The 115081-nt window shown below is 70.8% G+C and carries 102 protein-coding genes and 1 tRNA gene (2 of these 103 cut by a window edge); 50 read left to right on the top strand and 53 right to left on the bottom strand.

All coding sequences use genetic code 11. The features are described 5' to 3' along the window. The 5 genes in view from KZC50_RS05375 to KZC50_RS05355 are tightly spaced (at most 43 nt apart) and all read left to right on the top strand, a layout consistent with a single transcriptional unit that may run on beyond the window. Positions 1 to 116, top strand: partial view of an SDR family oxidoreductase gene (locus KZC50_RS05375; protein ID WP_310890888.1) — the 3' portion only. The gene continues 820 nt to the left of window position 1, outside the view; the window shows 116 of its 936 coding nt (coding positions 821-936); its start codon lies beyond the left edge, outside the window; its stop codon occupies positions 114 to 116. Positions 117 to 128: 12 nt separating this feature from the next. Continuing rightward, positions 129 to 1034, top strand: a complete 906-nt coding sequence (locus KZC50_RS05370) for an amidohydrolase family protein (protein WP_310890887.1) — start codon at positions 129 to 131, stop codon at positions 1032 to 1034. Between the two features lie 7 nt (positions 1035 to 1041). Further along, a complete protein-coding gene (locus KZC50_RS05365; protein WP_310891535.1) occupies positions 1042 to 2226 on the top strand; it encodes an acyl-CoA dehydrogenase family protein in 1185 nt (394 codons plus the stop codon). A 43-nt stretch (positions 2227 to 2269) separates the two neighbouring features. Continuing rightward, on the top strand, positions 2270 to 2722 hold the full coding sequence (locus KZC50_RS05360; protein ID WP_310890886.1) for a MaoC family dehydratase: 453 nt from the start codon (positions 2270 to 2272) through the stop codon (positions 2720 to 2722). A 33-nt stretch (positions 2723 to 2755) separates the two neighbouring features. After that, complete coding sequence (locus tag KZC50_RS05355) at positions 2756 to 4267, top strand: acyl-CoA synthetase (RefSeq protein ID WP_310890885.1); 1512 nt, start codon at positions 2756 to 2758, stop codon at positions 4265 to 4267. Positions 4268 to 4360: 93 nt separating this feature from the next. On the opposite strand, the gene KZC50_RS05350 is transcribed toward KZC50_RS05355, so the two are convergent. Together KZC50_RS05350 and KZC50_RS05345 are read right to left on the bottom strand one after the other, a co-directional pair. Next, positions 4361 to 5236, bottom strand: a complete 876-nt coding sequence (locus KZC50_RS05350) for a PaaX family transcriptional regulator (RefSeq protein ID WP_310890884.1) — start codon at positions 5234 to 5236, stop codon at positions 4361 to 4363. Positions 5237 to 5265: 29 nt separating this feature from the next. Continuing rightward, positions 5266 to 6756, bottom strand: coding sequence for an aldehyde dehydrogenase family protein (locus KZC50_RS05345; protein WP_310890883.1), 1491 nt, complete (start codon positions 6754 to 6756; stop codon positions 5266 to 5268). Between the two features lie 214 nt (positions 6757 to 6970). On the opposite strand from KZC50_RS05345, the gene KZC50_RS05340 reads away from it, so the two are divergent. The 6 genes from KZC50_RS05340 (at position 6971) to purU (KZC50_RS05315) (ending at position 13049) form a co-directional block, all read left to right on the top strand. Then, positions 6971 to 7792, top strand: coding sequence for a methylenetetrahydrofolate reductase (locus KZC50_RS05340; protein ID WP_310891534.1), 822 nt, complete (start codon positions 6971 to 6973; stop codon positions 7790 to 7792). A gap of 10 nt (positions 7793 to 7802) precedes the next feature. Next, the gene (gene purU, locus KZC50_RS05335) at positions 7803 to 8678 is read left to right on the top strand and encodes a formyltetrahydrofolate deformylase (protein ID WP_301134661.1); all 876 of its coding nucleotides are present in this window, start codon (positions 7803 to 7805) and stop codon (positions 8676 to 8678) included. 67 nt (positions 8679 to 8745) lie between these two features. Beyond that, positions 8746 to 10149 carry a vanillate/3-O-methylgallate O-demethylase gene (gene ligM / locus KZC50_RS05330; protein WP_310890882.1) on the top strand — a complete coding sequence of 468 codons (1404 nt, stop codon included), beginning with the start codon at positions 8746 to 8748 and terminating at the stop codon, positions 10147 to 10149. A gap of 77 nt (positions 10150 to 10226) precedes the next feature. Continuing rightward, on the top strand, positions 10227 to 10808 hold the full coding sequence (locus tag KZC50_RS05325; RefSeq protein WP_301134665.1) for a PadR family transcriptional regulator: 582 nt from the start codon (positions 10227 to 10229) through the stop codon (positions 10806 to 10808). Then, positions 10805 to 12025 (top strand): MFS transporter, encoded by a 1221-nt coding sequence (locus KZC50_RS05320; protein ID WP_310890881.1) that lies wholly within the window; start codon positions 10805 to 10807, stop codon positions 12023 to 12025. The genes KZC50_RS05325 and KZC50_RS05320 overlap by 4 nt, the downstream gene beginning before the upstream one ends. A gap of 142 nt (positions 12026 to 12167) precedes the next feature. Continuing rightward, complete coding sequence (gene purU / locus KZC50_RS05315; protein WP_053546957.1) at positions 12168 to 13049, top strand: formyltetrahydrofolate deformylase; 882 nt, start codon at positions 12168 to 12170, stop codon at positions 13047 to 13049. A 35-nt stretch (positions 13050 to 13084) separates the two neighbouring features. On the opposite strand, the gene KZC50_RS05310 is transcribed toward purU (KZC50_RS05315), so the two are convergent. The 4 genes from KZC50_RS05310 to KZC50_RS05295 form a co-directional block, all read right to left on the bottom strand. Beyond that, positions 13085 to 14716 (bottom strand): dipeptide ABC transporter ATP-binding protein, encoded by a 1632-nt coding sequence (locus KZC50_RS05310; RefSeq protein ID WP_310890880.1) that lies wholly within the window; start codon positions 14714 to 14716, stop codon positions 13085 to 13087. Continuing rightward, a complete protein-coding gene (locus KZC50_RS05305; protein ID WP_310890879.1) occupies positions 14713 to 15615 on the bottom strand; it encodes an ABC transporter permease in 903 nt (300 codons plus the stop codon). Before KZC50_RS05305 ends, KZC50_RS05310 begins: the two co-directional genes overlap by 4 nt. After that, complete coding sequence (locus KZC50_RS05300) at positions 15612 to 16577, bottom strand: ABC transporter permease (protein WP_310890878.1); 966 nt, start codon at positions 16575 to 16577, stop codon at positions 15612 to 15614. Before KZC50_RS05300 ends, KZC50_RS05305 begins: the two co-directional genes overlap by 4 nt. A gap of 67 nt (positions 16578 to 16644) precedes the next feature. Further along, positions 16645 to 18171: an ABC transporter substrate-binding protein gene (locus tag KZC50_RS05295; protein ID WP_310890877.1), complete on the bottom strand. Its 1527-nt coding sequence runs from the start codon at positions 18169 to 18171 to the stop codon at positions 16645 to 16647. Between the two features lie 157 nt (positions 18172 to 18328). Between KZC50_RS05295 and KZC50_RS05290 the strand changes: the two genes are divergently transcribed. Beyond that, on the top strand, positions 18329 to 18988 hold the full coding sequence (locus KZC50_RS05290; protein ID WP_310890876.1) for a DUF1028 domain-containing protein: 660 nt from the start codon (positions 18329 to 18331) through the stop codon (positions 18986 to 18988). 10 nt (positions 18989 to 18998) lie between these two features. Here the strand turns inward: KZC50_RS05290 and KZC50_RS05285 are convergent, their stop codons facing one another. Beyond that, a complete protein-coding gene (locus KZC50_RS05285) occupies positions 18999 to 19592 on the bottom strand; it encodes a helix-turn-helix domain-containing protein (protein ID WP_310890875.1) in 594 nt (197 codons plus the stop codon). A 348-nt stretch (positions 19593 to 19940) separates the two neighbouring features. On the opposite strand from KZC50_RS05285, the gene KZC50_RS05280 reads away from it, so the two are divergent. The 5 genes from KZC50_RS05280 (at position 19941) to KZC50_RS05260 (ending at position 25351) form a co-directional block, all read left to right on the top strand. Continuing rightward, positions 19941 to 20966: a LacI family DNA-binding transcriptional regulator gene (locus KZC50_RS05280; protein WP_310890874.1), complete on the top strand. Its 1026-nt coding sequence runs from the start codon at positions 19941 to 19943 to the stop codon at positions 20964 to 20966. A 117-nt stretch (positions 20967 to 21083) separates the two neighbouring features. After that, positions 21084 to 22385 (top strand): ABC transporter substrate-binding protein, encoded by a 1302-nt coding sequence (locus KZC50_RS05275; protein WP_310890873.1) that lies wholly within the window; start codon positions 21084 to 21086, stop codon positions 22383 to 22385. Positions 22386 to 22402: 17 nt separating this feature from the next. Further along, positions 22403 to 23362: a carbohydrate ABC transporter permease gene (locus KZC50_RS05270; protein WP_310890872.1), complete on the top strand. Its 960-nt coding sequence runs from the start codon at positions 22403 to 22405 to the stop codon at positions 23360 to 23362. Beyond that, entirely contained in the window at positions 23362 to 24225 is an 864-nt protein-coding gene (locus KZC50_RS05265; protein WP_236967108.1) for a carbohydrate ABC transporter permease, read from the top strand. Before KZC50_RS05270 ends, KZC50_RS05265 begins: the two co-directional genes overlap by 1 nt. A gap of 28 nt (positions 24226 to 24253) precedes the next feature. Next, positions 24254 to 25351 (top strand): glycoside hydrolase family 172 protein, encoded by a 1098-nt coding sequence (locus KZC50_RS05260; RefSeq protein WP_310890871.1) that lies wholly within the window; start codon positions 24254 to 24256, stop codon positions 25349 to 25351. A 145-nt stretch (positions 25352 to 25496) separates the two neighbouring features. Here KZC50_RS05260 and KZC50_RS05255 read toward each other — a convergent pair whose 3' ends face one another. Both KZC50_RS05255 and KZC50_RS05250 read right to left on the bottom strand, forming a co-directional pair. Further along, on the bottom strand, positions 25497 to 26414 hold the full coding sequence (locus tag KZC50_RS05255) for a serine hydrolase (protein ID WP_310890870.1): 918 nt from the start codon (positions 26412 to 26414) through the stop codon (positions 25497 to 25499). A gap of 54 nt (positions 26415 to 26468) precedes the next feature. Next, positions 26469 to 28445 (bottom strand): M13 family metallopeptidase, encoded by a 1977-nt coding sequence (locus KZC50_RS05250; RefSeq protein WP_310890869.1) that lies wholly within the window; start codon positions 28443 to 28445, stop codon positions 26469 to 26471. 109 nt (positions 28446 to 28554) lie between these two features. Between KZC50_RS05250 and KZC50_RS05245 the strand changes: the two genes are divergently transcribed. After that, entirely contained in the window at positions 28555 to 29892 is a 1338-nt protein-coding gene (locus KZC50_RS05245; protein WP_310890868.1) for an MATE family efflux transporter, read from the top strand. A 109-nt stretch (positions 29893 to 30001) separates the two neighbouring features. Here KZC50_RS05245 and KZC50_RS05240 read toward each other — a convergent pair whose 3' ends face one another. Then, positions 30002 to 30691, bottom strand: coding sequence for a TrmH family RNA methyltransferase (locus tag KZC50_RS05240; protein ID WP_310890867.1), 690 nt, complete (start codon positions 30689 to 30691; stop codon positions 30002 to 30004). Positions 30692 to 30839: 148 nt separating this feature from the next. Here KZC50_RS05240 and KZC50_RS05235 point away from each other — a divergent pair, with 148 nt between their 5' ends. From KZC50_RS05235 to KZC50_RS05225, 3 genes are read left to right on the top strand one after another with little or no spacing between them, the layout of a single operon-like run. Further along, positions 30840 to 31862 (top strand): 3-oxoacyl-ACP synthase III, encoded by a 1023-nt coding sequence (locus KZC50_RS05235; RefSeq protein ID WP_310890866.1) that lies wholly within the window; start codon positions 30840 to 30842, stop codon positions 31860 to 31862. Beyond that, the gene (locus KZC50_RS05230) at positions 31859 to 34582 is read left to right on the top strand and encodes an alpha/beta fold hydrolase (protein ID WP_310890865.1); all 2724 of its coding nucleotides are present in this window, start codon (positions 31859 to 31861) and stop codon (positions 34580 to 34582) included. Before KZC50_RS05235 ends, KZC50_RS05230 begins: the two co-directional genes overlap by 4 nt. Beyond that, a complete protein-coding gene (locus tag KZC50_RS05225; RefSeq protein ID WP_310890864.1) occupies positions 34579 to 35544 on the top strand; it encodes an NAD-dependent epimerase/dehydratase family protein in 966 nt (321 codons plus the stop codon). The genes KZC50_RS05230 and KZC50_RS05225 overlap by 4 nt, the downstream gene beginning before the upstream one ends. Before the next feature lie 312 nt (positions 35545 to 35856). Here KZC50_RS05225 and KZC50_RS05220 read toward each other — a convergent pair whose 3' ends face one another. Together KZC50_RS05220 and KZC50_RS05215 are read right to left on the bottom strand one after the other, a co-directional pair. Beyond that, the gene (locus tag KZC50_RS05220) at positions 35857 to 36927 is read right to left on the bottom strand and encodes a spore photoproduct lyase family protein (RefSeq protein ID WP_310890863.1); all 1071 of its coding nucleotides are present in this window, start codon (positions 36925 to 36927) and stop codon (positions 35857 to 35859) included. Positions 36928 to 37141: 214 nt separating this feature from the next. Then, positions 37142 to 37699, bottom strand: coding sequence for a DUF6578 domain-containing protein (locus tag KZC50_RS05215; protein WP_310890862.1), 558 nt, complete (start codon positions 37697 to 37699; stop codon positions 37142 to 37144). A gap of 201 nt (positions 37700 to 37900) precedes the next feature. Between KZC50_RS05215 and KZC50_RS05210 the strand changes: the two genes are divergently transcribed. Genes KZC50_RS05210 through KZC50_RS05195 form a run of 4 tightly spaced genes read left to right on the top strand, consistent with a single transcriptional unit; the run spans position 37901 to position 41137 of the window. After that, on the top strand, positions 37901 to 38839 hold the full coding sequence (locus KZC50_RS05210) for a metal ABC transporter solute-binding protein, Zn/Mn family (protein WP_310890861.1): 939 nt from the start codon (positions 37901 to 37903) through the stop codon (positions 38837 to 38839). Further along, positions 38836 to 39603 (top strand): metal ABC transporter ATP-binding protein, encoded by a 768-nt coding sequence (locus KZC50_RS05205; protein ID WP_053546937.1) that lies wholly within the window; start codon positions 38836 to 38838, stop codon positions 39601 to 39603. The genes KZC50_RS05210 and KZC50_RS05205 overlap by 4 nt, the downstream gene beginning before the upstream one ends. Beyond that, positions 39600 to 40496, top strand: a complete 897-nt coding sequence (locus KZC50_RS05200; RefSeq protein WP_310890860.1) for a metal ABC transporter permease — start codon at positions 39600 to 39602, stop codon at positions 40494 to 40496. Before KZC50_RS05205 ends, KZC50_RS05200 begins: the two co-directional genes overlap by 4 nt. A 5-nt stretch (positions 40497 to 40501) precedes the next feature. Then, a complete protein-coding gene (locus tag KZC50_RS05195) occupies positions 40502 to 41137 on the top strand; it encodes a metal-dependent transcriptional regulator (protein ID WP_310890859.1) in 636 nt (211 codons plus the stop codon). 16 nt (positions 41138 to 41153) lie between these two features. Here the strand turns inward: KZC50_RS05195 and KZC50_RS05190 are convergent, their stop codons facing one another. Together KZC50_RS05190 and KZC50_RS05185 are read right to left on the bottom strand one after the other, a co-directional pair. Further along, on the bottom strand, positions 41154 to 41573 hold the full coding sequence (locus tag KZC50_RS05190) for a DoxX family protein (RefSeq protein WP_053546934.1): 420 nt from the start codon (positions 41571 to 41573) through the stop codon (positions 41154 to 41156). Beyond that, positions 41573 to 42586: an SDR family NAD(P)-dependent oxidoreductase gene (locus KZC50_RS05185; RefSeq protein ID WP_310890858.1), complete on the bottom strand. Its 1014-nt coding sequence runs from the start codon at positions 42584 to 42586 to the stop codon at positions 41573 to 41575. Before KZC50_RS05185 ends, KZC50_RS05190 begins: the two co-directional genes overlap by 1 nt. 39 nt (positions 42587 to 42625) lie before the next feature. Between KZC50_RS05185 and KZC50_RS05180 the strand changes: the two genes are divergently transcribed. Then, a complete protein-coding gene (locus KZC50_RS05180) occupies positions 42626 to 43435 on the top strand; it encodes an HAD-IIA family hydrolase (protein ID WP_053546932.1) in 810 nt (269 codons plus the stop codon). A 367-nt stretch (positions 43436 to 43802) separates the two neighbouring features. Here KZC50_RS05180 and pyrE read toward each other — a convergent pair whose 3' ends face one another. Then, on the bottom strand, positions 43803 to 44381 hold the full coding sequence (gene pyrE, locus KZC50_RS05175) for an orotate phosphoribosyltransferase (protein ID WP_310890857.1): 579 nt from the start codon (positions 44379 to 44381) through the stop codon (positions 43803 to 43805). 61 nt (positions 44382 to 44442) lie between these two features. Here pyrE and KZC50_RS05170 point away from each other — a divergent pair, with 61 nt between their 5' ends. Continuing rightward, positions 44443 to 45282: an exodeoxyribonuclease III gene (locus KZC50_RS05170; protein ID WP_053546930.1), complete on the top strand. Its 840-nt coding sequence runs from the start codon at positions 44443 to 44445 to the stop codon at positions 45280 to 45282. A 22-nt stretch (positions 45283 to 45304) separates the two neighbouring features. Here KZC50_RS05170 and KZC50_RS05165 read toward each other — a convergent pair whose 3' ends face one another. Together KZC50_RS05165 and KZC50_RS05160 are read right to left on the bottom strand one after the other, a co-directional pair. Beyond that, positions 45305 to 45865, bottom strand: a complete 561-nt coding sequence (locus KZC50_RS05165) for a hypothetical protein (RefSeq protein WP_310890856.1) — start codon at positions 45863 to 45865, stop codon at positions 45305 to 45307. Between the two features lie 25 nt (positions 45866 to 45890). Beyond that, positions 45891 to 46133, bottom strand: a complete 243-nt coding sequence (locus tag KZC50_RS05160; RefSeq protein WP_310890855.1) for a hypothetical protein — start codon at positions 46131 to 46133, stop codon at positions 45891 to 45893. A 109-nt stretch (positions 46134 to 46242) separates the two neighbouring features. Here KZC50_RS05160 and KZC50_RS05155 point away from each other — a divergent pair, with 109 nt between their 5' ends. Together KZC50_RS05155 and KZC50_RS05150 are read left to right on the top strand one after the other, a co-directional pair. Further along, positions 46243 to 47577, top strand: a complete 1335-nt coding sequence (locus KZC50_RS05155) for a sensor histidine kinase (RefSeq protein WP_310890854.1) — start codon at positions 46243 to 46245, stop codon at positions 47575 to 47577. Beyond that, positions 47574 to 48308, top strand: a complete 735-nt coding sequence (locus KZC50_RS05150; protein ID WP_310890853.1) for a response regulator — start codon at positions 47574 to 47576, stop codon at positions 48306 to 48308. The genes KZC50_RS05155 and KZC50_RS05150 overlap by 4 nt, the downstream gene beginning before the upstream one ends. Before the next feature lie 43 nt (positions 48309 to 48351). Here the strand turns inward: KZC50_RS05150 and KZC50_RS05145 are convergent, their stop codons facing one another. Continuing rightward, positions 48352 to 48921, bottom strand: a complete 570-nt coding sequence (locus KZC50_RS05145; protein WP_053546926.1) for an NADPH-dependent FMN reductase — start codon at positions 48919 to 48921, stop codon at positions 48352 to 48354. A gap of 229 nt (positions 48922 to 49150) precedes the next feature. On the opposite strand from KZC50_RS05145, the gene KZC50_RS05140 reads away from it, so the two are divergent. The 5 genes from KZC50_RS05140 (at position 49151) to KZC50_RS05120 (ending at position 54372) form a co-directional block, all read left to right on the top strand. Further along, positions 49151 to 50035: an ABC transporter ATP-binding protein gene (locus KZC50_RS05140; protein ID WP_310890852.1), complete on the top strand. Its 885-nt coding sequence runs from the start codon at positions 49151 to 49153 to the stop codon at positions 50033 to 50035. Continuing rightward, a complete protein-coding gene (locus tag KZC50_RS05135) occupies positions 50032 to 51129 on the top strand; it encodes an ABC transporter permease (RefSeq protein ID WP_310890851.1) in 1098 nt (365 codons plus the stop codon). The genes KZC50_RS05140 and KZC50_RS05135 overlap by 4 nt, the downstream gene beginning before the upstream one ends. Before the next feature lie 198 nt (positions 51130 to 51327). Beyond that, positions 51328 to 52473: a type III polyketide synthase gene (locus KZC50_RS05130; protein WP_310890850.1), complete on the top strand. Its 1146-nt coding sequence runs from the start codon at positions 51328 to 51330 to the stop codon at positions 52471 to 52473. After that, positions 52470 to 53213 (top strand): methyltransferase domain-containing protein, encoded by a 744-nt coding sequence (locus KZC50_RS05125; protein ID WP_310890849.1) that lies wholly within the window; start codon positions 52470 to 52472, stop codon positions 53211 to 53213. The genes KZC50_RS05130 and KZC50_RS05125 overlap by 4 nt, the downstream gene beginning before the upstream one ends. Beyond that, complete coding sequence (locus tag KZC50_RS05120; protein WP_310890848.1) at positions 53206 to 54372, top strand: FAD-dependent oxidoreductase; 1167 nt, start codon at positions 53206 to 53208, stop codon at positions 54370 to 54372. Before KZC50_RS05125 ends, KZC50_RS05120 begins: the two co-directional genes overlap by 8 nt. 21 nt (positions 54373 to 54393) lie before the next feature. On the opposite strand, the gene KZC50_RS05115 is transcribed toward KZC50_RS05120, so the two are convergent. Beyond that, complete coding sequence (locus KZC50_RS05115) at positions 54394 to 55221, bottom strand: UbiA family prenyltransferase (RefSeq protein WP_310890847.1); 828 nt, start codon at positions 55219 to 55221, stop codon at positions 54394 to 54396. Positions 55222 to 55273: 52 nt separating this feature from the next. After that, positions 55274 to 57493 (bottom strand): ATP-dependent Clp protease ATP-binding subunit, encoded by a 2220-nt coding sequence (locus KZC50_RS05110; protein WP_301134029.1) that lies wholly within the window; start codon positions 57491 to 57493, stop codon positions 55274 to 55276. A gap of 195 nt (positions 57494 to 57688) precedes the next feature. Here KZC50_RS05110 and KZC50_RS05105 point away from each other — a divergent pair, with 195 nt between their 5' ends. Continuing rightward, positions 57689 to 60460 (top strand): lamin tail domain-containing protein, encoded by a 2772-nt coding sequence (locus KZC50_RS05105; protein WP_310890846.1) that lies wholly within the window; start codon positions 57689 to 57691, stop codon positions 60458 to 60460. Here KZC50_RS05105 and KZC50_RS05100 read toward each other — a convergent pair whose 3' ends face one another. From KZC50_RS05100 to KZC50_RS05085, 4 genes are all read right to left on the bottom strand, one after another. Beyond that, positions 60461 to 61453, bottom strand: coding sequence for a GlxA family transcriptional regulator (locus KZC50_RS05100; protein ID WP_310890845.1), 993 nt, complete (start codon positions 61451 to 61453; stop codon positions 60461 to 60463). 85 nt (positions 61454 to 61538) lie between these two features. Beyond that, the gene (locus KZC50_RS05095; RefSeq protein ID WP_310890844.1) at positions 61539 to 62702 is read right to left on the bottom strand and encodes an AI-2E family transporter; all 1164 of its coding nucleotides are present in this window, start codon (positions 62700 to 62702) and stop codon (positions 61539 to 61541) included. Positions 62703 to 62940: 238 nt separating this feature from the next. Then, positions 62941 to 64191: a glycosyltransferase gene (locus KZC50_RS05090; RefSeq protein WP_310890843.1), complete on the bottom strand. Its 1251-nt coding sequence runs from the start codon at positions 64189 to 64191 to the stop codon at positions 62941 to 62943. A 9-nt stretch (positions 64192 to 64200) separates the two neighbouring features. Beyond that, entirely contained in the window at positions 64201 to 65409 is a 1209-nt protein-coding gene (locus KZC50_RS05085) for a glycosyltransferase (protein WP_310890842.1), read from the bottom strand. Positions 65410 to 65508: 99 nt separating this feature from the next. On the opposite strand from KZC50_RS05085, the gene KZC50_RS05080 reads away from it, so the two are divergent. Beyond that, positions 65509 to 66120 (top strand): hypothetical protein, encoded by a 612-nt coding sequence (locus KZC50_RS05080; protein ID WP_310890841.1) that lies wholly within the window; start codon positions 65509 to 65511, stop codon positions 66118 to 66120. Positions 66121 to 66123: 3 nt separating this feature from the next. On the opposite strand, the gene KZC50_RS05075 is transcribed toward KZC50_RS05080, so the two are convergent. Beyond that, positions 66124 to 68676, bottom strand: coding sequence for a winged helix-turn-helix domain-containing protein (locus tag KZC50_RS05075; protein WP_310890840.1), 2553 nt, complete (start codon positions 68674 to 68676; stop codon positions 66124 to 66126). A gap of 198 nt (positions 68677 to 68874) precedes the next feature. Here KZC50_RS05075 and KZC50_RS05070 point away from each other — a divergent pair, with 198 nt between their 5' ends. From KZC50_RS05070 to KZC50_RS05055, 4 genes are all read left to right on the top strand, one after another. Next, positions 68875 to 69087, top strand: a complete 213-nt coding sequence (locus KZC50_RS05070) for a DUF8691 family protein (RefSeq protein ID WP_310890839.1) — start codon at positions 68875 to 68877, stop codon at positions 69085 to 69087. Between the two features lie 90 nt (positions 69088 to 69177). Further along, positions 69178 to 69555, top strand: coding sequence for an SHOCT domain-containing protein (locus KZC50_RS05065; RefSeq protein ID WP_310890838.1), 378 nt, complete (start codon positions 69178 to 69180; stop codon positions 69553 to 69555). 23 nt (positions 69556 to 69578) lie between these two features. Next, on the top strand, positions 69579 to 70016 hold the full coding sequence (locus KZC50_RS05060; RefSeq protein WP_310890837.1) for a DUF6325 family protein: 438 nt from the start codon (positions 69579 to 69581) through the stop codon (positions 70014 to 70016). Continuing rightward, on the top strand, positions 70013 to 70387 hold the full coding sequence (locus KZC50_RS05055; protein WP_310890836.1) for an SHOCT domain-containing protein: 375 nt from the start codon (positions 70013 to 70015) through the stop codon (positions 70385 to 70387). The genes KZC50_RS05060 and KZC50_RS05055 overlap by 4 nt, the downstream gene beginning before the upstream one ends. Here the strand turns inward: KZC50_RS05055 and KZC50_RS05050 are convergent, their stop codons facing one another. After that, positions 70388 to 71191: a potassium channel family protein gene (locus KZC50_RS05050; protein WP_310890835.1), complete on the bottom strand. Its 804-nt coding sequence runs from the start codon at positions 71189 to 71191 to the stop codon at positions 70388 to 70390. 102 nt (positions 71192 to 71293) lie between these two features. On the opposite strand from KZC50_RS05050, the gene KZC50_RS05045 reads away from it, so the two are divergent. Next, positions 71294 to 72688, top strand: a complete 1395-nt coding sequence (locus KZC50_RS05045) for a DUF2252 domain-containing protein (protein ID WP_310890834.1) — start codon at positions 71294 to 71296, stop codon at positions 72686 to 72688. 5 nt (positions 72689 to 72693) lie between these two features. Here KZC50_RS05045 and KZC50_RS05040 read toward each other — a convergent pair whose 3' ends face one another. The 4 genes from KZC50_RS05040 to dnaK are packed head-to-tail and all read right to left on the bottom strand — an operon-like array spanning position 72694 to position 76663. Next, positions 72694 to 73149 carry a heat shock protein transcriptional repressor HspR gene (locus tag KZC50_RS05040; RefSeq protein ID WP_310890833.1) on the bottom strand — a complete coding sequence of 152 codons (456 nt, stop codon included), beginning with the start codon at positions 73147 to 73149 and terminating at the stop codon, positions 72694 to 72696. Between the two features lie 11 nt (positions 73150 to 73160). Then, positions 73161 to 74150, bottom strand: a complete 990-nt coding sequence (locus tag KZC50_RS05035) for a DnaJ C-terminal domain-containing protein (RefSeq protein WP_236967075.1) — start codon at positions 74148 to 74150, stop codon at positions 73161 to 73163. Between the two features lie 12 nt (positions 74151 to 74162). Further along, entirely contained in the window at positions 74163 to 74792 is a 630-nt protein-coding gene (locus KZC50_RS05030) for a nucleotide exchange factor GrpE (RefSeq protein ID WP_301134052.1), read from the bottom strand. A gap of 2 nt (positions 74793 to 74794) precedes the next feature. Next, the gene (dnaK, locus tag KZC50_RS05025) at positions 74795 to 76663 is read right to left on the bottom strand and encodes a molecular chaperone DnaK (protein WP_301134054.1); all 1869 of its coding nucleotides are present in this window, start codon (positions 76661 to 76663) and stop codon (positions 74795 to 74797) included. 324 nt (positions 76664 to 76987) lie between these two features. On the opposite strand from dnaK, the gene KZC50_RS05020 reads away from it, so the two are divergent. Continuing rightward, complete coding sequence (locus KZC50_RS05020; RefSeq protein WP_310890832.1) at positions 76988 to 78310, top strand: MFS transporter; 1323 nt, start codon at positions 76988 to 76990, stop codon at positions 78308 to 78310. A gap of 3 nt (positions 78311 to 78313) precedes the next feature. Here KZC50_RS05020 and KZC50_RS05015 read toward each other — a convergent pair whose 3' ends face one another. The 4 genes from KZC50_RS05015 to KZC50_RS05000 form a co-directional block, all read right to left on the bottom strand. Continuing rightward, the gene (locus tag KZC50_RS05015) at positions 78314 to 79915 is read right to left on the bottom strand and encodes a BCCT family transporter (RefSeq protein WP_310891533.1); all 1602 of its coding nucleotides are present in this window, start codon (positions 79913 to 79915) and stop codon (positions 78314 to 78316) included. Positions 79916 to 80110: 195 nt separating this feature from the next. Continuing rightward, positions 80111 to 80275 (bottom strand): hypothetical protein, encoded by a 165-nt coding sequence (locus tag KZC50_RS05010; RefSeq protein ID WP_301134057.1) that lies wholly within the window; start codon positions 80273 to 80275, stop codon positions 80111 to 80113. 83 nt (positions 80276 to 80358) lie between these two features. Next, positions 80359 to 80964 (bottom strand): dCTP deaminase, encoded by a 606-nt coding sequence (gene dcd / locus KZC50_RS05005; RefSeq protein WP_053547145.1) that lies wholly within the window; start codon positions 80962 to 80964, stop codon positions 80359 to 80361. After that, positions 80951 to 82033 carry a DNA glycosylase AlkZ-like family protein gene (locus KZC50_RS05000; RefSeq protein WP_310890831.1) on the bottom strand — a complete coding sequence of 361 codons (1083 nt, stop codon included), beginning with the start codon at positions 82031 to 82033 and terminating at the stop codon, positions 80951 to 80953. The genes dcd and KZC50_RS05000 overlap by 14 nt, the downstream gene beginning before the upstream one ends. 89 nt (positions 82034 to 82122) lie before the next feature. On the opposite strand from KZC50_RS05000, the gene KZC50_RS04995 reads away from it, so the two are divergent. Then, positions 82123 to 83520, top strand: coding sequence for an HNH endonuclease signature motif containing protein (locus KZC50_RS04995; protein WP_310890830.1), 1398 nt, complete (start codon positions 82123 to 82125; stop codon positions 83518 to 83520). A 51-nt stretch (positions 83521 to 83571) separates the two neighbouring features. Next, positions 83572 to 83645 (top strand) — tRNA-Gly (locus KZC50_RS04990). 167 nt (positions 83646 to 83812) lie between these two features. Here the strand turns inward: KZC50_RS04990 and KZC50_RS04985 are convergent. The 12 genes from KZC50_RS04985 to KZC50_RS04930 all read right to left on the bottom strand — a co-directional run bounded on the left by KZC50_RS04985 (position 83813) and on the right by KZC50_RS04930 (position 96743). Then, a complete protein-coding gene (locus tag KZC50_RS04985; RefSeq protein WP_310890829.1) occupies positions 83813 to 85315 on the bottom strand; it encodes an aldehyde dehydrogenase family protein in 1503 nt (500 codons plus the stop codon). Between the two features lie 102 nt (positions 85316 to 85417). Further along, positions 85418 to 86068 carry a bifunctional 4-hydroxy-2-oxoglutarate aldolase/2-dehydro-3-deoxy-phosphogluconate aldolase gene (locus tag KZC50_RS04980; RefSeq protein ID WP_310890828.1) on the bottom strand — a complete coding sequence of 217 codons (651 nt, stop codon included), beginning with the start codon at positions 86066 to 86068 and terminating at the stop codon, positions 85418 to 85420. Positions 86069 to 86075: 7 nt separating this feature from the next. Beyond that, positions 86076 to 86996 (bottom strand): sugar kinase, encoded by a 921-nt coding sequence (locus KZC50_RS04975; RefSeq protein WP_310890827.1) that lies wholly within the window; start codon positions 86994 to 86996, stop codon positions 86076 to 86078. Beyond that, the gene (gene kduI, locus KZC50_RS04970; RefSeq protein WP_310890826.1) at positions 86993 to 87865 is read right to left on the bottom strand and encodes a 5-dehydro-4-deoxy-D-glucuronate isomerase; all 873 of its coding nucleotides are present in this window, start codon (positions 87863 to 87865) and stop codon (positions 86993 to 86995) included. The genes KZC50_RS04975 and kduI overlap by 4 nt, the downstream gene beginning before the upstream one ends. Continuing rightward, the gene (gene kduD, locus KZC50_RS04965) at positions 87862 to 88626 is read right to left on the bottom strand and encodes a 2-dehydro-3-deoxy-D-gluconate 5-dehydrogenase KduD (protein WP_310890825.1); all 765 of its coding nucleotides are present in this window, start codon (positions 88624 to 88626) and stop codon (positions 87862 to 87864) included. Before kduD ends, kduI begins: the two co-directional genes overlap by 4 nt. After that, the gene (locus KZC50_RS04960) at positions 88623 to 89516 is read right to left on the bottom strand and encodes a fumarylacetoacetate hydrolase family protein (protein WP_310890824.1); all 894 of its coding nucleotides are present in this window, start codon (positions 89514 to 89516) and stop codon (positions 88623 to 88625) included. Before KZC50_RS04960 ends, kduD begins: the two co-directional genes overlap by 4 nt. Beyond that, entirely contained in the window at positions 89513 to 90691 is a 1179-nt protein-coding gene (locus KZC50_RS04955; RefSeq protein WP_310890823.1) for a glycoside hydrolase family 88 protein, read from the bottom strand. The genes KZC50_RS04960 and KZC50_RS04955 overlap by 4 nt, the downstream gene beginning before the upstream one ends. A 37-nt stretch (positions 90692 to 90728) precedes the next feature. After that, positions 90729 to 91412, bottom strand: coding sequence for a ferredoxin-NADPH reductase (locus KZC50_RS04950; RefSeq protein WP_310890822.1), 684 nt, complete (start codon positions 91410 to 91412; stop codon positions 90729 to 90731). Positions 91413 to 91415: 3 nt separating this feature from the next. Beyond that, positions 91416 to 92363 (bottom strand): carbohydrate ABC transporter permease, encoded by a 948-nt coding sequence (locus KZC50_RS04945; RefSeq protein WP_310890821.1) that lies wholly within the window; start codon positions 92361 to 92363, stop codon positions 91416 to 91418. After that, positions 92363 to 93289, bottom strand: coding sequence for a carbohydrate ABC transporter permease (locus KZC50_RS04940; RefSeq protein WP_310890820.1), 927 nt, complete (start codon positions 93287 to 93289; stop codon positions 92363 to 92365). Before KZC50_RS04940 ends, KZC50_RS04945 begins: the two co-directional genes overlap by 1 nt. 80 nt (positions 93290 to 93369) lie before the next feature. Continuing rightward, the gene (locus KZC50_RS04935) at positions 93370 to 94671 is read right to left on the bottom strand and encodes an ABC transporter substrate-binding protein (protein WP_310890819.1); all 1302 of its coding nucleotides are present in this window, start codon (positions 94669 to 94671) and stop codon (positions 93370 to 93372) included. Positions 94672 to 94721: 50 nt separating this feature from the next. Continuing rightward, positions 94722 to 96743: a DUF2264 domain-containing protein gene (locus KZC50_RS04930; protein ID WP_310890818.1), complete on the bottom strand. Its 2022-nt coding sequence runs from the start codon at positions 96741 to 96743 to the stop codon at positions 94722 to 94724. A gap of 162 nt (positions 96744 to 96905) precedes the next feature. Between KZC50_RS04930 and KZC50_RS04925 the strand changes: the two genes are divergently transcribed. Continuing rightward, positions 96906 to 98852, top strand: coding sequence for a heparinase II/III domain-containing protein (locus KZC50_RS04925; protein WP_310890817.1), 1947 nt, complete (start codon positions 96906 to 96908; stop codon positions 98850 to 98852). Continuing rightward, a complete protein-coding gene (locus KZC50_RS04920) occupies positions 98849 to 99958 on the top strand; it encodes a substrate-binding domain-containing protein (RefSeq protein ID WP_310890816.1) in 1110 nt (369 codons plus the stop codon). Before KZC50_RS04925 ends, KZC50_RS04920 begins: the two co-directional genes overlap by 4 nt. 64 nt (positions 99959 to 100022) lie before the next feature. On the opposite strand, the gene KZC50_RS04915 is transcribed toward KZC50_RS04920, so the two are convergent. Continuing rightward, on the bottom strand, positions 100023 to 104891 hold the full coding sequence (locus KZC50_RS04915; protein ID WP_310890815.1) for an Ig-like domain-containing protein: 4869 nt from the start codon (positions 104889 to 104891) through the stop codon (positions 100023 to 100025). 216 nt (positions 104892 to 105107) lie between these two features. On the opposite strand from KZC50_RS04915, the gene KZC50_RS04910 reads away from it, so the two are divergent. Continuing rightward, positions 105108 to 106205 (top strand): substrate-binding domain-containing protein, encoded by a 1098-nt coding sequence (locus tag KZC50_RS04910; RefSeq protein ID WP_310890814.1) that lies wholly within the window; start codon positions 105108 to 105110, stop codon positions 106203 to 106205. A gap of 16 nt (positions 106206 to 106221) precedes the next feature. On the opposite strand, the gene KZC50_RS04905 is transcribed toward KZC50_RS04910, so the two are convergent. Next, on the bottom strand, positions 106222 to 107097 hold the full coding sequence (locus tag KZC50_RS04905; protein ID WP_053546906.1) for an EamA family transporter: 876 nt from the start codon (positions 107095 to 107097) through the stop codon (positions 106222 to 106224). A gap of 4 nt (positions 107098 to 107101) precedes the next feature. Next, complete coding sequence (locus KZC50_RS04900) at positions 107102 to 108367, bottom strand: serine hydrolase domain-containing protein (RefSeq protein ID WP_310890813.1); 1266 nt, start codon at positions 108365 to 108367, stop codon at positions 107102 to 107104. A gap of 65 nt (positions 108368 to 108432) precedes the next feature. Between KZC50_RS04900 and KZC50_RS04895 the strand changes: the two genes are divergently transcribed. Further along, a complete protein-coding gene (locus KZC50_RS04895; protein WP_301134066.1) occupies positions 108433 to 108756 on the top strand; it encodes a DUF2470 domain-containing protein in 324 nt (107 codons plus the stop codon). Between the two features lie 12 nt (positions 108757 to 108768). On the opposite strand, the gene KZC50_RS04890 is transcribed toward KZC50_RS04895, so the two are convergent. Beyond that, entirely contained in the window at positions 108769 to 109344 is a 576-nt protein-coding gene (locus KZC50_RS04890) for a GNAT family N-acetyltransferase (RefSeq protein ID WP_310890812.1), read from the bottom strand. Beyond that, positions 109341 to 111677, bottom strand: a complete 2337-nt coding sequence (gene treS, locus KZC50_RS04885; protein ID WP_375294566.1) for a maltose alpha-D-glucosyltransferase — start codon at positions 111675 to 111677, stop codon at positions 109341 to 109343. Before treS ends, KZC50_RS04890 begins: the two co-directional genes overlap by 4 nt. 158 nt (positions 111678 to 111835) lie before the next feature. Between treS and KZC50_RS04880 the strand changes: the two genes are divergently transcribed. After that, the gene (locus KZC50_RS04880; RefSeq protein WP_310890811.1) at positions 111836 to 112489 is read left to right on the top strand and encodes a biliverdin-producing heme oxygenase; all 654 of its coding nucleotides are present in this window, start codon (positions 111836 to 111838) and stop codon (positions 112487 to 112489) included. Positions 112490 to 112520: 31 nt separating this feature from the next. Here KZC50_RS04880 and KZC50_RS04875 read toward each other — a convergent pair whose 3' ends face one another. Next, positions 112521 to 113894: an ATP-dependent DNA helicase gene (locus KZC50_RS04875; protein WP_301134071.1), complete on the bottom strand. Its 1374-nt coding sequence runs from the start codon at positions 113892 to 113894 to the stop codon at positions 112521 to 112523. Positions 113895 to 113942: 48 nt separating this feature from the next. Between KZC50_RS04875 and KZC50_RS04870 the strand changes: the two genes are divergently transcribed. After that, positions 113943 to 115007: a hypothetical protein gene (locus tag KZC50_RS04870; RefSeq protein ID WP_310890810.1), complete on the top strand. Its 1065-nt coding sequence runs from the start codon at positions 113943 to 113945 to the stop codon at positions 115005 to 115007. 27 nt (positions 115008 to 115034) lie between these two features. Here the strand turns inward: KZC50_RS04870 and KZC50_RS04865 are convergent, their stop codons facing one another. Further along, positions 115035 to 115081: the 3' portion of a bifunctional copper resistance protein CopD/cytochrome c oxidase assembly protein gene (locus KZC50_RS04865; RefSeq protein ID WP_310891531.1), read on the bottom strand. 1930 nt of this gene lie beyond the right edge of the window; the window shows 47 of its 1977 coding nt (coding positions 1931-1977); its start codon lies off the right edge, out of view — the gene reads right to left on this strand; its stop codon occupies positions 115035 to 115037.

Genomic DNA, 115081 nt, shown 5'->3' with positions numbered 1-115081 from the left:
CCGACGCGCTCGCGGCGGAGTTCGCCCCTCAGCTCGCCGAGAACCTGCAGGGGGTCGGGGAGTCGTTCCCGCCGCTGCCCGACGAGCTCCAGCGTCCGACGCAGTCGCCGGCCTGAACGACGCCCGCCATGGTCCGCTACGAATCCGCGGTCGACGTCGACGCCGTCCAGGCGATCGACATGCACGTGCACATCGAGATCGACGATCACGGTCACCACTCGCTGCCGGAGGACCTCGTCGAAGCGGCGAGCCGGTACTTCCGTGCCGACGGTCCCCGCCCGGCGCTCGAGTCGATCGCCGAGTACTACCGCGAGCGGTCCATGGCGGCGGTCGTCTTCACCGTCGACGCGCACACTTCGCTCGGGCATCCGGCGATCTCCAGCGTCGAGATCGCCGAGGGCGCCGCGCATCACGCGGACGTGCTGATCCCGTTCGGCTCGGTCGATCCGCATGACCCCGCCGCCGTCGACACCGCGCGGCGCCTCGTCGAGGAGCACGGCGTGCGCGGGTTCAAGTTCCACCCCACCGTGCAGCGCTTCGATCCGAGCGACGAGACGCACTACGCGCTGTACGCCGCGATCCAGCATTCCGGTGTCCCGGCGCTGTTCCACACCGGCCAGACCGGGATCGGCGCGGGGATCCCCGGCGGGCGAGGGCTGCGTCTCGGACTGTCGAACCCGATCCTGCTGGATCCGGTCGCCGCCGACTTCCCGGATCTGCAGATCATCATGGCCCACCCCTCCGTGCCGTGGCAGGAGGAGGCCCTGTCGGTGGCGACCCACAAGGCGAACACCTGGATCGACCTGTCGGGATGGAGCCCGAAGTACTTCCCCGCCGAGCTCGTCCGCTACGCCAACACCATGCTGAAGGACCGCATCCTCTTCGGATCCGACTTCCCGCTGCTCACCCCCGACCGCTGGATGCGCGATGTCGCGCAGACGAACCTCACCGAGGCCGTGATGCCCGGCATCCTGAAGCACAATGCCGTCCGGCTCCTCGGCCTCGACGCCGGTCGCGTCGGCGGCGAGGGGTGACGTGCCGATGATCGTCGCGGATGCCGTCACCGGCGTCGACCCGCTCGGGTTCGCCGACGCGCACCTGAGCGCCCCCGCGCGGGCGGTGCTGGTGGCCCTGCGCGAGACCCTCGAGCGCGACGTGGCACCGCTCCTCGCGGACGCGTGGGAGACGGCGACGATGCCGACCGCCATCCTGGACGCCCTCGTCCCGCTCGACCTGATGACCCCCGCCGGGCTCGACCCCGCCGAGGCGGACTCGAGCCTCTTCTCCGGCTTCCGCACCTACGTCCTCGCCCGCACCGACGCCTCGGTCGCGACGTTCTACAACGCGCAGGCGGGCCTGTTCCGCACCGCCGTCCGACACGGCGGCTCGCCCGCGCAGGCGGAGCGGTGGGATGCCGGCATCCGCTCGTTCCGCACCCGCGGCGCCTTCGCGCTCACCGAGCCCGACCACGGCTCGGATGTCGCGCGGGGCCTGGCGACCACCGCGCGCCGGGAGGGCGATGACTGGGTCATCGACGGCGCGAAGCGGTGGATCGGCGGGGCGGCCGGCGCCGACCTCCTCGCCGTGTTCGTCCGCGACACCGCCGACGGTGAGGTGAAGGCCTTCCTCGTCCCGACCGGGGCGGAGGGGGTGCAGATCACGCCGATCACCGGGAAGATCTCGCTCCGCCCGATGCAGAACGCCCAGATCGCCCTCCGCGGGGTCCGCGTCGGCGACGATGCCCGGCTCGCGCGCGTGAACGGGTGGCGCGACGTCGCCGGGCTCCTCCGTCGCATGCGCTCGGACGTCGCCTGGATCGCCACCGGCCTCCAGGCGGGCGCCCTCGACGCCGCCCTCGCCGCCACCACCGCACGCACCCAATTCGGGCGACCGGTGGCCGGGTTCCAGCTCGTCCAGGAGAAGCTCGCCCGCATGCTCGGCAACCTCACCGCCTCGCTCGGACTGGTCGTCCAGCTCTCCCGCCAGCAGGATGCCGGGACCTACGCCGACGAGAACTCGGCGCTGGCGAAGATGCAGACCGCCCGCCTCGCCCGCGAGACCGTCGCGCTCGGCCGCGAGGTCTGCGGGGGCAACGGCATCCTCCTCGATCACGACATCGCCCGCTTCTTCGCCGACGCCGAAGCCGTCTACTCCTACGAGGGCACGCACGAGATCAACGCGCTCCTCGTGGGCCGCGCCCTCACCGGCAGCTCGGCCTTCGTCTGAGCCCGCGGAACGCCCGCATCATCACCGAACCGAAAGGCACACCATGACCACCATCGTCCGCTACGACGACGTCGCCGGCCTCGCCGGCACCGACCTCGGCTGGACCGACTGGGTCGAGATCACGCAGGAGCGCATCGGCCTCTTCGCCGACGCGACCGACGACCACCAGTGGATCCACGTCGACCCCGAGCGCGCCAAGGACGGCCCCTTCGGCGCCGCGATCGCGCACGGCTACCTCACCCTCTCCCTCTCCGTGCGATTCTGGTCGGAGCTGTTCGACGTCGAAGGCGTGGGGACGAAGGTCAACTACGGACTCGACAAGGTGCGTTTCGTCTCGCCGGTGCCGGTGGGCTCGAAGATCCGCATGAACGCCGTGATCGCCGAGGTCACCGAGGTCCGCGGCGGGTACCAGTTCGCGGTGGACCAGACCATCGAGATCGAGGGCGGCACGAAGCCCGCCGTCGTCGCGCGGGGCCTGTACCGCTTCTACGCCTGATCAGCTGCCGGACGTCACTCGAAGGAGAGGACCGTGCGAGACGAAGGAATCGGCCGGTGGCTGCCGCGCCGCCGCCTCAAGGACCCTGCGAAACCCGCGCTGGTCTTCGGAGACGAGGTCATCACCTACGGCGAGTTCGCCGACACCGCCGCCCGGCTCGGAACGGCCCTCCGCGCCCGGGGCGTCGCGCCCGGCGAGAGCGTGGCGTTCTTCGGCGAGAACAGCCCGCACTTCCTCACCGTGATGTTCGCCGCCGCGCACATCGGCGCGGTCTTCGTTCCGGTGAACACCCGGCTCGCGCCTCCCGAGATCGCCCACGTGCTGGCGGATTCGGGGGCCCGTGTGGTCGTGCACGAGCCGGTGGCCGCCGAGCGCATGGCCGCCGCGGCGCCGGGGGTCGCGCGGGTGTCGGCCGACGAACTCGCCGGGATCGCGGCATCCGTCGCCGAGAGCGGGACCGCGACCGATCTCGAGCCGCACCCGACGGATGCCGACGCCCCCGCCGCGATCATCTACACCTCCGGCACCACGGGGCGCGCGAAGGGCGCGGTGCTCAGTCACCGGAACCTCACGTGGGTCGCGCTGAACACGATCATCGACTACGACGTGGTGTCCTCGGACATCGCGCTGATGATCTCGCCGCTGTTCCACGTCGCCTCGCTCGGCATGGGTGCGCTGCCGGTGCTCCTCAAGGGCGCGACCATGGTCCTCGAGCCGGGGTTCGAGCCGGGACGCGCGCTCGGACAGATCGCCCGGCACGGGGTGACGATGCTCTCCGGCGTCCCGACGACGTACCAGATGATGGCCGATCATCCGGAGTGGGCGGCGACCGACCTGTCGAGTCTGCGCAAGCTCACGTGCGGCGGGTCGGCGGTGCCCGAGCGGATCCTCAACGCGTACGAGCTGCGCGGACTGTCGTTCTCGCAGGGCTACGGCATGACCGAGACCTCGCCCGGGGCGACGTCGCTGTCGCCGGCGATGACGCGCCGCAAGCAGGGCAGCGTCGGCCTCCCGCATTTCTTCACCGATGTGCGCGTGCGGCGCGAGGACGGCCGGATCGCGGACACGGGCGAGATCGGCGAGGTGGAGATCACGGGGCCGAACGTCTTCCTCCGCTATCACGGGCTGCCCGAGGCGACGGCGGCGGCGTTCACCGACGACGGGTGGTTCCGCTCCGGCGACCTCGGCTACCTCGACGACGACGGCTACCTGTTCATCGCCGATCGGCTGAAGGACATGATCATCTCCGGCGGCGAGAACATCTACCCGGCGGAGGTCGAGAACCTCCTCAGCGACATCCCCGGCGTCTCGGGCGTCGCCGTGATCGGCATGCCCGACGAGCAGTGGGGCGAGGTGCCGTGGGCCGTCGTGACGATGCGCGACGGTAAGACCCTCGACACCGCCGCCGCCCGCGCGCACCTGGACGGGCGCCTCGCGCGCTTCAAGCTCCCCAAGCGCGTGGTCGTCGTCGACGAGCTCCCCCGCACTGCGTCGGGGAAGGTGCGCAAGGCGCAGCTGCGGGAGTCCCTCGCCTCGACCGTGTGAGCGGGCGCGGCGCGTTCGGGTGTCACGCGTGGCCGCCTCCGGCGTGGCGAGGCGGCCACGACTGCCACTCGAACGGATGCCGCGCCCGACGGATCAGCTCCCGAGCCGCCTCCGCCGCACCGCCGGGGCGAGCTCGGGGCTGATCGCGGCGATGTGGGACCGCATCCGCTCCTCCGCCGCGGGCCCCAGCCCGTCGTAGAGCTCGGCGAAGCGCCGGCGGACCTCCACGCGCGGCCACCCGTCGGGGAGGAGCTCGCGCGGAAGGCCCACGTCGATGCCTCGGAAGCGCTGCCACGCGAGCATGAGCCGCGAGCGCTCCGCGAAGGCGTCCGCCCCCGTCGCGCCGGGGTCGACGCCGGAGCCGGCACGCGCGAGCTCGTCCGCGAAGCAGTCGTACTCCTCGCGGGCGCCCGCGACGTCCCACGCCGCCTGCGGGCCGCCCTCGGTGGTGGTCTCCAGCCGCGCGCGCATCGCCGTGACGTCACCGACGCCGGCGTCGCGGAGCTGCGCCATCGCCTCGTCGGCGGTGTCGCGGGGTGAGATCCACATCCCGTCGTACAGGGGCGCGTAGCCGAGCCATTTCAACCGCGACCGCGCCGTGTGCCGCAGCGCGCGGCGGGACTCGGGGATCGAGAACGCCACGACGCTCCACAGCCCGTCCCACCGCGCCTCGACCTGGCCGAACGTGTCGAGCCAGAAGGCCTCCTCGGCGATGATCGCCGCACCGCGCTCGGAGAGGCGGTGGGTGGTGCGGCGGCCGACGCGATCGCCGACGAGCAGTTCGAGACGCGTGAGGCGCGAGAGCGTCGCCCGCGCGGCCGCCTCCTTGATGCCGAGGTCGCCGAGCGCCGACACGAGAGCCCCCGAGGGCAGGGGTTCGGCCACGTCCCACCAGTAGTCACCGAAGAGCGTGAGCACCTGGCGCGCGGGCGAGGCCCGCCGCACCGTCGCGGGAGAAGGGGCTGACACAGCCCCATCCTGCCACTGCGGCCCCACCCTCAGAGCGGATACTGCCCGGGTTCGCGACGCAGCGTGATCCACCGGGTCTCGGTGAAGGCGTCGATGTTGGCCTGGGCTCCGCCGTGCCGCGACCCGGTCCCCGATGCGCCGACGCCGCCGAACGGCGCGTTCGCCTCGTCGTTGACCGTCTGATCGTTGACGTGCACGATGCCCGAGGGGATGCGGGTCGCCATCTCGTACCCGGCGAGCGCGTCCGCCGTCACGATGCCGAGCGACAGCCCGTACTCCGTGTCCGCGGCGAGGGCGACCGCCTCGTCGTCGGTCGCGAACGACACGACGGACGCCACGGGGCCGAACACCTCGTCGCAGTACGCCGCGGCATCCTTCGGGGGATTCGCGAGCACCGTCGGCCGGTAGAAGAGCTGCTCGTACGTGCCGCCCGCGGCGAGCGTCGCGCCCTGGGCGACGGCATCCTGCACGAGCGTGTGGACGCGGTCGCGCTGCACCTCGTCGATGAGGGGCCCGAGATGCACCTGGCCCGCGGCGGGGTCGCCCACGTGCATCGAGTCCGCCTTGGCCGCGAGCTTCCCCACGTACTGGTCGAAGAGCGACTCGTGGACGATGTGGCGGCCGACGGTCATGCAGATCTGCCCCTGGTGCAGGAACGCGCCCCACGTGGCGAGATTGACGGCCTTGTCGACGTCGGCGTCGTGGCGCACGATGAAGGCCGAGTTGCCGCCGAGCTCGAGGTGGGCGCGGGTGAGATGGCGTCCGGCGAGCTCGCCGACCGCCCGGCCGGCGCGCGTCGAGCCCGTGAATGCGACGACGCGCACGCGCGGGTCGGCGACCATCGCCTCCCCGACCTCGGCGCCGCCGGGGACGAGCTGCAGGAGCCCGGCGGGAAGGCCCGCCTCTTCGAAGATGCGCACCATGCTGACGCCGCCGGTGATCACCGTGCGCGGGTCGGGCTTGAGCAGCACGGCGTTTCCGAGGGCGAGGGCGGGCGCCACGGCACGGATGCCGAGGATCAGCGGAACGTTGAAGGGCGAGATCACCCCGACGACGCCGACGGGGATCTGCTGCGCGAGCGAGAGCCGGGGCTCTTCGCTGGAGAGGATCGATCCGAGCGGGGCGGACGGGAGCGAGGACGCCTCGTAGCACTCGGCGGCGGTGACGTGCAGGGCGAACCCGGCGAGCGGCGGGATGGCGCCGACCTCGCGCACGTTCCACCCCATGATCTCCTCGGCGTGCGCCTCCCAGAGCTGCGCGGCCTTGCGGAGCACCACCGCGCGGGCGGGGTGCGGCATCGCCGCCCACTCCTTCTGCGCACGGGCGGCGCCCTCCGCGGCACGCGCGACGTCGTCGGCATCCGCCATTCCCACCATCGCCAGTGTCTCGCCGGTCGCCGGCTCGACGGAGGCGATCTCGCCGCCACCCCCCGACACCCATTCGCCGTCGATGTGGATGCGACCGGCGAAGACCTCGGGGTCGATCAGTGGCATGGCGGCCTGCGCGGTGACGGTAGACATCGTTGTCCCTTCGTTGGCGTGTTCGGTACCTCCAACATCGCACGGACTCCGCCATGTGTCTATGGACATTCCCTATGTGTATAGGTAAAGTCCTCTCGACGGCGCGATGACGCGCCCCGCCGCACAGCGGAAAGGACCCCGATCCGTGTCTCGACACACTCCCGCCGCCGACCCCGAGGCCGCACGGAAGCTGATCAGCGACTTCTCGCTGGAGATGACCGGGAAGGACGTGGCCGCCCTCGAGGAGGCGGCATCCGCGATCCCGCCCGGCACGAAGATCAACGTGACGTTCCTCGGGAACGAGGACCTCGACATGCGCGTGGCGGCGGCGAAGGCCGTCGCCGACCTCGGGTTCATCCCGGTTCCCCACATCTCCGCTCGACGCCTGGCATCCGAGGCTCAACTCCAGGAGTTCCTCGGACGCCTGCAGGAGGTGGGCGCCACCGGTCACGTCTTCGCCGTCGGCGGCGACCCCGCCGAGCCCGAGGGTCCGTACCCCGACTCGCTGTCGGTCATCCGGTCCGGCCTGCTGCAGGCGCACGGCGTGACGGAGGTCTCGATCGCGGGCTACCCCGAGGGGCACCCGGACATCGAGACCGATGTGCTGTGGCGACACCTGGAAGACAAGGCCGCAGCACTGAAGGAACAGGAGCTGGGTGCGGTCATCCTCACGCAGTTCGCCTTCGACACCGACCCGGTGATGACGTGGATCGAGCAGGTGCGCGACCGCGGCATCGACGCGCAGATCCGGATCGGCACGCCGGGACCTGCCGGGATCAAGCGCCTCATCGGCTTCGCGCGGCGCTTCGGCGTCGGCGCCAACGCGATGATCGTGAAGAAGTACGGCTTCTCCCTCACCAACCTCATGGGCACCGCCGGACCCGACCGGTTCGTCTCCGACCTGTCGACCCTGCTGGCCGCGCAGCCGGCATCCGGCGATGTGAAGCTGCACTTCTACACGTTCGGCGGACTCTTGGCCACGGCGGAATGGGTGCAGCAGTACGGCGCGGCCACGTCCTCCGAGCCGCGGTCGTGAGGGGGCTGCCATGACCGTCCACAACGACGCCCTGCGCGATCGCGCCTGCCTGATCGTCCACGGCCCCGACCACCCCGGCATCGTCGCCGCCGTCTCCGCCCTGGTGAGCCGGCAGAAGGGCAACATCGTCGCGCTGGATCAGTACTCCGACGACGCCGACGGCGGCGCCTTCTTCCAACGCGTGGTCTTCCATCGCCCCGGCCTCGCCGCCGCAATGCCCGAGATCAAGGCGGATCTCGCCGAGACCGTCGGCGGGCTGGGACTCGAGTGGGCGCTGTCCGACCAGTCGGTCCCGAAGCGCATGGCGATCCTGGCATCGACCTCCGACCACTGCGTCCTCGAGCTGCTGTGGCGACACCGCCGCGGCGAGCTGAACGTCAGCATCCCGATGGTCATCAGCAACCACACCAAGATCGCCGAGGACGTCCGCTCGTTCGGCATCCCCTTCTTCCACGTGCCCTCGCAGGGACCGGACAAGAGCGAGGCCGAGGCGCGGATCATCGAGCTCCTGGCCGGCAACGTCGACGTCGTCGTCCTCGCGCGGTACATGCAGATCCTCTCGGAGGACTTCCTCGACCGCGTGGCGGTGCCGGTGATCAACATCCACCATTCCTTCCTCCCCGCCTTCATCGGCGCCGCGCCCTACCGGAAGGCCCACGAGCGCGGCGTGAAGATGATCGGCGCGACGAGCCACTACGTCACGAAGGACCTCGACGAGGGGCCGATCATCGAGCAGGACATCGCCCGCGTCGACCACTCGATGAGCGCCGCCGACCTCCAGGTCCGCGGGGCGTACGTCGAGCGGGCCGTGCTCTCGCGCGCCGTGCAGTGGCACACCGAGGACCGCGTCATCCGTCACGGCAACCACACGATCGTCTTCGCCTGACGCGACGAGACCCCGCATCCTTCCCTCGAACAGACACCGCCACACCCCGAACAGAGAGGTTCCCCTCATGGCCGACAATCTTCAGCAGCTGCTGGATCAGCGCAACGCCGTCGAGCTGCTCCGCAACTCGCCCATCGGCTCGTACATCTACCCCGTCGTCCCCGCCGACTTCCAGAACTGGATCAAGGAGCAGCGCGCGTGGCGCGAGACCGCGGTGCTGTACGACCAGTCCCACCACATGGACAACGTCTTCCTCCGCGGCTCCGACGCCATCCGGCTGATCTCCGACACCGCGATCAACTCGGTGGCGAACTTCGCCGTGAACAAGGCCAAGCAGTACGTGCCGACCACCGCGTCTGGCCACGTCATCGGCGACGGCATCCTGTTCCGCGAAGCCGAGGACGAGTACGTCTACGTCGGGCGTGCGCCGGCGTCGAACTGGCTGATGTTCCACGGCGAGACCGGCGGCTACCAGAACCTCGACATCGAGGTCGACCGCCGCTCCCCCTCCCGCCCGTACGGTGACGCGGTCTTTCGGAAGTACTACCGCTTCCAGATCCAGGGCCCGAAGGCGTGGGACGTCATCGAGAAGCTCAACGGCGGACCGCTGGAGAAGCTCGGATTCTTCAACATGTCGACCATGCGCGTCGCCGACATGAACGTCCGCACTCTCCGCCACGGTATGGCGGGCGCCCCGGGTCTGGAGATCTGGGGTCCCTACGCCGACCACCACCGCATCCGCGACATCATCGTCGAGGCGGGGGCGGAGTTCGGCCTCGTCCCCGTGGGATCGCGCGCGTACCCCTCGAACACGCTGGAGTCGGGCTGGATCCCCTCGCCGCTGCCGGCGATCTACTCGGGCGAGGCCGAGCGCGCCTACCGCGAGTGGCTCGGCGTCGACAGCTACGAGGCGACCGGCACGCTCGCGGGTTCGTTCGTCTCCGACGACATCTCGGACTACTACCTGACCCCGTGGGAGCTGGGCTACGGCTCGTTCGTGAAGTTCGACCACGACTTCATCGGCCGCGACGCGCTGGAGAAGATCGACCCGGCCACGCAGCGCCGGAAGGTCACCCTCGCCTGGAACGCCGAGGACGTCACGAAGATCTTCGCCTCGCTGTTCGACACCGAGAACGACAGCTACAAGTTCTTCGACCTGCCGCTGGCGAACTACGGTTCGGCCAACTACGACGCGGTGACGGATGCCGGAGGCAGCGTCGTGGGCTTCTCGATGTTCACCGGCTACAGCGCGAACGAGAAGCGCGCCCTGTCGCTCGCCACCGTCGCCCCCGACGTCCCCGAGGGCGCCGAGGTCACGGTGGTCTGGGGCGAGCCGAACGGCGGCACGTCGAAAGCCTCGGTGGAGCCGCACCGTCAGCTCGAGGTCCGCGCCGTCGTGAGCCCGGTCCCCTACTCGACCGTCGCCCGCCAGACCTACCACGGCGGCTGGCGCACGGGTTACACCGCCTGACCGTCGGGTCCCCGCCGCCCTCGATCGAACGAGGGCGGCGGGGCGAGGGTCGGTACGGTGGGGACGGGAGGAGAGCGATGAGCCTGCGATATGCGCTGCTGGCGCTGCTGCGCGTCGGCCCGCTGTCGGGATACGACCTGCAGAAGCAGTTCTCGCAGTCGGTCGGACACGTCTGGCACGCCCCCGACTCCCAGATCTACCCCGAGCTGCGCAAGATGGCGTCCGAGGGCCTCATCGAACCCGAAGAGCAGACCCGCGGACGCCTCGGCACGCGCCGGGTGTACCACGTGACGGATGCCGGAGACCGGGCCTTCCTCGACTGGATGCGCGGCCCCCTCGACTACCAGCGCGTGCGCGACCCCGCCCACCTCCGCGCCGCGTACCTCGAGACGACGGATGCCGAGTCCGCACGCCGCTTCCTCCGCGCGCACATCGCGCAGTGGGAGGCGGAGCTCGCGCAGTGGGAGCGCGAGATCGAGCGCATCGACGCCGTGGAGAACCCCATGCTGGTGCGGCGCCTCGCGGTCACGGCCGAGGAGGACCGCGAGCGCACGATCGCCTACAAGCGGTTCGCCTATGAGGGTCTCGTCGAACGCGCGCAGGGCGAGATCGCGTGGGCGCGACGCGGGCTCGACCTGGTCGACCGGCTCGGCCGGTGACCGATTCGCCGACGTCCGCGCGCGACCTCGGGCGCGCTCCCGCGACGTGGGCACTGGTCACGACGGTCTGCCTCGTCGCGATCAACATGCGCCCGACGATCACGTCCGTCGGGCCGCTCCTCGAGCAGATCGGCGCCGACACCGGGCTGACGGCCGCGACGCTCGGGTTCCTCGGCTCCGTCCCGCTGCTCGTCTGGGCGGTCGTCTCCCCGTTCGCCCTCGCGGTCAGCCGACGGTTCGGGATGTCCGCGACCGTGTTCGGCGCTCTCGTCCTCCTCGCGATCGGCACCGTGGTGCGATCCCTGCCGGGGCCCGTGGCCGCACTGTGGCTCGGAACGGCCCTCATCGGTGTCGCCCTCGCCCTCATGAACGTGCTGATGCCGGCGGTCATCAAGCGCGACGCTCCCACGCGGGTCCCCGCGCTGATGGCGCTCTACACCGCGCTCCTCGGCGGCGCGGGCGCGATCGCCTCGGGCGTCGCCGTCCCCGTGTCGAATGCGGGTCCCACCCCTGACGACTGGCGGCTCGCCCTGGCGATCACGGGTCTTGCGGCGCTTCCCGTCGCGGCGGGGGCGTGGGCGTGGTTCCGCCGGAACGAGCCGGGTCGCGGCATCCGCTCGTCCCGGATGCCGGGGCGCACCGGCATCTGGACCGACCGCGTCGCCTGGGCGGTGGCCGGGTACATGGGCGTGCAGGCGACGCTGTTCTACATGACGCTGACGTGGCTCGCGGCGATCTCGACCTCGCTCGGACGATCGCCCGTCGCCGCGGGGGTGGACGTCATGGTCTACCAGCTCGTGTCGATCGTGAGCTCCCTGGCACTTCCGCTCGTCCTGCGCGGGCGGATCCGCCGGTGGATCCCGGCACTCCTCCCCGTGCTCGCGGTGATCGGCGTGATCGGGCTCATGCTCCAGCCCGCCGCGCTGTCGCTCTGGATCGTGCTGATCGGGCTGTCGTCGGGCGCATCGCTCTCGATGGCGCTCACGCTGATGGCCGATCGCGCCCGCGATCACGACCAGTCGACGGCGCTGTCGGGGATGGCCCAGTCGGTCGGTTACATCATCGCCGCGGCCGGTCCGGTCGCCTTCGGCCTCGCGTACGCCCTCACCGGCGGATGGCTGCTCTCGCTCGGCATCCTTCTCGCCGTGCTCCTGGCGCAGATGATCATCGGCGTCGCCGCCGGTCGCGACCGCCACGTCCTCACCCCCATCCCCTGACCGCGAGACTGCATCTTCCGGTCGAGACTGCACGCCGTGCACGCAGTCTCGTCGGCAGGATGCAGTCTCGCGGCCAACGAGGGGACGGCAACGGCGCGGGCGCGGATGCGGCGGTGCGGAGAGGGACTGGCAGAATCGAACAATGGCCGCGCCCCTCCCGCACCTCGCACCCGACCACGCCTGCCTCATCGTCCACGGCACCGACCGCCCCGGCATCGTCGCGGCGGTGTCGGCGCTGATCACCCGGCACGACGGCAACATCGTCGCGTTCGACCAGTACTCGAACGACCCGGTCGGCGGCGACTACTTCCAGCGCGTGGTGTTCCACCGGCAGAACCTGACCGCCGCGCTCCCCGAGATCGAGGCCGACCTCGCCCGCACCCTCGGCGACGGCTTCGACCTGCAGTGGTCGGTGACCGACCAGTCGGTTCCCAAGCGCATGGCGATCCTCGCCTCCCAGCAGGACCACTGCCTCCTCGACCTGCTGTGGCGCCACCGCCGCGGCGACCTCCCCGTCACCGTGCCGATGGTGATCTCGAATCACACCACGTCGGCGGAGGACGTCCGCTCGTTCGGCGTGCCGTTCTTCCACGTCCCCTCGGTGAAGGGTCCCGACAAGAGCGCATCGGAGGCGAAGATCCTCGAGCTGCTGCAGGGCAACGTCGACTTCGTGGTCCTCGCCCGGTACATGCAGATCCTCTCGGGCGACTTCCTCCGCGAGCTCGGGGTGCCGGTGATCAACATCCACCACTCCTTCCTCCCGGCGTTCATCGGCGCCGAGCCGTACCGCAAGGCCAAGGAACGCGGCGTCAAGCTCATCGGCGCGACCAGCCACTACGTCACGTCCGACCTCGACGAGGGTCCGATCATCGAGCAGGACACGGTCCGGGTCACGCACGCCGACTCGGCGTCGGAGCTCGCCCGCCGAGGAGCGGATGTCGAGCGCCAGGTGCTCTCCCGTGCGGTGCTGTGGCACGCCCAGGACCGCGTCATCCGGCACGGGAACCACACGATCGTCTTCTGAACGGACGGTGCCGAGCCCGGCGCGGGCGTCCGGCCTCAGCCCTCGCGGGTGCGCGCCGCGCGCGGGACCTCCGGCGGCACTGCGTCCAGGAGGCGCCGCGTGTACTCCTCGCGCGGGTTCGCGAAGAGCTCCGCGGAGGATGCCGCCTCCACGGCCTTCCCCTCCTTCAGCACCACGACGGCGTGGCTCATCTCCTGCACGATCGCGAGGTCGTGGGCGATGAAGAGATAGGTGAGGTCCTGCTCGCGCTGGAGGCGCCGAAGGAGCTCGAGCACGTGCGCCTGCACCGAGACGTCGAGCGACGCGGTCGCCTCGTCGAGGATGATCAGCTCCGGCTCGAGCGCGAGCGCCCGCGCGATCGAGATCCGCTGGCGCTGACCGCCGGAGAGCTCGTGCGGGAACCGGGTCGCGAACGCCCCCGGCAACCCGACGAGGTCGAGCAGCTCCGCGACCCGCTTCTCCCGCCCGCGCCCTCCCCCGGGAACGAGACGGTGCACCCGCAGGGGCTCGGCGATCGCATCGCCGACGCTCCGGCGCGGGTCGAGCGAGGCGAAGGGGTCCTGGAACACCATCGCGATGCGGCGCCGGTCACGCCGCGAGGCGCGCAGCACGTCGGAGCCGGCGAGCGTCGCCGTCCCCGCGCGGGGCGTCACGAGCCCGGTGAGCGCACCCGCGATCGTCGACTTGCCCGACCCGGACTCCCCCACGAGCGCGAGCGTCGTGCCGCGGTCGAGCGTGAACGAGACGTCGTCGACGGCGTGGATGCTCCGATGCCCGGTCGGGGTCGAGATGGTGAAGGACACGTCGAGTCCCTGCACCTCCAGCAGAGGAGCGGATGCCGCGGGCGCGGCGGGGCCCGCCCCGACGACGATCCGCGGCCGGGCGCGCAGAAGCTCGCGCGTGTAGTCGTGCTGCGGGTCGGCGTAGAGGTCGCCCGCGGGGCGCTGCTCGAGCGCGGCACCCTCGCGAAGGACGAGCACGTCGTCGGCGACCTGCCCGATGACGCCGAGGTCGTGACTGATCCACACCACCGCGGTGCCGCGCTCGCGCTGCAGGTCGCGGACGAGTTCGAGGATCTGCGCCTGCGTGGTCACATCGAGCGCGGTGGTCGGCTCATCCGCGATCAAAAGCGCCGGGTCGCACGCGAGGGCGATCGCGATCATCGCGCGCTGCCGCTGGCCACCGGAGAACTGGTGCGGATAGGCATCGACGCGCTCGTCGGGGTTCGGCAGACCGACGGCCTCGAGGAGGTCGATCGCGCGGGTTCGCGCCGCCTTCCCTGTCAGACGTCGGTGCACCTCGAGCGACTCGGTGATCTGGCGACCGATCGTGAGGAACGGGTTCAGCGACGTCGAGGGGTCCTGGAAGACGAACCCGATGCGGTCGCCGTGGACGCGGCGGAGGGTCCGCTCCGAGGCTCCGACGAGCTCCGTGTCACCGGCATCCGATCCCGAGGCGGGGAGGAGGATGCTCGACCCCGACACCCGCGCCCCGGGGGCGTCGATGAGCCCCGTGGCGGCGAGCACCGACATGGTCTTCCCCGACCCGGATTCGCCGACGATCCCGAGGGTCTGCCCGTCGGCGACGTCGAAGTCGATGCCGTGGACGATCTCGCGCGGTCCGATCGAGACCCGCAGGTCCCGCACACTCAGCACGTTCGCGCTCATCGCGCCCTCCTCGCCTCGATGAGGCTCCGCTGTCGGGGGTCGAGCACGTCGCGCAGGCCGTCGCCGACGAGGTTGAAGGCCAGGGCCGTGACGAAGATCGCAGCTCCCGGGAAGACGCTCATCCACCACGCCTGCCCGAGGAAGCCCTGCGCGGTGAAGAGCATGCCGCCCCACGACGGGGCGGGCGGCTGGATGCCGAGACCGAGGAACGACAGCGCCGCCTCGGACAGGATCGCGAACGCCAGTGAGAGGGAGGTCTGCACGACGATCGGCCCGGAGATGTTCGGCAGGACGTGGCGGAAGAGGATCCACCACCCGGGCGTCCCCATCGTCTGCGACACCTGCACGAAGGGCGAGGTCCGCACCGACAGGGTGCTGGCCCGGGCGACGCGGGCGAAGATCGGGGTGTAGACGACGCCGATCGCGATCATCGTCGTCAGCTGCCCGGGCTGGAAGATCGCCACGATCGCCAGCGCCAGCAGCAGCACGGGGAAGGCGAACATGACGTCGACGACGCGCATGAGCGCGGCATCCGCCCATCCGCCGCGGTAGCCCGCGACCGCGCCGATGGCGAGGCCCAGGACGAGGGCGAACAGCACCGCGACCACGGCGATCGACAGGGAGGTCGAGCCCGCGACGAGCACGCGCGAGAAGACGTCGCGGCCGAGCTCGTCGGTGCCGAACCAGTGCGCGGCACTCGGGGGCTGGAGGGCGTTCGCGACGTCGATGTCGTTGATGCCGTAGGGGGCGAGGATGCCGGAGAACACCGAGGCGACGATGATGACGAGCAGCACCGCCGAACTCGTGACGGTCACGGGGTTCGCCAGCAGCAGGCGCCAGGCGGGGGTCCGCCCGCTCGCGGCGGCGGGGGTCGGGGAGCTCAGCTGGTCGACGCTCATGAGACGCGGATCCTCGGGTCGGCGATGGCGTAGAGGACGTCGACGATGAGGTTCACGATGATGAACATCAACGCCACCAGCAGCACGGCGCCCTGGATGAGCGGGTAGTCGCGGGCGGCGACGGCCTCGTAGACGAGGCGGCCGAGACCGGGCCAGGCGAAGACGACCTCGACGACGACGACTCCGCCGAGGATCGTCGCGAGCTGGATGCCGGCGATCGTGAGCACCGGGACCAGGGCGCCGCGGACGATGTGGCGGAACGTCACGATGTGGCGCGGCAGGCCCTTCGACACCGCGGTGCGGACGTACCCGGACGAGGCGACGTCGATGACGGCGGCGCGGATGTAGCGGGTCATGATCGCGCCCGCCACGAGTCCGACCGTCAGGCCCGGGAGGAGCACTTGGCGCAGCCACCCCGCCGGGTCCTCGCCGAACGCGACGTACCCGCTCGCGGGGAGCAGGCCGAGGGTGACGGAGAACAGCGAGATGAGCAGCATCCCGAGCCAGAAGTCGGGGATCGAGACGCCGAACTGGCTGGTGAGCCGCACGATCACGTCGCTCAGGCGACCCTCGCGGAGCGCCGAGTAGATGCCGGCGGGCACCGACAGGATGATCGCGATGACGAGGCCGACGAGCGCCAGCGAGATCGTCGCCGGCAACCGGTCGAGGAGCGTGACGGTCACCGGCTGGCCGTTGCGGAAGCTCACCCCGAGGTCGCCGGTGAAGGCGCTTCCGAGATAGCCGAAGAACTGCTCCCACAGCGGACGGTCGAGTCCGGATGCCGCACGCAGAGCTTCGTAGGCCTCGGGGGTGTAGCGGGTCCCGAGCGCGAGGCGCACGGGGTCGCCGGGGACGAGCTGGATGAGGGCGAACACCACGATCATCACCCCCAGCAGCACGATCGCCGACGAGAGCAGACGCACGCCGAGGAACCGCGCGATGCGTGCGGGTCTCATTCTCATGTCGTCTGCTCTCGTCGGGTCTCGTGTGCTGCGGGGGGCTCTTCGGCGATGCTCGGGATGCCGCGGCTCAGCCGGCCAGCGACGCCTCGTCGAAGCGGATCGCGCGGTCGGCGCGCGTGGTGTAGCCGGTCACGTCCGGGGACCAGACCTGGATGACCGAGGGGTTGTAGAGGTAGATGTAGCTGACCTCGTCGGCGATGATCGTCGCGGCCTCGGCGTACAGCTCCTTCCGCGCCTCGGGATCGGTCTCGATGCGTCCGGCGTCCAGCAGCGCGTCGACCTCCGCGTTGGAGTACTTCTGTGCGTTGCTGGCACCGTCGGTGTGGTGCTGGGCGTAGTAGAAGTCGTCCGGGTCGATGTTGCCGAGCCAGCCCATCATGAGCATGTCGAAGTTGCCGGTGTTCTGCTCGTCGAGCCAGGTCGAGAAGTCGGGCTGGCGGATTTCGACGTCGATCCCGAGGGGCTCGAGGTTCGAGGCGATGATCTGTGCGGCGGTGACGGTCTCGGGGTAGTCCGAGGTCGCGAGCAGGTCGAGCGTGCCGCCGGTGAAGCCGGCCTCGTCGAGCAGGGCCTGGGCGGTGTCGAGATCGGTGGAGTATTCGTCGTACTCGGTGTACCAGACGCTCTGCTCCGGGATCGCCAGCTGGTTCAGCGCCGCGGTGCCGTAGCTGACGGCCTGCACGATCGCGTCGCGGTCGATGGCGTAGGCGAGGGCCTGGCGCACGCGGACATCGCTCCACGGCTCGCGCGCCTCGTTGAGGGCGAGGTACCAGTAGTCACTCGAGGGCGTGAGGCCGAGCTGGACGGTGTCGTCCGACTCGAGCTCGCTCACCTGCTGGGGCGGGACGACGTCGGTCCAGTGGATGTCGCCGGCGCGGAGGGCGGCGAGGGCGGTGGCGGGCTCGGAGATGAAGCGGAACTCCACTCCACCGAGCTCGGGGGCGCCGCCCCAGTAGTCGGAATTGGCGGCGAGGGTGATGCGGTCACCCGAGGAGTATCCGGTGACCGAGAAGGGACCCGTGCCGATCGGGGCGGTGGTGATGTCGCCCGACTCGACGTTCTCCTGCTGCACGATCGCCATGCCCTTGAAGCCGCCGAGGTTGCTGAGCAGGTTCGGGGTGGGCTGGGCGACGGTGATGACGACGGTGTCGTCGTCGGGCGCGGTGATGTCGGTGATCGCGGCGAACTTCCACGCGTTGGCGAGCTGCTCGTCGATGATGCGGCGGTACGAGTAGACGACGTCCTCGCTGGTGAACTCGGATCCGTCGTGGAAGGTGACGCCGTCGCGGAGGTCGAAGGTCCAGGTGAGCTGGTCGTCGCTGACCTCCCAGCTCTCGGCGAGCGCGGGCTGCATCTCGAGGTTCTCGTCGGGGGCGACGAGGGTGTCGAAGACGTTCTCCAGCACCTCGAAGGCGAAGTACGAGCTGGTGCGCTGCGGGTCGAGCTGGTCGGGCTCGCCGCCGATGGCGGCGATGAGGACGTCGCCGTCGACGCTGTCGGCGCCGTCGATGTCGACGCTCTCACCGGCGGAGCAGCCGGCGAGCGTGAGCGCGGCGACGAGGGACGCCGCGCCGAGTGCGGTGCGCTTGTTCATGGTGTGCCTATCGGGTTGTCGGACAGAACATCATCTCGGGGGGCATCATTTTGATGATGATTCGATCAGTATGTGCCACCATGGGGGGACGGGACAAGCCTCCGGCGATCTCGAAACAGAATCTTCACAATCGGCTCCGCCCCCGCGAGAGGAAGAGATGACCTTCACCGTCCTGGCCCGGCATCCGCAGTCCGGCCTCCTCGGCGCAGCCACCGCGAGCCGTTCGCTCGCCGTCGGCAACGCCGTCCCGGCGGTGCGAGCCGGGGTCGGAGCGGTGGCGAGTCAAGCCTGGACGAACCGCGCGTTGCGAGGACTCCTGCTGGACGCGACGGATGCCGGAGCCGACGCGCAGGCCGCGATCGACCGCATCGCCGAGTGGGATACCGGCGCACCCCTCCGCCAGGCGCTTCTCCTCCCCGCCCGCGGCGCCGGGGCCGCACACACGGGCACGGAGACCACGCCGTGGACCGGGCACCTCGTGCTCGAGGACGCGATCGTCGCCGGCAACCTCCTCGCCGGCCCCGGCGTCCTCGAAGCGATGCGGGACGCTCTCGCGCCGCTGTCGACGCTCGATGCCCACGCACCGGATGCCGCGGCGCGCTTCGCGGGCGTGCTGGTCGGCGTCCTTGCCGCGGGCGAAGTGGCGGGCGGAGACGTCCGTGGTCGGCAGAGCGCCGCCGTGCTTGTGGCGGGTGCGACGGAGGCCGACGGCACGGTCGACCTGCGCGTGGACGATCACGCCGATCCGCTGGACGACCTCGCCCGGCTCGTCGACCTGCGGGCCGCGGATCTCCGAGGCACGGTCACCGCCCGGTAGGCGCGACCGCTCACCGCTCGAACGGCGTGACCGCGCCGAGCACCACGGTCTCGGCGTCGTGGCCGTTGGCCCACCAGTGCGCCTCCGAGCAGCCGTAGGTGACGGTGTCGCCCGCCTCCAGGCGGACGCGACGCTCACCCTGCGCGACGATCAGCACGCCGAATTCGACCGTCACCGTCTCGGTGCCGATGTGACGGAACGGGCGGCTCTCGTTGCTGAATCCCGGGGGCAGGGTCGAGCGGATGAGCTGCAGCATCGACTCGCCGCGCGGGGTCAGGAGCTCGCGCACCGACTGCTGATCCGCGGGGATGTCGGCGATCGGCGGCATCCGATGCCCTTGACCGGCGGGGACGACGGCGAGCTCCCCCGCCGGTTCGTCGAGAAGCTGCCCGGCGGGGACCCCGAGGGCGCCCGCGAGACGGTGGATCGACTGCAGCGACGGATTGCCCATCCCGCGCTCGAGCTGGCTGACGAGGCCGAAGCTGACTCCGGCCTTCTCGGACAGCGCCTGCACGCTCAGCCCCAGGCGGCGTCGGGCGTCGCGCACCGCGGCGCCGAGCGTCTGGACCGCTCGCGTCTCTTCGGTCTCGGTCTTCCGGCTCATCCGCTTCACCCTACCCGGGGCCCCTCCACGCAGAGTGGGCCACGTCCGAATCGACGTGACCCCCTCTGAACGGATGCCGCCGCTCCGCGCAGCCGGATCCCGTTCCGCGATTCGACGTCGAACCGTCCAGCAAGCTGGCCTCTTGCGTCGCGCGGACCGAAGTCCCGCGCGGGCGTGGGATACGGCATGGCCGCACCCCTCAGCCCGGGCCGCGTCTGCATTCCGCTTGTCGGTAACGGTTGGATAACAGGCTTTGCGTCAACGCGTTTGACGTCCTTACGTTCGCATCAAACGTTTGACGCATGGACCGGAAGCCGCGGTCAAACGATTGATGCCGAAGGAGTCAGAGTGATCACGTTGAAGGATCTCGCAGCCGCAGTAGGGGTGTCACCCTCTGCCGTGTCGCTGGTCCTCAACGATCGGGCTGCGGGTCGCGTGAACGAGAAAACCGCCGAGCGGATCAGACACGCAGCCGAGGACATGGGGTACATCCCTAACCAGCTCGCACGAGGCCTGAAGACGAAACGAACCCACACTATCGGCGTGCTCACCGATCAGGTGGCCAGCGTACCGTTCGCGGGACGCATGCTTGAGGGTGTTCAGAGCGTGGCCTGGGAATCCGGGTATCTCGCGATGATCATCGACACCACCAACCGCTCCGAGCTTCTTGAGCAGTCCTCCCGGGCCTTACTCCAGCGCGACATCGACGCGCTCATCATCGCCGCGGAGTACCACCGCGCTGTCGATGTTCCAGCCGTCCCCCCCGCGATGCCGGTGACGGTTCTCGACGGATTCCCCGCGGGCGATGTCGTGGCAGACGGCGTCGTCCCCGACGAGCAAGCCGGCGCGTACGACGCGACGTGTCACCTCGCACAGGCGGGTCATCGCCGTATCGCCTTCTGCAACATCGGCGGCGATGTGTTCGTGGCGTCCGAACTACGCCACGCAGGCTATATGGCAGCGCTTCGTGACCACGGCGTGGAACCCGACCCTCAGCTCCACCTGTCCCTCGCCAGCGTCGCGACCTCGGCCGCATATAGACCAGTGCGAGCACTACTGGAAAGGCCGGACCGTCCCACCGCGGTGTTCTGCTTCTCTGATCAGATCGCCTTCGCCGTCTACCAGGCCGCCAACGACCTCGGACTGCGTATCCCCGAGGACCTGTCCGTCGTGGGGTTCGACGATCAACGCTTCATCGCGGACGCGCTCAGACCTGGCCTCACTACAGTGCGGCTCCCGCATCACGACCTGGGCGCATGGGCGGCCAAGAGAGTCATCGACCGCATCCACGGCGACGAGACCGGCGCCCCGCAGGTCCAGAAGATCCCGTGCCCGCTAGTGGCCCGCGCATCGGTCGCACCCCCGAGCACCTAACCCAGACGCTACTTGCGAATCGTCCGGTCTCACAGCATCAGAGACCGGTACCCGGCGCGCCCCTGCGCCACCCATCCATCGAGGAGAAGAAAGATGAGATCGACTAAGCGCAACCTGATGCGCACGGCCGTCGGCGCCGCCGCCGTGGCCACCGTGGCAATCTCCCTGGCCGGCTGCGCCGGCGCGGGCGGCGACGCAGGAGGAGACGACACCTTCACCATCCTGCAGTACGAGAACCCCGACTCCGCGCAAGGGCAGGGCTGGCAGCTGGCCCTGGAGATCTTCAAGGAGAAGCACCCGGACGTCAAAGTCGACTTCCAGACCACCAGCTTCGACGCGATGCGCCAGAACGCCAAGATCACCCTGACCGGCAACGATGTGCCGGACGTGATCGAGTTCAATAAGGGCAACGCTGACGGCGGCCAGCTCGCCGCCCAGGGTCTGCTCGCCCCCCTCACGGACGCGGTCGCAGAATATGGCTGGGACGAAAAGATCACCGGCGGGATGCAGGCGTTCGCACAGTACGACGAGCAGGGCCTCGCGGGCTCCGGTGATTGGTACGGGATCCCGAACATCGGCGAGTACGTGATGTTCTACTACAACAAGGATCTCTTCGCGCAGGCGGGCATCACCGAAGAGCCGACAGATCTGGCCGAGTTTGAAGCGGCGATGGACAAGCTTCTCGCCGCGGGAATCACCCCGATCTCGTCCTCTGCGGCGACAAGCCAGGGGTTCAACCAGATGTGGGTGTGGTACTCCCTCGTCTCTGCCGGTGCCGACCGGGAATCGATCGACGACTTCATGTTCCTGCGCGAACCAGTGGACTTCTCCGCAAGCCCATGGGGAGACGGCGCTGAGAAGTTCCAGGAATGGATCGACAAGGGCTACGTCGGAACCGAGCTGGGCGGCCTGAACTTCGAGCAAGCGACGGTGAACTTCCTCAGCGGCGAAAAGGCGATGCTGATCTGGAACCAAGGTGAATTCGCTCGTATCCGCGAGCAGGCACCCTTCGAGTGGGGCTACTTCACCCTTCCCGGTGCCAACATGCAGATGGGCTCCAGTGGCCACCTGTGGGGCGTGCCCGCCAATGCGACCAACAAGGAACTCGCATACGACTGGATCGACATCACGCTGAGCGAAGAGGTTCAGAACAAGATCGGCCAGCTCGGCGGCCTTCCTCTGGCCGGTGACGCGTCCACGATCGAAGACGACCTCACCCGGGAGTACACCGAACGGTTCAACGAGCTCGTGGAGGCTGACACGTTGAGCTTCTACCCCGACTATCCCGTTCCCGGGTTCCTGGACTTCATCCAGTCCGGCATGCAGGCCATGTCGAACGGCAACATGACCGCCGAAGAGTGGACCTCGAACCTCCAAGAGTTCTACGACGAAGGTCGCGAAATCGCCCTCGCCGGCTAACCCAGTGGGGGCCCCACGTGCGGGGCCCCCACCTCCCGGAGAAAACCATCATGGCTACACCTCTAAAAACCACCCGTCGCCCACACGAGCGACGCGGCACCTACTGGCTCTACTTGATCCCGCTTGCCGCAGGATTCGCCATCGTGGTCGCCGCGCCGTTCGCGATGAACGTCTACACCAGCCTGTTTCACTGGAAAGGCGGGCAAGCCCCCATGCGGTGGGCCGGGCTGGAGAACTACACGAACCTGTTCACTGACGAGACGTTCTGGCGATCCTTCCAGAACAGCATCGCGATGATCGTCGCGATCACCGTCATTCCCACCGTGATCGGCATCCTCCTGGCTGCGCTCCTGTTCGACTACCTCGGGCGACGCTACGGCGATAAAGCGATCGCGACCCTTCGAGCGACCTATTACCTACCGCAAATCCTGCCGATCGCTGTCGCCGGGTTCATCTGGTCTACCATCCTCAACACCCAGCAGGGCTCGCTCACCCTGATGCTCAAGAGCATCGGCATCCAGTCTCCGCCCGATTGGCTCGGCGATCCGAACATCGCCATCTACTCCGTCATGCTCATGCTGGTCTGGCTCCAAATCGGGTATCCGGTCGTGATCTTCATGTCCGCTCTGCAAAGAGTTGACCCAGAGCTCTACGAAGCCGCTGAGCTGGATGGCGCGGGGTGGTGGCGACGGTTCCAGGCGATCACCATCCCCCAGATCCGACCCGAAATCTTCGTCGTCGTCCTCACCGCCACCATCGCCGCGCTGAAGGTGTTCGCTCCGATCCTCATCCTCACCGGGGGTGGGCCGGAGAACTCCACCGTGGTGCCGTCCTACTACGCCTACCGCAACTTCTTCGAGCTATCCCGCGTGGGCTACGGATCGACCATCGCAACCGTGATGTCGGTGGTCATCTTCATCGTCGCGGCCGCGATGCTCATCTGGCAAAACCGAGAAACCCGGAAGGAGCACCGCTGATGTCTGCAACGCTCTCCCCCACGCTTCCTCTGAACAAGACGAGACGCACTCCCACCAACTGGGTCATGCTCGGGCTCGCGATCCTGGTCGCCGTCGTGATGGCTGCGCCGTTCCTGCTGCTCGTGCTCAACGCATTCAAGACCGGCGCGGACTACTCAACCAACGGCCCGCTCGCCTGGCCCACTACCTTCACACTCGACGCCTTCATCAGCTACCTCAACCGAGTCGACTTTCCTCGTGCACTGTGGAACTCCATCCTCAGCTCCACCATCATCGCGTTCGCCGGGACCGCCCTCGCCCTACTCGCCTCGTACGCGATCGGAATCGGACGAATCCGGGCAAACACCCTCATCACCGCACTGCTGCTAATCGCCACCATGGTGCCGCACGAAGCGCTGATCTACCCGCTGTTCTACGGCGCTCAGGCAACCGGCCTGCTGAATTCGATCTGGTCCATCATCATCGTCTTCATCATTCTCTGGGCCGCGTACGGCACCTACATCCTCTCCAGTGTGATGTCCACCTTCCCGAGAGAGGTGCTGGAAGCCGCCGCCATCGACGGGGCGGGTCGATGGCGAATCCTCTGGCAGGTCGTCTTTCCCATCGTCCGCCCTACCCTCTCCGTCCTCGTCGTGTTCATCTTCATCTGGTCGTGGAACGAGTTCTACATCCCGCTCATCCTTCTCGGCGACCCGGCCTCTCAGACCGTACCGATCGCCCTTTCCACACTGCGCGGACAGCACTCGATCGACATCACCGTCATCAACGCCGGGTCGCTCCTCTCCCTCATCCCCACGCTGGTGTTCTTCCTCCTCTTCCAGCGCACCATCAGCCGCGGCGTCACCGCCGGCGCCGTGAAATAAGCCAACCCACCGAAACGAAAGTCACAAAATGCCCACCCAGTGGAACACCCTCCGCAACGACGGAAGCCTTCGCAGCCGCGCCATCAACGCCGAGAACCCCGCCGGTACATCCGGATCCGCCGGCACCGCCAGCTCCCCCCTCGGCCCCGGCAGAAAGGGAAGCGCGTGGTACCCACTCCCTGCCGGGGAAGCACTCACCCTTGCGAACATCACCGGACCCGGCGTCATCCGTCATATCTGGATCACCGTCACCGACAAGACCGCCGCCGGCCCTTTCGTCCTCCGCGACCTCGTACTCCGCGCCTACTGGGACAACTCGCAACACCCATCCATCGAGGTCCCCCTCGGCGACTTCTTCTGCAACGGCTTCGGCGAACGGGCCCTCGTCACCTCGGAACCAATCGTGGTGGCACCCACCGGCGGTATGAATTCCTACTTCCCCATGCCGTTCCGCACCGGCGCCCGCATCGAACTCGCCAGCGAGCACGGTGGCGACCTCGGCCACGTGTTCTTCCAAATCGACTACACCACCGGTGACGACTTTGACCGGTGGCCCGGATACTTCCACGCCCAGTGGCGGCGCAGCAACGGCACTACAGCACTGGGCGAAGACCATCTCATCCTCGACGGCGTGGAGGGCTCCGGGACGTATATCGGGACCTACGTTGCCCTCGCCTCCCTGCACCGCTACTGGTGGGGAGAAGGCGAAGTGAAGTTCTACATCGACGACGACACCGACCTGCCTAGCCTCTGCAGCACCGGCCTCGAGGACTACGCGGGCGGTGCATGGGCATTCCAAGATGCGCTCCGCGCCGACCCCGAACCCAATATCCTCACCTTCAGCGCCCCCTACTTCGGATACCCGTTCGCGAGCTCTACGGACACCACGAAAGCCTCAGAGTTTTCGACCGCCATGATGCCCATGCACGGTCTCTACCGGTGGCACCTACCCGACCCCATCTACTTCCAGGAACGACTCCGAGTTGCCGTCCAGCAGATCGGGGCCTGGGAGCACGGCCTCTTCGAGCGATCCGACGACGTCTCCACCACGGCCTACTGGTATCAGACCGAGATCAACAAGGCGTTTCCATCACTCCCCTCAGCAGCGGACCGCACGCCGCGCTGATAGGCGTCTGGAACAGCTCTCACACCGGAGTGTTGCGCGGCGGGCTTGGGATGACGTCGTTTCCTCCAGGTCACCGTGGGTGCACGAGCGCCCACCGACAGCTGCCCTCCATGCCGGGGGCACCCCGCACCGCCCCACCGGGAACCTAGAAGACGTACTCCATGAGGTCCGTCCCGAGGATGCGGAATGCCTCGTGGGCGCGGAGACGGTGGGCGATGGAGAGGTCGTCGAAGCACACGATGAGCGCGTAGGCGACGCCCGCGCGCGGGCCACCGAGCACGCCCGCCTCAGCACGGATGCCGACATCCCGACCGGTCTTGTTCACGAAGAGCAGCCCGTGCGCATCGTCATCGTGCGCGAACGGATCGAGGCCGGTGGCGGACCCCACGAGGGAGAGGTCCTGGTTGAGACTCAGCCACTCCGCGACCTGGACGCTCACCGCCGGAGAGACCGCGGAGGAGTTCACCAGCGCCGCGAACAGCTCGGCGAGCTCGCGCGCCGACGCGAGCGCGACGTGCGGCGCGTCGTCGGGTCCGCGGTCGTCGCGGAAGCGGTCCATGAGCGCGGTGCGGCGAAGGCCGAGCGCCTCGATCCGCTCCCGCACAGCCGGGAGTCCGACCCGCTCGAGCAGGATGTTCGCGGCGAGGGCGTCGCCCGCCGCGGCGGCGAGGACGGCGAGATCGGTCAGCGGCAGGGCAGGAGCCTTGAGGTGGCGCCAGATCCCCCCGCCGGGGGCGTCGGTGTCGGCACCGCGATCGGCGATCTCGAGCGGGTCGAGCGCGCCGGTGGCGAAACCGGCCGCCACGTCGATGAGCAGGGGAACCACCCCGAGGCCCGCGACCGGCAGCGTCAGGTGGTCGTCGCCCTCCAGCACCACGTCGCCGCGGTCGAGGTCGGCCACGTGCACCGCGACCTTCGCCCCCGACGCGGCGACCGACTCCAGGGCCTTCATCGACGGCGCGAACGACCGCCGCCCGACCGCCGCCCGGCGCGGGAGCCGGCGCTCGGTGCGCTTGCGGGCGCTCCGCAGCGGCGCGGCATCCTTTCGGGGTTCGGTGGCCACGCTCGCGCGTCCTTCCTGGTTTTTCGGGTCAGGCGGTTCGGGTTCCGCCCGGGATCACCAGATCGTCACGCGCTGGTCGGCCGGTAGCCACAGCGCGTCGTTCTCAGTGACGTCGAAGGCAGCGTAGAACGCATCGATGTTCCGCACGATCTGGTTGCAGCGGAACTCGTTCGGCGAGTGCGGATCAATCGTCAGGAGGCGGATGGTCTCGGCATCCCGGCCCTTCTGCTGCCAGATCTGCGCCCAGCTCAGCAGGAGCCGCTGGATGCCGGTGAACCCGTCAATCTCGCCGCCGTCCGCCGGCTCGCCCGCCTTCTCGAGGTGCAGCGCGTACGCCTTCAGCGCGATGCCGAGCCCGCCCAGGTCGCCGATGTTCTCGCCGATCGTGAGCGACCCGTTGACCGTGTGCTCTTCACCGAGCCCGACCGGCGAGAGTGCGTCGTACTGGGCGATGAGGTTCGCGGTGCGCTCTTCGAACGCCGCGCGGTCCTCGGCGGTCCACCAGTCGTTGAGCGCGCCGGTGCCGTCGTAGCGGCTCCCCTGGTCGTCGAACCCGTGGCCGATCTCGTGACCGATGACCGCGCCGATGCCGCCGTAGTTCGCCGCGGCATCCCGGTCCGCCTCGAAGAACGGGTACTGCAGGATGGCCGCCGGGAAGACGATCTCGTTGTACAGCGGGTGGTAGTACGCGTTGACCGTCTGCGGGGTCATGAGCCACTCGTCGCGGTCGATCGGCTGGCCGATCTTCGCCAGCTGACGGTCGTGCTCGAGCACGTGGGCGCGCAGGGCGTTGCCGACGAGGTCGCCGGCGTCCACGGTCAATCCGGAGTAGTCGCGCCACTTCTTCGGGTAGCCGATCTTCGGCGTGAACGCGTCGAGCTTCTCCAAAGCGCGCTCCCGGGTGGCCGGGCTCATCCACTCGAGGTCGGTGATGCTCCGGCGGTAGGCCTCGATGAGGTTCGCGACGAGTTCGTCCATCGCGTCCTTCGCCGCCGGCGGGAAGTGCCGGTCGACGTAGACCTTGCCGACGGCCTCGCCCATCGCCGCCTCGACGAAGCTCACGCCCCGCTTCCAGCGCTCGCGCAGCTGCGGGACGCCCGAGAGCTGGGTGCCCGAGAAGGCGAAGTTCTCGGCGACGAAGTCCTCCGACAGCAGCGACGCCCACGAGCGGATGACGCGGAAGCGCAGCCAGTCCTGCAGCACCGGCAGACGCTCGGGGACGAGGATGCCGGCGAGGGACTCGACGAAGCTCGGCTGCGACACGACGACCTCGGCGAAGGCCTCGGCGCGGCCGGGGGCCAGCGCGTCGCGCCAGGGAGCGAGGTCGACACCGGCGCGGGCGACGAGGTCGTCCCAGCCGAGGAGGTTGTACGTGGCGACCGCGTCACGGCTGCGCACGTTGTCCCAGTGGTGGGTGGCGACCTCGGTCTCGAAGGCGAGGATGCGCGCGGCGGCGGCCTCGGCATCCGGCACTCCGGCGAGGGTCAGCATCCGCTCGACGTGTCCCTCGAACACCCGGCGGAGTTCCGTGAAGTTCTCGAGGCGGTAGTAGCTCTCGTCGGGGAGCGACAGCCCCGACTGCGCGACGAAGGGGACGTAGCGCTGCGGGTCGCCCGGGTCGGCTTCGATGTAGAGGCCGAGGAGTCCGCCGACACCCTCGCGCTCGAACTGGCCGAGGAGCACGAGGAGCTCCTCGATCGAGGAGACCGCGTCGATGCGGGCGAGGAGCGGATGCAGCGGCTCGGCGCCGAGCCGCTCGATGCGCTCGGTGTCCATGAAGCTGGTGAAGAGGTCGCCGATCTTCCGCGGCTCGGTGCCGGGATCGGCGCTGACGGACTCCTCGATGATCGCGTGGACGTCCTTCTCCGCCTGCTCGGCGATGAGGTGGAACGACCCCCAGCGCGCCTTGTCGTCGGGGATCTCCGTCCGCTCGAGCCACGAGCCGTTGACGTAGCGGTACAGGTCGTCCTGGGGGCGGATCTCGGCGCTGAGTTCATCCAGCGCGAGGCCGGAGCGGAGGGCATCGGTCATGCGTCCCAGGATAAGCACCGCATCCGATGTCTTCGCTGGGTGCTCCGGGAGTTCGACGGACCGTCACCGGCCGGACTCCCGTGTCGGGTGGGGCTTCTAGGCTCGTGGGGTGAGCACGAGTCCGAGTTCGAGTCCGACGACCCTGAATCGTTCGATCCTCGCGCTCGCCGTCCCCGCCCTCGGCTCGCTCATCGCCGAGCCGCTCTTCCTCATCGTGGACGCCGCGATGGTGGGGCACCTGGGCGTCACGCCCCTCGCTGGGCTCGGCATCGCCTCGGCGGTGCTGCAGACCATCGTCGGGCTGATGGTCTTCCTCGCATACTCGACGACCCCGGCCGTCGCGCGGCGCTTCGGCGCGGGCGACCCGGGCCGCGCGGTCTCGGTCGGAATCGACGGCATGTGGCTCGCACTCGGGCTCGGCGGGGTGCTCGCGCTCGGCGGGTCGCTGCTCACCCCCGCGCTCGTCGGGGCGTTCGGAGCGACGGATGCCGTGGCGGAGCAGGCCCGGATCTATCTCGGCATCTCGATGTGGGGTCTTCCCGCAATGCTCGTCGTGTTCGCCGCCACCGGCCTCCTCCGCGGCATGCAGGACACGGTGACCCCGCTGTGGATCGCGGGGCTCGGGTTCGCCGGCAACGCCCTCCTCAACGCGCTGTTCATCTACGGCTTCGGGTGGGGTATCGCCGGTTCCGCCGTCGGCACGGTCGTCGCGCAATGGGCGATGGTCGGGGCCTACGTCGTGGTGATCGGGCGCCTGGCGCGTCGGCACGAGGCATCCGTTCGTCCACGGCGCGAGGGGGTGTCGGGGTCGGCCCGCTCGGGCGGATGGCTGTTCGTGCGGACGGTGTCGCTGCGCGTCGCGCTGCTCGCGACGGTAGCGGTCGCGACCGGTCTCGGAACGGAGGAGCTCGCGGGCTGGCAGGTGGCGTTCACGATCTTCTCCGCCGCCGCGTTCGCCCTCGACGCGCTCGCGATCGCCGCGCAAGCGCTGATCGGCAAGGCCCTCGGCGCCGGCGACGTGCCGTTCGCACACCGGGTACTGGGGCGCACGCTGGCGTGGGGGGCGTGGTTCGGGGTGATCGTCGGCGGTGTGATCGCGGCGTCGTCGGGAGTGATGGGGCTGCTCTTCACCGGGGATGCCGAGCTCGCGGCGCTGATCCAGCCCGCGCTGCTGATCCTCGCCGTCGCCCAGCCGATCTGCGGCATCGTCTTCGTGCTCGACGGCGTGCTGATCGGCGCCGGCGACGTCCGCTACCTCGCCGCCGCGGGCGTGCTGACCCTCGCGCCCTTCCTCCCCGCACTCGCGCTCGTCGCCGCCCTCGCGCCGGCGGGCGCCGTCGGCCTCGCGTGGCTCGGCGCCGCGTTCTTCGGCGTCTATATGCTCGCCCGCCTCGCGACCCTCGGCGTCCGCGTGCGCGGCCAGGCCTGGGCCGTCGCCGGCGTCTGAGCGCGGGCGCGGCTTCGGTTCACTTGTCCCGTCTTGCGGGTGCGCGGCGCCCGAACCCGCAAGAGGCGACAAGTGAACGGGTGGATGGGCGGGCGACGCCACGCGGGGGTCACGCCCAGCGGCGGCACCACTCGTACATCACCACGGCGGCGGCGGCGCTGGCGTTGATCGAGCGCGTCGAGCCGTACTGCGTGATCTCCACGACACCGGATGCCGCGGCCACCGCCTCCGCAGACAACCCCGGCCCCTCCTGGCCGAACAGCAGCACGCACCGCTCGGGGAGCTCCGCGCGATCCACCGGAACGGACCCCTCGACGTTGTCGACCGCGATCACCGGGAGGTCGGCATCCGTCGCCCACGCGGTGAACGCGGCGACGTCCTCGTGATGCCGCACGTGCTGGTATCGGTCGGTCACCATCGCGCCGCGGCGGTTCCAGCGCCGGCGCCCGATGATGTGCACCTCGGCGGCGAGGAACGCGTTGGCGCTCCGCACGATCGAGCCGATGTTCATGTCGTGCTGCCAGTTCTCGATCGCCACGTGGAACGGATGCCGCCGCTCGTCGAGATCGGCGACGATCGCCTCCATCGTCCAGTAGCGGTAGCGATCCTCGACGTTGCGCCGATCGCCCGCGGCGAGGAGCTCACGGTCGTACCGCTCGTCCGTCGGCCACGCGTCCGGCCCGCCGGGCCACGGCCCGACACCCACCTCGTGCAGGGCCTCCTGCACCGCCTCGGGCACAACCTCGGACGCGGCCCCCCGAGCGGGCTCGGCACCGTCGGCGGGCTGGGCGTCGGTCATCGGATCAGCGTATCCGCACCGCGTCCCGGCACCCCCGAGGCGGCCGCGGAGCATACCCCACACCCGCATATGCCCACGAAGCTATGCGGGACGCGTAAAATCAAGGCTTTGGGCGACGCGGGCGCGTACGTCCCGTGACGGAGGTTTCGTGGCCGGTAATGCGACGACGCGCTTCGACAACGTCTCCCTGTTGTCGGTCGCGAGCGTGCTCCCTTCGCGGGTGACGACGTCCGCCGACATCGAGCAGCGCCTCGAGGGCGCCCTCGCGCGTCTGAAACTCCGGCCCGGCCTCCTGCAGCGCGTCGCCGGCGTCGTCGAGCGGCGCAACTGGGCCGACGGTGAAGCCACCGACCACGCCACCATCCAGGCCGGCGCCCGCGCCTTGGCCGACGCCGGCGTCGACCCGAGCGAGGTCGGCCTCCTCATCAACACCTCGGTGACCCGCAAGCACCTCGAGCCCTCGGTCGCCGTGCGCCTGCACCACGGCCTCGGCCTGCCGACATCCGCCATCAACTTCGACGTCGCCAACGCCTGCCTCGGCTTCGTCAACGGCATGAGCCTCGCCGCGAGCATGATCGAGTCGGGTCAGATCCGCTACGCGATCGTCGTCAACGGCGAGGACGCCGACGAGATCCAGGTCAACACCATCAACCGCCTCGTGAATTCGGATGCCGACCGCGACGGGTTCATGAGCGAGTTCGCCTCGCTGACCCTCGGCTCGGGGTCGGCCGCCGCCGTCCTCGGTCGCGCCGACGAGCACCCCGAAGGCCACCGGATCCTCGGCGGCGTGACCCGCGCCGCGACGCAGTTCCACGAGCTCTGCGTCGGCAGCGTCGACGGCATGTTCACCGATGCCAAGGCGCTCCTGAAGGGCGGACTCGACCTCGTCGTGTCGGCCTGGAAAGAGGCGGCACCCGAGTGGAACTGGTCGAAGATGGACCGCTACATCACCCACCAGGTCTCCTCCGTCCACACGAACGCGATCGTGAAGGCAGCCAAGCTCGACCGCTCGCGCGTTCCCACCACCTTCCCGACGCTCGGCAACGTCGGCCCCGCGTCGATCCCGATCACCCTCGTCGAGGAGCAGAAGACCCTGCAACGAGGCGATCGGGTCCTCCTCATGGGCGTCGGCTCGGGCCTCAACACGGCGATGATGGAACTGGCCTGGTGACCTCTTCCGCCGCGGCTGCCGGCGCACCCGCCCGATCCGGCCGCGCGCAGGTTCCGTCGCCGGGGCTCCCTGGTCTCGACCCCCGGTTCTCGCGCATCGTCACGGTGCCCGGACGCGGAACGGATGCCGGCGCCTCCCGCTCCTGGCACCTCCTCGACTCGCAGCCCGCGCTCGACGAGCTCGGACTCACGCCGGTCGGAACGATCCTCGCCGTCCACGGCAACCCGACCTGGTCGTACCTGTGGCGGAGCGTGCTGTCGGGCTCCGTCGAGGCGGCCCGCACCGGCGCACCCGCCTGGCGGGTCATCGCGGTGGACCAGCTCGAGATGGGCTACTCCGAGCGGACCGGCATCCGTCGCCCGCTCGCGCAGCGCGTGCAGGATCTCGGCGCCCTCACCGACGCGCTCGAGCTCGACGGCGATGTCGTGACCCTTGGCCACGATTGGGGCGGGGTCGTCTCGCTCGGCTGGGCGGTCGACCATCCCGAGCAGCTCGCGGGCGTCATGATGCTCAACACCGCGATCCACCACCCCGAGGGCGTGCCGATCCCGGCGCCGCTGCGCCTCGCCGGGGCGCGCGGCGTGCTCGCGGCGTCGACGGTGCGCACCACCGCCTTCCTCGACACGACGCTCTCCCTCGCGTCGCCCGCGCTCGATCCGGCGGTCCGCGACGCGTATCGCGCCCCCTACGCCTCGGCCGATCGTCGCGACGGCATCGGCGGATTCGTCGCCGACATCCCCGTCGACGCGCGCCACGAGAGCTTCGTCGAGCTCGAGCGCATCGCGGCCGGCGTCGCCGCGCTGACCGTGCCGGCCCTCATGCTGTGGGGTCCGCGCGACCCGATCTTCGGCGACCGCTACCTCGACGACCTCGTCACGCGCCTGCCGCACGCCGACGTCCACCGGTTCGAGGGCGCCGGGCACATGATCGCCGAAGAACGGCCGGTCGCCGACGCGGTATTCGCCTGGCTCGGGGAACGCATCGGCGAGCGCATCGGAACGGATGCCGCTCCGTCGGCCGTGAACCCCGCGTCGCCCGCGGCCGCGGCCGGACCCTTCACCCCGATCTTCCGGGCCCTCCAGACTCGCGCCGACGACGACAGCACCGCCGTCATCGACATGACGCGGAGCGCCGCGGGCACCACCTCGAACTCGGCCACCGAGCCCCTCCGGGTCAGCTGGCGGCAGCTGAACACCCGCGTGCGTCAGATCGCCGCGGGCCTCTCGGCGATGGGCGTCCAGCGCGGCGACCGCGTGTCGATCCTCGTCCCACCCGGCCCGACCCTGTCGGCGATCGTCTACGCGTGCCTCCGGATCGGCGCGGTCGTCGTCGTCGCCGACGCCGGCCTCGGCGTGAAGGGACTCACCCGCGCCGTCCGCGGCGCCTGGCCCGACGTCATCATCGGCGAGCTTCCCGGCCTCACCGCCGCGCGCGTGCTCGGCTGGCCCGGGCTGCGGATCTCGGCCTCGCGTCTGCCGCGCCTCACCGCCGCGGCCCTCGGGGTCGCGACCTGCCTGGCCGACGTCGCCGCCCTGGGCGCGCACTCCGACCTGCCCGACGAGCCGGGCGCCGACGACCCCGCCGCGATCCTCTTCACCTCCGGATCGACCGGACCGGCGAAGGGCGTCGCGTACACGCACGGCCAGCTCGCGGCCCTCCGCGACGTGCTCGCCGCGCACTTCGGGGTCACCGCCGACACCGGCCTCGTCACCGGGTTCGCGCCGTTCGCGCTCCTCGGACCCGCCCTCGGCACGCGGTCGGCGACGCCCGACATGGACGTCTCGGCTCCCCGCACCCTCACCGCGGCATCCGTTGCGGCGGCTGTGCGCGCATCCGACGCGCGGATGGTGTTCCTCTCGCCCGCCGCGGTGCTGAACGTCGTCGCCACCGCCGGGTCGCTCACCGATGCCGATCGCGAGGCACTCGCGCGCGTCGACGCGTTCCTCTCCACCGGCGCCCCCGTCGGCGCGCCGCTGCTGACCTCGATCGGCGCGCTCATGCCGAACGCGACCGCGCACACCCCCTACGGCATGACCGAGTGCCTGCTGGTGACCGACGTCACGCTCGACGAGATCACGGCAGCCACGGATGCCGCTGACTCCGGCGTGCTCGTCGGCGCACCGATCGGGGCGAACCGCGTCCGGATCAGCGCCCTCGACGCCGACGGCCGCGCGACCGGGATCGCCAGCGAGGACCCGGGGGTCCTCGGCGAGGTGCTCATCAGCGCCGCGCACCTGAAGGACCACTACGACCGCCTGTGGCTGACCGACCGCGCAGCGGTCAGCGACGTGCCGGATGACGGCGGTCGCTGGCATCGCACCGGCGACATCGGGCACCTCGACGCGGCGGGACGCCTCTGGATCGAGGGGCGTCTGCCGCACGTCATCGTCACGGAAGACGGTCCCCTCGCGCCGGTCGGACCGGAGCAGCAGATCGAGCGGGTCGACGGCGTGCGCCGCGCGGCCGTCGTCGGCGTCGGGCCGCATCGGCTGCGTCAGGCCGTCACCGTCGTCGAGACCGTGCCCGCGGCATCCCGTCCCGGGCTCGCCGATCCCGCGCTGACCGAAGCGGTGCGCGCAGCGACCTCGACGCCGCTCGCCGCGGTGCTCGCCGTGCCGGCGCTGCCGACCGACATCCGTCACAACTCCAAGATCGACCGCACCCGCCTGTCGGAGTGGGCTGAGCGCGTGCTCGCCGGAGAGCGTCCGGTGGCGCCGTGATCGTCCTCGCCACGGGAACCTCGGGCTTCCTCGGCCGCGCCGTCGCCGCCGAGCTCGTCGCGCAGGGGCACGTGGTGCGGACGCTGCAGCGCCGCCCCTCGGGAGTCACCGGCGTCACGGACATCCTGGGCTCCGTCACCGATGCCGACGTACGCGACCGTGCCGTCGACGGGGCCGAGGGGGTCGTGCACCTTGCGGCGAAGGTGTCGCTCGCCGGGGACGAAGCCGAGTTCCGCGCGGTGAACGTCGACGCGACGGTCGGGCTGCTCGACGCCGCGCGGGCCGCGGGGGTCTCGCGGTTCGTGTACGTCTCGTCGCCGTCGGTCGCCCACGCCGGGTCGGCCCTCGCCGGGGTCGGGGCGGACCCCGCCTCGCCCGCCGACGCGCACGGAGCATACGCCCGCACGAAGGCCGAGGCCGAACTCATCGCGCTTGGCCGCGACAGCGCCGCGATGCCGATCACCGCGATCCGCCCGCACCTGGTGTGGGGGCCGGGCGACACCCAGCTCGTCGAGCGCATCATCGACCGCGCCCGCCGCGGGCGCCTGCCGCTCCTCAACGGCGGCACGGCGCTGATCGATTCGACGTACGTCGACAACGCCGCCACCGGCATCGTCGCCGCCCTTCACCGAGCGGATGCCGCACGCGGCCGCGCCTTCGTCCTCACCAACGGTGAACCCAGGCCCGTCGGCGACCTGCTCGCGGGCATGTGCCGCGCGGCCGGTGTGCGTCCGCCGCGCTGGAGCATCCCCGCGGCGGTCGGTCGCGGTGCGGGCTCGGTCATCGAGAGGCTGTGGGCGCTGCGTCCCGGCGAGGACGAGCCGCCGATGACCCGGTTCCTCGCCGAGCAGCTGTCGACCGCGCACTGGTTCGACCAGCGCGAGACCCGCGCCGCTCTCGACTGGGCGCCCACCGTGTCGATCGACGAGGGCCTCCGCCGCCTCGCCGCGCACTACGCCTGAGTCGCGGCATCCGTCCGGGCGTGTCGCCCGGTAAATCTCCGTGCGACTGCGCGGCGAACGCTGAGCCGAACTCCTCGAAACCGGCGCGTGCGCACGCGAAACCCCGGTCTGGGGCGCCCCGGCCACCACATTGGAGGAGTTCGGTACGCGCGGGTCGTGTCCCCGCCCGAGACGCGCCGCGCGGCGAGCGCGAACCGAACTCCTCAGAAATGACACCGAATCGCCCGAAATCACCCGCGGGCAGCAGCCGGACCCTTGGATCAGAGGAGTTACGTCCGCCCGGACGTCGGCACAGGCCCTCCGGTGGGCCGGTCAGAACGCGTAGCGGACGCGGCAGTACGGCAGTTTCGCGGCGATGAGCGCCTCGAGCTGCGCGACGGCGACGCTCTTGAGTCCGTAGCGATACCGGACGTTGACGGCGCCATTCTGCGAGAGCTTCGGTTCCTGGTTCTCGGGCGTCCAGAGAAGCTCCTCGGCCTTCGGGTGCCAGCCGAGGTTGACGTCGTGCAGCTGCTCGTTGTGGGTGAGGAAGATCACCTCGCACGCGAGCTGCGCCTTGGCGCGAGCGTGCAGGGAGGCGTCGAGCTCCTCGAAGAGCGCGGTCCACTCCTCGGCCCAGCCGGGGGTGAGGATCACGGGCGAGAAGTTGACGTGCACCTCGTAGCCCGCGTCGACGAAGTCGTTGATCGCGGCGATCCGCTCGCTCATCGGAGAGGTGCGGATGTCGGTGACCTTCGCCACGGCGTGCGGCATGAGCGAGAAGCGCACGCGGACCCGTCCCGCGGGGTCCCAGTCGAGGAGGTCGCGGTTCACGAACTTGGTCGCGAACGAGGCCTTCGCCGTCGGGGTCATGCGGAAGAGGTCGCACAGATCGCGGACGTTTTCGCTCAGCATCGCGTCGACGGAGCAGTCGCTGTTCTCACCGATGTCGTAGACCCAGGCTTCCGGGTCGCACTGGTTCGGCGTGGTCTTGGGACCCTGCTTGGCCACATGCCGTGCGACGTGCCGGGTGATCTGATCGATGTTCGCGAAGACGGTGACCGGGTTGCTGTAGCCCTTCCGCCGGGGCACGTAGCAATACGCGCACGCCATGGCGCAGCCGTTCGCCGTCGACGGCGCGATGAAGTCGGCGGAGCGACCGTTCGGACGAGTGACGACGCTCTTCTTCACGCCGAGGACGAGGGCTTCGGTCTTGATCCGCACCCATCGGGAGACATTGGTCTCATCGCCGTGGACTTCGGGGATCTGCCAGTGCGACGCGATCGGGACGACCTCCGCGTCCGGCCATCTGCCCACGACCTCCTGGCCGCGCGGCAACGCCCGTGCGGCATCCTCCGCATAGATGCGGGTGACGCGCATCAGCGGCGCGGTGGTCTCCGGCATCCGTCATGTCTACCTCGAACCCCCGACATCCGCGCCGCGACCCTCGATGGGCGAGTCACCCCGTACCGAACTCCTCAGATCCGGCCACCGCACCTGCAGAAAACACCGCCGCGCGCATTCAGCGCCCCGGATCTGAGGAGTTCGGTACGCGCGAGACCTGGGACGCTATGTCCGACGCGCCCACGAGCGCACAGAGGACCAGGGCCGTGCCGGATCAGCCCTCGTCGACGTCGACGATCCATCCCGCCCGCGCGCGGATCAACCTCACTGCGGGTGGGTCGTCCGCGTCGACGTCACCTTCCGGGCGGGCGGTGTCGGAATCGTCCTCGTCGGTCGGCACGCGCACAGCGGTGCGGGGTTGGAGCGCCGCGGTGCCGGGTACGTCGACGATCGTGGTCACGTAGCGCGAGGGCCGCGAGCCCGCGAAGACTCCCTCGCCGAGGCCGAGGCGATTCATCGGCCATTCTTCGCCCTCAGCGGGCACCGCAGCGTTCGGCGGGGCGCCGTGGCCCGGGCGGCGGAGGGATCGTCGCTCCTCGACATCGTGCACGACCGCGTGTATCCCGACGACGCGGCCGCGCACGCGATCGGCGAACTCCTCCTCGTGGTGCGATTCGAACGCGTCGATCGTCTTCGCGAGCTCCGGCCCCAGCAACTCGGTGACGAACGGTTCCGGCACGCGCGCGGAAATCCCGAATTCGATGTCGTCGCCGACCACGAAGGAATCACCGCAGCACTCCCACTCCCAGGTCGTCAGCCACACGCGGGTCATGCTCACCACGCTACCGAGGCGCGGGATCGGCGATCACCCCCGTACCGAACTCCTCGAATCCGCCACCGCACCTGTGGAAACCGCCGCGACACGCATTCAGCGCTCAGATCTGAGGAGTTCGGGACGCGCAGCCTCGACAGCCGCACCCACCACCACCGCCCAACACTTTTCGGCGCACCGAAAGATCCGTATGATTTCGGTGTGCCGAAAAGTGCCCGACGAGCCGCAGCCGGTGTGGCGACAGCCGTCGTCGCCGCGCTCGCCCTCGCGGGCTGCACCCCCGCGACCACCCCCACCCCACCCGCGGCCGACGACCGCCCCGTCGTCCTCACGACGTTCACCGTGCTGCAGGACATCGCCCAGAACGTCGCGGGCGAGCACCTCGTCGTGCAGTCGCTGACGAAGATCGGCGCCGAGATCCACGGCTACGAACCGACCCCCGGCGATGTGCGGCGCGCGCAGGACGCCGCCCTCATCATCGACAACGGACTCGGACTCGAGGCCTGGTTCGCCGCCTTCACGCGCGACCTCGACGTCCCGACCGTCGTCGCGAGCGAGGGCGTCGAGACCATCGCCATCGCGGGGGGCGAAGCCGCGGGCCGCGTGAACCCGCACGCGTGGATGTCGCCGCGCGCGACCGCGATCTACGTCGAGAACATCGCCGCCGCCTTCGCCGATCTCGATCCCGACAACGCCGCCGCTTACGCAGCGAACGCCGAGACGTACACCGCCGAACTCGACCGACTGGATGCCGAACTCGCCGCCGCGGTCGCCGCGATTCCGGCATCCGAGCGCGCACTTGTCACGTGCGAGGGGGCGTTCTCGTACCTCGCGCGCGACGCCGGGCTCGGCGAGGCCTACCTCTGGCCCGTCAACGCCGAGCAGCAGGCCACGCCGCGCAGCACCGGCGACGTCATCGAGTACGTCCGCGACCGCGACGTGCCCGCCGTCTTCTGCGAGTCGACCGTGTCGAACGAGGCGATGCTACGGGTGACCGAGGAGACGGATGCCGCGTACGGCGGCACCCTGTACGTCGACTCGTTGTCCGAACCCGACGGCCCCGTGCCGACCTACCTCGACCTCATGGGGCACGACATCGACGTCATCGCCGCCGGCCTCACCGGAGGGACCGGACGATGACCACAACCCCCGCGATCGAGGTCACCGACCTCTCCGTCGCCTACGGCGAGACCCCGGCGCTCGTCGACGTCGACGTGACGATCCCCTGGGGCACCGTCTGCGGCCTCGTCGGCATCAACGGCTCGGGCAAATCCACGCTGCTGAAGGCCGTGATGGGCGTCGTCCGGCCCGACACGGGCGGCATTCGCATCGATGGCGGCACCCCCGCCCGCGCCCGCCGTCGCGGCACGGTCGGCTATGTCCCGCAGGCCGAGGACGTCGACTGGGCGTTCCCGATCAGCGTCGGCGACGTCGTGATGATGGGGCGCTACGGGTTCCTCGGCCCCACCCGGCGCTCCCGCCGCGCCGATCGGGAGGCGGTCGCCCACGCTCTCGACCGCGTCGGACTCGGCGACCTCGCCGACCGGCAGATCGGGCGCCTCTCCGGCGGACAGCGCAAGCGCGCCTTCGTCGCCCGCGCCCTCGCGCAGGATGCCCGCATCCTCCTCCTCGACGAACCCTTCGCCGGCGTCGACACCCGCACGCAGCAGTCGCTGACGGCGCTCTTCCGCGACCTCGCCGCCGAGGGGAGGTCGGTCGTCGTCTCGACCCACGACCTCGCCGGGCTCGCCGACCTCTGCGACGAGGCGGTGCTCCTCGCGCGGCGCGTGATCGTCCACGGAAGCCCGGCCGAGGTGCTCCGTCCGGACAACCTCATCCGCGCCTTCGGCGTCGACGTCCTCGACCGCGACGGGGCGCGCACCGAAGGGGAGGACCCGCGATGACCCTGATCGACCTCCTCCTCGAGCCGCTGCAGTTCGTCTTCATGCAGCGGGCCTTCGCCGTCACCCTGATCGCGGCGGTGGTCTGCGGCATCCTGAGCTGCTGGCTCGTGCTCATCGGCTGGTCGCTGATGGGAGATGCCGTCGCCCACGCCGTGCTCCCCGGCGTCGTCATCGCCTACCTCGTCGGCACGCCGTTCGCGCTCGGGGCACTCGTGTTCGCACTCCTCGCCGTGCTCCTCATCGGCGGTGTGCGCGCGACCGGACGCGTGAAGGAGGATGCCGCGATCGGCGTCGTCTTCACGTCGCTGTTCGCGCTCGGCATCGTGCTGATCTCGGTCTTTCCGAGCCAGACCGACCTCAGCCACATCCTCTTCGGCAGCCTCCTCGGCGTCGGAACGGCGGAGCTCATCCAGGTCGCCATCCTTGGAGCACTGACGATGGCGGTCCTGCTGTTGAAGCGTCGCGACCTCGTCCTTTACGCCTTCGATCCCGCCCACGCCCGCACGATCGGCCTCAGCCCACGCGTGCTCGGCGCGGTGCTGCTGACGGCACTGGCGGTCACCGTCGTCGTGGCCCTGCAGGCGGTCGGGGTGATCCTCGTCGTCGCGCTGGTGATCACCCCGGGCGCGACGGCGTACCTCCTCACCGACCGGTTCGGACGCATGCTCTGGATCGCCCCGACCGTCGCTGCGGTGAGCGCCGTGGTCGGGATCTACCTCTCGTACTTCCTCGACGCCTCCCCCGGCGGCACGATCGTGCTCGTCCTCGGAGCCCTCTTCGCCCTCGCCTACCTCTTCTCGCCGCGCCACGGGCTCATCGGACGCGTGATCCGCCGACGCCGCCGCAGGCGGACAGCGCCGAACCGGCCCGCCCCGGCACCCCGGCTACCCTGAATACCGTGGCCTCCCCTGCCGTCGACGACTACCTGAAGACGATCTACCACCACACCGAGTGGCAGAACGATCCGATCACGCCTTCGCAGCTCGCGTCGGTGCTCGGCCTCGCCCCCTCCAGCGTCACCGAGATGGTGCGCAAGCTCGCCGCCCAGGGCCTCGTGTCGCACCGCCCCTACGGCCCGATCACCCTGACGGATGCCGGACGCCGCCGCGCGGCATCCATCATCCGCCGCCACCGGCTCATCGAGACGTGGCTCGTGCGCGAGTTCGGCTACGCGTGGGACGAGGTGCACGACGAGGCCGAAGTCCTCGAGCACGCCGTGAGCGACCGTCTGCTCGACGGCATCGACACCCTCCTCGGACACCCGCGGTTCGACCCCCACGGCGACGCGATCCCTGACGCGAACGGCGACGTCGACCGGGGCCCGTTCGTGCTGCTCGCCGAGGCGTCCCCGGGCCACACCGGTGAGGTGATCCGGGTCAGCGACCGCGATCCGGAGCTGCTGCGCGCCGTCGAAGCGGTCGGCATGCACGTCGGCACCCGTGCGACGGTGCAGGATGCCGCGCGCGTGCGGATCGGCGAGGCCGAGGTGGCGCTGCCCGAGGGCGCGGCATCCGGGATCTGGCTGAGCGCGTAGGTTCCGCGTTTCGGGGTCAGCGCCGCGCGGGCTCGCGCGTCGACCACAGCGCCCACGCCACCAGGACCGGCTGCAGGAAGAGCCGCGCGAATCGCTTCGCATCGGTGTCGAGGCCCGGCACCGAACGGCCGCTTCGCCAGTGATGGATGTTCCCGGGGAACACCGCGACGAAGAACACCGCGACGATCGTCCCCACCCGGCGGAGAGCGGATGCCGAGCCCCCGACCCGCGCTCGCGCGGCGGCGCCGGTGAGAGCGGCCGCGAGGCCGATCTCGACCGCTCCGGACCACAGGACGACCTGATCCTTCGAGAGCCCGGTGGCGCGGGGCACGGCATCCGGAACGGCCAGCCGGAATCCGCGACGCCCCCACGTGAAGTGCATCGCGCCGGCGACGGCGAGGACGACGACGAGCGCAGCCCGTGCGATCCGGCGCATCACGCGGCGCGCTCCGGGCCGTCGACACCGCCGGTCGCGTCGGACCCGTCGGTCACGGGATTCGCCGCGGCTGCCGCGGCCAGCGGCCACTGCACGCCGGTCGCCGCCTCGCCGAGATCCCACAGGCGCTGGGCGACCGCGGGGTCGCGCGTGATGCGCGAGGCCTTCTGCCGACGCGGCTCGCCGCGGGCGACCGTGCGCGGTCCCCAGAACTCACCGCCCTCGATGTCGGGATCGACGAGCGCGCGCACGAGCGACCAGGCGCCGTGCTCTTTGGACTGCGTGATCGGAGCCTGCAGGTTGTCGGCGAACCGCGTGAGGCGACGGGGGGCGTTGACCCCGACGATGCCGGGGGTGCGCCCGCTCGTGGAGTAGCCGGGGTGGGCGACGACGCTCGAGACGGGGACGCCGGCGGCGCGGAGACGTCGGTCGGCCTCGAAGCCGAGCGCGGTGCAGGCGACCTTCGACTGCACGTACGCCCGCCACGGTGAGTAATCGGTCGTGAGCTGCGGGTCGACCGGGTCGTACGGGGTGAGGGACGTCGACATGCTGCCGACCCACACCATGCGGCCACGGGCCTCGGCGAGGCGGACGAGCAGCTCACCGGCGAGGGCGAAATGCCCGAGGACGTTGGTGGCCAGAACGACCTCGTGACCGTCGACGGTCGCCTCGCGCGTCTTCGGCGGATGGACGATCCCGGCATTCAGCAGAAGCCCCGACAGCGGACCCCGACCGCGCACGCTGGCGGCGGCCGAGCGGATCGACCCGAGGTTGCTCGTGTCGAGGAGGAGCGTGTCGGCGCGCTCGGGATCGGCATCCGGAGTCCTGCGGCGGACCGCCGCCCGCGCCGCCGCGAGGCGGTTGGGATTGCGGCCCGTGAAGATCACGCGCGCGCCGGCGCGGAAGAGCTGCTCGCCGGCGAAGAAGCCGAGCCCGGCGTTCGCTCCGGTGATCAGATACGAGTGGGCAGAGAGGTCCGGCAGAGTGCGGGGGTCCCATTCGTCTCGCGCCACGCTCCGACCCTACGCCTCGAGGCCCGTAGGCTGAGCATCATGCGGACCCGCAGTGACATCGAATGCTGGCTCACCGACATGGACGGCGTGCTCGTCCATGAGAACACGCCCGTCCCCGGGGCATCCGAACTCCTGCAGACATGGCGGGATCAGGGCGTGCCGTTCCTGGTGCTGACGAACAACTCGATCTTCACGCCGCGCGATCTCTCGGCCCGGCTGCGGGCGTCGGGACTGGTCGTTCCGGAGCAGTCGATCTGGACCTCCGCCCTTGCGACAGCCGACTTCCTGCAGAGTCAGATGCCCGGCGGCACGGCGTTCGTCATCGGCGAGGCGGGGCTGACGACCGCCCTGCACGAGGCCGGGTTCATCATGACCGAGACCGATCCCGACTACGTCGTGGTCGGCGAGACGCGCAACTACTCGTTCGAGGCGATCACGAAGGCGATCCGGTTCATCCGCGGAGGCGCCCGGTTCATCGCGACGAACCCCGACGCGACCGGACCGTCGACCGAGGGCGTGCTGCCCGCGACCGGTGCGATCACGGCGCTCATCACCAAGGCGACGGGCATGGAGCCGTACGTCGTCGGCAAGCCGAACCCGATGATGTTCCGGTCGGCGCTGAACCGGATCGGCGCGCACTCCGAGACCACGGGCATGATCGGCGACCGGATGGACACCGACATCGTCGCCGGTATCGAGGCGGGACTGCACACGGTGCTGGTGCTCACGGGCATCAGCGACCCGGCCGAGATCGAGCGGTACCCCTTCCGTCCGGACGAGATCCTCGACTCCGTCGCCGACCTTCTCCCGCCCGAGCCGGTGGAGTCGGAGATGCCCGAGGGCATCTGACCCCGGGCGCCGCCCGCGCCCCCGGCGGGCCCGCGCCTCCGGGCCGGCACCCCCGGCGGGCCGAACTCCTCCGATCCGGGCCCGAAACCGCCCGAAACCCCGCCCGGCGGCCCCGAACCCGCCGAATCGCAGGAGTTACGCACACGCCGCCCCGCGCACCCGCCGCCCGGCGCCCCGACACGCGCACGGCGCGCATGGCCCGTATCGTTGCGGATGCCGCCGACCGAAGGAGACCGCAATGATGAACGAGCTGGAGCAGAACCTGCTGTTCGGCATCACCGGGGTGGCCATCCTCGGCACCCTGATGGTGTTCGTGTGGAGCTACATCCGCAATCGCGACAAGTAGGCCCCACCCGAACCCGAGCCGCTACTGCGGTGCGAGCCCCAGGTCGTCGAGGTCGATCGCCGCGACCCACTGCAGCCCGGCCTCCTCGACCGCGGCCTGAGCCCCGGTCTTGCGGTCGACGATGACGGCGACCGCGACCGGCTCGGCGCCCTCCCGACGCAAGACCTCGACGGCCTTCAGCGCCGACTGCCCGGTCGTGGAGGTGTCTTCGACGACGACGACGCGCTTGCCCGCGACATCCGCTCCTTCGATCTGACGTCCGCGCCCGTGGTCCTTCGGCTCCTTGCGCACGACGAAAGCGTCGAGCGGGGTGCCGGCGCGCACCGACTCGTGCAGCACCGCGTTGGCGATCGGGTCGGCGCCGAGGGTGAGTCCGCCGACCGCGACGACGCCGTCGATCTCACCGATGAGGTCGAGCATGATGCGGCCGATCGCGGGGGCGGCGCGGTGGTCGAGCGTGAGCCGGCGCATGTCGACGTAGTAGGTGGCCTTCTTGCCGCTGGAGAGGGTGAAGTCCCCGTGGAAGACCGCTTCGTCCGTGATCAGGGCGATGAGGTTCTGGCGATCGGCTTCGAGCTCGGGCGTGGAGGCGACGGTCACCCCTGCAGTCTACGAGGGCCGCCCGCCGGCGCTGTGCCCGCGCGCGCCTATTCTTGAATCCATGCGTCTGGCCACCTGGAACGTCAACTCCATCCGCGCCCGCGTCGACCGCACCGTCGACTTCGCCGTCCGCGAGAGCATCGACGTCCTGGCGATGCAGGAGATCAAGTGCAAGGTCGAGCAGTTCCCCTTCGAGAAGTTCGAGGAGGCCGGCTACCACGTCGAGGCGCACGGATTCTCCCAGTGGAACGGCGTCGCGATCGCCAGCCGAGAGCCGCTCGAAGACGTCCGCACGTCTTTCCCGGGCATGCCCGGTTTCGCGAAGGGACATGAGGGACCGGATGCCCCGCAGGAGGCCCGGGCCATCGGCGCCCGCGTCGGCGGGGTCGACGTGTGGAGCCTCTACGTTCCCAACGGCCGCGCCCTCGAAGACCCGCACTTCACCTACAAGCTGCACTGGCTGAAGGCCCTCGAGGAGTTCACGCGCGACACCCTGACCGCTTCCCCCGCGACGCCCCTCGCCCTCGTCGGCGACTTCAACATCGCTCCGACGGATGCCGACAACGGCGACCCGACGATCGTCCCCGGGTTCTCCACGCATGTCTCGCCGGTCGAGCGGGAGGCGTTCGCCGCACTCGAGGCGGCGGGGCTCCGGGACGTCGTCCGACCGCTCGTTCCCGAGGGCTTCACGTACTGGGACTACAAGCAGCTCCGATTCCCCCGCAACCAGGGGCTCCGCATCGACTTCATCCTCGGGTCGGAGGCGTTCGCGGATGCCGTCACGGGCGCGTCGATCCACCGGAACGAGCGTAAGGGCGACGGGCCGAGCGACCACGTCCCGGTCGTCGTCGACCTCGATCTCGACGGTCCGGACGACGACGACCGCCCGATGATCTGGTGACCTGAGCCCGCGTCGGCCCGCGCTACTCCTCCGGCATCGGCGTGCACCCGTCGGGCGGGAGGTTGCCGGCGATCGTGAAGTCCTCGCAGTTCAGGAAGTAGGGGTGCAGAAGGCCCAGCACGAATGCGACGACCGCCACTCCGAGCACCACCACGGTGATCAGCCACTTCGTTCCCGCACTCATCTCATGGGCGAAGTCCGGCCAGACGATCCGCACCAGCACCCAGAGGGTGAAGGGGAGCCCGATCAGCACGGCGAGGAGCGCCGCGACGTCGATGAGCAGGATGAAGATGTCCTCCTCTTCGTCGTTGATGACGAACATGAGGATGATCAGCGCCGTCGGCAGCAGCAGGAGGAATGCCCGCAGCAGCCGCACACCCACGGGCCGCCGCTCGACGAGGACGAACACGAATGCCGCCGTCGAGGCCGCCCAGAGCGCCAGGATCTGCGTGTAGAAGATCTCACCCCACACTCCGACGGTGAACGCGGGCCACCAGACGACGAGTGACATGCCGACCATGACCACGCCGATCGGCACGTCCCGGCGACGTCGGTGGAGGGTGGCGGCATCCGTTTCGCTCACAGCCGCACCGTAGCAGTACCCGCCCTCAGCCTCGGAGCTGCGCCGCGAGATACCGGGCGGGTTTCAGCGACAGCCTCGGCTCGGCCGCCCGGAGCGCGTGGATGGCGCGCAACTCATCCGACGCCTCCACACCCGCGTCGGCGATGACATCACGCGCCCACTCCCTCGCCCGGACCACCGCTGACCCCGTGTCGTCGGGGAAGATCTCCGCCAACTCCCGTCGCGGATCCGCGCTGTCTCCCCACAGGAGTTTCTCGAACGATGCCATGGTGCTCCCTCCGGTGAACGATGCACCTCCAGCGTGCGTCACCCGCGCACCGCCCCGCATCCGTCTCACGGGGGATGTCCGCGTCCTTCCTCCCCCGTACCGTGGAGGGATGCCTGGACCCCTTCTCGAGCCGCCGATCGGGCGTGAGCCGGCAACCATCCGGGACGTGCGCGCGGACGCCCTGCTCGCCGCCGTGCTCCTGATCTCGGCGATCGTCAGCACGGCACTCAGCGCAGCATCCGGCATCTACGGCGTCGACCCGCCCGCGATGCAGTGGGTCCTGCTCTACGCCGCCGGCCTCACCGTTCCCCTCGCCCTCCGGCGCATGTACCCCGAGATCGTCGCGATCGTCATCGCCGTGGTGTTCTTCGTCGGGATCAGCGCCCGCATCCCCGAGGTCTACGTCGGCAACATCGCCATCTTCATCTCGATGTACACCGTCGGCGCGTGGGTGGACAACCGCCGCCGAGCCCTCCTCGTCCGCTCGGGGATCATCGTCGGGATGTTCGTCTGGCTGATGGTCACGACGTTCCAGTCCGCCATCGACCCGAGCGACGACGGGCTCTCGCGCGAGGGGATCCTCTCGCCCTGGCTGTCGTTCATGCTCATCCAGTTCCTCGTGAACATCGCGTTCTTCGGCGGCGCGTATTACATGGGCGATCGGGCATATGCCGCGGCGATGGAACGGCGAGTGCTCACCTTCCGCACTCTCGAGCTCGAGCGCGAGCGCGAGCGCACAGCCGCGCAGGCGGTCGCCCTCGATCGTGTCCGCATCGCTCGCGAGCTCCACGACGTCGTCGCCCACCACGTCTCCGCCATGGGGGTCCAGGCGGGCGCGGCGCGCGCCGTCCTTGATCGCGATCCGGATGCCGCACGCGGAGCCCTCCGCCAGGTGGAGGCCGAAGCCCGCGAGGCGCTGACCGAGCTCCGCCACCTCCTCGAAACGCTTCGCACCTCGGATGCCGACGCCGATGATCCGGGCGACACCCTCGACGGATCGATCCTCCGACTCGACGCGCTCGACGACCTCGTGGCGCACGCCGCGGCGCACGGGCTCCCCACCTCGATCGAGCGGATCGGCGCCCCCCGTCCTGTTCCCGAGACGGCCCAGGTGAACCTCTACCGCATCACGCAGGAGGCCCTCACGAACGCGCGGCGCCACAGCGGTCCCGGCGCGACCGCGGAGGTGCGCGTGCGGTACGGGCAGACGGATGTCGAGATCGAGGTGACCAGCACCGGTCGCGCGCCGGTCGAGGTGCGTCCGGGCCTCGGCCTGCTGGGCATGCGCGAGCGCGCCGCCGCCTCCGGAGGCACCCTCGAGGCGGGACCGCGCGCCCGCGGCGGTTTCCTCGTCCGGGCGCGCATCCCTCTTCCCGCGAGCACCGCACCGGAGACCGCTTCGGTCCCCGCCCTCACGACTGATTCCCGGGAGGTGACCTCATGACCGCGACCGCCGCGCCGCTGCGGGTCCTCCTCGTCGACGACCACGCCGTCGTCCGCACCGGCTTCCGCATGATCCTCGAAGCCGCCGGCATCGAGGTCGTGGGCGAAGCCGCCAACGGAGCGGATGCCGCGGCCTCGGCATCCGCTCTCCGCCCCGACGTCGTGTGCATGGACGTGCAGATGCCCGGCGTCGACGGGATCGAGGGCACCCGCCGGATCGTCGCCGACGAGACCCTCGACACCGCGGTCGTGATCGTGACGACCTTTGATCGCGACGACTACCTCTTCCAGGCCCTGCAGGCGGGGGCGAGCGGGTTCCTCCTGAAGAACGCCGATCCGGACGACCTCGTCACCGCCGTCCGCGTCGCCGCCGCCGGCGACGCGCTGCTCGCGCCCGAGGTGACCCGTCGCGTGATCGCGCGCTTCGCCCCGAACACGGCCCCCGCCGCGATGTCCGCGAACGCGGCCCCCGCGAACCCCGCAGGCCTCGGGAGGGCGCCGTCCGGCGCACCCGCGCCGAGCGCCGCCCCGGCCGTCATCCCCGACCTCACCGAGCGCGAGCGGGAAGTGCTCGCGCTCGTCGGTCAGGCGCTCAGCAACGCCGAGATCGCCCAGCGCCTCTACATCGGCGAGGCGACGGTGAAGACCCACGTCTCCAACGTGCTGCAGAAGCTCGGGGCGCGCGACCGGGTCGCCGCGGTGGTCTACGCCCACCGGCACGGACTGGTCTGACGCGCCCCGAGCCGCTCGAGGATCCGGGGGGGATCCGTCGGCGTCACGCCGAGGCGGGGACGCGGGCGTAGCGGTCGACGAGGGCACCGAAGGCCTCGAGGTACGACACGAGGAACTCCGCCGTCTGGTCGTTGGTGACCTCGCCGGCATCCGTGAACAGACCCGGCGTGGTCTGCACGTACCCCTCGGGCTGACCGAGGGTCGGGGCGTTGTAGTGGCTGAGGATCGCCTTCAGGTGCTGCTGCGCGGCGGCGGTGGCGATACCGCCCTGCGAGGTGCCGATGACGGCGGTGGGCTTGCCGTCGAACGAGCCCTGACCCCACGGACGCGCGGCCCAGTCCAGCGCGTTCTTCAGCACGCCCGGGATCGAGCGGCTGTACTCGGGCGTGACGATGATCACACCGTCGACCTCGTCGATGGCGTTCTTGAACTCGGTCGCCACGGCCGGGTAGTCGGCGTCGTGGTCGGGCGAGTAGAACGGCAGGTCCTTGATCGGGATCTCCACCAGCGTCGTGCCGGCGGGCGCGAGACGCTCGAGCGCCTTGGCGAGGCGCCGGTTGATGGAGGTCGACGAGATGCTGCCGACGATGTAGCCGATGGTGCGGTCGCTCATGGATACTCCTTGCTCGGAAAACGAACGACGTCCACGGCGGAGACCACCGTGGACGTTCCACGAGGCTCGAACCACCCCTCCCCCGCGTCTATTCCCGTGAATGAAGCCCTCTCCCCTCCCCGGGGGATGTCGGATCTCCCCCGCCGGGCGGAGGTGCCCGGAGGCCGCCCTCCCTAGCGTGGAGTCATGCTCGCCGAACCCGGCGGAGCGCGAGTCTCAGGAGGAGAAGATGCTGCAGCTATCGGGCGTCACCAAGAACTACGGCAGTCGCCGGGTGCTGGACGACGTGTCCTTCACTGTCAAGCCCGGTCGACTCACCGGCTTCGTCGGCGGCAACGGCGCGGGGAAGACCACGACGATGCGCATCGTGCTCGGCGTCCTCGGCAAGGACGGCGGGTCCGTCACCCTCGAGGGGGCCGACGTCACCGCCGCCGACCGCCGCCGCTTCGGCTACATGCCCGAAGAGCGCGGGCTCTACCCGAAGATGAAGGTGCTCGAGCACATCGTCTACCTCGCGCGGCTGCACGGCTTCACGAAGACGGATGCCGAGGCACGCGGCCGCGCCCTGCTCGAGCAGCTCGGACTCGGCGAGCGCCTCGGCGACAACGTCGAGACCCTGTCGCTCGGAAATCAGCAGCGTGCGCAGATCGCCGCGGCTCTCGTCCACGACCCCGAGGTGCTGATCCTGGACGAGCCGTTCTCGGGCCTCGACCCGCTCGCGGTCGACGTCGTCGCCGGGGTCCTGCAGGACCGCGCGGCGCAGGGGACCGCCGTGCTCTTCTCGTCCCACCAGCTCGACGTGGTCGAGCGCCTGTGCGACGAGCTCGTCATCATCGCCGGCGGAACGATCCGCGCGGCCGGCGAGCGCGAGGCGCTCCGCGCCCAGCACGCGAACCGCCGCTTCGAGCTCGTCTCCGCGGGCGACGCGGGGTGGCTCCGCGACCAGCCCGGCATCGAGGTCCTCGACTTCGACGGCGGCTACGCCGTCTTCGACGCCGACAGCGACGACGCCGCGCAGCGGGTGCTGCGCGACGCCCTCTCCCGCGGCGATGTCGCGAGCTTCGCGCCGCAGCATCCGTCCCTCGCCCAGATCTTCAAGGAGGTCATCCGATGAGCACCGCCACCCCCGCAGCGCCGTCCACCGCTCAGAGCGTGTGGCTGGTCGCCGAACGCGAGATCGGCTCGAAGCTGCGCAGCAAGGCCTTCGTCATCTCGTCGGCGATCCTCATGCTCGTCTCGCTCGCCGGTGTCATCTGGGCCGGCTTCGCCGCCGGGTCTTCGAGCGAGACCCCCGTCGCCGTCACCTCCGATTCGGCGCGCTACGTCGAGCAGGTGCCGAACCTCGAGCTCACTCAGGTCTCGTCGCGCGGCGAGGCCGAAGAGCTCGTCCGCGCCGGGGACGTCGACGTGGCGATCCTCGCCGACCCGGCATCCCCCGTCGGATTCTCGGTGCTCGGTGACGAGAGCGTCTCGTCGACCCTGCTGATGCAGTTCGCGCAGGTGCCGACGGTGGAGCTGCTGCAGCCGCAGGACGGCGTCGCCGCCCTCGGGTTCATCGCCGCGATCGGATTCGGTGTGGTCTTCCTCTTCGCCGCGTCGATGTTCGGCGGCACGATCGCCCAGAGCGTCGTGGAGGAGAAGCAGACCCGCGTGGTGGAGCTCCTCATCTCCGCCGTCCCGGTGCGGGCGTTGCTGGCCGGAAAGGTGATCGGCAACACGATCCTCGCGATGGGGCAGATCTTCGTCCTCGCCGCGATCGCGGTGGTCGGGCTCACGGTGACCGGGCAGACCGCACTGCTCCAGGGGCTCGGGGCGCCGATCGCCTGGTTCGGGGTGTTCTTCCTCTTCGGGTTCGTGCTGCTGGCATCCCTCTTCGCCGCCGCGGCGTCGATGGTGTCGCGGCAGGAGGACATCGGGTCGACCACGACGCCGCTCACCATGCTCGTGATGGCGCCGTACTTCCTGGTGATCTTCTTCTTCGACAACCCGCTGGTGCTGGGGATCATGTCGTACGTGCCGTTCTCGGCACCGGTCGGCATGCCGATGCGGATCTTCCTCGGCGACACCCAGTGGTGGGAGCCGCTGCTGTCGCTGGCGATCCTCGTCGTGACCTGCATCGCAGCGATCGTGGTCGGCGCGAAGATCTACCAGAACTCCCTCCTCCGGATGGGCGCGCGCGTGAAGCTCCGCGAGGCGCTCTCCCGGTAACCCGGGTCGGCGCCGCCGCCGCGGCGGGCCGAACTCCTCCTGTGGGGGCCGATTCTGCACAGAATCGGCCCCCACAGCCGTTCTCCGCGCGGATCTGAGGAGTTCGGTACGGGGCCGGCCGCGCACCCGGGGCGTAGCAGGCCTGACGGATGACGCAAGGCCCGCGCGCGCGGCGGGGGTGACGGCTTATCGTGAAGCATGACCGCACGCATCCTGTCGATCGGCACCGCGACTCCGCCGACGACGATCCGCCAGGAGCAGATCCGCGACTTCTTCGCCGCGCAGCCGAGCGCCGACCGGCTGACACAGCGCCTCATCCGCGCGACCTTCGACGCCGCGCAGATCGACCACCGTTTCACGGTCATCCCGGAGCTCGGCGAGCCCGGGGCATCCGGGCTCTTCGTCGACGAACACGGGGTGCTCCGCGCCCCCGGCACGGCGCTCCGCAATGCCGAGTACATCCGCCACGCGCCCGACCTCTCGCGCCGGGCCGCCGAGGCCGCCCTCGCGGAGGCGGGCGTCTCCGCCTCCGACGTCACCAACGTGATCACGGTCTCGTGCACCGGATGCTTCGCCCCCGGCCCCGACTTCCGTCTCGTCCGCGATCTCGGTCTCGCCGTGTCCACCGAGCGCTACCACCTGGGGTTCATCGGGTGCGCCGCGGCGTTCCCCGCCCTTCGCGCGGCCGAGCGGTTCTGCGCCGCGCGGCCCGACGCCGTCGTCCTGGTGGTGTGCACCGAGCTGTGCAGCCTGCACGTGCGCCCGAACACCACGCCCGACCAGATCGTGTCGTCGTCGGTGTTCGGCGACGGGTCGGCGGTGGCGGTCATCACGGCGGCTGCCGGCGACCGACCGGGCCTCGACCTCGACCGCTTCGCCACCACCCTCACCGACGAGGGCGAGAGCGACATGGCCTGGACGATCGGCGACGACGGATTCGAGATGATCCTCACCGCCGAGGTCCCGCGCATCATCGGCCGCGAGATCCGCGGCGCCGTCGACGCGTTCCTCGGCGACGCGCACCCCGATGCGTGGGCCGTGCACCCCGGCGGTCGGAGCATCCTCGATCGCGTCGAGAGCGGTCTCGAGCTCGACCCGTCCGCCCTCGCCGCGTCCCGCGACATCCTGCGGCGATACGGCAACATGTCCAGCGCCACGGTGATGTTCATCCTCCGTGCGCTCCTGCACGACCCCGATCTGCCGACGGATGCCGTCATCGCCGGTCTCGCGTTCGGCCCGGGCCTCTCCGTCGAGTCGGCCCTGCTGACGGTCCGCGGGGCCCGACCCGCGAACGCACCCGACGATCTCGACACCGCAGCGCGCGCGTTGACGGCGACGGCATGAGTCTCACCGCGCGCGCTACCGCCCTCCGCGAGCTGATGGACGATCCCGACTGCGATCCGGAGCGCCTGCGCGCGACGCTCCGCCGCTTCGACACGGTCAACCGGCTCGTCTCGGGGTGGGGCGGGGTTTACACCCGGCGCATCCGACCGTTCCTCGCCGGACTCGGCCGCCCCGCGCGCGTCCTGGACCTCGGATGCGGTGGCGGCGACGTCGTCGTGCGCCTCGCCCGGATGGCCGCCCGCGACGGGATCCCGGCCGGATGGGTCGGCGCCGACCCCGACGCGCGCGCGATCGAGGTCGCCGCCGCACGCGACGCCCCCGGGACCGTCCGTTTCACCCGCGCGGACAGCACCGCCCTCCTCGCCGCGGGCGAGCGCTTCGACCTCGTGGTGTCGAATCACGTGCTCCACCACCTCGACACCGCAGCCCTCGTTTCCTTCACCGCCGACTCGCGCGCCCTGGCCACGGGCCTCGTCCTCCACGGCGACATCGCCCGGAGCCGCCTGGCGTACGCCCTGTACGCCGTCGGCATCACCCCGCTCCAGCGCGGGACGTTCCTCCGCACCGACGGTCTCCGCTCGATCCGCCGCAGCCACACGCCCGCCGAGCTCCAGCGCGTCCTGGACGCCGAGAGCCCGCGGACGTGGCGCGTCGCCACCCCGGCACCGTTCCGCCTCCTCGCCGAGAGCCGGCCGGGATTCGAAACGGCTCACCGAGCCGAAGGGGGATCCAGTGACTGACGTGCTGATCGTGGGCGCCGGACCCGTGGGGATGCTGCTCGCGGGCCTCCTCTCGCGGGAAGGTGTGGACGTCGAGATCTACGAGCGTCGCCCGGCGGCCGGCGACGGAACCCGGGCGATCGGGCTCCACGCGCCCGCCCTCGCCGCCCTGGAGACCTCGGGGCTGACGGACGAGCTCCTCGCCTCCGCCGCACGCGTCGATCGCGGAGAGGCGCGCGCGGGCGCCGACCTGCTCGGTACGGTCCGCTTCGACCGGCTCCGCACGCGCTTCCCGTTCGTCGCGACCCTCCCGCAGGCCGAGACCGAGCGGATCCTGGCCGCCCGCGCCCCCGAACCGCTCCGCGGTGCCCACGTGATGGCGCTCGATCCGCGCGGCGACCACGTGCGCGTGCGCGCCGGCGTCGGCGGGCGCCCCACCGAGCTCGCCGCCCCGATCGTCGTGGTCGCGTCGGGGGCGTGGGGACGCGACCTCGTCTACCGTTCCGACGCCCTCGCGCGCCATGAGTACCCGGACCGCTACCTGATGACGGATGCCGCAGCCCCCGCCGACGACGACCCCACCACCGCGCGGGTGCACCTCGACCGCGACGGCGTGATGGAGTCGTTCCCCCTGCCGGGGGGCATCCGCCGGTATGTGGCGTGGGATCGGAACGCCCCCGACGCCGTCGAGGCCGACGCCCCGGAAGACACCGACACCGACCGTGCGCAGCGGCTCCGTGATGCCGTCGCGCGTCGCGGCGAGCCGGACGCCGCGGCGGAGATCACCACCGCGACCGCGTTCGGCGTGCGCCGCGTCATCGCTCCGGCGCTCCGCCGCGGACGCCTCCTCGTCGTCGGCGACGCCGCGCACGAGGTGAGTCCGATCGGCGGTCAGGGCATGAACCTGGGGCTTCTGGACGCCGCGACCCTCGCGCCGCTCCTGACGTCCTGGGTGCGCTCCGGCGCGGCGCCCGAGGCGGCTCTCGCCCGATGGGAACAGCGCCGCGTCGCCTCCGCACGGCACGCCGCGCGCCTCGCCGCGCTCAACACCGCACTCGGACGCCCGCTCGGTCCACGCGCCGATGCGCTCCGCCGCGCGGCTGTGCGCACCATGCTCGGGCCCGCGGCCGGCCAGACCTTCGCCCGCGCGTACGCGATGGGCTTCGACCGCGACGCCTGAGCCCTCGGCGCCTGAGCCCGCTCAGCCGGTGACGACGAGCTGCACGGCGAGGAGGAGGGCTGCGAGCATCGTGAGGCGGAACAGAACCCGGTGCGGGCTCCGCGTGAGCGCGAGCACGACCGCGGCGACGGCGACGACGGCCACCGCAGCGAAGAACGCCCACGCCACGACGGGGATGACCGGCGCGGCCCCGGCGATGACCGGGCCGACGAGCACCGCGGTGGCCCCGACGAGGATGCCGAGCGCGGCGAGGACCGTCGACACACGCGCCCCGAGCCGGTGGGGAAGCCCACGGATGCCCGTGCGCGCGTCGTCCTCGAGGTCGGGGAGCACGTTCGTGAGGTGCACGGCCGCGCCCAGGGCCGCACCGGCGGTGCTCACCCAGACGGGGGCGAGCGTGCCGCCCGGCGCCGACAGCGTCGCGAACGACGGGAAGAGCCCGAAGCTCACGACGAAGGGGACGAGCGAGAACGGTGTCGCCTTGAGCCTGGCGTTGTACGCCCATGCCGAGGCGAGCGCCACGGCGTGAGCGGCGAGCATGCCCGCGCCGAGCGGCACCGACAGCGCCAGCGCCAGCCCCAGCGCGATGAACGCCGCCGTCCACGCAGCCCGCTCGGAGACCTCCCCCGTCGCGATCGGCTTGTCGGCGCGTCCGACCGCGCGGTCGCGCGCCGCGTCGATCGCGTCGTTGGAGATGCCGACCGACACCTGACCGGCGAACACGGCGACACCGAGCAAGGCGAGGCGCCCGGCATCCACTCCTGCCGCCACACCGAGCGCGACGGCGAGCACCGTGACGACGAGGGTCGGCCCGGGATGGGTGGAGCCCCAGAGCCCGCGCACCAGCATGTGTCGACCGTACCGTCGGCGGCCGCCCGTCGCGCCCGTCGCGCCTGACGGCTCAGTCCTCGAGCAGCTCCGCCTCGATCACGTCGTCGTCCGCGTCCACCGACGTGCCCCCGCCGGGCGGAACCGCCGGGCCGTCGCTGGAGAGCGCGAGCTGCGCCCCCGACGCGTCGACGTCCACCCGCACGAGGTCGCCGTCGCGGACTCCGCCGGACAGCAACGCCATCGCGAGGCGGTCCTGGATCTCGGACTGGATGAGGCGACGGAGCGGCCGAGCCCCGAACACCGGGTCGTACCCGCGCTCGGCGAGCCAGGCCCGCGCGTCCGGAGTGACAGCGAGCGTCAGGCGCCGATCCTTGAGGCGCCGCTGCAGGGCATCGACGGTGAGCTCGACGATCTGCGAGAGGTCGTCCTCGGTGAGCGCCTGGAAGATCACGATGTCATCGAGACGGTTGACGAACTCGGGCTTGAAGGCCTGGCGGACGAGCGCCTGCACCTGGTCGCGCTTGACGTCCATCGACAGCGTCGGGTCGATGAGGATCGGCGAGCCGAGGTTGGAGGTCAGGATCAGGATGACGTTCTTGAAGTCGACCGTCCGACCCTGCCCGTCGGTGAGGCGCCCGTCGTCCATGACCTGCAGGAGCACGTCGAAGACCTCGGGGTGGGCCTTCTCGACCTCGTCCAGCAGCACGACCGAGTACGGCCGCCGCCGCACGGCCTCGGTGAGCTGACCGCCCTGCTCGTAGCCGATGTATCCGGGAGGGGCTCCGACCAGGCGCGAGACGGAGTGCTTCTCGCCATACTCCGACATGTCGATGCGGACCATGGCGTGCTCGTCGTCGAAGAGGAACTCCGCGAGCGCCTTCGCCAGCTCCGTCTTGCCGACACCGGTGGGGCCGAGGAAGAGGAACGAACCGGTGGGACGGTTCGGGTCGCTGATGCCCGCGCGCGAGCGACGGACGGCATCCGACACCGCCTTCACGGCCTCCTTCTGGCCGATCAGGCGCTTGCCGAGCTCGGCCTCGAGGTGGAGCAGGCGCTCGGTCTCGCCCTGGAGCAGCCGGCCGACCGGAATGCCGGTCCACGCGGCGATCACGGCGGCGATGTCCTCGTCGGTGACCTGGTCGTTGACCATGCGCTCGCCGGTCGGCTCCTCGCGCTCGGCGATGACGAGCTGACGCTCGAGCGCCGGGATCTCGGCGTACAGCAGCCGCGACGCCTTCTCGAGGTTGCCCTCGCGCTGGGCGCGCTCGGCCTCCATGCGGGCAGCGTCGAGCTGGGTCTTCAGGTCGCCGACGCGGTTGAGCGACGCACGCTCGCGCTCCCAGCGCGCCTGCAGCTCGTCGAGGCGCTGCTGCTCGGACGCCAGGGTCTCGCGCAGGGTCGCGAGGCGCTCCTTGGAGGCGTCGTCCTTCTCCTTCTTCAGCGCGAGCTGCTCGAGCTTGAGGCGATCGACGTGGCGGCGGAGCTCGTCAATCTCGAGCGGCGCCGAGTCGATCTCCATCCGCAGGCGCGAGGCGGCTTCGTCGATGAGGTCGATGGCCTTGTCCGGCAGCTGACGGCTGGGGATGTAGCGGTGCGAGAGGGATGCCGCGGCCACGAGGGCGGCGTCCGCGATGGCGACCTTGTGGTGCGCCTCGTAGCGCTCCTTGAGCCCGCGCAGGATCGCCACGGTGTCCTCGACACTCGGCTCGCCGACGTAGACCTGCTGGAAGCGACGCTCGAGGGCGGCATCCTTCTCGATGAACTCGCGGTACTCGTTGAGGGTCGTCGCCCCGATGAGGCGCAGCTCGCCGCGGGCGAGCATCGGCTTCAGCATGTTGGATGCCGCGACCGACCCTTCCCCGCCGCCGGCGCCCATGAGCACGTGCAGCTCGTCGATGAAGGTGATGATCTTTCCGTCGGACTCGGTGATCTCCTTGAGGACGCTCTTCAGGCGCTCCTCGAACTGGCCGCGATACATCGCGCCGGCGACGAGCGCCGAGATGTCGAGCGTGACCAGCTCTTTGTCCTTGAGCGACTCGGCGACGTCACCCGCGACGATGCGCTGGGCGAGGCCCTCGACGACGGCGGTCTTGCCGACGCCGGGTTCGCCGATGAGGACGGGGTTGTTCTTCGTGCGGCGGGTGAGCACCTGGCTGACCCGTCGGATCTCGCTGTCCCGGCCGATGACGGGGTCGAGCTTGCCCGCGCGTGCGCGGTCGGTGAGGTTGATCCCGAACTGCTCGAGGGCGCTCTGCGCCTCCTCCTGCCCAGGCATCTGCGTGGCGTTCATGTCTTCTCCTGAAATCTCTGCCGACTCAAAGTTGAGTCGCGCTGGCTCAACTTTAGCACCGCGCGTGAGTGGGCGCCAGACCCCGCCGACGTTCCCCCGGCGTCCCGCCCGTGTTCACGCACCCGCCCCACACCGTTCATCCGATCCCGGGAGCGTCGGAAGGCGCCCTCCCGAGGCGCACGATGAAGGAGCCCCATGTCTTCCCCCCGCCCCCGCAGAGCGATCGCCGCCCTCGCCGCCGCGCTCTCCCTGCTCGCCGCCCCGCTCGTCGCCGCCGCCCCCGCGGCGGCCGCCGACACCCCGACCGTCCGCATCACCGAGGTGTTCCAGGACAACGACGCGATCGCCGACTCGGTCGAGCTGTACAACTCCGGCGCAGCGCCGGTCGATCTCTCGGGCTGGCGCCTGAAGGACGACAACGACACACGGACGCTCGCAATCGCCGCCGGAACCGTCCTCGCCCCGGGCGCCTACCTTCACGTCACCGTCGACGACGACTCCGAGGCCGGGTTCGGACTCGGCCGGGCCGACGAGATCCGCGTCTTCCTCGCCGACGGCACGACCCTCGTCGACCGCTTCGCGTGGACCGATCACGCCTCGACGTCCTACGGCCTGTGCGGAGACACCTTCGTCGTGATGCCGGTCAGCACGCCCGGCGCCGAGAACGTCTGCGCCCCGCCCGTGGCGGGCAACGTGGTCCTCAACGAGATCGCCCCCGCGGGATGGGTCGAGCTCACCTCGATCGGCACTCTTGCCGTGGATCTGTCCGGCGCGACCCTCGCCGACGCCTCCGGCGCGACGCTGGCCACCGTCCCCGCCGGCACGACACTGGAGCCTGCCGCATTCCTGAGGGTGCCCGCCGAGGGCGCGATCGACCTCTCCGGAGGCACCGTGCGCCTGCTCGACGGAACGGTCGAGGCCGACTCCCACACCTTCACCGGGACGGCCGTCGTCGGCCGTTGCCCGGACGGCGTCGGCTTCTTCGAACCCGTCCGCGCCGCGACCGCGGCCGCCGCGAACGACTGCACCGCTCCCGAGCTCCCGGCGATCGTCGTGAACGAGGTCGAGACCAACAACGGCGTTCCCGGCGACTGGATCGAGTTCGTCAACATCGGCGAGACGGATGTCGATCTCTCGGGCTTCGTCGTCCGCGACAGCGACGACAGCCACGTCGCGGTGATCCCCGACGACTCCGTGATCCCCGCCGGCGGCTTCTGGGTCGCGGAGGAGAGCTTCCTCGGCTACGGCCTGGGGGTCAACGACTCCGCCCGTCTGTATCTCCCGGGCGGCTTCACGCTCGTCGACGAATACGTGTGGACGGCGGTGCCCGGCGGCACGCACGCCCCGACGACGTTCGGCCGCTGCCCCGACGGCACCGGCGACTGGACCGTGACGACCACCCCCACCAAGGGCGCCTCGAACGACTGCGCCCCGCCCGTGCGGCTGAACGAAATCGAGAGCTCCGGAGACGCGGCGGGGGACTGGGTCGAACTGGTCAACCTCGGCGTCTCTCCGATCGACATCTCGGGCTACACACTCACCGACACCAGCACCAATGGCCCTCTGACGATCCCGACCGGCACGACGCTCGGCGCGGGCGCCTACCTCCAGGTGGTCGTCGAGCAGGCGTTCGGACTTGGCGCGAACGACGCGGTGACCCTCGCGGACGCGTCCGGCGCCCAGCTGGACACCACCGCGTGGACCGCGCACGCCGCCGTCACCTGGGCACGCTGCCCGGACGGCACCGGCGCCTTCGCGCAGAGCGAGGTCGCGACGCCCGGGGCCGTCAACGCGTGCGCCGGCGACGTGGTGACCGAGGCCTGGCCGGGCGCGGCGACGGTGACCGTCTCCGACCCCGCCGATCTGTTCACCTCCGACATGTCGGGGCTGGCGTTCTCCGCGGACGGCGACACGCTCTGGGCCGTCGACAACGGAGGCGGCATCCTGCACCGACTCGTCCGCGAGGGTGCGCAGTGGACGCCCGCGCCGGGCTGGACCGGGGGCGCGACCCTGCGCTACCCGGATGGCACGGGCACCGTGGATGCCGAGGGTGTCGCCGTCGTCGGCGCGGAGGCGTTCGTCGCGTCCGAGCGCAACAACGCCGCGAGCGGTGTGAGTCGCCCGTCGATCCTGCGCTACACGCCGGGAACGACGGCCGGAGAACTCACCGCGACCGGCGAATGGAACCTGGTCGCCGACCTGCCGACGGTGGGCGCGAACGCGGGGCTCGAGGGCATCGCATGGATTCCGGATGCCGTGCTCGTTGCCGGGGGATTCACCGATGAGATTACGGGTGCCGCCTACGACCCGGCCTTGTACCCCGGACACGGAGACGGCCTGTTCTTCGTCGGGTTGGAGGCGAACGGCACCGTGTACGCCTACGCCCTGGATCTCGCGGGGGACGGCTTCACGCGCGTGGCCACCGTCGACAGCGGGTTCCCCGCCGTCATGGAACTCGAGTACGACGCGGCTTCCGGTGCCCTCTGGGCGCTGTGCGACGACACGTGCGACGGTCGCAGCGCGGTGCTCGAGCTGACCCCGCTGGAGGACGGCGCCACGCAGACCGCGTTCACGGTGACGCGGGTGCAGGACCGCCCGGCGGACATGCCGAACCTCAACAACGAGGGGTTCGCGCTCTCCCCGGTCTGCGCGGACGGCTTCCGCACCGCGGTGTGGGCGGACGACGGCGACACCGGCGGCCACTCCCTGCGCGACGGGTCGGTCGCGTGCACGGATGCCGGCGAGGAACCGACGCCGACGCCGACCCCGGGTGACGGCGGCGTCACGCCGACGCCGAGCCCCTCGGCCGGCGCGGGTGGATCCGGCACCACCGGATCGGACCCGGCGCTCGCCGTGACCGGTTCGGAGGCACCGGCGGGCCTCCTCGCCCTCGGCGTGCTCCTGTCGATCGCCGGCCTGGCTGCGGCCGTCGTCGCCCGTCGCACGCGCGCGTCGCGCGAGGTCTGATCAGACCGCGACATCCTCCCGCTGCTTCGCCTGCGTCGACCCGTCGACGCAGGCGAAGCGCATTCTGTACGCGGTCGGGGTTGTGCCGAGCGTGCGGGCGAAGTTCTGCCGCAGCACCGCGGCCGAGCCGAAGCCGCACTCGTCGGCGATGCGGTCCAGGCCCCAATCGGTGCGCTCGAGCAGTCGCTGCGCGTGGAGGATCCGCTGCCGCCCGAGCCACGCCGCCGGCGTCGCACCGAAATCGGCCTTGAACCGGCGAGCGAACGTGCGGGCCGACATGTGGGCACGCGCCGCGAGCTGGTCGACCGACAGGTCTCGGTCGAGGTTCTCCACCATCCAGTCCGCGACGGGTGCGAGCGAGTGCGAGGCGGCGACGGGCAGCGGGTGGGCGATGAACTGCGCCTGTCCGCCGTCACGCTGGGGCGGCACGACCATGCGGCGCGCGATCTGGTTCGTCGCCTCCGGGCCGAGCTCCTGGCGGAGGAGGTGCAGGCACGCGTCGAGCCCGGCCGCGGTTCCCGCGCTGGTGATGACGCGCCCGTCCTGCACGTAGAGCACGTCGGGGTCGACGGAGATCGCGGGGTACATCTCCGCCATCGTGGCGGCGTACCTCCAGTGCGTCGTCGCCCGGCGCCCGTCCAGCACGCCGGACGCCGCGAGCACGAACGACCCGCTGCAGACGCTCAGCACCCACGCGTCGCGGTCGACCGCGCGCTGGATCACCGCGGCGATGCGCGGGTCGATCGCACCCCAGCTCGCGCGGGGCACCGGCGTGACGACGACGAGATCGGCCTCGTCGGCGAAGGAGAGGTCGTGCTCGACCGTGATCGAGAACGACATGTTGCTGCGGATGAGGCCCGGTTCGGCGGCGACGATGCGGAAGTCGAAGTTCGGGATGCCGTCGTCCGAGCGGTCGAGGCCGAACGCCTCGCAGGCCAGGCCGAACTCGAACGGCGCGAATCCGTCTTGGACGATGACGGCGACGGTCTCCATGACGCTCCTCGCGACTCGGTGGCAGTTTTCGTGCGACAGAGCTTCATCCTGCCACCCCGCGCGCCCGATCGACACCCGGGAAGGGCTATAGGCGGCTGGGCCGGGAGATGTCGGATCGCGACGTGACGGTGTCGCCGGAGAGCCAGCGGAGCCACAGCGACCCCGGATCGCCCTCCAGCACGAGGGCGCGGACGGCGAGGGTGAGCGGGATGGAAAGGATGGCCCCGAGCGGTCCGATGATGAACGTCCAGAAGATCACGGAGAAGAAGCTCAGGGTCAGGCTGAGGCTCACCGCGTCGCTGACGAACTTCGGCTGGATCAGCACCTGCAGCGTGACGTTGACGACGCAGTAGATCGCCACGACGGCGAGGGCGAGCGGCCACCCGCCGACGACGAGCGCGAGGAGCGCGGGCGGGACGAGACCGATCACGAAGCCGATGTTCGGGATGAAGTTCGTCACGAACGCGAGGATCGCCCACACCGCCGGCGCCGGAACCCCGAGGGCCCACAGGGCGAGGCCGTCGATGATCGCGACCACTGCACCGAAGCTGGCGTTGACGACGTAGTAGCGGCGCACGCCGATGTTGAACCGCTGGAAGCGGCGGAGCGGTCCGCCGGCCGTCGCGCCGAAGGCCCGCTGCGCGTGCCCGTAGCGGGCGCCGTCCGCGGCCATGAAGATCACGTACGCGATCACGAAGAACAGCGCGGTCAGCACGCCGATCGCCGTGCCGCTGAGAGACGTCACGAACGACAGGATCGTCGAGGGCTGCAGCAGCGAGGCCGCGGCATCCGACGCCTGCTCGTCCAGCCCCGCGGTGCCGAGCCAGGAGATGACCGACTGCGCGGTGGCCTGCAGGTCGTCGGCGTAGTCGGTCACGAGCCGCACGAACTGTACGCCGGCGAAGTACAGCAGCCACCCGAGCACGCCGAGGATGAGGTATGCGACGACGATGACACCGGTCGTGGCGGCCCAACGGGGCCACCCGAGCCTTTCGAGCGGATGCCGCACCGGGTGGCAGATGATGACAATGACCGCCGCGAGCACGAGCGGTCCGACGATGTCGCGTGCGACGAAGAGACCGGCGAGGACGACCACCGCCGCGGCGAGGCCCACCAGGACCCGCAGGCTCGGGGAGAGCACCGGTGGCGGGGGCGGGGGGCTCGCCGCCGGCATCACCGGGGCGGGGTGCGTCCGGGCGCGGCCGCGAAACGGCCGGAACGGACGTGGTCGACGCTGTTCCTCGCTCATCCTCGAACTCTATTGCCGATCGCGGTATGGCAGTTTTCCTCTGCTCGGCGTCCTTTCTGCCAGTAGTGACAGAAAACGGATACCCATAGCTTTTCTGCCATGATCCTCGTCATCCTTCTCGCCGCCCTCGCCGTGATCGCCGTCGTCGGAACCGTCCGCGCCCTCATGACCGACGGCTACCGCCGTGTGCCGACCGAGTGGTCGCGGGTTCCGTGACCCCGGCTGCCCGGACCTCGCATCAGCCGCGGAGGACGCGCGCGTAGACCTCGACCATCGCCGCGGTGCGCGAGCTCTGCCGGAAGCGCTCGCGCACGGCGGGGTTCGCCGGCACCGCCCGGCCGGCGCCGATGTCCTCGACCGCCTGCCGGAGGGTGCAGGCGAGAGCGTCGATCGAGGGGTCCGGGGCGTCGGGCGCGGCATCCGCTCCCCCGCCGACGGCCCAGAAGCCGGTGCCGAGCTCGCGCGCGATGTCGGGGTCGCTGATGATCGAGGGCGTGCCGAGCGCGGCCGCCTCGAAAGGGGTCATCCCCTGCGTCTCGAATCCGATGGAGGTCTGCACGAGCGCGTCCGCCGCGCGCAACCGCGCGAGCGAGTCGACGTACAGGCGGCGACCGGCGAAGACGACGGATGCCGTGGGCTTCAGCCGTGCGACGAGGCGCTCCGCCGCGCGGCGCTGACCGCCGCCGCCGAGCACCTCGACGCGCGCGCGGATCCCCGACCTCGCGACGGCCTCGAGGAAGGGCAGCAGGCGCTTCTCCGGGCTCATGCGTCCCATCCAGACGAGCAGGGGCCCGGCATCCGGTCTTTGCGACGACCCGTGCTCCTCGGCGAGCGCGGCGCCCAGGACGTCGTCGTCGATGCCGTTCCAGATCACGTCGACGCGCGGCGCCACCCCGTGGGCTTCGAGCCGTCGGGCGAAGTGCGCGGACGGCGCGGTGACGGCATCCGACTGCAGGGCGAGGCGACGGAGGTAGGCCCACCCGTCGTGCCCGCGCGGGACGCCTCCGACAGCGCGCCGCTCCCACGCCCGCAGGGCGCGGCGCTCCCACGCGTTCAGGACCCGGAGCACCGTCCCCGGGAACGGCGTGGTCGCCTCGATGCCGACGTCGACGCGGTTGTGCAGGGTCTGGACGACGGGGAACCCGTGCCGCTCGGCGAACCGGTGCCCGATGAAGGCCCCCCAGAAGTCGGCCTGCACGTGCACGATGTCGACCGGCGGGCGGCGTCTCATCGCCCGGTCGAGCCACACATCGGTGCGCCGCCCCGGCCACGTCAGGGAGTACTCGCGGTCGGGCGTGATCGGCGCCGACGGCAGGTCCACGAACGCGTCGTCGGGAGCCACGGCGCGCCCGCGCGGACCGTGCATGCGCGGGGCGACGACGGTCACGGTGTGACCGGCGCGCTCCAGGAACCGGCGCTGCAGACGCATCGACACCTGCGCCCCGCCGAAGGACTCGACGTGCTGGTCGCCGAAGAACACGACGTGCACGGGACGCGCCTACGCCGGCAGGGGCTCGTCGCGATACAGCGCCTCGAAGGTCTCGAGCGTGCGTCGGATGTCGTGGACCTTCACCCCGTCGAGGGAGGCCTTCTGCATGCGCTCCCGCTCGGCAGGGCTCAGCGTGAGCACCGCGGAAAGCTTCGCGGCGAGATCGTCCACGTCGCCCGGACGGAAGAGGTACCCGTTCTCGCCGTCGTGGACGAGGTGCGGCAGGGCGACCGCGTCGGCGGCGACCACGGGGAGACCCGACGCCATCGCCTCCATCGTGGCGATCGACTGGAGCTCGGCGATCGAGGCGATGACGAACGCCGAGGCGTGGGTGAGGAACCCGCGGAGCTCCGCGTCGGTGGTGTGACCGTGGAACCGCACGCGGTCGGCGATGCCGAGCTCCGCGGCCAGCTGCTCGAGGTTGCGCCGCTGATCCCCGTTGCCGACGACGTCGAAGCTCACCGCGAGCGCGGGGTCGAGCGCCGCGATCGCGCGGAGGATGACGTCGATCTGCTTCTCGGTGGTCAGGCGCCCGACGAAGACGAGACGGTTCGCATCCCGCGGACCGAGATCGGCGGTGTACTGCGCGGCGTCGATCCCGCAGCTGATCGGGATGACCGAGGAGACGTCGATCGTCTGCTCGAGGAAGGTCGCGGCGTTCCGGGTCGGCGTGGTCACGGCGCGCGTCATCGCGAAGGTCCGCTGCGCATCGGCCCACGCGAGCTTCACGACGACGCGGTTCAGCGCATCGGGCAGCAGTGTGAAGTCGAGGATGTTCTCGGGCATGACGTGGTTCGTCGCGATGACCGGGATGCCGCGCTTGCGCGCCTCGCGGGCGAGGCCCCGTCCGATGACGATGTGCGACTGGATGTGCACGACATCCGGCTGGACGGTGTCGAGCACCTTCCGCGCGTAGTGCTTCGAACGCCACGGCAGCACGAAGGTCAGCCAGTCGTGCGGGAGGTACCGGTACGACGGCAGGCGGTGCATCGTCATCGGCTGCCCCTCGATCACCTCCGTGCGGGTCCCGTGGTTGCGGCGACCGTCGCTCGGGGCCATGACGTGGACATCGTGGCCGCGCGCGACGAGGCCGGCAGCGAGCCGCTCGGCGAAGCGCGCGGCTCCGTTGACGTGCGGGAGGAAGGTGTCGGCGCCGATGAGGATCCTCAACGGGCGCCGGGAGGCGGCGGTGTCGTCGGTCGTCGCAGGGTCGGTCACGTGTGCGGGGCCTGTCTGTGCGGCGGAGCGCTCGGGGGATGGCTGAGGCGCGGTCCCACTGTACCGGAGGGGTTCAGACTCGCCGTTTAGGCTGGGGCGATGTCCCGACTCGACGCGCACGCCGACACGTCTCTGTGGGTTCCGGTGACCGGATCCTTCGGGTTCCGAGGACGTCGTCACCGGAAGGCGGCGATCCGGATGCTGCTCACCCAGGCGAACTCGGCGATGGGCGCAACCGAGCGACCCGGGAGCTCGGTGGCCGCGTGGGCGGCGAGCCAGGCCGCGCCGCTGCTGATGCGGCGCATGGCGGGGCGGATGCTCGTGTGGGTGTGGAAGGCCGACCCCGAGCTGGGCGTGGTCATCGCCCAGCTGCAGGAGGCGACTCCCCAGGTGCGGGCGGCGCGGGCGATGATGCCGATGGAGTACGACGACACCGAGGATTTCCGGAGCCCGCACCTCGGCACCGGCGAGAAGCTCGAGCTCCCCTTCGGCGCGCCGAACCCGATGGACCCGGAGCGGCGCGGCTCACCGACCGCGACCTACACGTGGGACACCGGCAGCCACCTGGTGACGGTCTCGGCGATGTCGCCCGACCGCGAGCGGTTCGGGATCTTCATCTCCTCCGTCGACGACCTGGTGCGCACGCTCCGGGTCGTCGACGACCTTCCCGCGGGCGAGACGCCCGGCATGCTGCGCATCGACCCGGCCTGAGCCTCAGCGCGCGGTCGGATGCAGCTCGACCGTGGTCTCCGGGAGCAGGCCCAGCTCGACGGCGCGCGCGACGGCGGCGCTGCGCCCCTGCACCCCGAGCTTGCGGTAGATGTGCGACACATGGGTCTTGATGGTGTTGACCGAGACGTAGCAGCGCTGCGCGAGCTCGACGTTGGTCAGCCGTGTCGGAAGGTAGGCCAGCAGCTCCTGCTCGCGTGAGGTCAGGGGTTCCGCGAGGAGACCCTCGCCGCGCGTCGAGCGTCGGCGTGCACGCTCGAGCACCCGGCGTCGGAACGCGCCCGGGTTCTCCGGAAGCCCCGCCACCAGCGCGAGGACCGCGGGGCCTGCCCGCAGGAATCCGTGCACGAGCCCCTCGCGCTCGCCGATCGCGAGCGCCGCACGAAGGTGCTCCTGGGCCGGTGCGCCGCGACCCGCCTCCGCCGCGGCCCACGCCCGACACAGCTCGTACTCCACCACCGCCGTCGGCTCGGCCGTCGTGACGTCGATCGCCAGCTCGTCCAGGCGTGCGCGCGCCGCAGCGGAGTGACCGCGCGCGAGGAGCGCGGCGACCTCCTCGAACGCCAGCGACGACCAACGGGCCTGGCGCGGGATGGCGGCGAAGGGCTCGCCGGCTTCCCGCGCGAGACGGTATCGGACGACCTCCATGATGACGCGCGCGAGGGGAACGGGCACACTCTCGGGAGCCGCCCGATCGACGGTGGAATCCAGGTCCACCAGGCGACCCACGGCGTACCCCACCCAGACCAGGGAGGTCCGCCGGTTCGCCTCCGCGCGCCGCATCCCCTCCTCCCAGACCAGAGCGCCCTGTTCCGGCTCGCCGCGCTGGACCGCGACGACCGCCCGCGCGAGATAGGCGTCGGCGGGCGCGGGGTGCGCGAGCAGATCGGTGTCGGCGGCCAGTGACAGGGCATCATCGGCGAGGTCCTCGGCGAGACGCAGATTACCGGCGATCGCCTCCAGAAGCGCGAGCGAGCCCAGCGTGTGCACGCGGTACGGCGGGTACTGACCCCCGGGCGATGCGGCCGCACGACGCAGCCAGGTCCGTGCCTCTCCGAACCGGCCGAGGAAGAACAGCGCCCGGCCGCCGCCGACCAGCGCCAGGGTCCGCAGCAGCGTCGGGTGCCCGAGACCCATCAGGGGCGGCGTGACGAGATCCGACCGGTCGTCCATCATCTCCAGCACACGGCGCGCCTCGCCGAGGTACAGCTCCGGATGCGGACGGAACTGCACGGCCGCGGCGATGTAGGTGCGCAGCACCAGCTCCACTCCGGCATCCACTCCGTCCAGGAGCAGCGACCGGGCCACCGCCTCGGCCTCCGCCGCGTTGCTCGACATGCCGAGGCTCACCGCGTACAGCGCTTCGGCGTGCTCGTTGCGGCGGCGGATGTCGGGCGGCACGGCGGCCAGCCATCGCGCCAGCGTCGCAGCGTGCCCCCGCTCGTAGACCTCCCGCCCCCGTCCGAGGATGAGCGCGAGCGCGCGGTCCCACGCATGGGCGCGCAGGAGGAGGTCGATGGCGACCGCGCTGCCGCCCTCGGCGATGAACCAATCGGCGGCGCGCCCCAGGAGGACCTCTTCCGCGCGCGAATCCTCCGCGCGCAGGCGATAGCGCAGAACGTCGCGGATGAGGTGATGGAACCGGTACCTACCGGAAGAGCCCTCCACGGGCGCGACGAACAGCGACTCCCGCACGAGCGAGCGGAGGAGCTCCTCCCCGCCGCCGACCTGGTCGAGATCGCCGCCGCCGCAGAGGGCCTCGGCGAGGGGCCCGGTCAGCTCGTCGACGACCGACAGGCACAGCAGTGCGCGGCGGCGACCGTCGGGCAGGGCGGCGAGCACCTCCTCGGAGAGGTAGTCGACGACGAGACGGTCGCTCTCGGCGAAGGCGTCGGCGAGGGCATCCGGGTCGGCTCCACCCCGGAAGCGCAGACTCAGACCGGCGAGTTGGATGCCGGCCGCCCACCCCTCGGTCCGCTCGCGGATCGCCCGCACCGCGTCGACCGGCACGGTCTCTCCAGCGATGGCATCGAGCACGCGGGCGGTCTCGACGTCGTCGAGCGCGAGATCGGACTGGCGGATCTCGACGAGCGCATGCTCGAGGCGGTGGGTGCTCCATCGGCGTCCCGGGTCGACCCGGGACGAGACGATCATGTGCGCGTGGGGCGGCAGTCGCTCGGCGAGACGCCACAGATCGTCGGCGATCTCGCGGCCCGGCAGCAGGTGCAGGTCGTCGAAGACCAGAACGATCTCCCCCTCGTACTCCGTCAGCGCCACCACGAGCGAGTCGATGAGTCCGACGCCGAGTCCTCCTCGCGCCTCGCCGAGCGGAGCGGCGAGATCGGCGAGCGCCGGGTGCTTCGCCCCGAGACCCGCGACGAGTCGCTGCGCGAAATGGGCGGGATCGGCATCCGCGGGGGTGAAGTGGTACCAGTCGACGCTCAGATCGGGACGGCTGTGCACCCACTGCGCGAGGAGCACAGTCTTCCCCGAGCCCGCCGGCGCGATCAGCAGGGTCAGCGGTGAGCGCGCGCCCACGTCGAGGCGTCTCCGCAACCCCGGTCGGTCCACCGCGTGCGGAGGGGCAGGATGCGTATCGGGCATCGTGGGCCTTCCGAGTTCCCCTTGCTCGTGGGGGGAATCATCCCACACGGGTGACGGCCGATCGAGGGCGATCCGGGCATCGTTGCGCTATCCATACCCGCGCATCGCGCGCCCCGCCGGGAAGGAGCACCCATGACCGAGCACGTGGTGGACGTCGTCGTGCGCGGAACGATGGGTCCGTCCCTTGTGACCGCCCTCGACGGGTTCCGCGTCAGCGACCGCGGCGACGGCACGAGTTCGATCCGGGGGGCGGTGGTCGATCAGCCCGCGCTCCTCGGGCTCCTGCGGATGCTCGACGACCTCCGCATCGAGGTCGTCTCGGTCAACCGCGTCGCCGTGGACTGATCACCCCGGCGGGGTGACGACCTCCGGGGGCTTGGAACGTAGATTCCGATCAACGGTGGACGACCCGGTCTGCCCCGAGAGAGGGAAGTCATGGACCTCTGGAGCTTCATCGCGTGGTTCTTCTGGATCTTCGTGTTCGCCGCCTACCTGATGGTGGTGTTCTCGATCATCGCGGACATCTTCCGCGACCATTCGCTGGCCGGCGGCTGGAAGGCGGTGTGGATCCTGTTCCTGATCTTCGTCCCGTTCCTCACGGCACTGGTCTACCTGATCGCCCGCGGACGCGGCATGCAGCAGCGCTCGGTCGCCCAGGCCGCCGAGATCCGCCAGCAGCAGGCCGACTACATCCGCAGCGCTGCCGGCACGTCGAGCCCGAGCGACGACATCGCCAAAGCCAAGGCGCTCCTCGATGCCGGTACCATCACGCAAGCGGAGTTCGACGCCCTCAAGGCCAAGGCTCTCGCCTGAGCGTGGACGACGAAGGAGCGGGTATGACCACTTTCGAATACGGACCCATCGAGTTCTACGCCGTCTCCTTCGACGGGGACCGGCCGGGACCGGCGATCCTCCGCGCGATCGACGACCTCGTCGCCGCGGGAACGGTCAACGTGCTGGATCTGGTGTACGCACGGCGTTCGCCCGAGGGCGAGCTGGAAGTCCTGGAGCTGTCGGACACGACGGATGACGGCGGCGTCCCCGCCCTCGACCTCGCGGGCCTCGCGGGGATCGACGACATCGAGGAGCTTGCCGCGAACGTCGCCCCGGGCACGTCGGCGGCCATACTCGTGGTGGAGCTGCTGTGGGCCAAGGCCTTCGCCTCCGCCCTGTACGACGCGGGCGGGGCGGTGATCGCCAGGGAGTCCACCCCGGCACCCATCGTCAACGCCTTCCTGACCGCGAACGTCGACGACGAGGAGGACGCATCATGATCCGGAGAATGGGACGCCCCGGGCTCATCGGGCTCGCCGCGCGCACGGCGGTCGTCGCGGGGACGGCCAGCGCCGTCTCGGGCGGGATGGCCCGGCGCCAGCAGGAGAAGGCCTACGACAGCCAGCAGCAGCAGGCGTACGAAGCGCAGCAGCAGCAGATCGCGATGGAGCAGGCAGCGGCCCAGGCCGTCGCTCAGGCGCAGGCCGCGCAGGCTGCCGCACCGGCGCCGGCTGCCGCGCCGCCTGCTCCGGCTCCCGCCGCGGGCGGCGTCGACCTCGTCGGCGAACTGCAGAAGCTCGGCGCCCTGAAGGAGGCCGGCATCCTCACCGACGACGAGTTCGCCGCGGCGAAGGCGAAGCTCCTGGGCTGATCAGGATGTGCGAGGGGTCGGCTCGTCGGGGACCGGCCCCTCGTCGTCTGCGGGAGTGGACCCGGGCGGGGCACCGCGCAGCTCGTCGATCTTCTCGGCGATGATGCGGAACTGCGCGCGGGTGGCCGGTTCCTGGTCTTCGTGCCCCTGGGCGGCACGCTCGAGCACCCACGAGGCCAGGGTCGCGGTGACCACGCCGACCACGGCCACACCGCCGATCATGAGCAGCACGGCGACGAAGCGCCCCCATCCCGTCACCGGGTAGAAGTCGCCGTAGCCGACGGTGGTGATCGTCACGAACGCCCACCAGACGGCGTCGCCGAAGTTCTCGATGTTCGCGCCGGGAGCGCCCCGCTCGGATTCGAGGACCGCGAGCGCGGCGATCCAGATGAGCACCGCGGCGGCGCCGATGCCGTAGATCGCGATGCGGCTGCGCAGCGCCGTGCCGGCGGTGCGCTGGAGGACGTGCAGCAGGGTCAGCGCCCGGAGCAGCCGCAGGGGCCGCAGGGCGGGGACGCTCACCACGAGCAGATCGAAGATGTGATGACGGAACCACACGCCTCGGGGCTTCGCGATGCTCAGCCGCACGAGGTAGTCCACGACGAAGACGAGCCACGTGATGCCCATCACCAGGCGGGCGATGAGGTACGGCGTCCCCTGCAGGTCGGCGATCACCTGCCAGGAGTAGGCCACGATGAACAGCAGCGACGCCACGATGAGAGGCCAGTAGGTGATGTCGTGCCACCGTTCGAGGGTCATCCCGCGCCGGGGCGCGGCATCCGTAGCGGTGGGGGCGTGCGTCACGTCGCCAGGGTATCGACCGCCGGGCGGGCGACCGTGGATTTCACCCTCGGGATCACCCCGCGGACCGTGTCGCGTGCCGGATCCCGGTGCCACACTGACCCCATGACACCCGAACGGACCAGCCCTGTCGCCGATGCCTGGGTCGCTCCTCCGTCGCTCGCGGCGCAGCTCGAAGCGGGTCGCGCGGCGCGCGACGAGATGCCGCGCGAGCGGCTGGCGGACCTCCCCGCCGGCACGCGCGACCCCATGGCGATCCTCGACGCGCAGGATGCCTCGCGCGTGCCCGAGCTGGTCCCGATCCGCACCGAGCGGATGGCCGAGAGCCCGTTCGCGTTCTACCGGGGGACGGCGGCGCTCATGGCCGCCGACCTCGCCCGCTCCCCCGGGACGACACTGTCTGTCGGGTCGTGCGGTGACGCTCACGTGGCGAACTTCGGGCTCTTCGCCTCCCCCCAGCGGACGCTCGTTTTCGACCTGAACGACTTCGACGAGTCGGCGTGGGCGCCGTTCGAGTGGGATCTGAAGCGCCTCGTGGCGAGCATCGTCATCGCCGGGGCATCCACCTCCCGGGACGAGAAGGTGGTGACGGATGCCGCCCTCCGCGCCGTCCGCACGTACGCGCGGTCGCTGCGCAGCGGTGTGCAGCGGAGTCCCCTGAAGCGTTACTACGACCACTTCGATGCCGTGGCCGCCGAGCGCGCGGTGGATGCCGAGACGCAGGCGGCGATACGGGCGGCGGTGAAGGACGCCGACCGGCGGACGTCCGCGCGAGCGGCGCGGAAGCTCACCGTGCGCGCCGAGAGCGGCCGGCTCACGTTCGTCGAGCAGCCGCCGACGATGACGCACGTCGAGCCGGTGGTCGAGAGGAATGCGCTGACGTTCTTCAGCGCGTACCTGGCTTCGGCGAACGTCGACATCCGGGTGCTGCTGCAGAAGTACGCGATCGCCGATGTGATCCGACGGGTCGTCGGAGTGGGGAGCGTGGGCACGCGGTGCTACCTGATCGGCTTGGAGGACGGCGACGGCAACGCCCTCATCCTGCAGGCGAAGGAGGCGGGTCCGAGCGTGCTGATCCAGTACGGCGGCGCGGATCAGCCGTCCGGGGTCTCGCGGTACATCGAGCGGTTCCGCGATGGCGGGCGGGTCGTGGCGATGCAGCGCGTACTGCAGGCAGTGTCGGATCCGTTCCTCGGCCACCTTTCCGGCGTCCCCTCGGACATCGAGGCGGAGCGGTCGTTCTACGTGCGCCAGTTCCACGACAAGAAGGGCGGCTTCGACACCGACACCCTCGAGGACGGTTCCTTCGTCTGGTACGCCCAGGCCTGCGCGGCGACCCTCGCCCGCGCGCACGGGCAGTCGCCGACCGCGGCGATGGTCTCCGGGTACCTCGGTGGCGGGCGGGTGGCGGGCGAGGCGATCCTGGAGTGGTCCCACGCCTATGCCGCGCTCTCCCACGCCGACTGGGAGCTGTTCCGCCGCCACCGCGGCGTGGCCTGACCCGGTCAGCCCTCGCGGCGCGGGTCCTCTTCGAGCGGGGCTGGGCGCGGGCGCCACACGACGAGCTCGGTGGCGCGACGGACCCGCGCGCCGTGACGCAGGGTGACGACCGAACCGGATGCCCCCGCCGCGAAGACGCGGGCACCGGGGCGGGACTGGCGTTCTCGATCGAGCTGCTGCTCGAGGTCGCGGACGCGGCGACGCAGGTCGTGCACCTGCTGTTCGAGCGAGATGAGGCGGGCGATCGCGGGAAGACTCATGCCGTCCGCGGACAGGCGGGCGACCTCGCGAAGCTGCTCGACGTGGCGGAGGGAGTACCGACGCGACCCGCCCTGGGTGCGGGCGGGAACGACGAGACCGAGCCGGTCGTACTGACGGAGGGTCTGCGGGTGCATGCCCGACAGCTCCGCGGCCACGGCGATCGCGAAGATCGGGGCCTCGTCATCGATCTGCTCGTTCACCCCGCCTCCTCTCAGCCGCGCGCCTTGGCCATGAGGTCGGCGCGCGGATTCTCCTTGGGCTCGAGTTCGTGGAACTTCTCCAGTGCTTCGCGCGCGCGGTCGTCGAGGTGCGTGGGCACGGCCACCTGCACCTCGGCGAGGAGATCACCGAGGCCCTTGGCGGTCTGGACGCCACGCCCCTTGACGCGCAGCACGCGACCCGACGGGGTCCCGGGCGCGACGCGGAGCTTGACCGGATCGCCGCCGAGGGTCGGCACCTCGATCGTGGCGCCGAGAGCCGCCTCGGTGAAGGTCACCGGCACGGTCACGCGCAGGTTGAGCCCGTCGCGCGTGAAGACCGGGTGCGGGCGCACCGTGACCGAGACGACCACGTCGCCGCTCTCCCCGCCGTCCGGCGACGGGCGGCCGCGGCCGCGCAGGCGGATCTTCTGACCGTCCGAGACGCCCGCGGGGATCTTCACCTTGAACGGCTTGCCGTCCTCGCCCTGCAGCGAGATGGTCTCCCCTTTGGTCGCGGTGACGAAGTCGATCGTCGTGCGCGCGGTGACGTCGGCACCCCGGGTGGGTCCCCCGTAGCCGCGGAACCCGCCCGTGGACTGTCCGAACCGGCCGGAGCCGAAACCCGATCCACCCTGGTTGAACATCGAGAAGATGTCCTCGAAGTCCTGAGCCTGGTAGCGACCGCCGCCCCGACCCTGACCGAATTGGCTGAAGACGTCCTCGAAGCCGCCGGCACCCTGGCCACCCGCGGTGAAGCGGGCGCCCGAGCCCATGGCGCGCATCTGGTCGTACTCCTCACGCTGCTCGGGGTCGGACAGCACGGCGTACGCCTCGCTGATCTCCTTGAACTTCGCCTCCGCCTTCGCATCGCCCTGATTGGAGTCCGGGTGATACGTGCGCGCGAGCTTCCGGTAGGTCTTCTTCAGATCGGATGCCGTGACATCTTTGGCCACGCCGAGCGTCGCATAGAAGTCCTTCTCGAACCAGTCCTGACTGGCCATGTGTCCTCCGGTCTACTCCGCCGGAACCGCGACGACGACCTTGGCCGGTCGCAGTTCGACGGAACCCAGGCGGTAGCCGATCTCGACCACCTCGAGGATCGTCGCCTCGGTCGCACCCGGGGTCGGCGCCTGGAAGATCGCCTCGTGCTGCTGCGGGTCGAAGACCTCGCCGGCGGCACCGTAGGTCTCGAGTCCCATCCGCTCGGCGACGCCCCGGAGCTTCTCGGCGATCGCGGCGAAGGCGGTGCCCTCGGTCAGATCGCCGTGCTTCGCGGCGCGATCGAGGTCGTCCAGGACCGGCAGCAGTCCCTTGGCGACGGACCCCTTGGCGCGGGCGATCTCGATCTCCCGCTGGTCCTCGGTGCGTCGACGGTAGTTGGCGTACTCGGCCTGCAGGCGCTTGAGGTCGCCCAGCAGCTGCGACTCGAGGTCGGCGAGGACGGCATCCTCCGCGGCGGCGTCGATGTTCTGGTCGGTGCCGAGGATGTCGTCGACGGTGAGGTCGTCACCGTCGACGTCTCCGGGCACGCTCCCGTCGCCCGCGTTGTCGTCGTTCCGGCCCACCTGCGGGTCGGACCCGGAAGCCTGCGCTTCCGGGTCCTCGCCGCCGGGGACCTCGTTGTCGAAGTCCTTGTCCGTCATGATTACTTCTTCTCGTCCTCGTCGTCCACGACCTCGGCGTCCACGACATCCTCATCCGTGGCGGAGGAGGTGCCCTCGGCGGAGTCGCCGGCCGGCGCGTCGGCCGGCTGCTCACCCTGCGCCTGCGAGGCCTGGTAGATGGCCTCGCCGATCTTGCCCTGCGAGGCGTTGAGCTTGTCGAACGCGGTCTTCACGGCCTCGTCATCGTCGCCGGCGAGCGCGGTCTTCAGCGCGTCGACGTCGGCCTGGACCGACTCCTTGACGTCGGCGGGGAGCTTGTCCTCGTTCTCCTTGATGAGCTTGTCGATCGAGTACGACAGGGTCTCGGCCTGGTTGCGGACCTCGGCGGCCTCGCGGCGCTTCTTGTCCTCGGCCGCGTGCTCCTCGGCCTCGCGCACCATGCGCTCGATGTCGTCCTTCGGCAGCGACGAGCCGCCGGTGATCGTCATCGACTGCTCCTTGCCGGTGCCCTTGTCCTTCGCCGAGACGTGGACGATACCGTTCGCGTCGATGTCGAAGGTGACCTCCACCTGCGGGATGCCGCGGGGGGCGGGGGCGATGCCGGTGAGCTCGAAGGTGCCGAGCGGCTTGTTGTCGCGGGTGAACTCGCGCTCGCCCTGGAAGACCTGGATCGCGACCGACGGCTGGTTGTCGTCGGCCGTGGTGAAGGTCTCGCTCCGCTTGGTCGGGATGGCGGTGTTGCGCTCGATGAGCTTGGTCATGATGCCGCCCTTGGTCTCGATGCCGAGGCTCAGCGGGGTGACGTCGATGAGCAGCACGTCCTTGCGCTCACCCTTGAGGACACCGGCCTGGAGGGCGGCACCGACGGCGACGACCTCATCCGGGTTCACGCCCTTGTTGGGCTCCTTGCCGGCTTCCTTCTTCACCAGCTCGGCGACGGCGGGCATGCGGGTCGATCCACCCACGAGCACGACGTGGTCGATGTCGCCGACCTTGATGCCGGCCTCGCGGATGACGTCCTCGAACGGCTTCTTGGTGCGGTCGAGGAGGTCCTTGGTGAGGTCCTCGAACTTCGCCCGGGTGATCGTCTCGGACAGCGAGACGGGGCCCGAGTCGGTGAGCGACAGGTAGGGGAGGTTGACCGAGGTCGAGGTGGAGCTGGAGAGCTCCTTCTTCGCCTGCTCGGCCGCTTCCTTCAGACGCTGCAGCGCGATCTTGTCACCCGAGACGTCGACACCGGTGGTGTCCTTGAACTGCTTGATGAAGTAGTCGACCAGACGCTGGTCCCAGTCGTCACCACCGAGGCGGTTGTCACCGGAGGTCGAGCGTACCTGGATGGTGGAGAAGTCGTCATCCTTGCCCACTTCGAGCAGCGAGACGTCGAACGTTCCGCCACCGAGGTCGAAGACGAGGATGAGCTCGTCCTCCTTGCCGCGGTCGAGACCGTAGGCGAGGGCGGCCGCGGTGGGCTCGTTGATGATGCGCAGGACGTTGAGGCCCGCGATCTCGCCGGCCTCCTTCGTGGCCTGACGCTCGGCGTCGTTGAAGTACGCGGGAACGGTGATGACGGCATCCGTCACCGTGTCGCCGAGGTACTGCTCGGCGTCGCGCTTCAGCTTCTGGAGGATGCGCGCGGAGATCTCCTGCGGCGTCCACTTCTTGCCGTCGACGTCGAAGCCCCAGTCGGTGCCCATGTGGCGCTTCACCGAAGAGACGGTGCGGTCGACGTTGGTGACGGCCTGGCGCTTGGCGGTCTCGCCGACGAGCACCTCGCCGTCCTTGGTGAAGGCGACCACCGAGGGGGTGGTGCGGAAGCCTTCGGCGTTGGCGATGACCTTCGGCTCGCCACCCTCGAGAACGCTCACGACGGAGTTCGTCGTTCCGAGGTCGATGCCCACAGCACGTGCCATGTGTTTCTCTCCTTCTGTGTGGACCCACGGGTCCGGGTTGATGGAAGTCTGCTCGCGTTCCCAGACCTCTTCCGAGGAACCTGAGTCGCGATGGCTCAACGTTACTCCCGCCCGTTCCGCATGTCAAATGAACTTGATACGAGCTGGCTCAACTTCTGCGGCGCGGGCTCGCATGCAGGATCACGGAGATGTGCAAGATCACGGATGCCGCGCCAGGGGTTCGTCCGTCATCGTGCGCATCTCCGTCCCCGTGCACGCTCGGCCAGGGCGGCGGCCCGGCGCGGCGCCACCGCGCGTTCACCCGCGCGGCCTACCGTGACGGACATGAGCGCCACGGGAGACCTCGACCGCACCACGCCCGATTCCTCGCGCCCCGAACGCACCCGCCGCCGCGCCGTCGTCGCCTGGGGGCTGTGGGACTGGGGCTCCGCGGCGTTCAACGCCGTGGTGACGACCTTCGTCTTCGCCGTCTACCTGACCAGCTCCAGCTTCGGCCCCGAAGGCACCGTGGAGGCGCAGCTCGGCTGGGCCCTCGCGGCCGCCGGCCTGCTGATCGCCCTCCTCGCCCCCATCACCGGGCAGCGCTCGGACACCTCCGGCCGGCGGAAGCTCTGGCTCGCGGTGAACACCTACCTGGTGGTCGCCCTCACCGCCGCGATGTTCTTCGTGCAACCCGATCCGTCCTACCTCTGGCTCGGGCTGTTCCTCCTCGCCGCGGGCAACGTGTTCTTCGAGTTCGCCGGCGTCAACTACAACGCGATGCTCTCCCAGGTCTCCACGCCCCGCTCGATCGGGCGGGTCAGCGGCTTCGGCTGGGGCATGGGGTACATCGGCGGCATCGTGCTGCTGCTGATCGTCTACTTCGGCTTCATCCAGGGCCTCTTCGGCGTCCCGGACGAGGACGGCCTCCCCGTGCGCATCGCGATGATCGTGTCCGCGGTGTGGTTCGGACTGTTCGCCCTCCCGGTCCTCTTCGCCGTGCCCGAGTACCGCGGGGCCGGCGCGCGCCGCGAGAAGGTGGGCTTCTTCGCCTCCTACGCGCGGCTCGGCCGCGACGTCGCACGCCTGTGGCGCGAATCGCGACCGACGGTGTGGTTCCTCCTCGCCAGCGCCGTGTTCCGCGACGGGCTCGCGGGCGTCTTCACCTTCGGCGGTGTGCTCGCTGCATCCGTCTTCGGCTTCTCGCCGGGCGAGGTGATCCTCTTCGCCATCGCGGCGAACGTCGTCGCGGGCATCTCGACGATCGCCGTGGGCGCGCTCGATGACCGCCTCGGCGCGAAACCCGTGATCGTCGCGGCCCTCACGGGCCTGGTGATCTCCGGCCTCCTGGTGTTCTTCCTCCGCGACGGGGGGCAGATCGTCTTCTGGACCGCGGGCCTCGCGCTCACCCTGTTCGTCGGACCCGCCCAGTCGGCCTCACGCACCTTCCTCGCCCGCATCATCCCGCCGGGACGCGAGGGCGAGGTCTTCGGTCTCTACGCGACGACGGGGCGCGCAGTGTCGTTCCTCGCTCCGACGATGTTCGCGCTCTTCGTCACCATCGGCGGCGCGGCGGCCTTCGGCATCCTGGGCATCGTGCTGGTGCTGCTGCTCGGACTCGTGATGCTCCTGCCCGTGCGCGCGGCGCAGGAGCGTCTGAAGGGCTGAGCGCTACTTCGGGTCCCGCGACCGGCGCAACCACGAAGGGAAGCGCAGACCGCTCTCGTTCGGCGATTCCACCTCGAGCCCGTAGTGCTCGCCGATCTGGTCGACGAACTCCCGCCGACGGGCCCTCTCGTAGAGCTTCCGCTCGCGCTGGAAGGCGATGATCGTCGACCAGCACATCAGCAGCATGACGACGCTGAAGGGCAGGGCGATGAGGATCGCCGCGGTCTGGAGAGCGTTGAGTCCTCCGGCGATGAGGAGAGCGACCGCGAGGAGGGCGGTGGCGAAGGTGAAGAGCGTGCGGACCGGTCGCGACGGTTCGGGATTCCCGCCGGTGGCCAGCATCCCCATCACGAGGGCTCCGGAGTCCGCGGAGGTGACGAAGAAGATCGCGACCAGGACGATCGCGCCGATCGTGAGCGCCAGCGTGCCGGGCAGGTAGGTGAACAGCTCGAACAGGCTGCCCTCGACATCCACCTCACCGCCGGGTGTGAGCGCCCCGGGCTGATCCATCTCGATCTTGATCGCCGATCCGCCGAGAACGGCGAACCAGAGGATGCCGACCAAGGTGGGGACGATCAGGACGCCCATGACGAACTGGCGCACGGTGCGTCCGCGGCTCACGCGGGCGATGAAGACACCGACGAAGGGGGCCCACGAAATCCACCAGCCCCAGTAGAACGCCGTCCAGGCGGCCTGCCACTCCTGCCCCGCCTCACCCTGGAACGCGCTCACCGAGAAGCTGAGGCCGATGAAGTTCTGCAGGTACGCGCCGATCGACTGCACCCACTCGCGCAGAAGGTAGGTGGTGTCGCCCGCGATCAGAATGAAGATGAGGAGGATGCCGGCGAGGATGAGGTTCACCGTCGAGAGCCATTTCATCCCGCGCGTGAGCCCGGAGAGCACGGAGCCGAGCACGGCCACGGTGACGACGGTGATGATCGCGATGTGGACGACGAGGCTCGGTTCGTCGATGATGCCCGCGGCGCTGAGGCCCGCGCCGATCTGCAGGACCCCGAGGCCGAGGGAGGTCGCGACGCCGAAGAGGGTGCCGACGAGGGCCACCGTGTCGATCGTGTTGCCCCAGCCGCCTTTGACCCGACGACCGATGAGCGGCTCCAGGGCGTAGCGGATCGACAGCGGACGACCGCGGCGGTGGATCGCGTAGGCCAGGGCGAGGCCGACCACGACGTAGATCGCCCACGCGTGCACACCCCAGTGGAGATACGTCTGGGTGAGCGCCGACTGCGCGAGCTGCGCGGGGGTGCCCTCGACGCCCGGCTTCGGATCCACGTAGTGACTGAGTGGCTCGCTGACGCCGTAGAAGACCAGGCCGATGCCCATTCCGGCGGCGAAGAGGAGCGAGACCCAGCTGAGGAAGGAGAACTCCGGCTCCTCGTCATCGCGTCCGAGCTTGATATCGCCGTACCGGCTGAAGCCGATGAACACCGCGAACACGACGAAGAACGCGGCGATGAGGACGTAGTACCAGCTGAAGGTGTTGACGACGACCGTCTGGATCGCGCCGAACGCCGCCTCCGCGGCCGCCGGGAAGATGATCGCGAAGGCGCTGAAGATCGCGACGATGATCGCAGCCGGCCAGATCACCCACGGGGTGGCGCGGGTGCGGGGGCCCGCGGTCGCGGTCTCGGCAGAGGCATCCGAGTCGACGACCTCGGCGTCATGACCGGCATCCGTCGGCTCGTCGGCGGGCGGGTCGGCGGGCGCCGGTTCGTCGGAGGGCCGGTCGGACGTCGGATCCTGCGTCTGGCTGCTCACCGCACCAGCGTAGCCGGGGCCCGTCTACGCGCGATTGCGGCCGGTGATGGAGCGCAGCAGCCACGCGATGATGCCGACGACGACGATCACGATGCCTAGCCACAGCAGGAACTTCACCGCCTCGACGAACAGCCCCAGGAGGAGGAGCACGATACCGACGACGATGATGAGGATGAAGAGGGCGGGCATGACCTCATCCTTCGCGTCGCCGCGGATGTCGGCAATGCCTTGACTAGTCAGCGCGGGTTGAGTATCCGCGCGTGGCGTCGCTCTCAGGCGCCGCGGGATCCGGCATCCGTCTCGCCGACGTCGGTGCGGTGGAAGTTCTGCGCCGAACGGGAAGCGGTCGGGCCGCGCTGGCCCTGATAGCGGTTGCCGTAGGGGCCGGAGCCGTACGGGTTCTCGGCGGGGGAGGAGAGCCGGAAGAAGCAGAGCTGGCCGATCTTCATCCCCGGCCACAGGGTGATCGGAAGTGTCGCGACGTTGGAGAGCTCGAGGGTGACGTGCCCGGAGAAGCCCGGGTCGATGAACCCCGCGGTCGAGTGCGTGAGGAGCCCGAGACGGCCGAGCGACGACTTGCCCTCCAGTCGCGCCGCGACGTCGTCGGGGAGGCTCACCTGCTCGAAGGTGGATCCGAGCGCGAACTCGCCCGGATGCAGGACGAAGGGCTCGGTCGGGTCGACCTCGATGAGGCGGGTCAGGTCGGGCTGATCCTGCGCCGGGTCGATGAAGGGGTACTTGTGGTTGTCGAACAGTCGGAAGTAGCGGTCGAGCCGCACGTCGACGCTCGAGGGCTGAACCATCTGCGCATCCCACGGGGACAGGCCGATGCGCCCGGACTCGACTTCGAGGCGGATGTCGCGATCACTCAGCAGCACGGGGCCAGCCTACGCCGAGCCAGTCGGCGAGCTCGCGGATCTCGGCATCCACCATCGCGCGTTCCTCGCCGTCGAACGGGAGCAGCTCGTGGACGGCGGTCACGACGAGGTTCTCCTTCTTCTTGTCGAGCCGCGCGTCGAGGAGCCCGACGAAGCGATCGCCGATGAGGATCGGGTGCGCGAACGCCCCGTACAGCCGCTCGGACTTCGGCTTGAACTGCTCGGAGATGTAGGCGAAGTCGAACAGCTCCGCCAGGCGCGGGCGGTCGAAGAGCATCCGGTCGTAGGGGTTCAGAATCGCCGCGCGACCCCCGGGGTCGTCGTCGAGGGCGGCGAGCGCGGCGGGATCGACCCGCCACCTCCACGTGCTGCCCTCCACCTCGGCGGGTTCGCCGACGTCGCCCACCCGGGCCCACGGCGACGTCCGTCGCACGATGCCGTAGGCCTGCAGCCGCCGCTCGGCGAGGATGCGTTCGGCCTCCTCCGGCGCGATCTCGGGGAGGTCGTGCGGCCATACCCGGTCCGGGATGTCCCACACGCGCTGTCGCCCCCGGCGCCCGGCGACGGCGACCTCTCCGCAGACGGCCATGAGCTCCAGCATCCGCGGCACCTGATTCGAGCCGTACCACCCGCTCTCGCTGTTCGCCTGGACGACGCTCGTGTCGGGGATGTCGGCGGCGGTGAGCGGACCGTCTGCCCGCAGCCGGGCGAGGATGTCGCGCCGGAACGCCGCGTTCGCCTCCACGTATCGGGCGGCCGTGGCGCGGAGCGTGCGGTGGCGCATGAGGCTCACCATCGCCGGGAGGAGGCTCGCGGCGTGGAAGGAGCCGTCGAACTCGAAGACCGTGCGATCGGTCTCGACCGCCTTCCGCAGGTGCCCCGGTTCGTACGCCCAGCCGATGCGAGTCCACGGGATGAGCTGCTCGGCCGGGGCGATCAGCGCGGTGGGGTCGATCTTGATGGACCCCAGTTGCTCGATCACCTCGACGAGGTCGCCCGGCCGCTCGGCATCCAGCAGCTGCGCGCGCACGGCGAGCCGGCGCGCGTCGTCCCTGCTCAAGCGGTGCATGCGGGTGAGGCTACTCCGGGGCGAGGACGTCGGCGAGACGACGGACAGAGAGAATGACGAATGTCGGAGGGTCCTCCTAGAGTTCGAGCATGAACAGATCTTCGGCACACGCGGAGTATCTGTCCTCGCGCGCCGATCCTGACCTCATCGACGAGGCGGATGTTCTGGATGCCGTGTACGCCGATCGGATGGGTGCCGCCGACCGTGACGCATGGGAGCGGTTCGACCACGCGCAGCAGGTGGAGGTCACCTGCGACTCCGCGTTGGATCAGCTCGACGATCTGTCGACGGTGTCGCGCCGGGCGACGGCGACGCAGTGGCGCGTGATCGACGACATCCTGCGGCTCGCGCGTCAGGACCCGGAACCGTGGGTGGGTGCGGACCCCACCGCCGATCCGGCGTGGTCCGATCCGCGCGGCCGGTCGATCGCGAGCGTGAGGCGCCTGCGGTCCGAGTTCGCCGTCAGGGCCGCCGTGGCCGACATCGGTGCGCGGTTGCGTATCGCGGAGGTCACGGTGCACGCGATCGCGGGGCGCACGGCGACCCTGCGCGAGCGCTGCCCGCGCGTCTGGGCCGACTTCCTCGATGGGCGCGTGTCGACGGAGAACGCCGCGACCGCAGCGGATCTCGCCGGAGCGCTCCCCGATGACGCGACCGCCTGGGCGCTCTTCGACAATGCCGTCGCCGACGCGGCACAGCGGTGCACGCCGAGCGGATTCCGTCGCCGCGCCCGCGCCGCGCGGGAACGCGTGCATCCCGAGCCGATCGACGAACGGCACGCCCGTGCACGCCAAGACCGCACCGTGTGCTCGACCCCTGAGTTCGACGGGCTCGCGACGATCTCCCTGACGACGGATGCCGTCGACGCGGCGTCCGCGCTCGGGCGCATCGACGCCGTCGTCGACCACCTGCTGGCTCAGGACGGCGAGACGCGGACGCGGGCGCAGCTGCGCGCGGACGTCGCGATCGATCTGCTGCGAAACGGGTCCTCACCGCTCGCGGTCGATGCACCGTCCGCCACCGCGATCTCGATCACCATCCCGATGATGACCCTGCTCGGCCAAGGCGATGCGCCCGCGACGCTCGACGGCTACGGCCCGATCCCGCTCGAGACCGCCCGACGTTATGCCGCGGGGGCGAAGAGCCTGGTGCGGATCCTCACCGACCCCGTGACCGGGACGGTGCTCGACATCGACCGGCGCACGCGGCGGATCCCCGCCGACCTCCGCCGCTGGCTCTGGGCACGCGATCCCGAATGCGCGTTCCCCGGCTGCGCACGCTCGTCTCGGGAATGCGACATCGACCACCGCCTCGATTGGCAGTACGGCGGGAAGACGTCCGCCGACAACAACGAGCCGCTCTGCACCTCGCATCACCCGGTGAAGCACGAGTCGCTGTGGCGGCTGTCGCGGGATCCGGCCACGGGGGTGCGGGAGTGGACGAGTCCCTCCGGGATGACCGTCGGACTCGATCCACCCCCGTTCTGACGCCCTGTTATAGTTGCCACGCGCTGTGTCGGTTCGCCGACGCGGCTCTGCGGGGATGTAGTTCAATGGCAGAACATCAGCTTCCCAAGCTGAGAGCGCGGGTTCGATTCCCGTCATCCCCTCCACGGCTCACGATGGCACCACTGGTGCCGGCGTGAGCCGTTCGCGGTGATGCCGTCGGAACCGACCCGCTTCGGGGGGTCCCGCTCCGCCGGAGGCTCCGCGGGCCGCGCAGCGGCACGTGGAGGGGCGGAGTGGCCGATTCCCGTCATCCCGTCCAGAGAAGTTCGCTTCAGCTCTTCCCCCGCCCGAACACGCGGCGGCGCGCCGATTGGGCGACCTTCGCCAGCATCCGATCCGGTGAGATACCGCGCGTCTGCGTGAACGGCGGGTTCAGCGCCTCCCCCATCGAGATGCCGAGCCGCGTGCGCACGGTCGAGCGCGCGTGGGTGAACGTGTCGAAGCCGGCGCGCCCGTGGTACGCGCCCGAGCCGCTCTGCCCGACGCCCCCGAACGGCAACCCCGGCACGGCGACGTGCAGGGCGATGTCGTCGACGGTCATTCCGCCGAACCGCGTGCGGGCGGTGAACTCGGCGAAGTCCTCCCCACGCGGCCCGAACCAGTAGGCCGCGAGCGGCGATGGGCGCCCCGCGACATCCTCGACGACCTCCCGCATCGAGCGGTAGGTGCGCATCATCAGCACCGGACCGAAGATCTCCTCGGAGTCGATGTCCATGTCCGCGGTCACCCCCGTCACGACGACCGGGGGGATGCGGCGCGATGCGGCATCCGGCACCGCGCCGGGCACCGCCTCGTGCACCTCCGCACCCTTCGCGCGGGCATCCTCCACCAATGCGCATACGCGTGCGAAGTTCGCGTCGTTCACAATCGAGACGGGTCCGTCCTCGGACTCCCAGATCTCCCGCGCCCGCCACAGCGCCCGCGTCAGGAACTGCTCCTGCACAGGCTCCGGCACGTACACGACCTCCGGGCACAGGCAGACCTGCCCGCCGTTCATGAGGCGGCCGGCCATCGTCTTCTCGGCCGCGACGGCCACGTCCGCGCCCTCGGCGACGACGACCGGGTTCTTGCCGCCGAGCTCGAGCGTCACAGGCACGAGGTTCTTTCCCGCCGCCTGCGCCACGAGGGCGCCGACCTTCGGCGACCCGGTGAAGAACAGGTGGTCGAAGGCGAGCGCGCTGAAAGTCGCTCCGGCCTCGGATCCACCGGTGACCACGATCATCTCGTCGGGCCCGAAGAACTCAGCCACCTTGGCGGCGAAGAGCGCCCCGGTGCGGGGCGTGATCTCGGAGAACTTCACCATGACGCGGTTGCCGCCGGCGAGGGCCGCCGCCGCCGGCTGGGCCACGAGTCCCAGCGGGAAGTTCCACGGACCGATGACACCGACCACGCCCAGCGGGACGCGCTCGACCTTCGCGGCGAGTCCGAAGGGACGGAGGGCGGCGAGTGGTCGCTTCGGCCGCGACCACGCGCCGAGTCGGCGCCGGATGATCTCGATGTCCAGCAGGATGCCGGTGATGTCGGTGAGCGTGCTGACGGACGCCGGACGATGCCCGAAGTCGGCATCCATCGCCTCGCCGAACTCCTGCGCGTTCTCCGTCAGGAGCAGGATCAGGCGGTCGAGCCGGTCCCGCCGGACCGCGAGGGACGGCGGACCCTCGGCGAGGAACGCACGGCGCTGCCGCTCGAACGCGGCGCCGATCTCGTCCGGCGACCACTCGCGGGCCTGGACGCCCGCGTCCGGTCGAGCCTGGGTCTGGGGGACGTCGCTCATGGTGCTCCTCCACGTCGATCCGCCCGCGCCGGGGGACGCGGGCTCCCTCGATTCTCCCCGACCCGCGGATGCCGAGGCCGCGCGAACGCGGAGGTCACCCCGTCAGCGGCGACGCTCCAGCACGCCCGCGAGCCGCTCGAGCTGCGCCGGATCCTCGAGCGCGGAACCGACGGCGGCGACCCGCACCCCCGCGTCGAGGTACTCCTCGACGTTGCCGGCGTCGAGTCCGCCCGTGGCGACGAAGCGCACGTCCGGGAAGGGACCGCGGACGTGACGGAACCACCCCGGTCCGAGCCACGTCGCGGGGAACGCCTTCACCCAGTCGAGCCCCGCCGCGACGGCGGCCTGCACCTCCCCGGGCGTCGCGACGCCGGGAAGGATCGGGATCCCCACTTCGCCGGCAGCCCGCACGACGTCCGCATCCCACCCGGGACTCACGAGATACGCCGCGCCGGCCTCGACCGCCCGCCCCACCTGGTCGACCGAGATGATCGTGCCGGCGCCGACGCGCTTCCCCCGCGCACGTCCGGCGTCCACGACCGCGGCCAGAGCCTCGAGGTCCTCCGGCTGCTGCAGCGTCACCTCGACCGCGTCGAGACCGAGGTCCCACGCGCTCCCCGCGACCCGCAGCGAACGCTCGACCCCCATCCGCCGGAGGATCGCCATGAGCGGCGCCCCGTCGAACTCCCGGTCGAACCAGGATCCCGCCGACATCCCGGCGCCGTCCGACCTCACACCGTCCACCGTCACCACATCGTCCTCATTCCGCTCCGCCCCGCGTCGGGGCGTCGTCCTCGACCGTGTCTCCGGTCGTTCTCAGCACCAGCGCCGCGCGCGCGTGCCCTGCCTCCAGCCGGGCGCGTACGGGCGACCCCGACAGCCGCTCCGCGAGATACCCGCCCGCGAAGGCGTCACCGGCCCCCACCGGCTCAACGACCTCGACGCGGAGCGCCGGTGCATCGACCCGCTCGGCGCCGACGAACGCGGTCGCCCGGACGTCGGCATCCTTGATCACGAGCTCCGGCACCGCGGGGAGGAGCGCACGGATCTCCTCCGCCGTGCCGGTCCCCCACAGCGTCTCGGCCTCATCCCGTCCGACGAAGACGACGTCGGCCTGAACCGCCGCGGCGCGGAGGACGGGACCCGCGTCCGCCGCAGACCACAGCGCCGGTCGGTGGTTGACATCGAAGGACACCGGCACCCCCGCCGCACGGGCGCGCGTCATCACCCGATCGAGGAAGCGCGCGCACGACGCCGACAGTGCGGCCGTGATCCCCGACACGTGCACGAGGTCGACGCCCTCCCAGGAGAGCGCGTCGGCGTCCGCCGCGTCCAGGAAGCTCGCCGCCGATCCGCGGCGGTAGTAGACGACGCCGCGCCCCGGATCCTTCACGTAGAGACCGGTGGGGTGGTCGGCGTCGAACCGGACCGCGGAGACGTCGACCCCGCGCTCCGCGACCCGCCGGAGGACGCGGCGCCCGAGGGCGTCGTCCCCGAGGCGGCTGAACCAGCGCGCGCGATGACCTCGTGCGGCGACGTGTCCGGCGACGTTGGACTCCGCACCCCCGGCCTCGACGCGGAAGTCGTCCGCGTCCTCGACGGGGTCGCCGGCGCGCGACGTCACCATCGCCATGGTCTCCCCGATGCACAGAAGGGTGCGCGACCCGGCATCCGGCGTCATCGCAGGTCGGTGACGGGTGCCGCGTCCATGTCGTCGAAGGCCTGGTTCTCGCCCGCCATCGCCCAGACGAACGAGTAGGCGGCGGTCCCCACACCGGAGTGCAGCGACCACGAGGGCGAGATGACGGCCTGGCGGTCGGCCACCAGGAGGTGGCGGGTCTCCTGCCGCTCGCCCATGAGGTGGACGACGCGGGCGTCCTCGGGGAGGTCGAAGTAGAGGTAGCACTCGGTACGGCGGTCGTGCGTGTGCGCGGGCATGGTGTTCCACATCGAGCCCTCGTGGAGCTGGGTGACCCCCATGACGATCTGGCAGCTGCGCACGCCGTTCTCGTGGATGTACTGGTTGAGCGTCCGGCGGTTGGACGTGGCCTGGTCGCCGAGCTCGCGCACCGTTCCCTCTCCGGGCGACACCAGCGCCGCCGGATAGGCCGTGTGGGCGGGCGCCGAGAAGAGGTAGAACTGCGCGTTCCCCTCCTGGCCGGCGTCGGCGAAGACCACATCGCGGATGCCGCGTCCGAGGTAGAGGCACGCGCCGGGGACGAGCGTGTACTCCTCGCCGTCCGCGGTCACGGTGCCGGTTCCGCCGACGTTGACGATGCCGAGTTCGCGGTGCTCGAGGAAGAAGTCGCTGCGGATCTCGGGATAGCCCGTCAACGCCAGGGGCGAGCCCGCGGGCATGGCCCCGCCGAGCACGATGCGGTCGTGGTGGGTGTAGGTCAGCGAGATCTCGCCGGGCACGAAGACCTCGGGCACGAGGTAGGTGGCCCGGAGGCTCTCGGTGTCCATGCCGGGGATCTGGGCGGGGGAGGTCGCGTAGCGCTGCTGCATGATCGTGTCCTTCGGGGTGGGGAGAGAGGAGAGGGGGGTCATCGGACGAGCCAGCCGCCGTCGACGGGGATCACGGCGCCGGTGACGTAGGCGGCCGCATCCGAGGCGAGGAAGACGAAGACGCCCTGCACGTCCTCGGCGGTGCCCCAGCGTCCGGCCGGGATACGCTGCAGGATCGACGCCGCCCGGTCGGCATCCGCCCGGAGAGGGGCGGTGTTATCGGTGGCCATGTAGCCCGGGGCGACGGCGTTGACGGTGACGCCCTGCGCCGCCCATTCGTTGGCGAGCGCCTTCGTGAGGCCCGCGACGGCGTGCTTGGACGCCGTGTAGGACGGGACCAGGATGCCGCCCTGGAACGACAGCATCGAGGCGACGTTGATGATGCGCCCCGATCCGCGCGCGAGCATGTGCCGACCGGCCGCCTGGGAGAGGTGGAAGACCGCGTCGAGATTGACCGCGAGAACGTCGTCCCAGTCCTGCACCGGGTGCTCCGCGGCCGGCGCGCGCCGGATGGTCCCGGCGTTGTTGACGAGGATGTCCACGGCGCCGAGTTCGGCGATCGCCTCGTCGACCGCGGCGGCAAGGTCTTCGGCGGTCGCGGTGGTGAGGTCCCGGCGGATGCGGTGGACCCGCCGCCCCGTCGCCGCGACCGCGGCGGCCGTCTCGTCGGCGTCCCCCCGGTCCAGCAGCACGAGGTCCGCGCCCGCTTCGGCGAGACCGACGGCGATCGCCTGCCCGAGGCCGCGGCGGGAGCCGGTGACGAGGGCGACCTTGTCGGTGAGATCGAACGTGTCCAGGATCATGCGGCGACCTCCGAGTCGACGGGAGCGGATGCGGCGACGAACCGCGTGGTGAGGGCGCCGATCCGCGAGATGCGCACGGTCACCGCGTCGCCGTCGGCGAGCGGACGGTGCGCGGCCTGCGCCGCGGGGAGCTTCTGCGGCGTCCCGGTGGTCACGACGTCGCCGGGGTGCAGCGTCATCACCTGACTCAGGTGGTGGATGACGAAGGCCACGCTGAAGACGGTGGTGGCCGTGGACTGCGAGACCGTCGTCACGCCGTCCCGTTCGACCTCGACGAGCAGATCCTGCGGGTCGCCGACCTCGTCGGGGGTCACGATCCAGGGCCCGAGGGGCGCGAATCCGTCGGAGCACTTCCCCAGCGCCCACTGGCTCTGCCGCCGCTGCCACGCCCGCTCGGACACGTCGTTGAGGATCGTGTAGCCGCCGACGTGGTCGAGCGCATCGGCGAGGGCGACGTCGCGCGCAGTGCGCCCGATCACGATCGCGAGCTCGCCCTCGTAGTCCACGTCCGTCGCGGCGCGCGGGATACGCACCGCCTCGTTCGGCCCGGCCAGGGTATTGGCCGTCTTGACGAAGACGTCCGGGAAGGCGGGATCGTCGGCGGTGGGATCCGCGCCGTCCGGGATGTGCCCGCGGTAGTTGTAGCCGAGGCACAGGATCTTCCCGGGGACGACCGGCGCGGCGAGCGCGGTCGGGTCGAGACGGGGCAGATCGGCCGCATCGGCCTCGGAGCCCGCTCGACGCGCCCGCTCCCGCAGATGGGGGTCGGCGAGGATCGCGGCGACGTCGCCGGCCAGGTGCCCGAGAGCGAGCACGCGGTCTCCCTCCGGCGTCGGGAGGATCAGGATCGGCTCCTGTCCTGTCGGGGTCGTCAGCGACGCGAACCTCACCAGTACTTCTCCCACCCGGGCACCGACACGCGCACCAACGCCTCGAGGTAGAAGTAGTCGCCCCACAGGGTGCCCTCGTCCACGCCGACGTCCTTCGGGAGGTCGTACACGGAGTGCCGGAGGAGCGCATCGGAGCTCTCCGCGGGGTCGGGCGCGTACCGCTCGATGAGCGAGGCGAGGATCGCGTGCGCGCGCTCGGTCCATTCGACGGCGAGATCGGCATCCGTCTCCACCTGCGCGAGCTCGAGGAGTCCGCAGACAGCGATCGCGGCGGCGGAGCTGTCGCGCGGGGCGTCGCTGCCGTCGGTGTAGACCATGTCCCAGTAGGGCACGTCGTCGGCCGGGAGGTGCGCCAGGAAGTATCGCGCCGAACGTCGCGCCGCATCGAGGAGACCCTCGTCGCCGGTGGCGGCGAAGTTCATCGCGAACCCGTAGATGCCCCACGCCTGTCCGCGCGCCCAGCAGGACTCGTCGAACGCGCCCTGCTCGGTCGCGCCACGGAGGGGCTCCCCGGTCTCGGCGTCCCAGTAGAAGGTGTGGAAGGTCGAGTCGTCCGCGCGGAAGATGTGGGTACGCAGCTGTGCCGTGTGCCGGCGCACCGCGTCGGCGAACGCGGGGTTCCCGCTCTGCTCGCCGGCCCACGTCAGCAGCGGCATGTTCATGAGGCTGTCGATGATCGTCCGCCCGCGCTGCGCGGGATCGGATAGATCCCCCCACGCCTGCAGGATGCCGGCCGGCTCGAGGAACCGGGTCATGAGCGTCTCCGCCGCTTCGAGCGACACCACGCGCGCCGCCTCGTCGTCGGTGAGACGCCAGGCCGCCACCGTGGACAGCGTGTAGAGGAAGCCGAGATCGTGGGTGTCGAGATCCTCGCCCGCGTGCAGGCGTCGCGCGAAGTCGTCCACGTCGCGTTCGGCGCCCGCCCGGAAGGCTTCGTCGCCGGTGAGCTCCCACGCGAGCCACAGGGTCCCGGTGCGGAAGCTTGTCGTCCAGCCGCGGTTCCCCCCCTCGGGGATGCCGTTCTCCGCGGGGCGGAGGAGGTACCGGTCCGAGACGGTGGTGTCGCCGGGGTAGGCGCCGCCGAACCGGTCGAGGTTGCGGCGGACGGTGGACAGCGCCGCCTCGACGGCGGCCTCCACCGTGCCGATGCCCAGGGTGGGCGTAACAGACGTCATTGCAGGATCCTTCGTTCGAGGGAGGTCGGAGGGGTGCTCACGCCGTCGCCGGGTCGGCGACGGGATCGAGGTCGAGCACCGGGCGCAGGGTGAAGCGGGAGTTGGTCCACGCGAAGTACAGGACGGCGGATGCGGTCACCCCGAGCCCGATCGCGGGGGCGGTGGCGAACACGGCGACCTGCACGGCGAGCGCACCCAGGGATGCGGCGGTGAGGTACCAGCGCCGCGTCCCGAGGACGAGCGCCGCGCGGAGGACGTCGACCGCCCGGGCGTGCGGCACCTCGGCGACCGCGACGAGCGACAGCAGCCCCGCCATGAGCGTCAGGACAGCCAACACCGCCAGCACCGGCACCGTCACGACGGAGACCGGGCTGTCGGCCAGCACGCGCACGTCGACGACGAGGATCAGCACCACGGCCGTGACCGCGACACCGATGACGAGCGCGGCCCGCCACGTCTCGCGGAGCCCCCGCGCGAAGGCGCGGAGGGGCCCGAGGTCACCGGAGACGTGCTCGCGGAAGGCGCGGAACGCCGCCGCCACCCCGGGCGCCGCCAGCGGCGCGGCCACCGCGAGCAGCGGCCAGGAGCGCGCGGGGTCGGTCGTCACCAGGAGCACCACGAGGGGCAGCGCCGTCACCAGGAGGGCGAGGTTGGTGACCAGGATCAGGAAGACGAACCCGATGATCCCGCTGATCACGTCGTGTCGGAAGAAGCGGCTCATCGCTCAGCCCTTCAATCCGCTGGTCGCGATGCCCTCGACGAAGTACTTCTGCCCGAGGAGGAAGATGATCGCGATGGGGACGATCGAGATCGTCAGCCCCGCGAACAGCAGCGCGTAGTTGGTGTCGTACAGGTTGGACACGAAGCTCTGGAGACCGAGCTGGATCGTCCACAGGTCGGGGTTGCGCAAATAGATGAGCGGTCCGAGGTAGTCGTTCCACGTCGAGACGAAGGTGAGGAGCGTCAGGCTCGCGAGCGCCGGGATCGACAGCGGCAGCATGATGCGCCGCCAGATCGCGTACTCGCTGAGCCCGTCGAGGCGCGCCGCCTCGGACAGCTCCTCGGGGATGGTCTCGTAGAACTGTTTCATCAGGAACACGCCGAAGGCGCCGAAGGCCTGCAGCAGGATGATCGACCAGAGCGTGTTTGACACCTGCATGTTCGACAGCAGGATGAACTGCGGGATCATGTACGACTGCCACGGCACGGCGATGGTGCCGACGTACAGGAGGAAGAGCACGTCGCGTCCGGGGAAGCGCACGCGGGCGAAGCCGTACGCGGCGAACGACCCGGTGAGCACCTGCAGGAACGTCACCACGACCGCCAGGAACAGGGTGTTCCGGATCCAGGTCAGCATGTTCGACCGGGTCCAGATGTCGATGTAGTTCTGCCACACGATCGTGTCCGGGAACCACGTGATCGGCACCGAGAAGACCTCGTTCGCCGACTTCAGCGAGCTCATCACCATCCAGAAGAACGGGGTGAGCAGACCGATCGCGAAGACGATCAGCGCGACGTACATGAGCGCCCGCGCCACGCGACGGCGCGGCGAGAGGCGATCCGCCGGGGCGGGAGCGGCGTCGCCGAGCTTGCGGAGCGCGCGGCGCTGCGCGGGCGGCGGGGCGAACTCCGAGACGAGGATCTCGGCATCCTTCTGAATCTGGTCGGTCATCAGATGCTCCGCTTCTTGTTCCAGAGGAACTGCGCGACGGTCACGGTGATGCAGAGGAAGAAGAGGGCCACGGCGGCCGCGGAGGCGTAGCCGAACTGGCTCTCCTCGAAGCCCTTGCGGAAGATGAACTGCGACAGCACGAGCGTCGACTGCCCCGGACCGCCGTCGGTCATGACGAGGATGAGGTCGAAGATCTTGAACGAGTTGATGGTGAGCATCACCGTCACGAAGAACATGGTCGGGCGCAGGCAGGGCAGGGTCACGTTGACGAACCGCTCCCAGACGTTCGCCCCGTCGACGCGGGCCGCCTCGTGGAGCTCGCGCGGCACGGTTTGCAGCCCCGCGAGGAAGAGGATCATGTAGTAGCCCATGTCGCGCCACGTGCCGACGATCACGACGGCGGGCATCGCCCACTCGGGCGAGGTCAGCCACCCGGGCGGATTCTGGATGCCGATGAAGCGGAGCATCTCGTTGATCGGGCCGTAGTCGGGGCTGAAGAGCAGGTTCCACACCACGGCGATCGCCACGATCGAGGTGATGTAGGGGAAGAAGGCGGCGGTGCGGAAGAAGGCCACGCCGCGCAGCTTGTTGTTGAGCAGCAGCGCGAGTCCGAGCGCGACGACGATCGTCAGCGGGATGTGCAGCGCCGCGTAGTAGAGCGTATTGAGGAAGGCGATCCGGAAGCTGCCGTCGCCGAGGAGGCGCTCGAAGTTCTCCAGGCCCACCCAGTCGGCTCGGCCGAAGACGTTCCAGTTCGTGAACGCCATGTAGAAGAGGATCAGGATGGGCACGAGCGTGAGCAGCCCGAAGCCGAGGAAGTTCGGCAGGATGAAGCTCCAGCCGACCATCGTGTTGCGCAGGCGCATCTTCGAGCGGCGGCGCGCCGGCGAGGGCGGTGCAGCAGGCGGGGCGGTGACAGTCGCCATGTCGGATCTCCGATGAGAAGGGGCGAGGAAGAGGGGGTGCTGCCCGGCGGAGGCGGCGCGACCGCCGGGCAGCGAAGGGATCAGCCCTGAGGGACCTCGTTGGCCACGCGCTCCTGCGCTTCGGCGATGCCGTCCTCGACCGACGTCGAGCCGGACAGGATCGCCGAGTGCATGTCGCCCAGGATGCCCTGGATCGCCGCGGTGCGGTTGGACGTGGGGTTCTCGGGCAGGACCTCGTGGGTGGAGAAGGCGAACAGCGACAGCTCATCGGTGGGCGCACCGTCGACGGCGAAGTACGTCTCGACGACCGGGTCGGTGAGCAGGGCCGGCGTGATGCCGATCTCGGCGAGGATCTGCGCGCCCTCTTCGCCCGCCGCGAAGGCGAGGAAGTCCTTGGCGGCCTCGACCTTCGACTCGTCGATCGCGGCGTTGATGCCGAAACCGGTCGGGTCGCCGAAGGTGACGGGGACGTTGTCGGTGCCGGCGGTGGAGGCGCTCTCCTGGGGGATCGGCGCGATGCCCCACTCGAAGTCCTGAGCGTCGCCCGAGGCCTGCTGGGCGATGAGGGTCGCGACGTACCACGTGCCCATCGGCAGCATCGCGGCCTTCTGCGTGCCGAACTCGCCCTGGTAGGTGAGCTGGTTCGCGCCGGCGGTGTTGAAGTCGATCTGCGCGCCGGCGTCCTGCATGTCCAGCACCCGCTGGTAGTAGGGCGCCAAGTAGCCGTACTCGCCCTCGAGGATGTCGGAGCCGGTCTGCGCGTTCGCGAAGCCCTGGACCGTCGACTGCCAGGAGTGCTGGTACGCACCACGGGCGTCCATGCCCGCACCGGTGAGGCCCGCGGTCAGCTCTTCGGCCGCGGCCTCGTAGTCGTCCCACGTCCAGGACCCGTCGGGGTAGTCGACGCCCGCGGCGTCGAACATCGCCTTGTTGTAGAAGAGGACCCACGAGTCGTTGCGGTAGGGCACGGCGTACGTGGCGCCGTCGACCTCGTAGGACCCGGCGCCGCTGATGCCGTCGGGAAGCTCCACGTCCGACACGTCGAGGAGCTGGCCGCCCTCGACGAAGGTCGGGACGAACTTCACCTCTTTCTGGGTGATGATGTCGGGGCCGCTGCGGGCGGCCAGGTCGGCGGTGAGCAGCGTGTTGTACTCGGCGGCGTCGTAGCCCATGAGCTCGACCGTCACGTCGGGGTTCTGCTCGGTGAAGGCGTCGGCGAGCGCCTGGAACTCGGGGGTCGTGTCCAGGCTCCAGCCCGACAGGGTGAGGGTGATCGGCCCGTCAGCGGGGGCTGCCTCGCCACTGCCGCCGCCGCTGCACGCGGCGAGCGAGAGCGACGCGACGACGGCCATACCGGCGGCGGCGACGTGGGTGCGCTTCATTGTGGATGTACTCCTTTGTAGGTGCGGGCCCACCATCGGGCCCCTCGGGATCACCGGTTCGCGGGCGGCGCGACGCCGGGGTGTGTCAGGCGACTCGTGGTCGCCGTTCCATCGGGCCAGGTGACCGCGACGGAGGTCTGTGCGTCGTCGACGACGGCGCTTCCGACGGTCCCCCACGATCGGGAGGACCTGCCGGTGAGTTCGATGAGCACGGCGTACCAGTGCTCGGCGCGGGCGGCGAACGTGAGCGTGGGGACGACGGCCTCGGGCCCGAGCGGGCTGGCGTCGGCGCGGACGTCGAAGGCCGGGACGGCACCGTCGCTCAGGGCACGGATGCCGCTGCGACGGTCGCCCGCGAACGCCCACGCGCCCGAGCCCGCATCGGCCCCGGCCGGGAGCAGCGCCTGCTCGACCGCGTCGGCCGCGAGCGCCCATCCCCCGATCCGCAGCTGGCGCGGTTCGGTGGTCGCGGCCGGCTCGGTCAGCCGGACGAGGCGGACCTCCCACGGACCGCGGACGATCGAGTGGACGAGCATGGTGCCGGCCACCTCGACCGCGCCCGCCAGCCCCGAGCCGTGCTGGGCGGCGGAGCGGACCGGCGTGATCCAGTGGGGGCGGCAGAGGGAGGACGCGACACCCACGCGCGCATCGCCGTGGCCCTGCACCTCCACACCCAGGAGCTGCATCGCGGCACGGTGCGTGGCACGACCGCGTCGGTCGACGAGCGTCACCGACTGCTCAACCGGGTCTTCCCACGCGCGCTCGTCGAGCAGGGGGGAGGTCGTGGTGGAGTAGCCGATCCGCGCGTACAGCGGCGAGTCGCCGACGAGCGCACCCTCCGGCGCGTGATCGGTGCCGTGGTTGATCACCCGCACGATCCCGTCCTCGCGCGTCGCGGAGACGATCCAGCCCGCCGCGCGGACCGCGCGCAGTTCATCCGCCTGCGCGATGGGGAGCGGTTCGACCGGCGCGGCCCAGACGGGGTGGTCTCCGGGGAGGAGGATGCCGAGCAGACCCTTGACCGCCCAATACGGCGACCCCGGGCCCGAGTACGACTGGGCCAGCGCACGCCACGGACCGTGCCATCCGAGATCCAGCACGCCCTCCGCGTTCGGAACGCCGTGCTCGACGAAGTGCGAGACGACCGCCGTGGCCGCACCGCGCAGGCGCCCGAGCGGGACCGAGGGCACCTCGGCCAGCACACCGGCCCAGAAGGGCGCGGCCGCGGCGAAGCGGTAGATGAGGCTGCGGCCCTGGATGAGGGGCGAGCCGTCGCCGCCGACGAGGTGCACGGCATCCTGGAGGAATCGATCCAGTCGGGCGACGTCGGCGTCATGGCGCGGCGCGGCGAGATCCATCGCGCCCTGCATGCGCGACCAGAGCATCGGGTAGACGTGCAGCGCCCAGCCGACGTAGTGGTCGTACGAGCGCTCGATCCCATCCGAGATCCAGCCGTCCTCCCGCACGAGGGAATCGTGGAGCGCGAGGTCGGCGGCGATGTCGGCCTCCGACCAGGGGCCACCCACGGAGCGCAGGAAGGTCTGCACGACGACCCGGAACCACAGCCAGTTCGTGCGCGGGTAGGTGTCGTCGCCGACGACGGGCGCGAGGTAGGCGATCACGCGCGCCTGCGTCGCCTGATCGAGACGGTCCCAGATCCACGGCCGAGTCATGTCGAGGCCGAGGGCGAGCGAAGCGGCCTCCACCTTGGCCTGCGCGTGCTCGTCGAGGCGCACCCAGCGGTCCGGCGCGAGGGGGTCGACGCCGGCGACGATCCCGCGCCGGAAGTCCTCCGCGAGGTCCTCGGTCCCGATGCCGCGCGATCCGGCGATGCGGAAGGCGGCCAGGAGGAAGGTCCGCGCGAAGCCTTCGAGTCCGTCGACGTCCGCCCCGTACCCGCCCTCGGCGCCCGGGTAGGTGATCCGCGCACCTCCCGGCGAGGCGAACCCGCGCGCGGCGGTCAGCAGGCGGTCGGCGAGTGCGAGCCAGTGGTCCCGCGTCCACGCCGCGTCCGCGCGCTCACGCGGCGACACGGACGGTATCGCGGCGGTGGGGTGCGATGGAACCGGCATTGGCTCTCCTGGGACGTTCTTCTCTGAAGCGAACGTTTGGGAGCGTAGCAACCCATTTCGTTCATTGCAAGAGCGTTCTGGAGCGCCTATGATCGTTTTTGGTTGCTTTGCCGGATCGGTGCAACAGCCAACGATCTCACGGCGGCTCGACGAGGAGGATGCATGGAGCACACGGTGGCAGGGTCGCGGGGAGGCGTCCGGGCGCTGATCTGGGGCGATCTTCCGATGCCGGATGTCGAGGCCGCGCTCGCGCGGATGCTCGTCGACCCCGCCGAGGCGCTCCCCGTCCCGGCCGCCGCCGATCGCGCCGCCTGGGGCGCATCGGGAACCGCGGACCCGACCACTCGGGCCCTCGTCACGGCGGAGGCCGAGGCCGAACGGGGCACTCCGTGGCCGCAGCCGCTCGCGAGCGGCGCTGCGCGCCTCCACCTCGACGGCGACCGCGACGGGTGGGAGCAGCTCGCGTTCGCCCGTCAGCGGCGGCTCAGTCGCGCCGCGATCGCTGCCGCGACGACCGCCGACGTTCGGTGGCTGGCCGAGGTGCTGGACGGGATCTGGCTCCTCTGCGAGCAGAGTTCCTGGTGCTGGCCGGCGCATGATGACGCCTTCGCGCGCGGCGGCAGCGTGCTCCCCGACGTCGACACGCCGTTCCTCGACCTCGGCTCGGGAGAGGTCGCCGGGCAGCTCGCCTGGATCGACCATCTCCTCGGCCGCGAGCTGGACGCCCGGTATCCCGGCATCCGGGCACGCATCCGACGCGAGGTTCGCGTGCGCGTCCTCGGGCCGTTCCTCGAACGGCGCGACTGGCACTGGCTCGGAGAGCCCGGCGACGCCCACAACTGGAATCCCTGGATCCACGGCAACGTCCTCGTCGCGGCGCTGCGGCTGATGGACGACCCGGCCGACGCGGCGGAGCGCGCCCGGATCATCGCCCTCGTCGTCGACGGGATGGACCGCTACGTCACCTCCCTCCCCGCCGACGGGGCGATCGACGAGGGCTACGCCTACTGGTGGAACGGGGCCTGCCGCGCGCTCGAGGCGCTCGAGCTGCTGTTGCACGCCACGCGCGGCGGCGTCGACGCCTTCCCCCTCCCCGCCCTGCGCGAGACCGTCGCCTTCCCGCATCGGATGCATCTCGGCGGAGCGTGGTACCTGAACCTGGCCGACGGGCAGGCCCGGCCTCCCGCCGAACAGCCCTGGCACGCGCTCCACCGTGCGGCCACGCGCGTGGGCGACGCCGATGCCGCCGCCCACGCGGCCTCCCACCGGCGGCCCGGCACCCCCGCGGCATCCGTGCACGAGGGACTCGGGCGCCTCCTCATGGGGATGACCGACGCGGCCTGGCTCGCTGCGACCGAAGCGCACGCACCCCTCCCCGCCGAGGTGTGGCTCCCGTCGACGCAGGTGCTCGTCGCCCGAGAACGGGCGGGAAGCGCGCACGGACTCACGCTGGCGGTGAAGGGCGGGCACAACGGCGAGAACCACAACCACAACGACGTGGGCTCGTTCGTCGTCGCCGTCGACGGCGTGCCGGTCGTCGTCGATGCGGGCCGCCCGACGTACACGAAGGACACCTTCGGGCCTCGCCGATACGACATCTGGACGATGCAGAGCGGGTGGCACAACGTCCCCGTGATCGACGGCGGCGAGCAGCTCTCCGGCCGGGAGCACGCGGCAACCGCCGTGGACGTGGCGCGGGATGCCGCGGGGGTGGAAATGTTCCTCGAGCTCTCCGGCGCCTACCGCGACGCCGCCGGCTGGTCGCGGACCGCGCGACTGGATCGGGCCGCCCGGACGGTGACGATCCGGGACGTCCGCGCGACGCCGCGCCCCGGCGCCACCGGAAGCGAGGTGCGCATGCTGGTCGCGGGCGAGGTGGAGCTCGACGACGACGGCGCCGTCATTCGCCCGCTGGAGGGTGCGCGAATTGTACGCCTACGGTGGAACCCGAAGGTCACGGCGACGGCGACGGTGCGTCCGCTCGACGATCCCCTGCTCACCGACGTGTGGGGGCACCGGCTGACCCGGATCGATCTCCCCCTGGGAGACGGCACGGAGGCCACTGTCACGATAGAACTGGACCACGCGAGCACGGAGGACCCCCGATGACCGACCAGATGCCGGCCCTGCTCGCCGCCGAGCGCCGCGCCCACGTCCTGGCCGCCCTCGAGCGCGACGGCGCGGTGCGGGTGGCGACGCTGATGGACGAGCTGGGCGTGGCCCCCGTGACGCTGCGGCGCGACCTCGCCCAGATGGAGCGCGAGGGCCTGCTGGTGCGGGTGCACGGCGGCGCCGTCCCACCGCCGGCGGGCAGCGCGAGCGCGGGCCCCGCGCCCTCCGCCACGCCGACGACGGCGACCGGCTCGCTTGCGATGCTCGTCCCCTCGCTGAACTACTACTGGCCGGGAGTGGTCCGCGGCGCGGAGATCGAGGCGCAGCGACACGGGCTCGGGCTCCTCCTGCGCGGCGCGTCCTACGAGCTGCAGGACGAGCGTCCCGTCCTCGAGCGCCTCGTGCACCGTGACGATGTCCGCGGGCTCATCGTCGCGCCGAACACCGACACCCTCCACGCCCAGGATGTCGTCCAGTGGCTCGCCGACTCGGGGGTTCCGAGCGTCCTGGTCGAGCGCGACGCCGTGCTCCTCCCCGATCGCGCGCCGGTCGAGTCGGTGACGACGGACCATGCGCTGGGAGCGGTCCTCGCGGCACGCCATCTCGCCGCTCTCGGACACCGCCGGGTGGGGCTGATCATCTCCCGCGAATCCCCCACCTCCCGCAAGATCGTCGCGGGGTGGCACGCGGCCTGCCGCGAGCTCGAGCTGACGCAGAGCGACCACTTCGAGTCCGTCCTGCCCCCGCGCACCAGCGCGGACTTCTCGGCCGCCGTGGATGCCGCCCTGGACACCGCGCTGTCACAGGGGGTCACCGCCCTGGTGGTGCACTCCGATCCGGAGGCGATGGCCTTCGTCGACCTCGCACTGAACCGCGGGATCTCCGTCCCCGAGGACCTCTCGATCGTCGCCTACGACGACGAGGTGGCCGAGCTGTTCACGCCCGCCCTCACCGCCGTCTCCCCGCCGCGCGCGTCGGTCGGGGCGGCCGCCGTCGATCTCCTCGCCCGGCGCCTGGAGGACCCGAGCCGTCCGGTCCACCGGGTCGTGCTCAGCCCGACGCTGAACGTCCGCGGTTCGACGGCGTCGCCGCGGCGCCCCTGATCCGCGCCGATCGCACGCCGAAGGGGGTGGAGACCCGGTTCTCCACCCCCTTCGGCGTCCGTGCTCAGCCGCAGGATGCCGCGCTGACGGCGATCTCCTCCGACTGACGGATCTGCTCGCCGTCCCGGTCACCGCTCGAGACGACGGTCACCGACGCGTCCTCGATCGACGGGGCCCGAGTCGAGAAGGCGATCGAGGATCGCTTCCCCGGCTGGATCGTCAGGGTCTTGCTCCCCCACGGCGTGGTCATCTCGGTGCGCACCGGCACGGTGTCGTCGTTGCCCGTCGTGACCGTGACGAGGATCTTGCCCGCGAGGCACCGCGTCGTGGTCGACGCCGTGACCGCGAGGGTCGGCGGCGCCGGGGCGGTGACGTCGGCGACGGCGATCCAGCTGAGGACGGGATCGGCCGTTCCGGCGCCGCGCGCGGCACGGAAGAGGACCTCGGTGGGCTCGTCCAGGGTGAACCGGATCGTCGATCGCCCCTGGGGGGTCCCCGCCGACAGTGCCACCGGGTCGCCCGTGATCACCTCGTCGCCGACGGTCACGCTGGGCTGGACCTCCCGGGTCACCCCCCACCACTCGTAGTACCCCGAGGTGAGCTCGAACTCTCCCGCAGGGAGCGAGAGGCGATAGTCGATGGAACCCCCGGCGCTGGCCCACCATCCGGTGCTGCGGGAGATGTCCCATGTCCCCGGGACGCGCGCCTTCGCACCGACGAATCCGGCACCGGAGTCGATCGGGTTCACCAGACCCCACCCGGTCTCCTCGGTGTAAGGCGCATCGGCCGACGCGTTGCGCAGCTCCTCCCCGCGGAGGGCCCGCACCGCGGCATGCGCGGGAGAGTCCACCCCGGCGTTCGAGGCGTTGTCGCCTTCGACCCCGGCCGCGTCGATGAAGTAGACCGTGCGCGCGGGGATCGTCTCCACCGTCAGCGAGACCGGGACACCGGCGGCGACACCGGCCACCCGCGAGGTCGTGAAGGCCTCACCGGCGACGGCCGTCCCCGACCACTGGACCGGAACCTCCTGCTGAGCGCCGCTGACCGTGGCCAGCGCGACCTGCTCCGGGAGCACCGGCTCTTCGCCGACCTCGACGGCGATGCGGTAGTCGGCGAGCGGCAGGTACGCCACCTCCACGAGGTCCGCGAGCGCCTCCTCGACCGCCGCGACGGCGGCGTCGAGCTGCTCCTGCGTCGCGCTCGGGTCGGTGTAGACCGCCCGCGCCTCGAGCCCGACGGCGCGCAGGTTCTGCCACGACTCCGCGGTGTACGCGCGACTCGAGGTCGCCCCCGCCCGCTCGAGGACCTCCTCCAGCGGTGCCCGGTCGACCGGGTCGGCCGGCGGGTCGTTGATGGCCACCCAGCTGAGCGCGGGGGACTCCGTGCCCCCGGCACCGGAGACGGTGAACGTCACCGTCGTGGGCTGGTCGAGGGTGAACGCACCGCGGAGCACCGTCGAGGTTCCGAGCGAGCCGTTCGGGAACGCGTGCGCGCCGATGTCGACCGTGCGTGCCTGGCCCCCGGCATCCGTGTAGGAGACCGTCGTGGCGACCCGGCGGGTCCGGTTCGTCCCGGGATTCCACCATTCGGTGTGGCCGGAGGCGATCTCGTGCGTACCCGCGGGCAGCGCGAACCGGTAGACGATCGGGGTCGACGCGGAGGAGGAGTACCAGCCCGTCTCGCGCATCTTGTCGTAGGGGGAGACGTTCAACCGCCCCTTCCCGCTGTACGACCCCACGCGTCCCCACCCGGATGCGTCGGAGTAGACGCCGTCGGCGGTGGTGTTGACGAGCCCATCCCCGCGAGCGGCGCGGACGGCCGCGTGTGCCGTCGCGTCGCCCGGGGCGTTCGCGTCGACGAAGTACCGCACGCCGGCGGGGATCACCTCGACGAACGCGCTGACCGCGAGCGAGGGGTTGCCCTCGAAGACGCCGTCGATCTTGACCAGCGCGTACGCCGTGCCGAACTGCGAGGGCGTCGCCGTCCAGCGCACCGGGGCGTCGATCGTCTCGCCGGCCTCGCTGCGTGCTTCCACGGTCGCCGGGAGGTCGGGGACCTGTCCGAGCGTCGTCGCCGTGCGGGGCAGGGTCTCGAGGACCTCGACCGGGCGCTCGCTCGGATCGACGGGGCCGCCGGACGCGCCACCGCGCACGACGTCGACGCCGTCGAGGACCAGCGTTCCCGACGCCACGGTCACCGTGACCTCGTGCGGACCGTCGGCCAGACCCCGCAGCCAGTACGACGTCTGGCGGTTGCCGACGGGACCGACCGCGACCGTCCGCGCGGGCTCGTCGTCGACCACGATCGACAGGGTCGCCGCACCGGTCGCACCGATCAGGTTGAACCCGGTCCCCTCGAAGGCGAAGGATGCCGAGCGCCCGGTCGCGAGGACGTGCTGCGTGCGGTTCAGGTGGGCGTACCCCGCCTGGGTGAACGAGAAGCCCTGCGGGTAGGAGATCCGCGCATCCGCGTCGTCGATCTTCACGCCCTCCCAGGAGCGGCCCTCGATCGGGGCGATCGCGAGGTCGTCGAAGGAGGTGTTGTAGTAGCCGCTCAGGAGCGAGATCCGGCCGGCCATGGTCGGGTTCGGCGCGGTGTCCGCGTAGACGGTCAGCGTCTCGCCGTCCAGGGTCACCGTGATGATGTTCTCGTCGGCCGAGACCTCCAGGGTGTGCCAGGCGGCGGCGTCGAAGAGGAACACCGAGCCCGATGCGACCGTGGACCCGAGCTTGCGCAGCTCCCAGCGGCCGTCGGCGTGCACGCGGGCGGCGTAGGTCGCGAGATCGGCGCCTTCGGCCACCACCTGCCGCACGCCGAGGCCCGCGAAGTTCTCCAGCGACGCGTCGCGCACGACCTCGTCGAGGCGGAAGTCCACCGAGGCGGTGTAGTTCGTCCAGGAGTGGTCACCCAGCACCGTCGCGGGGTTCGCGGTCGACGGGTTCCGCTGGGACCCGTCGCCCCACACGTTCCACGTGTAGCCGCGGTTGTCGGCGTGGATCCGCTGCTGCAGGACGTTGCCGCGGTCGCCCTCGCCCGCGACCACCTCGAACGCGCCGTTCTGGTCGGCGGTGTAGCGGGGCGTCCCGCCGCGTCGGGTGACGTAGTCCATCTCGACGCCGTTGACGGTCTCCAGCGCGTAGTCGGCGTACTCGAAGTCATCGGCGTAGGGCAGGGCGAGGACGGAGTCCTCCACCGGTGCCGCGTAAAGGTCGGGCGCGTACTCGGTCGTCGACCCGTGGATGCCGCGCGGGAGCGTCGACAGCGTGACGATGGAGTAGGGCTGCACCTGCACCTGGTAGACGTGATGGTCGACGCCGTCGATCGTCTCGGTGCGGACGGGCACCACCTTGCCGATGTTCTGGAAGTGGTTCGCGTCGTAGGCCTCACCGGCGTCGGGGCCGCGGGTCTCCCACACCGACAGCGGGGTGTCGGCATCCGTTCCGAGCGCCGCCACCTTCACCTCGAAGTTGCGGGTGGTGGAGGTGTTGTTGGCGTGGACCTGCGAGAACTCCAGGTCCTCGCCGGCGGCGACCTGCGCCTCGGGCGTCCGCAGCGTCAGGATGGTGCGGGTGGACGTGTCGACGACCGTTCCGCCGTCGCCCTTCGCCCCGTCCCCGCCCGATGCTCCCTCGATGTACTCCCAGCCGTCGTCCATGAACTGCATGAAGTGGCGCACGACGGTGATGCCGACGCCGCCCTCGTAGTAGCCGGACCACGGGTCGGAGGCGCGGATCAGGTGCTTCGGGGAGTACTGGGACCCCTCGTACATCGCGCTGACCGCGGGCTGGAACAGGAAGGTGGTCATGTGGCCGGGGTGCGGCTCGGTGCCGCTCCACCGGTAGGCGTTGATGAACCGGTCGGCGATGTCGACCGCGCCGACGGTTCCGCCGATGCCGCCGCGGGCCGGGTCGGCGTTGATGCGGTACTCGGGATCGATCATCGGCGCGACGCCCTCGGAGTACAGCACCTCCATCCCGAACTCCTTGTTCAGGCGGGTGAGCGCCGGGTCGCCGGCGATGTCGTAGTGGTAGCCGATGGCGTCCACCTGCTCGAGGGCGGCGGGGCTGGCGAGGATCGCGCGCGAGACCGCGCCGACGTTGCGGTACGAATCCAGCGCCACGATCTTGATGTCGCTGTAGTCGTACCGGGCACCGTCGGCCTCGGCATCCCGCTCGAGGCGCTCGGCGAAGTCGACCGTCCATGCAAGCTCCGAGCCGATGTAGTTGGCGTGGACCTCGTTCTGCGACGGGCTGAGGTAGTCGAACTCGACGCCGTAGGTGTCGTACGCGGCGTCGATCGTCTCCTTGTACCACTGGTAGCGGAGGTCGGCTTCCCCGCGCGTCCAGGACGGCTCGCCCCAGCGGAGGGCTTCGACCTCGATGTCGGGGTTGATGCTCTGGGCGTCGGCGATGAAGTGGAATCCGGCACCGCGCAGGACGTTCGCCGGCTCGTCGGCGGAGCGCTTCGTGGCCGGTTCCGCGCCGGAGGAGGTGTTGTTGTCGGCCCCGAGCTCGACCTTGATGTGCTTCAGCCCCGCACCGGTGTCGGGGTCGAAGAGCAGGTGCATGATGCGCCAGTAGACGTCGGGCTGCTCTTCCTTGTAGTCCAGCAGCAGGTTCGAGGTGTTGTTGCACGACACCGAGCCGAAGCCGCCGAAGGTGTTGAAGGGCAGGCCTGCGGCGTCGCGCTCGACGTCGTCGCCGTGGACAAGCACCTCCGCCCACTCGGCCACGTCCTCGTAGGTGAGGGTGGGCAGCTCGTCGAGTGCCGGCGGTGCGCCCCCGACGGGCGCGCCGGCGACGGATGCCGGAACGACGGATGCCGGAGCGGCCGGTGCCGCGGCGGCGGGTGTCAGGGGGATCAGGACGGTACCCAGGGCGACGGCGAACGCGGTGAGCGCAGCGGTCGTCCGGGCCGATGACAGCGGTGTCATGGGACTTCCTCGTCGATGAGAGACACAGGGGGACGTCAGTCAGGAAAACAGAGGCGGGCGCTGCGACCAACCGGAACGATCCGACTCGACCATGCTCGCTCGCACTCGAACACCACCCGCGCGGCCAGCGCAGTGTTTCCGCGAACATGCCCGGCGGGACTAGGGTCGGGGCGAACGTATTCGCACACCATCCCACGGGATCGAAGGAGATCCGAGGTGTCCCCCACTCCCCCGCCGCCGGCCTTCGGTCTCACCCGACGCGAACGCATCCTCGATGAGCTCCACCGCAGCGGCAGCGTCCGCGTTTCCGATCTCGCCCGCGATCTCGGCGTCGCAGAGCTGACCGTCCGACGCGACATCGGCGCGCTCGCCGACCAGGGACTGCTCACCCGCGTGCACGGCGGCGCGACGCTGCGGAGCGCTCTGGACACCAGCATCCCGCAGCGCCGCGCGGCGGGACCCCCGAAGTACCGCGTGGGGATGATCGTGCCGTCGCTGTCGTACTACTGGCCGCAGATCATCCTGGGGGCTCGTGCCGCGGCATCCGCCACGGGCGTCCAGCTCGTCCTCCGCGGCGCGAGCTACGCGGTCGACGACCAGCGTCGCCAGATCGCCTCGCTCCTGGACGGGGAGAGCCTCCACGGACTCATCGTGGCGGCCGAGACCTCCGGCCCCGAGGGGGCAACCCTCCTGCAGTGGCTGGACGACATCCCGCTCCCCGTCGTCCTCGTCGAACGCCACGCGCCGTCGGCGCTCGGGCTCACCCGCGTGGAGTGGGTCACCTCCGACCATGTGGTCGGCGGAACCCTCGCCGCGCGCCACCTCGCCGAGCGCGGCCACCGCCGGGTGGGTCTACTCACGTCCCCGGGATCGCCGACGTCCGCGCCCCTCCGCAAGGGGTGGAAGCGCGCGGTCCGCGAGCTGGGCCTCGTGGCGACCGTGGACAGCTCGGCCGCCCTCGACACGCTCGCCGGAGCCGGCCGCGAAGCGGAGATCGATCGGATCCTCGACGAGTGCCGGCGCACGGGGACGACGGCGCTGACCATCCACTCCGATCCTCAGGCGGTGCTCTTCCAGCAGCACGCACGAGACCGGGGCTGGAACCTCCCCGCGGACCTCGCGATCGTCGCGTACGACGACGAGGTCGCCGAGAGCGCGGAACCGCCGATCACGGCGCTGCGCCCGCCGAAGCAGCAGGTGGGGCGCCTCGCGGTCGAGACGATGGCGGCGCGACTCGCGGACGGTCGGCGGCGGCCGGTGCAGCGCACGTACCTCCTCCCCGAACTGCGGCGCCGCGAATCCACCGCGCGCTGACTCCGGTCGGGCCCGCTCACGGCAGCGGCTCGGCCGCCTCCCGCGCCGCGCGGGCGGATGCGCGCACGGCGCCGATGCTGGCGGCGATGACGAGACCGATCCCCACGAGTTCCCACGGCGACAGCTCCTGGCCGAGGAGCAGGAAGCCGGCGAGCGCGGCCGTCGCCGGGGCGAGGCTCATCAGGATCGCGAACGCCGCAGCCGGGAGGCGTCGGAGGGCGATGAGCTCGAGGGCGTACGGGATGGTGGACGACAGCACGGCCACGGCCGCGCCGAGCGCGACGAGATCCCACCGCAGCAGCGCGGACCCGGCATCCAGGATGCCGAAGGGCAGCGCGATCGCCGCTCCGATGAGCATCGCCCACGCGAGCCCGTCGAGCCGCGGGAAGGTCCGCCCCACCCGCGCGGACGCGAGGATGTAGAACGCCCAGCTGGCCGCCGCACCGAGGGCGAACAGGACCCCGATCGGATCCAGGCGATCCCACCCGCCGCCGGCGAGCGCGACGACACCGGCGAGCGCGAGGAGCGCCCACAGCCATGCCGACGCCCGCCTGCTCGCCACGATCGACAGGACGAGGGGCCCCAGCACCTCGATCGTCACGGTGATGCCGAGCGGCAGGCGCTCCAGCGCGAGGTAGAACAGCCCGTTCATGGTCGCCAGGACCAGGCCGAATCCGGCCACGGCGAGCCAGTCGCCGCGCCCGTACCCGCGGAACGTCGGCCGCGCGATGGCGAGGAGGAGTGCGGCGGAGAACACCAGCCGCAGCATCACCATGCCGAGCGGGCCGACCTCGGGGAAGAGGAGGACGGCCAGCGACGCGCCGATCTCCTGGCAGGAGAGCCCGACGACGACGAAGAGGACCGCGGGAGCCGCGCCCCGGGAGCCTCTCACCGGATCATGAGATGGGCTCGGCGCAGATCGCGCTGTCGCTGATCTCCTGGTGGAACTGCTCAGGCGTCCAGGGGAGACCGGCCGCCGGGGCGGTCTGACCCGACGCCGCCGGGGCCTTGGAGGCGATGGCGGCGAGCTCCCACGCGAGGCGGGCCCCGAAACCCGATCCGCCCGCGGACTGGTTGAGGACGACCGCGACCGTCAGGCCCGACTCCGGGTCGGAGTAGGCCGCCGTGGTGTAGCCGGGGAAGACGCCGTGCTGTCCGATGAGCGAACCGGCCTGGTAGACGCCGCCGCCGACGGTGAGCCACGATGCCGACGAATCCGACTCCGGGAGGGCACCCTCCAGGCGCTCCCCCGCGGGGACGAGTGCACCGGTGGCGAGTGCCTGCGCGTAGCGACCGAGGTCGGTGATGTCGGTCGTCACGCCGGCGTCGGTGAAGCCGACGGTGCGGGAGAGATCGGTGATGTCGACGGGCTCGAGGCAGTTGCGGCGGTCGCCCTCCTGCCGCGCGAAGAGTCCGGTGAGGACCGGGGCCTCTGCGGCCGGCGCACCGAAGGTCGTCGCCGTGAGGTCGAGCGGGTCGGCGACGTACTCCTCGACGAGCACGCGCGCACTCTTCCCGGTCGCACGCTCCAGCGCGAGCCCGAGGAGCAGGTAGCCGGCATCCGAATCGCGATATTGCGCGCCCGGCTCGGCGGTGCGCTCCTGTCCGAGACCGAAGGCCGCCAGTTCGCGCGGACCCCACCGGCGCTCGGGGTTGTCGAGCCACAGACCGAGCAGCCGGGACGTGTACGAGCCGATGCCGGACGTGCCGTCGCACAGCTGCCCGAGGGTGATCCCCTCGAGGTCGGGCACCGCCGCGACGTACTCGGTGATCGAGTCGTCGAGCGCGACCAGTCCCTGATCGGCGATCTGGTAGAGGATGTCGCAGGTCATCGACCGTGTGGACTTCGCCGCGGCGAACTGCATGTCCGTCGTGACCTCGCCCCCGCCGGCGGGGGTCTGCGTGCCGACTCCGGCGACCCACGACCCGCTCCATGGCGCCCAGACGCCGACGATCGCCCCGGATGCGCCGGCGGCCGACATGGCGTTCGCGACGGCGGCCTCGAGCTGCTCCTGCGTCTCAGCGGGGAGGGCCCCCTCGACCTGCGGGGGCACGTCGATCGACACGCTCCGGTCGGGTGTGCAGGCCGCCAGCGACAGCACCATGCCGATGACCGCCGCCGCGGCGACGACGCCCCGGCGCACGCTGAATCGACCGTGCATCCTCACCCCCAGCTGATCGTGACTTGCATTCAAACACACCCGCCCGTGATCCCTATGGTTGAGGGATGAGCCATCGCTTCGACGACGCCGCACGAGCAGGCGTTCTCGGCCACATGAACGGCGACCACGCGGAAGACAATCTTCTCATCACGCGAGCCCACGCGCCCTCGGATGTGGAACCCGCCGACATCGTCGGAGCCGTCATGACCGACCTCGACGGCGATACCGGCACGTGGGTCGCGACGCTCGTCGGCGGCCGCGAGATCGAGGTCGTCGTCGCCTGGCCCGGCGCCCCGATCAGCGAGCGCCCGCACCTCCGCCGCGAGATCGTGGCCCTCTACGACGAGTCCTGCCGCCGCCTCGGCATCGAGCCCCGCCCGCACGACTGAGCCGGTCGCCCGTCACTCGGCGGAAGGCCACCCGGGCTGCTCGGTCCGGTCCGCTCCGCGGAGGAGCTCCGCGGTCCACGCGCGGGTGACCGCCCCATCGCGTGCGCGGATCATGCCGTCCTGCTCGCCCGTGTAGCGGAACCCCGCTTTGGCGGCCACGCGCATCGACGGGGCGTTGCCGACGACGCACTCCCACCGCATCCGCTCGAGATCCGTGCGGGCGAACACCTCGTCGATCACGGCGGAAAGGGCCTCGGGAAGGATGCCGCGCCCGCGGTGCGGGGCGCCCAGCCAGAATCCGACCATGCCGCTCGGCATCCGCACCCCGATCACCCCGAGCAGAGGGCCCCCGGCGGACTCGCGGATCGCCCACGTCCACTCCTCGCCGCGCAGCCACCCCTTCGGCACGAACTCCGCGACGAACCCGACCGCGTGCTCGCGGCGGTAGGGCCACGGGATCGACAGGTACTCCTCGAACAGCGGATCGACGCAGTACCGCGCGATGTCGTCGACGTCACCGGGCAGGGGCTGGTCCAGCACCAGCCGTTCGGTCCGGATGACGAACGGCAGCGTTCCGCCCGGACTCACCCGGCCGTCCGGGCGATGATCGGCATCGTGCGGGTGACGGGGTGGGCGTCGTCCTCGGGATCGGGATCGGTCAGCAGGAAGAAGCGCCCCTGGTAGGGGCCGAGGTGCAACGGGAAGCTCTGCAGATCGTCCACCCGCGCGACGGCCTCACCGGTCTCGGCATCCGTCACACCGCTCCGCGGCACGAGGCACTCCGACCGGACCGTGGCATCGACGCTCTCACCGGAGAAGTTCAGCACCGTCAGCTGGAGAGGGGCGTCCTCGAGCCGGCGATCCCCGCCGTCGAGGCGGTGCACCAGCACGAGCATGCTCGGGTGCCCCACCGACGGCACATCGATCTGCGACGCCGTGGCGATCCCGTGCTCACGACGCACCCGCAGCAGCGACCGGAGCCCGCTCGCGAACGATGCCGGATCCTTCAGCTGCGTCGGGAGCGGCCCGTACAGCGACCGCGCGCGCGGCATGCCGGCCGCCGAGCGCGTCGCCTCCGGCGCGACGTCGAGCAGGTCGTGCGCGCCGCGCTCGATCCAACGTGTGTCGCCCGACGCGATGAGCGAGCGCACGTCGTCCGCGGGCAGCGTGAGGGCGCCCGTGAGGTCCCAGCCCGACAGCGCGAAGACGCCCGGCTGCCACGCGTTGTACTTCGCCAGCAGCAGGTGGGCGTCACGGATGCCGGGCACATCGGCATCCGTGATGTCCTCCAGCCGGGGCTTCCCCTGCGTCGCGGCGATGAGCGAGGCCGTCGTGCAGGCGATCCCGTTCTGTGTGAACGGCAGGTTGTAGTCGGCGGCGACCGTGAGCACCTCGGTCAGCTCCGCGCGGATGAGCGCCGCGAGGTCGTGCCCCGAGATCTCGCCGTGACGGAACGGGTAGACGTCGTCGCGGTGCGTGGTCGCCCAGTGGACGAGCTCGTAGGTGAGCTCGTCGTGGTTCTGCATCCCGTGCACGAGCTGCGCCGGCTCCACGCCGGTCTCGAGCGAGGTCATCAGTGCGAGACGGAGGAACTCGGTGTCGGCGGTGGCGAGGGCATGGTGGTACGCCGGTCGCGTCACGAAGTCGTACGACAGATCGGCGCCGACCGCCGCGGTGTCGCGGATGTCCTCCATCGTCAGGTTGAGCTCCTGGAACGTGAAGCCGCCGACCTTCCGGACCATTCCGGCGATGATGTGGTTCGCCGCCTGGGAGAGCGGATGCCCCTCCGACCACGCCGGGAGTCCTTCCGCGCTCTTCTCCACACCGAGGAATCCGTTGGCGTCGAGCCGCAGCGCGCTCGTGCCGAGGTCGCCCAGCGAGTGGAGCGCGTCGCCGATCACCAGGCGCATGCCTGCGAACGTGGGGTCGAGCCAGTTGATGGAGGGCTGCCCCTCCTTGAAGTAGTGCAGGTACACCCAGCGCCGCTCGACCCCGTCGGTGCCGGTGACGGGCGCCGTCGCGCTCCAGTTGGTCTCCTTCACGCCCGGCGTGTAGAAGATGACCCGCTGCAGCTCGCCGATGATGTAGCCGCGCGCGCTCAGTTCGCGCTCGCGATCGGCGTCGAGGTTGACCGAGTCGCGCCCCTCGGGCACGTCGGGGAGGAGGTTCCAGTCCTCGGGCTGGATCTCCACCATGTGGTAGATCCCCGGGTAGTCCTTGTAGGCCATCTCGGCCAGACGGAAGTCGGCGCCCTTCCCGGTGTGCCCCGGGACGATGTCGTCGATGACGCTTCCGCCGTGGGACTCGGCGACGTCGGCGAGGCGACGGAAGGCCGCCTCGTCACCGAACTCCGGGTCGATCTGCGTGCTGATCCTGTCGAAGTGACCGTCGACGCTCGGCGTCTGCTGCCAGTCGGTGATGCCGCCGGCGCGCTTGACGGGACCGGTGTGGATGCCGGTGATCCCGATCCGCTCGAAGGTCCGCCACAGCGCGTCCTCACCCAGCGCCTGCAGGAACGATTCCCCCGGCCGCGTGATGAGCGAGATCGGATACGCGGTGAACCAGACGTCCGTCGTCTCGATCGCCCGGCGCGCATCAGGGCGCGCGTAGGGGTTCCGCCACATCGACGGCTGACCCGACAGCTGCCGGCCGAGGACATCGGCATCCTTCAGCATCGACTGCCGCACGAGCCATTCGACGTACGCGGGGTTGGTCCCGTTGGCCGTCCGCGGGTCGGAGGCGAAGCGACGCAGGCTCCCGCCGCGCATCTGATCGCGCGGACGCAGCCGGCGCGGACGTGCGGGGTAGCGCTGCTCGTCGTAGCTGATCTCCGCCGGATCGTGTTCGATCGGCTCCTGCTCGCCCGGCGCGTGGGCGGTCGTCTCGTGCGCGGTCGTTTCGTGTGCGGCCTGCTCGTCCACCCGGCATCCGTTCTCCCGGCTCGTCCGGCGCGGGTGACAGCGACGCTACCGGCCCGCGTCGCCGAGGAGAAGACGCTTGACCGTCCCGGGCGCGGCGGGTATCGGCGGGCGAGCGCACTGCTCTAGGTTAGGTGACCCTAAGTCGCTAGGATGGGCGCATGAGCGACCCGACTCCGTTCTCCGCCACCCTGCGCGAGCGCTCGAGCGGTGCGCACTCCACGAGCGAGCAGGCCGGCTTCATGGCCGACCTGATGAAGGGCGAAGGCACCCGCGACGACTACGTCGCGCTCGTCGCACAGCACTGGTTCATCTACGACGCGCTCGAGGCGGCCGCCGACCGCATGCGCGAGGACCCCATCGCCGCCCCCTTCATCTCCGACAAGCTCACCCGCCTGCCCGCCCTCGAAGCGGACCTGTCCTTCCTGCTGGGTCCGCAGTGGCGCGATCGGATCACTCCGCTCCCCACGACGCAGCGCTACGTCGAGCGCATCGCCCAGGTGGGGGCGACGTGGCCGGGCGGATTCGTCGCCCACCACTACACGCGCTATCTCGGCGACCTCTCCGGCGGGCAGTTCATCGGTCGCCTCATGGCGCGGCGCTTCGGGTTCGAGACCAACGGCATCGGCTTCTACCTCTTCGACGACATCGCCGACCCGAAGGCGTTCAAGGAGATCTACCGCGAGCAGCTGGATGCCGCGCCCTGGGACGCCGACGAGCAGGCCCGCGTCATCGACGAGGTGCTGCTGGCCTACCGGTTCAACACCGAGCTGTTCGACGATCTCGCCGCCGCGAAGGCCGTCCCCGTCGCCTGAGGTCCGTCTTGGTTCCGCCCGTCCGGAACGCTCAGCCCCGCTCAGCCGCCGCGCGGGAGCGCGCCTCGGCCATCCACCGCGCGACGTCCGGGTCGACGCGGATGTCGCTCGGACGCAGCGGGCGCGACAGGTACAGTCCGTCGAGCGACGTCAGCCGCGACAGCGCGACGTAGGTCTGACCGGGCGCGAAGGCCCCCGAGCCGAGGTCGATCACGGCCCGCTCGTACGTCTTTCCCTGCGACTTGTGGATCGTCACCGCCCACGCCAGGCGCAGCGGGAACTGGGTGAACTCCGCCACGATGTCGCGCGAGAGCGACTTCGACCCGGGGTCGTAGGCGTAGCGGAACCTCTCCCACACCGCCGGCTCGACGTCGAACTCCTCGCCCTCGACCTCCACCCGCACCGACTCGCCGGCGATCCGAGTGACGGTCCCGATCGTGCCGTTGACCCAGCGCGGCGGCTCTCCACCGAACCCCTGGGTGTCGTTGCGGAGGAACATCACCTGCGCGCCGACCTTGAGCTTCAGCTCGACATCGGCCGGGTAGGCGGCATCCCCCCGCCCGAAGTCGCCCGAGATGTCGGCCATCGCGGTCTGCTCGCGCCCGACGAGCTCGGTGAGATGACGCCGGTTGATCTGGTTCACGATGTCGTTGCGGGTGGCGAGCGTGATGATGGGGTGCTCGCCGTCGGCGGGGTCCGGGGGCGTGCGGGCACCGGTGTCGTTCAGGATCTGCGCGATGTCGGCCGTGACCCGGCCGTACCGCACCGCGTTGAGCATCGCCTTGAACGCCGGATCGCTCTGCCGGTGGATGTCGACGAGCTCCCGCACGTGTAGCGCCGCGCCGTGGGACCCGATGTCGAGGATGCCGTCCGCCGCGCGCTCCCCCACCCACACGCGCGCGTCGAAGAACCAGAAGGAGCGGTAGTGATCGCGGACGTACCGCATCTCATCGCCGCGCGGCGGCACGGGGGCGAGTTGATACGGGTCGCCGAACATCACGATCTGCACCCCGCCGAAGGGTTCGGCCCGCCGCCCGCGCGCCTGGCGGAGCGAGCGGTCGATCGCGTCCATGAGGTCGGCGTTGACCATCGAGATCTCGTCGATCACGAGGGTGTCGATGGCGTTCAGGATGCGGCGCGTCGGATCGGTCTGGTCGATCGGGCTCCCCGCGATCAGCCCGATCGGGAGGCGGAACAGCGAATGGATCGTCTGACCCTCGACGTTCAGCGCCGCCACCCCGGTCGGAGCGCAGATCGCGATCTGCTTGGAGGTGTTCCACGCGAGGTGCTGGAGGAGCGTGGATTTGCCCGTTCCGGCGCGGCCGGTGACGAAGACGTGCTCCCGGGTGTCCTCGATCAGACGGAACAGCGCCTCCTGCTCGGCGGAGAGGGCGGGCGTGGTCACCGACTCATGCTAACGAGCGGAGGGGCGCGGTCTTCCTAGACTGGACTCGTGGACCAGAGCGAACGGGGCGAGCGGGTGCGTCGTCGACCGCGCCTCGGTCTCGAATTGACCGTCATCGGCGTGGGACTCGCCGTGGTCGTCGGTGCGGCGTTCGCGGGGTGGGCGGCACTGGAACGCGCCCTCTACAGCCCGTCCGCGTTCGTGGAGCGCTATCTCGGTCTCCTCGCCGACGGGCGGGCCGCCGACGCGCTGCAGATCCCCGGTGTCTCCGTGGACGCCCTCGAGCTCGAGGCGGCCGGTCTCCCGGTGACCTCCGACGAGGCGCTTCTGCGCTCCGCGGCCCTGGCGTCGCTCACCGACATCTCCGTGGTCTCGGAGGAGCAGCTCGATGACGGACGCCTGCGCGTCACCGCCGAGTACCGCGCCGGAGCGTATCCCGGCTCGACCACCTTCGACGTGGAGCGCGAGGGCACCGTCGGCCTCGCGCCGACGTGGCGCTTCGCGACCAGCCCGCTCGCGGTGATGGAGCTGACGGTGAAGGGGTCGATGAGCTTCGACGTCAACGGCTTCCGTATCGACAAGCGCCAGGTCTCCCCCGACGGAGCGGATGCCGATCCCCTCGCTCCGCTCCCCCTGCTCGTCTTCTCGCCCGGGGTCTACTCGGTCTCGGTCGACACCGCGATCGCGGCCACCCCCGGGATCGCGGTGCTCTCGGACATCCCGTTCCACGAGATCCCGGTGGAGCTGCAGGCCACCGCGACCGAGGAGTTCGTCGCGGTGGTGCAGGAGCGCGTGGACGAGTTCCTCACCGGCTGCGCCGGTCAGCAGGTGCTCCAGCCCACCGGATGCCCGTTCGGGTACGTACTGCAGGACCGCATCGTGTCGCTGCCGACGTGGGAGATCGTCCAGCAGCCGGAGGTGCGCCTCCAGCCCGACGGCGCCGGGTGGCGGATCGTCCCCGCCGAGGCCGCGGCACGTCTGGACGTCGAGGTGCAGTCCCTCTTCGACGGTGTCATCTCGCCGCTCAGCGAGGAGGTCCGCTTCCCCGTCGCCGGTGACATCACCGTGCTCCCCGACGGGACCGCGACGATCATCGTCCGCGCGCCCGACTGAGCGGCATCCGCTCCGGACCGACCGCTGTCAGAGACCGGCGCGCGCGTCGCGCTCGGCCATCTTCGCGAGCCGCG

Source organism: Microbacterium aurantiacum (genome assembly GCF_031625015.1).
Taxonomy (GTDB): domain Bacteria; phylum Actinomycetota; class Actinomycetes; order Actinomycetales; family Microbacteriaceae; genus Microbacterium; species Microbacterium aurantiacum.
The sequence above is the reverse complement of the archived record's forward strand: the minus strand, read 5'-3'. Positions and strand labels throughout refer to the sequence as shown.

Bases quoted from the DNA above. Each gene is read 5' to 3' on its own strand.
- KZC50_RS05370 (WP_310890887.1), top strand. From the start codon at position 129: ATGGTCCGCTACGAATCCGCGGTCGACGTCGACGCCGTCCAGGCGATC.
- KZC50_RS05365 (WP_310891535.1), top strand. From the start codon at position 1,042: ATGATCGTCGCGGATGCCGTCACCGGCGTCGACCCGCTCGGGTTCGCC.
- KZC50_RS05360 (WP_310890886.1), top strand. From the start codon at position 2,270: ATGACCACCATCGTCCGCTACGACGACGTCGCCGGCCTCGCCGGCACC.
- KZC50_RS05345 (WP_310890883.1), bottom strand. From the start codon at position 6,756: ATGTCTACCGTCACCGCGCAGGCCGCCATGCCACTGATCGACCCCGAG.
- KZC50_RS05340 (WP_310891534.1), top strand. From the start codon at position 6,971: ATGACCGGGAAGGACGTGGCCGCCCTCGAGGAGGCGGCATCCGCGATC.
- purU (WP_301134661.1), top strand. From the start codon at position 7,803: ATGACCGTCCACAACGACGCCCTGCGCGATCGCGCCTGCCTGATCGTC.
- ligM (WP_310890882.1), top strand. From the start codon at position 8,746: ATGGCCGACAATCTTCAGCAGCTGCTGGATCAGCGCAACGCCGTCGAG.
- KZC50_RS05325 (WP_301134665.1), top strand. From the start codon at position 10,227: ATGAGCCTGCGATATGCGCTGCTGGCGCTGCTGCGCGTCGGCCCGCTG.
- purU (WP_053546957.1), top strand. From the start codon at position 12,168: ATGGCCGCGCCCCTCCCGCACCTCGCACCCGACCACGCCTGCCTCATC.
- KZC50_RS05310 (WP_310890880.1), bottom strand. From the start codon at position 14,716: ATGAGCGCGAACGTGCTGAGTGTGCGGGACCTGCGGGTCTCGATCGGA.
- KZC50_RS05305 (WP_310890879.1), bottom strand. From the start codon at position 15,615: ATGAGCGTCGACCAGCTGAGCTCCCCGACCCCCGCCGCCGCGAGCGGG.
- KZC50_RS05300 (WP_310890878.1), bottom strand. From the start codon at position 16,577: ATGAGAATGAGACCCGCACGCATCGCGCGGTTCCTCGGCGTGCGTCTG.
- KZC50_RS05295 (WP_310890877.1), bottom strand. From the start codon at position 18,171: ATGAACAAGCGCACCGCACTCGGCGCGGCGTCCCTCGTCGCCGCGCTC.
- KZC50_RS05290 (WP_310890876.1), top strand. From the start codon at position 18,329: ATGACCTTCACCGTCCTGGCCCGGCATCCGCAGTCCGGCCTCCTCGGC.
- KZC50_RS05285 (WP_310890875.1), bottom strand. From the start codon at position 19,592: ATGAGCCGGAAGACCGAGACCGAAGAGACGCGAGCGGTCCAGACGCTC.
- KZC50_RS05275 (WP_310890873.1), top strand. From the start codon at position 21,084: ATGCGCACGGCCGTCGGCGCCGCCGCCGTGGCCACCGTGGCAATCTCC.
- KZC50_RS05265 (WP_236967108.1), top strand. From the start codon at position 23,362: ATGTCTGCAACGCTCTCCCCCACGCTTCCTCTGAACAAGACGAGACGC.
- KZC50_RS05260 (WP_310890871.1), top strand. From the start codon at position 24,254: ATGCCCACCCAGTGGAACACCCTCCGCAACGACGGAAGCCTTCGCAGC.
- KZC50_RS05250 (WP_310890869.1), bottom strand. From the start codon at position 28,445: ATGACCGATGCCCTCCGCTCCGGCCTCGCGCTGGATGAACTCAGCGCC.
- KZC50_RS05240 (WP_310890867.1), bottom strand. From the start codon at position 30,691: ATGACCGACGCCCAGCCCGCCGACGGTGCCGAGCCCGCTCGGGGGGCC.
- KZC50_RS05220 (WP_310890863.1), bottom strand. From the start codon at position 36,927: ATGCCGGAGACCACCGCGCCGCTGATGCGCGTCACCCGCATCTATGCG.
- KZC50_RS05215 (WP_310890862.1), bottom strand. From the start codon at position 37,699: ATGACCCGCGTGTGGCTGACGACCTGGGAGTGGGAGTGCTGCGGTGAT.
- KZC50_RS05205 (WP_053546937.1), top strand. From the start codon at position 38,836: ATGACCACAACCCCCGCGATCGAGGTCACCGACCTCTCCGTCGCCTAC.
- KZC50_RS05200 (WP_310890860.1), top strand. From the start codon at position 39,600: ATGACCCTGATCGACCTCCTCCTCGAGCCGCTGCAGTTCGTCTTCATG.
- KZC50_RS05190 (WP_053546934.1), bottom strand. From the start codon at position 41,573: ATGCGCCGGATCGCACGGGCTGCGCTCGTCGTCGTCCTCGCCGTCGCC.
- KZC50_RS05180 (WP_053546932.1), top strand. From the start codon at position 42,626: ATGCGGACCCGCAGTGACATCGAATGCTGGCTCACCGACATGGACGGC.
- KZC50_RS05170 (WP_053546930.1), top strand. From the start codon at position 44,443: ATGCGTCTGGCCACCTGGAACGTCAACTCCATCCGCGCCCGCGTCGAC.
- KZC50_RS05160 (WP_310890855.1), bottom strand. From the start codon at position 46,133: ATGGCATCGTTCGAGAAACTCCTGTGGGGAGACAGCGCGGATCCGCGA.
- KZC50_RS05155 (WP_310890854.1), top strand. From the start codon at position 46,243: ATGCCTGGACCCCTTCTCGAGCCGCCGATCGGGCGTGAGCCGGCAACC.
- KZC50_RS05150 (WP_310890853.1), top strand. From the start codon at position 47,574: ATGACCGCGACCGCCGCGCCGCTGCGGGTCCTCCTCGTCGACGACCAC.
- KZC50_RS05145 (WP_053546926.1), bottom strand. From the start codon at position 48,921: ATGAGCGACCGCACCATCGGCTACATCGTCGGCAGCATCTCGTCGACC.
- KZC50_RS05140 (WP_310890852.1), top strand. From the start codon at position 49,151: ATGCTGCAGCTATCGGGCGTCACCAAGAACTACGGCAGTCGCCGGGTG.
- KZC50_RS05135 (WP_310890851.1), top strand. From the start codon at position 50,032: ATGAGCACCGCCACCCCCGCAGCGCCGTCCACCGCTCAGAGCGTGTGG.
- KZC50_RS05130 (WP_310890850.1), top strand. From the start codon at position 51,328: ATGACCGCACGCATCCTGTCGATCGGCACCGCGACTCCGCCGACGACG.
- KZC50_RS05125 (WP_310890849.1), top strand. From the start codon at position 52,470: ATGAGTCTCACCGCGCGCGCTACCGCCCTCCGCGAGCTGATGGACGAT.
- KZC50_RS05115 (WP_310890847.1), bottom strand. From the start codon at position 55,221: ATGCTGGTGCGCGGGCTCTGGGGCTCCACCCATCCCGGGCCGACCCTC.
- KZC50_RS05110 (WP_301134029.1), bottom strand. From the start codon at position 57,493: ATGAACGCCACGCAGATGCCTGGGCAGGAGGAGGCGCAGAGCGCCCTC.
- KZC50_RS05105 (WP_310890846.1), top strand. From the start codon at position 57,689: ATGTCTTCCCCCCGCCCCCGCAGAGCGATCGCCGCCCTCGCCGCCGCG.
- KZC50_RS05100 (WP_310890845.1), bottom strand. From the start codon at position 61,453: ATGGAGACCGTCGCCGTCATCGTCCAAGACGGATTCGCGCCGTTCGAG.
- KZC50_RS05095 (WP_310890844.1), bottom strand. From the start codon at position 62,702: ATGAGCGAGGAACAGCGTCGACCACGTCCGTTCCGGCCGTTTCGCGGC.
- KZC50_RS05080 (WP_310890841.1), top strand. From the start codon at position 65,509: ATGTCCCGACTCGACGCGCACGCCGACACGTCTCTGTGGGTTCCGGTG.
- KZC50_RS05070 (WP_310890839.1), top strand. From the start codon at position 68,875: ATGACCGAGCACGTGGTGGACGTCGTCGTGCGCGGAACGATGGGTCCG.
- KZC50_RS05065 (WP_310890838.1), top strand. From the start codon at position 69,178: ATGGACCTCTGGAGCTTCATCGCGTGGTTCTTCTGGATCTTCGTGTTC.
- KZC50_RS05060 (WP_310890837.1), top strand. From the start codon at position 69,579: ATGACCACTTTCGAATACGGACCCATCGAGTTCTACGCCGTCTCCTTC.
- KZC50_RS05055 (WP_310890836.1), top strand. From the start codon at position 70,013: ATGATCCGGAGAATGGGACGCCCCGGGCTCATCGGGCTCGCCGCGCGC.
- KZC50_RS05045 (WP_310890834.1), top strand. From the start codon at position 71,294: ATGACACCCGAACGGACCAGCCCTGTCGCCGATGCCTGGGTCGCTCCT.
- KZC50_RS05035 (WP_236967075.1), bottom strand. From the start codon at position 74,150: ATGGCCAGTCAGGACTGGTTCGAGAAGGACTTCTATGCGACGCTCGGC.
- KZC50_RS05030 (WP_301134052.1), bottom strand. From the start codon at position 74,792: ATGACGGACAAGGACTTCGACAACGAGGTCCCCGGCGGCGAGGACCCG.
- dnaK (WP_301134054.1), bottom strand. From the start codon at position 76,663: ATGGCACGTGCTGTGGGCATCGACCTCGGAACGACGAACTCCGTCGTG.
- KZC50_RS05020 (WP_310890832.1), top strand. From the start codon at position 76,988: ATGAGCGCCACGGGAGACCTCGACCGCACCACGCCCGATTCCTCGCGC.
- KZC50_RS05010 (WP_301134057.1), bottom strand. From the start codon at position 80,275: ATGCCCGCCCTCTTCATCCTCATCATCGTCGTCGGTATCGTGCTCCTC.
- KZC50_RS05000 (WP_310890831.1), bottom strand. From the start codon at position 82,033: ATGCACCGCTTGAGCAGGGACGACGCGCGCCGGCTCGCCGTGCGCGCG.
- KZC50_RS04995 (WP_310890830.1), top strand. From the start codon at position 82,123: ATGAACAGATCTTCGGCACACGCGGAGTATCTGTCCTCGCGCGCCGAT.
- KZC50_RS04985 (WP_310890829.1), bottom strand. From the start codon at position 85,315: ATGAGCGACGTCCCCCAGACCCAGGCTCGACCGGACGCGGGCGTCCAG.
- KZC50_RS04975 (WP_310890827.1), bottom strand. From the start codon at position 86,996: ATGACGCCGGATGCCGGGTCGCGCACCCTTCTGTGCATCGGGGAGACC.
- kduI (WP_310890826.1), bottom strand. From the start codon at position 87,865: ATGACCCCCCTCTCCTCTCTCCCCACCCCGAAGGACACGATCATGCAG.
- kduD (WP_310890825.1), bottom strand. From the start codon at position 88,626: ATGATCCTGGACACGTTCGATCTCACCGACAAGGTCGCCCTCGTCACC.
- KZC50_RS04955 (WP_310890823.1), bottom strand. From the start codon at position 90,691: ATGACGTCTGTTACGCCCACCCTGGGCATCGGCACGGTGGAGGCCGCC.
- KZC50_RS04950 (WP_310890822.1), bottom strand. From the start codon at position 91,412: ATGAGCCGCTTCTTCCGACACGACGTGATCAGCGGGATCATCGGGTTC.
- KZC50_RS04945 (WP_310890821.1), bottom strand. From the start codon at position 92,363: ATGACCGACCAGATTCAGAAGGATGCCGAGATCCTCGTCTCGGAGTTC.
- KZC50_RS04940 (WP_310890820.1), bottom strand. From the start codon at position 93,289: ATGGCGACTGTCACCGCCCCGCCTGCTGCACCGCCCTCGCCGGCGCGC.
- KZC50_RS04935 (WP_310890819.1), bottom strand. From the start codon at position 94,671: ATGAAGCGCACCCACGTCGCCGCCGCCGGTATGGCCGTCGTCGCGTCG.
- KZC50_RS04930 (WP_310890818.1), bottom strand. From the start codon at position 96,743: ATGCCGGTTCCATCGCACCCCACCGCCGCGATACCGTCCGTGTCGCCG.
- KZC50_RS04925 (WP_310890817.1), top strand. From the start codon at position 96,906: ATGGAGCACACGGTGGCAGGGTCGCGGGGAGGCGTCCGGGCGCTGATC.
- KZC50_RS04920 (WP_310890816.1), top strand. From the start codon at position 98,849: ATGACCGACCAGATGCCGGCCCTGCTCGCCGCCGAGCGCCGCGCCCAC.
- KZC50_RS04915 (WP_310890815.1), bottom strand. From the start codon at position 104,891: ATGACACCGCTGTCATCGGCCCGGACGACCGCTGCGCTCACCGCGTTC.
- KZC50_RS04900 (WP_310890813.1), bottom strand. From the start codon at position 108,367: ATGCACGGTCGATTCAGCGTGCGCCGGGGCGTCGTCGCCGCGGCGGCG.
- KZC50_RS04895 (WP_301134066.1), top strand. From the start codon at position 108,433: ATGAGCCATCGCTTCGACGACGCCGCACGAGCAGGCGTTCTCGGCCAC.
- KZC50_RS04880 (WP_310890811.1), top strand. From the start codon at position 111,836: ATGAGCGACCCGACTCCGTTCTCCGCCACCCTGCGCGAGCGCTCGAGC.